Source organism: Vibrio sp. 2-Bac 85, from assembly GCF_037546705.1.
Classification (GTDB): Bacteria; Pseudomonadota; Gammaproteobacteria; order Enterobacterales; family Psychromonadaceae; genus Psychromonas.
This window is the reverse complement of sequence record NZ_JALAAB010000004.1, coordinates 57672-173014: the sequence shown is the minus strand read 5'-3', so window position 1 is coordinate 173014 and position 115343 is coordinate 57672. Positions and strand designations below refer to the sequence as shown.

The window sequence follows — 115343 nt, the reverse complement described above, 5'->3', positions numbered from 1 at the left end:
GTACTATCAAAGTACTTATTTTAACTCCAACACGTGAATTAGCATTACAAGTAGCAGAGAATGTTAAGCAATACAGTCAATTTCTGCCTCTTACATCAGGCGTGGTTACCGGAGGTGCTAATGTATCACCTCAAAAGCAAATGCTTAAACAAGGTGTAGACGTGTTAATCGCGACACCAGGACGTTTGATAGAACACGTTAACGCACGCCAAGTAGATTTAGCACATATTAAACATCTAGTTTTAGATGAAGCAGATCGAATGTTGGATATGGGGTTCCTAACTGATATTCAACAAATTACTGATATTATTAAACAAAAACATCAAACTCTGATGTTTTCAGCGACTTTTTCTAATAAAGTAAAAACTCTAGCGAATAAAATTTTACATACCCCTAAAAATATTGAAACAGCTAAGCAAAACTCAACATCAGGTAAGGTTAAACAACAAGTTTACTGGGTAAGTGAATCGCGTAAACGTGAGTTATTATCTGAGTTGATCGGCGTTAAGAATTGGAAACAAGTGTTGGTTTTCGCTGGTACCAAAGAAAGTGCCAATATACTCGCACAGGAATTAAAGTTGGATGGCATCAAAGCCGCATTATGTCATGGGGACAAAACACAAGGTGCGCGTAATAAAGCGATTCAACAATTTGTAGAAGGCAGTGTTCGTGTTTTGGTCGCTACCGATGTCGCAGCACGCGGTTTAGATATTCCAGACTTACCACACGTAGTTAACTTTCATCTGCCATTTTTGTCTGAAGACTATGTGCACCGTATTGGTCGAACGGGGCGGGCGGGTAAAAGCGGTCATGCCATCTCACTAGTAAGTCCTAAAGATGAACAATTTTTAGATAGTATAGAAACACTTATTGGGCGAAAATTTGAACGAATTGTATATCCCGGTTACGAATTTAACAGTACAACGGAAGTACAGCAAGATGGTAAATCGTTCAAGAAAAGTCGTTATAAAGCGACTCAAGAACGTAATCAGCTGGTAGAGAAACGTAAAGCAGAAAATAAACCATCTGCCGTACGCCGTGCAAAAAACAAAGCCAGAAAAGCACGTTAATACGCACTATTGGTGACACAGTGCTACCTTATTCAACAATAAGGTAGCAACTCACTAATTTCATTGTCAGCCATCCCTCTCGTACCCCCCATAAAAATTATTAGTTATTATTCTTTATCAATGATAAATAAACAGACTAAATTAAAAATTTTGTACAGGACTACTTCGTGTTTAATGATATTAACTCATATGAATTCAAATCAACTAATTTATAAAATTATAAAAATAACGACAACAAGCTTCGAGCCCTCTCTCTAGCAGCTTTAATGAAATTTTGTAAGTGTTAATTAAACCTATAACGCTAAGTCATTCCTTCTTCACATAAAAGGTAAAAGAAATGTGATATCCCTGTAATTCAAAGATATTGGGTTGTAACATTATTGAAATACCTAACTGCGTGGATAAAATTATAAGAAACCCCTTATTTGTAATACAATATACCTAGAATTTTAATTTATTAGAACTAGCTCACACCTTTTTATGAGCAAATTTTATTATTTATACTTATAATAAAATTCCAACACTTATTGGAGAGAATATGATCACTTTAGGCGAGTACATTATTGAAAAACAACATGATTTCCCAGAAGCTAGTGGGGAGTTAACGGGGTTATTAGGCGCAATTCGTTTAGCAGCCAAAATTGTTAACCGTGAAATTAACAAAGCCGGCATTGCTGACATTATTGGTGCCACTGGTATTGAAAATGTCCAAGGTGAAACACAGCAAAAACTAGATTTATACGCTAATGATAAATTTAAATGTGCTCTGGAAGCTCGCGGGGAGGTTTGTGGTGTAGCTTCTGAAGAAGAAGACGACTTCGTAAGTTTTGATAGTGAACGTGGTGTAAATAGTAAATACGTTGTATTAATGGATCCGCTAGATGGCTCTAGTAATATTGATGTGAATGTTTCTGTGGGTACTATTTTCTCAATCTACCGCCGTGTGAGTCCAGTTGGATCGCCTGTGACACTAGAAGATTTTTTACAACCAGGTATTAAACAAGTTGCTGCAGGATATGTAATTTATGGTTCATCTACCATGCTTGTTTATACCACGGGTAACGGTGTTCATGGCTTTACCTGTGACCCATCTTTAGGCGTATTTTATCTATCACATGAAAATATGATGACGCCTGAAACTGGAAAGTGTTATTCAATCAATGAAGGTAATTACTTGAAATTCCCATTGGGTATTAAAAAGTATATTAAATTCTGTCAAGAAATTGTACCAGAAGATAACCGCCCTTATACCTCTCGCTACATCGGTTCATTAGTTGCTGACTTCCATCGTAATCTATTGAAAGGTGGTATATTTATGTACCCATCTACAGCACAAGCTCCACTAGGCAAGTTAAGATTGTTATATGAGTGTAATCCTATTGCATTCCTTGCAGAACAATCAGGTGGTATTGCAAGCACAGGTACGAAAAGAATTATGGAAATTGAGCCAACTGAATTACATCAACGTGTACCATTTGTTTGTGGTAGTGCTGGTATGGTAAAAGATGCTGAAAAAATGATCGCGGACTATCCTGAAGCATAAACGGTTCTGATCTTATAATAATAACACCATAAAAATGCCAAACTTATGTTTGGCATTTTTCTATATATGTTAAATTTTTTGAGTGATTAGATTTGGTCATTTGACCTTCATTAAAAAATACCTAATAGCAAATAGCAAATACCTGATAATAACTACCTAATAATAAAAGTACATTCTAGTCAAACATAAATGATGCTTAATAGAAGAAGCTAGACATGCGTATCAATGTTATTGCCCTTACTACCTTCAGGCATAGGCGGAATTGATTCTAATAATTGAGTAGCCTGTTGCTCAGCTTGGTCATTACTCTTTTTTAATAAATTAACATTGACCGTTTCCAGCGTATTTATTTTAGTTTGTTCTGTTAGCACACTGCCAACGACACTCATATCCATCAATATTCTCCTTATCTGTACCTTTCATAGCTTCATTTTTAATGACGATATCTATTAACTTCCCTACTGCTTATTTTTCATATTGACCCGTAATAAGGAACTAAAAAGTAAATAAAAATGTAGCGGTATAATCTGTTATCGACAGGAACTCATATTTCTTGAATTATAAAGATAAAAAAAGAAGCTAGGCTCCTTTTTAATAGCTGAATTTCGACATTAACTGAATTCAAGAAATAAGCAATTGACTCTTAAGGTGATTAACGTCCTGGTGCTTCAACCTCTAATTCATTTTCTTGTTGCTCATGGTTTGGGTTTAATCCATCAACAATAACAGCACAAGCTGCGTCACCGGTAATATTCAAAGCAGTTCTGATCATGTCAAAAATACGGTCCAGTGCAAACAACAATGGTAACCCTTCTATCGGGATCCCAGCAGCTAATAAAACAGCAACAACTAAAAACGACGGGCCAGGTACACCCGCTTGTCCAATAGCACCAATAGTGGCGGTAAATATAATAGCGGCGTAAGCACCAAAGGTTAAATCAACATTAAATACTTGCGCAAAAAACACAGCCACTAAACCATAGTAAATAGCGTTACCGCTCATGTTAATAGTCGCCCCTAGCGGTAAGACAAAAGAGGCCGTCGAGTTGTTGATATTAAGTTCTTTCTCAACCACATCCATTGTCACAGGCAGAGTTGCCATAGAAGAGGCAGTGGATAATGCAACGGCTTGCGGCGCTTTCATTACCGATAAAAAATGACGTACAGAAACCTTAGATAGCAGCTTGATTAATAACGGATAAAAACCAAAACCAAATATAAGAATTGCAACTACGTAAACGACAAATAATTTCATTACCATGGTAAGTACATCAAATCCAAATGTACCCACGGCTTCTGCCATTAGACCAAAAACACCAATAGGCGCAATTCGCATCACTACATTAATCATCCAAACAAAAGCATCAACTAAAGCCGATAATGCAGACATTAATGGTGCAGATTTGTTTTTATCTACTTTAGACAGAGCAATACCGAGAAACAAACAAAAAACTAAAACTTGTAGAATATTTGCATTGTTTAAGGATTTAAAAATATTTGTTGGGATCATGCCTAATACTGTCGCAAAAAATCCAGGTACTTCGCCTTTATCTGCATATTCATTAGAGAACATTGAATGCATGCTGCTTAAGTCAATGCCTACACCAGGTTCAAATAATTCACCTAAACCTATTGCTAATGCCACTGCAACAGCAGACGTGAGCATAAAAAATGCAAAAGTACTGACTCCAATTTTTCCTGCCGCAGGGCTATCTCCTAAATTAGCTGCTCCAGTAATAATGGCGACTGCTACAAGTGGTATCACTAACATTTTAATGAGGTGAATAAAAATAGACCCCAATGGTGCAAATACTTCTGCACTTGGCCCCATATAAGCACCAACAGCAGTACCTATTATCATTGCAATAACAACTTGAGTGCCTATGTTAGAGAACACACTTTTCTTAATTTTAACCACGAGGAATCCTTTTATTACTTTGATAACTAAATTAAACTAGCTCTAATATTACGTAACAAACTACCTTAAATAATGTAATTGAAACTGATAACGATCAATCTTTCTGCAACCAGTGATCATTGTCTCAATTTTATAGTGATATATCACATCTTGATATACCAAAGCGAAGCAGAATCTGTCATATTGACCTTATTTACTCAATTTTTTATTTCGTCTCTTTTAATTAGGAAAAAACATATGAAAATCACAGGATTATTATTATCCCTGGCTATTAGCCCTCTCGCTTTTTCAGGTGAAATTATCACCAATGACGGTATTAGTGTCCTAGCTGTAAATGGTGTAAAAGTGGAATCCTCATTTATGAGCGATAACACATTAGAAGTGAAAGATGGTAAGCAGCAAATTGCAGTGAGATTCAGTAAAAAGTTTGATATTGATGATAATCGTTTTACAGAAAGTAGACCGTTTTTGTTAAATGTAGATGTGAATGGCGAAACAACTATCTCGACTGATAAATTGTATAGCGCTGAACAAGCAGGTCAAAAGATTCAAGCGGGTTTAAACTGGTATGTAACGAATGATAATGGTAAATATCAGGTTGAAAACCCGACTGAATTGCATGGTAAAGGTTTGTTGCCATATAGTGATATCGAAGCATTAATCGCTGACACAAATCGAGATAACAACATAGATGTTAGTTCTGGCACCGTTAAAAAAGTGACTACAAATAGCTTAATTGACGAATATAGAGCAGCAACTGTTGAGCAGAAGAAACAATTCAAAATATGGTTGATCAACAACGAAACACGATAACCATTAATAAAAAAATATTGTGTAAAAACGTTTTTATAACAATGTTTATATAATAATAGCGATCATGAGAAATTAAGCGACACTTCGCGAAATACCACTTAGTGTCACCAAATATAGTGTAAAAAGTGGCAACACATATGGCGATATGTTGTGGTAATTATTCTCGTAATTGTTGTTCTAAGAATTAAGACGTAGTGAGCAATCAATATCTTGGTTGCCTACTACGTCTAGTTTTTGTATCGGTTATTGATATAAACTTGGAGCAGTATAAGGTGCTGACTCGACTTTCATATATGGATTTGGCGCAATTTATAACTGTTATATTTTTGATAAACCAGTCATCAAGCGTGCTGTTTTTCTATTTTTTATAAAAAAAATTTAAAGTAACATATTCATTGTCAGGTTTGCCTTTTGCTATCTTTTTTTAATTAGTTTTATTCTTTAAGGTGTCAATATAATAAGGAGATTCATGTGATCACAGTAGAAACCCCTGCAAGTTTTGAATGGAACGAATCAAATAGTCAGTGGGTAAAAAATTATTTAATACCTAAAACCCCCCTATTATTATCTTTAACACAGGGCTTAGGAATCGATATTAATAATATGTCTGAGACACAATTTACACAGCTATGCCAGTTACTTGAAACCACAGCTGAAGGCCGTGAATTACGTAATAAAATGTTTAAAGCTTGGCGCAGTAAAAAGTCACGTGATAGCGATGATGGAAAAAAACTCTATACCTTTAACTTATCTATTAAAGCTGGTGACCAGTTAAAGAAAGTTGCCAAAAATAAAGCGTTAAATAAAACCCTAGAATCCCTTATTTTTGCCGCTAAAGAGCCTGCGCGTGATACAAAAAAAATGCAGCAAACAATTGATAGCTTAAGTGTGAAAAATCAGGAATTAAAACAACAGTTATCCAATGCACAGAACCAATCATCAAACAGCAATGATACCGATACCGATGATTTTGACTCATTAATTAAAAATGACTTACAAGTTGCAGAATTAGCAAAATTAGAAAAATCTCAGCTGATCAAACAAATTTTATTACTGAAAAGAAAGTTAAATAAATAGATGTCTAGATTCGCATAATAAGTGCAGTTGCTTAACTGCTATTGTGAAGAATAAAGTATAGTTTTGAAAGCCATAACTAATTATGACTCATCTATACCCGTTACCATTCAAGATGCAAAGCTCAGCAAGTTGTGAGGTGAGTAGCTTCTAGGCAGAAAATTGAAGATCTAACTAGTTCAATAAATACTTTCTAACAACGAAGATGCTTGCCTCACAACTTACCCTGTGGGTCGTTACCTCGAAAAGCAATTCAGCGTTGCAACATTCGATAAGGACTAGCCATTGTTATCATGTTACGCCTTGCCTTGCTGTCCAAGCTAACGACTGAATAAAGCATCTCGATTGATAACGGGTATATATATTGAATATTTATTAAGCATTTATTTGTTGAGTATTTACAGCTTAATCTCTTATAGCTTAACAAGCATCTCTTAATAATTAACCTTTTAACAATTACTTAGGCTAATTAAACGTTCCAAGGATTACTTGGGTCATACTTAGGCTCTGCTTTATCAGTTTTTTTACTTGCCACTTTATTATCACGCATAGGATGTTTAGTGTCTTGTCTGCGTGATTGATGACTTTGGCGTTTCTCATTTTGTCGCTCTTGAAAAGCCGATGCTGCTTTAGCTTGTGACAACTCTATTGATTCAATGGTTAGTTTCATCGGAGATAAAGGTACAATACCATGGTCAAAACCACGCTCTCTCGGGTCTAAATGAAATTCTACATCATTAGGTTTAGGCATACGCTTAAAACGATATAAATAAAAGTTCTCTAACTTTAATCGTGCCCATTCCGTTTTTTGTAAAAATTTTAAACTACCTTTTATACTTGGGTTAACGTCAAAACATTTAAAACGGGTTGCTGCAAATAAGATTTTCCAACCATAAAATTCGACCAACTCTGTTAATAATGTTTCAGTTTTCAAACCATGAAGTGGGTTGTTTCTTTGTAATTCGGCAGACATTTTCTTTCCTAAGGGTATTTCAATAAATCGGTAGATAATATGAATGTTGGTAAGTTACCAGCTAAATGTAGGTTAGATAGTAAGCTCAACCTTAATAACATTATTGTTTTATTTTTACATTATAGCAATCATTTCAATTCAGCGTCATTGCTTCCATTATTCTTTGGGATGGTTACGATAACAACATACAAATTGATTAAATAATACCCTAACTATTAAGTTGGCCATTAAACTGATCATTTATCAATTTCATGTCTATATGTTCAATGCCATCTTCATCGTAAGGATCTGAACAAATAATAAACCCTAATGACTGATAAAAATTTTGTAAGTGAGATTGAGCAGATATTTTAATAGCTGGTGCTTGCATTTCATCTCTAATAAAATCAATCGCTTTGTGCATCAGTTGCTTAGCTAAGCCACTTTTACGTGCATTGGCAGATACTGCTACCCTACCAACCGCTACTTCTTGAAAAATAATACCAGCTGGAATAATTCGACAATAGGCGACTAAATCATCATTCTCTTCCGATATTAATAATATATGCACTGCCTGCTGGTCTAAATTATCAGTATCAGCATATAAACATTGCTGTTCAAGTATAAACACGTCTTGTCTAAGCTTTAATACTTGGTATAAACGATGTGCAGATAATTCTTTAAAAAACTTTAACTCCCAACTCAACATGATCTGTTCCCCTCTTTGCAATTATCATTTAATAACTTCGTCTTGATACAAAGCATCATTTAACACCCCATGGATTGCTTGGGTCATAAACAGGTTCATTCTTAATATTGTCTGCTTTCTCATAAATGCGGTATTTACATGCTATATCAACACGATCAATCATCGCATTAGTAATAGGTTTAGGTTCATCAGGCATCTGATCTTCAGGGATATTTCTGTCTCTAGGTGGCTTAGCCAGTAACTTGGGTTCTGGGTATGGATAGGCTTTGAATTCATACAGATAAAAGGTTTCAACTTTTTCACGTGCCCATTGATTGTTACGCAAAAATTTACAAGTAGATTTCATACCGGTATGGAAATTAAAACGATCTATCAATAGTGCCTCACTTAAGCCTGGCCAAGTGTAGTGTTCTGATATTTCGGTTAATAGTACTTCTAGCTTTAATCCATACAATGGATTATTTTGTTTTTTTACGGTCATGTTTTACTCTACTTTTATATTTGCCAGAGACTCTCAGCGGAACTTGATTTCACTGGCAATTTTAATTTATTAAGACAAAAAAGAATGTGCTGGATGATAATTCAATAGACTGTTGTGTACTGTCACGCCTTGATATTTAAGTTGATTGATGCGTTCTAAATATGCAGCACCAGTCAATAAATGTAATGCAACATCGACTGCATTTCGTTGTTGGTAATCGGCTAAATAACTGTCTTTTACCCAACTATTAAAGGCACCCAAACTCGGTCCAGCCCATATTTGATAGTCCATTTCACGTCCCTTTTCACCAATATTTGACCAGCGTGATGACAGACCTAAATACCAACGGAATATAAGTGCCATTTTTCGTTTTGGATCATGGTGCGCTCTGGCTAACATTTCTGGATCACGCTCATGAAAAAAGGCTTTGGTAATATCCCACACTTGATCTAGATTTTGTCTAAAAATTTGTTTTTCCACTTTCTCGCGTTCAATGGTAGGAATGGCTTCAATACTTGGGTAATTAGTGTAGAGCTCATAGAGTTTATTCGCTCGCATAGCAAACATTGAGCCACGCTTTACCACTTGTAGTTTAACCCCCATTTCAAACATATCCGCCGCAGGGGCCATGGTCACATCGGCCATCTCTACATTCGCTAATAATCTTCTTGTATGTTCCGAAGCGCCCGCTTCTACACAAGCTTGGTTAACAGAGCCAAGAACAATGTAAGCAGCACCCATATTAAATGCAGCTAAAGCAGATTCAGGGGTTCCTATTCCGCCTCCAGCACCAACACGCAGTGGCGTCATATAGTTATACTTTTCTTGTAACTGATCACGCTGTTTTATAATAGTTGGTAGGAGTGTTAAAAAAGGACGGTTGTCAGTGTGTCCACCAGAATCTGCTTCAGCGGTAATATCATCGGCCATAGGCACCTTCAGTGCAAGCTCCGCCTGTATTGCCGTTATTTTCCCTGCTGCGAGTAATTTTGTTAAAAACTTTTGCGGCGCAGGTGACATGAATCGTTCTGCAACTTCAGTGCGTGAAACTTTTGCAATAACTTTATTGTTAATAGCAATACTACCATCTGAATTTTGCGAAAGACCTGCGACGCGATAATGTACAATATGTTCAGTCAAAGCTAAAAACGCAGAAGCTTCTACAGTGTTAACACCTAATTTCAAAAACCGCTCTACCGCACCCGATTCAAGCGCTTGCTCGCTGGGAGAGTGAATTAAGTTAACCGCAAAAGGGCCATCAGGCAACGCACGTTGTATACGTTTAATGGACGCTTCGATGACATCAGGAATAAGTCCTGCAGCGCCAAATGAACATAAAAAACCAGCTTGACCTAATGCAATCACTAACTCTACTGATGCAATGCCATTGGCCATCGCGCCACCATGATAAGCATATTTTACACCATGCGCTTTTTTAAATTCAGCGGAACCAAGTTCTTCAGCTTTAATTGCTTGTGCAAACGCGAGTACCGGAAAAACAGAAGCTGATGAAGTATCTACTGCTGTATTTTCTTGATGACTCATTAACTGATGAGTGACCGCAATGTTATTATTTGATTTAGCTAAATACATCGGTTTACCAATCGCTAATAATGCATTTTTTAAGCTAACAGGGTCATCGGATAATGTTGAGGCAGCTACTTGCCAATTCCAATCAATTTGTTGTTTATTGATTTCAATAAGTGCTGCTTTGTAAGTTGCTTGTGTCATTATTTTTCTCTTTAAGCTTCAACGATACTCAGAACAATGTCTTTCACTTGATAGATACGCAAACCATCTTTTGATAAGTTAGCATCGCCTATTAAGCGCACTTCCGATGCACTAGTAATAATCTCTTTTAAGTGCACATCCAAGCTCATTTGTTTATTAAGTGGTGTAATTTGTCCGCGATATTTCCACGCAACCTTAGTTGTTGGCGCAATAAAACGAGGATTACTGAATTGCTTACCTAAATCATGGGTTAACGCATAACACTGTAACAACTCGATAATGGCTTCTACGCCTAAAGAGCCTGGCATTACAGGATCTTGATGGAAATGATAACGGAAGAACCAATCACTCGCATCAATGTGGCGTTGCCCATAAATGTAAGCTAATTGATGATCTCCACCACCTTCAACAATACTCACTGTATCAACAAAGTTTAATTGCCCACCAGCTAAACGATAATTTGGCTTCTGTGCAGATGAATTGAATAAACTCAGTGTATCATCTGTAAGATCAATCTGTGTAATATCAGTTGCCGCAATATTATACTCAACAAACCACGGTTGAGTTACTTGTCCGTTATCAATACCCAACTGATTAGTTAATGAGTCTGCACTGAAATAACCAAAGACCGCTCCACCACGGTATATTGTTTCTGCATCCACACTTAATTCAAAACTAAAGCTTTGAATGATTGCACCACCTGCCATGCTTGTTGATAACAACACAGATTTATTAACGATGGTTTTTCCAAGTAAATCGATCTGCTTAATGATCTCTCCATGACCGTCTAAATTGCGAAAATAGAGATCTTTTTCCGGGTATTTTAGGGTAGTCCCCATGTACGCAGAGATAAATCCGTTTGGTTGTAATGCAATCTCCATTAATAGCGAATAAGGCATCCAGTTTTCACAGCTATTTTTAGTGAAATACCAGGCATCTTCCGGAACCTCATATTCAGCAATACAGCTAGCAGGCGTTTTAAAGTCCATACGTTGACCTTGCACATCAACGACCTTAGTAACCACCTGTAAATCACCACAGGGCGTTCTTGGTGGTGTTCTGCCTTGATAAACATCAAAGTCTTGTCCAAAACACTGGCTAATGTTTCCCGTTGCAAATTCAAACAGATGCCAAGGCGTAAAAGGTAGCGTATCTGGTTGTCTATTCTGCCCTTCAAAATAAGGTGCTGCAAAATGTTGTATTGGCACGACACCTTTATTAGTCGGTACACTCAAGTCTGATTCAACACGCATCAGTGGTCGTGTTGTATTTAGAAACGGTTTGATACCTCGTTCATCGATACAGTGTTGATCAATACTATGTTGGTCAATACTGTGTTGATCAACACTGTATTTGCCTTGTTCAAATCCTAAAGCGGCATCACTTAGTGCAGAGGCTTCAACCAAGTGATTTATAGAAATATTATTTGCATTATTCACGCGATTTACATTGTTAGGAAGGGATACAGGATAAGGGCTTGTTTGATCTTGCTCTTTTATTTCCATACACAAATTTTTAAAATCGACGACAACTTTACCGTCCAAAATAATATCGATATTTGCTTTGATAAATGGACACGGTGACATTCCAATTTCAGTCACTTCCATTCTATAGGTCAGAGTATTAGTTTGAGGTCTAACTTGACCACGGCAACGCACCGTTTGCGCTTCACCGGCCATCGGTTGAAAACGTGCATTATTGACATGACTATTCATACCTAACCAGAGCATGAAGAACATTGCCATTTGGCCACAACCTTCAGACATTAACGAGCCAGCCATCACTTGGTCATCCTTAAAGTGGCAAGGGAAATACCAATGTTCAGGGTCTAATTGTTTTTGACCTTCTAGTAAACCGAGTCCCCAATGCCCCCCATTTTTATCAATTTTAGTGATTCGTTCAATCATTAAGAATTTTTCAGATGAGAACTTTAATGAAGGGTTACGCCCCTGTTGATCATAAGCATCACCAAAGCACCCTTTGATATCACCATGCACTAATTTTAACATCGATTGATAATCGTATTGTGTTTGAGTATTAGCAATTAAGGGGCTAAATGATGATTTTATTGCACTATCGTATTGTGCTTTGTCATTAGCTGTTGCAATCACCCCTTTTCCATCTGCTAGCTCCTCATCGGTGAAGAAACCAGCACAACCATTACGCATGATTAACACTTTTTTATCGCCAACAAAACAATCATAATGGAAGAAAAACAATAACTGCTCACCATTTTTAGCATAAGAATCAATATGAATTTCATAGCGCAAGGTTTCACCGCCAAAAGCCATCTCTTCTAAAAATGTTAATTCACAGTCTAATAAGCGGTATACACGCTCACCTTTGTTCTGAAAATCAATGCCAATATAAGAAATTAGCATAAGATCGCATTGTCCAGATTCTACGGATACAGACCAAGGTATTTGACCATCAATTAAAAAAGGTGCATCCAAAGGAATGTCATACTCGGTAAACATAGAAGATTTTTTATATTGATGCGTTTGTGCACTGAGTTCGGTAACTCGACTTACCAATAAATAATCCGTAGTCGGCAAACGTACTCTGCGTTTATAGCTATCAATAACGGCATACTGCTGACCAAATACATTACCAATATTACCTTCCGCAAACTCCACCAATTGCGCAGTATCAAAAACAATATTGGCAGGTTTATTATATTTGGGGATTAACTTCAAAGGTGGATAGTCATACCCACTTTGCCCCTGAATCGACAATAAACCAACTAGGTTTGTTGATGGCTGATTTGAATGACCTATAGGCTGCTCAACTGCCGTAATTTGCGCAGGATTAAATAATTCATTATTAGTCATCGGCATTTGCTCACCCATTACAAGCTGAGCCTGCAGCTTGATCAAGGTAGATATCTGCTTTTCAGCCATAAATCGAGCACGTAAGAATGCTTGATGAGTTTGGCTTTGTTGCTCAATTTCACTACTTACTTGGCTTGCGACTTTACTTACTACTGGCCTTACTACTTGACTATGCTGTTTTTGTTTCTCTGTTTCGCCAACAGTACTTTCAATTTTCCCTGTTGTTTTTTGTGTTTTTTCGGTCATCGTTTCAACATTATTTCTGCTATTAGCAGTATTGATGGAGGCATTTAAATGGGCCATTTCAGGGGCTTTAAACTGCCAATTAAAAGAGTGCTGTATTTGTTCAATGAGTGGATTGTTTTGTTGTTGGCAAATACTATCAAAAATTGATTTACCGCCTAAGGTTACCGTTTTAATTAATCCTGGCTTAGAAGGCTTACCTGCTTGCTTTGTTGTTTGCTTAGCCGATACCTTAGTAACAAGTTTAGTCGCGTTCACATTAGACATAATAAGATGGGCAATACTATTGTCCATACCTAATCCATTTATTGCAACATAACGACTTGGTGCAACAACATTATTTTGTTCGCCGTCTGTTTGTTTATTGTCCTTAACAGCAAATACACTTGCAATAAGGCTCGCCATACCAGATGCGTTATAACAATGCCCTACCTTTTGCTTGCTAGAAACAATAGAGGCACTTGCATAATGCTTAGTCAAAGCATGATGTTCATCTGTTAATTGTTGTTGATTACCAGCGGCAAAAGCTTCAACGTGGGTAATTTGTGCTGCACTGATCTGTGCTTTTGCTAATGTACGAGAAATAAGCTCAACATTACTCTGTGCATTGATATTAGGGGCAAAGTTAACAGCTTCAATATTTGCATAAACTGTATCAGATTCGTTCACTCGAGAGTCTGCGAGCTGCGAGTTATCACCTTCTAAATCCTTTACTTGTGCGGATACCTGAGCAGAATTTGCTTTAACAACAATAGCTCCTGCGCCTTCTCCGACTAACCACCGTAATTGTTGTTCAGAACGGGATTGTACTTGTGCATTTACAGCAACTCGATTTTCCATAGGATTCATTTCACTTGCACTAAAACGTTGCCTCAGTGAAATATTTTCGATACTTCCCGCTAAATCAACACTGGCAATAATAACCGCTTCGACCGCGCTCGTTTTAAATAAATTATCCGCAATATCAATGCATTTATACACCGAGTTTTCTTCACTAGAAACCGTAAAGGCAGGTCCACTAAAGTCCCATAATGCAGAGATTCTTGAAGCCATGATATTACCAATAAAACTAGTGTATTGGTTTAGCTGCGCCGGTTCGTTAATACTCTGTTTGCTGATAGCAATCAATTCGGCCAACTGCTGCTTGGTTAATTCAATCCCCTGTGCAGATAAACTTTGCTGAATTTGGCTGTGCAGATTAACACGTCCACGATATTGGTGTAGATCAAGCTCTAATCCCATAGCGACCAAAACAGCAACATTACTTCCTGGCGTTAAGTTAGCATCTTTAGCGGCATTGTCAGCCACCTTCATCATTAATAACTGTTGTGGTATCAAGCTATCTTGATCATTAGGCGGAATCTTAAAACGCAAAAAATCTATCTCAAATTCGCTGAGATAATTCCCTTTAGGGGGTTTTTGTAATCCCATTCGATTCAGTACTGATGCTTGTTTATCAATCCCTTGCCAACGTTTCTCCGGTAAATCGACAAAATTATTTTCGTTGCTATTTAATAACTGCTGATAATCGAATGCATTATCAACCGAACCAAAGTGGCAGTCTATTCCAACAATAGCAAGACTTTGTACAGGGTTGAGTTGATTTGTATTGTCTGTTTTTGGGCTATCACCTGCTTGCAACACTAAGTGAGCATTACTACCACCAAAACCAAACACACTAACACCTGCTGTATTTTGATGTTTATGATCTAATGAATGTGAGGTTTCAGGCCATCTTATATTTTGAGTCGGGATCTGTTGTGCTGAAAAGTAACTCTGTTTAGTCGCAATGGCATTATCAACATTAATGGTTGCAGGGATCATTTTCTCGTTAAGTGCATAAATAGCTTTTGTCATCGCAGGCATACCTGCAGCCGTTAATAAATGACCGAGGTTAGATTTTGCAGATCCAAGTAAAGGTTTATGATGATATTGACTAAAAAACTGTTCCATAGACGTTAATTCAACTTTATCGCCTTTAGGAGTCCCCGTTGCATGACATTCAATGTAATCAATTTCTCGTGGATCAATCTGCGCATCTTTATAGGCTTCTTGATAAGCTAATATTTGCCCTTTACTATTAGGACTAAGTACAAATTCACCTTTGCCATCATTGGTTAAAGCTCCGCCTTTGATCACAGCATGAATATGATCCCCGTCTTTAATGGCATCACTATGTCGCTTAAGTACCATCATGCCGGCACCTTGTGCAGCAAATAGCCCTTGTGAATCTTGATCAAAAGGAGCATGTCGATTATTTTCAGGAAAAGCTTGAAAGATTGAAAATCCCATGTTCACAAATAAAGAATCGGCAGCAGAAACCGCCCCCGCTAACATCATATTAGCTTTACCCGTTTGCAAATAATCACAGGCTAATTTCACGCTATAACATGATGAAGCACAAGCAGCATCCAAGGAAAAATAATTGCCACCGAGACCATTAACTTCAGCTAATAAAGCAGCGGGATAACCGGCCACAAGTGCATTATAAGGAGAAACGGTTTTAGTAGGTACAAAAGTAGACAGTTGAAACCTTGAATCAATCGTTTGCTGTAAGGCAAGCTCTACCACATCACGATATAACTCTAAAAAAAGATGATTAGATTGCTTGGTCGGGAAAGAAAGGTTACCTAGAATCAACCCACAATCTTTTAATTTTTCACTGTGCAAATACCCTGCATCCTGCAAAGCACGTTTAGTCACGTACAGCGACCATTGATGTAAATCATCTAGCTGGTTTAAATCATCGGCAGTTACTGCTTTTCTTCCATTTAATGACCGTTGATTAGTAATATATTCAGTACCATCAAAGTTAAAATCACGAATGTAACCGCCATATAAACAATAATATTTATCGCTTTCACCCTTGCGCCCTAGATATTCGTTTGGATTAACACCTAGTTCATGTTCAGTGATTGGCGTTCGATTATCTTGTTGCTTTAGTAATTGCTGCCAAAACTCCTCTGGTGCACTCGACCCTGGAAATAAATTAGCAATACCTACGATGGCGATGTTTTCCATAATTACTCTCTATGATACTGATACTAAAGCAGACAACTTCTTAACGGGTCGTATTAATGAACCACTAAAAAAAGGCTGTAAATGAATAGGATAACCAAGGCTCAACAAGGCTGCGATGGTTTTTAAAATGGCACTATGATCATCTAATTTATTTTGGTTAACTGATAAACAGGTAATTGGCTGAGTGCTATTTTTTAAAATGCGTTCAATCCAAGTACTCAGGGACTTACCCGCGCCCATCTCAATAAAGACCGTTTCACCTGATGCCGCTATTTTGTTTATTAATCGAGGAAAATCAACTAATTCCGTTAAACATTTACTAATACTCACGGCAATGGCTTTTTGCGTGATAGGTATCGGTAAATAACAAGAACTTGAAAATAGCTGGCAACTTAGTTTTTGTTTGATCGGTAAAGAATACAGCTGCAACATGTTTTCGTATTCGCTTTTTGCTAACTCACAGTGAATTATGTTGTGTACATTCAGAGCGATAGCACGCAAATTTAATCGTTTGGCTAATGCTAAACATTGTTCAGGCACACCAGCAATGACCAGGCTCTCTGGCGTATTGATAATAGTGATATAAACACTTGGGAATTCTTCAATAATGGATTCAACCTGCAAAAGCCCCGCTTTGATATGATAAGATTCCCACAAAGGTTGTTCTGAAGTTGGACTAACACTGCTTTTATCGATTTTGTTGTTGGTAGTATTGCTTGTTTTATTTGGTGTTTTATTTACTACAGTACAGCTACTCTGCTCAGTAAATTCAATTTTATCTAGGCTGTTTGTTTGAATGCTCTGTAAGCGTTTTAATGGACCAGATAACTGCTCAGTAAACACCTTGCTATTTCTGAAACGTTGGCTCATTAACTGTGGTGTTTGCCAGCAGTCTAGCGCAGCAAACATACTCACTTCTCCCATGCTATAACCCGCAGCACTGGTCGCTTTTAAACCAAGTTGTTGCTGAAAAATATTAGTTAATAAACACGCATAACTAACGCCTGCCTCAGCAATATTCGCTAATTCTGCACGCAACGACTTTTCTAGCGCTAAGGACATATTAAAATCAACTTCATCTATCAAGCGTGGCGTGAGCAACGCATCTTGTAAGCTATGTGCAAGATCATCACTGAGCATGGATAATGATTGCCAACACTGAGGAAATAAACGCAGTAAATCTTTGCCCATATTGACGTATAATGCGCCCACACCAGGGTAGATAAAACTAAGTGGTTTTGGCGTTTTAAAGGTACTCACTGCTTGCCCACTAAAATAGCTACCAACAGGTGTCTTCCAAGGTTTTTTATTTTGCTTGGCAACGCTAACACCGGCGATGGCTAATTGTATTTGTTCCACTAATGTTATAAATGAAGACGCTAACAGCACGACACAAAACTGCGCCTGAGTATCTCCACCCATCGCGAATCTAGCATTGATTTGGTTATTATCTTGAGCATCCACTTGAGCATTAATCGAATAAGTTAAATTATTTTTTTGCTTAACAAATTCAACAAATGACAATGTTTGACTTGCAGAAATCATATCCATTACATGCAGTAATGTTTGCTTTAAAAGCTTTAATAATAATTGCATCTTTGAAGCACGAAAAATCACTGGTTTTAACGCTTGTTGAGCTAAAAAACCGTTATTTACGTTAAAACTATCACCTTCTTTTATGCTTGCTGCGGACACACTAATTAATTCAAGCAGCCCATTAATATAAGTATTGTTGTCAATATTTTTAGCATCAGCATTATTAGCGTCTTTCGTCGAATCTTTTACATGGCCGATATGGCTTACAATCACTCGACGAGGTCTAGTATTAGCTCCCTCGTTTGCTTTATCACTTAAATAACTGTTCGAATGGGCTAGATAGTAAAAAGGTGAATGTTGCCAATCGGTTATAGACGGTGTTTCATTATCAGCTTGCTTTGCCCCCTGCTTTTTATTTTTCTTTTGAATCAAGCTTTGCTTACAACCTAAACGATAGCGCTGATCTAAACATAATATAGCGGCAAGCAGTGACACTAACGCAGTGAAATTTACCGAATCAGTCCTAATACACTCTACTGCCGTTAATAATGTTGTCTTAGCTTGATCTTTTTTTTGTCCAGATGATGCTTGAATTTGTTGTTCAGATAAACATTGAAAGGCATTTAGCCAACTGCCTTGATGCTGATGCCGGTAAACTTTGTTTTGTTCACTTGTACAACCTTCAGCTACAGATTCACCAGTGAGTATAGATTCAACCTGGGCAGGATTAATATCATTAGTCGATAAAAAATCTTGTATATGTTCACTCACTTCATCATTACAAGAAGTTTTTGTATAATTCAAAGCAGAAAATGCATTAATTTCAGCATAACAATGACATAAGTGAAATTGCGATAGTGGTTGTTCAAGTAAAGCTTTATCGCAAACTAATAATGCAGCAACACCATCTAAATATTGTTGATTAATAGAAAGGATGATGGATGCTTTATTGCTTAAAGTGCTGATATTTGATTTTACAGTACGAGAATAGCTAAGCTTGTCGTTGTTTGTAGCAACAAAGCTTACTTCTTGCGCCTTTTTCAATGCCTCTGTGATCGAAAAAACAGTACTAACAGCAAAAAAATTAGTACTGGATTCAGTATTGGATAGTAATGGCTGAAAAACAGATAAATTGTCTTCATCTACAATCAATAAGTGAATATCATTGCCAGATAAATGATTTACCGTTAATAACTGCTCAACAACCCTTTCGGCATCAGTTAAAACAGGCCCGTAATGGTCCTGCTTTACTAATGGAATAGATTGATTTCTGTATAGGTGGTAATCGAATGCATCAATATCTTTTACTGATGCAAAACTCCCCCCTAGACCGATCACAGCAAGCATTATTAAGCGCTAGCCTTAAATAACTCACGTAAACTTGCGCTACAGGTGACTTCTGCTGAGCTTATTTTACTAATCACTCGATTATTTTGATCAATCAATAAAAGATCGCCAATCACCGACTGTCCCGATTGTTTAGTGATCGTCAATTTTATAAAGAAATCTTCACCTACTTTTACATCTCGAAATAACTGCCATTGCTCAGTGCTCGTTGGCAAACTACCGGCATCCATTATTTTACTTGTCCACACTAACAGAGCTTGATATACCAGATCATTGGCTAACACATTATTGTCAGCTAATAAAAATTCACCTTGTGCAGACAGCGCTGAAGGTTCAATAACACATTCGATTAATAAACCAGATTCATCTAATTGATGGACATGTTTAATACCCTGTAAACTCTCACCATGGAATAAACTACCGTCTGAATACAAAGCGTTAGCTTGTGCAGACTGCTTGCTTACTCGCTGCGGTAAAATACCTTGATACATTATTTGCTCCGCATTTTGTTGATAACCAGGTTTAATCAAATTCAATACGGCACGATAATGATAAAATGATTTAGTGGGTTCTTTTTCACTACTAACCACTACTTCAATAGCAATGGATGAATCAGACTCACTGATCACGGTTGTATTAATCAAGTAATGTATCGATTGTTTACCATCAAAAACAACACCTTTTAACAACTTAAAGTGTTCAATACTTTGATAAGAATAATCAGGATACAAGGCTTCACAAGTTGAACGCATCCAAGCCATCGCGCACACAGTCGGTAATACTTGCTGACCATCAATTTTATGATCTGCAATCAATAAACTATTATCGGGATTAAAGGTTTTTGTCACGACTTTGTTAACACCGATTAATGTTTGATTATTCCCCTCTAACGCCCATTCTTGAGTAGACAAATTATGCTTAGCAGCCGTATCATTCGTATCTAAAGCATCATGATTACCAGACATATCAGTACCGACTACAATTTGCACACAACGATTGCTATTAGCCGCCAACTCGCTGGCCAGTAATGTAGCCCCCGATTGAATAGGAATAATGTATACACCACGCTCGTCGAACATACGTTTCAACTCTGCTGTAACCATACCACCATTCCAAGGTCCCCAATTGAAACTAAGCACCTGCGCCGCTGGATATAAATCTTTAAAACGGTAAGCTGCTTTATTAAGGATTTCATTCGCAATCGCGTAATCAGACTGACCAGGGTTACCATAAAAGCCCGCTGCAGAAGAAAATAACACTAAATGTTGTAATGTGCTTAACTCACAACAAGCTAACAATGCATTCAACCCTTGAATTTTAGTGTTATATACCTGATCAAATTCGACTAATGTTTTTTGTTCAATAAATTTATCTGCTAGTACACCGGCGCCATGTATAACACCTGTAATCGGCCCCCACAAATCACAAATTGGTTGAATCACTGCTTTAAGGTTTTCTTGGTCGCAAACATCCGCGCTAACGTATTCAGCAATACCTCCGAAAGCTTCAATGCTCTGTAAGGTTTGTGTTATTTCTCGATTAGCGAGTACCGGCCCAATCAACTGTTTAATCAACTTAGGGCTTGGTTTTTCACCTGTATTGAGCAAATGTTTCATAGCAGCTTTTTTTAATTCGCTCTCAGTTGCATAACTAAGTGACCAATCATCTTCTTTAGCCTGATAACTTGAGCGCCCTAGTAAAATAAATTTACACTGGTATTGTTTAGCAATTTCAATGACACAATGTGCTGTCACTCCTTTAGCACCGCCACTCACTAAGAAAACACTATTCTCATCTAACTTATTATCACTTTGTAATTGATAACTGTCGGTACTTTTAGCGACTAGTGAAAGGCGCCCCTGTTCATTAAAGCCAACTTCAACCGGTAATATTTGTTTGTCATTGAGTTCACCGACAACTATCTTGGCAACTTTATTAGCGGCATATTTACTAGGAATATCAACAATACGGCAAAACACATTATCCCACTCATGGGCGATTGTTTTCACTAATCCAGCTAATCCACCTTGCACAAGATCCGCTTTTTGTTCGATATTATTCGTTGCAAAATCACCACCTTGGCGTGTTAACACCAAAAATGATACACGGTCATCGTTATTTATTTTGTTAAGTTTACTTAACTTCGCTAACAGAAAGGCTAACTGTAATCCTTTTTTATGATCCTCTGTAAAGCTAATCCCTTCAACTGCTGTTTTAGGATGCAGATAAATAACCGACTGCCACTGTTCCTTTGATTCTAATAATGTGTGTAATGTGTTTTCACAAAGTTCAGGTAAAACCAAACGCTCAATGTTCTGATCAAAGGACTTAGTCATTTTCTCTACCACCCAAGCAGGTGTCAGGACACTAACATTCCAACCTAATGTAGATAACTCATTGGCAATCAATACACAGCTATTTAAACCATCATTAACTAATAGAAGATTCTTGTTATCAACACTTGAGTTAATACACTCAAGTGTTGCAAGCTTTTTTATTTCTACCGTCGCACTAGGAGACGGATCAATAACATAATTGATTTCCAAATTATTTTCTGTCGCCGCATTTTCTAAAACCAATGGTTTTTCAGGGCTAATTTCTGCATTTAAAATTGGCAATACTATCGCACTCGATTGAACGCTATGCATGTATTGTATAATTTCATCTAAGGTACGCATTTGTGATAATTGCTCTGCATCTAACTCCGGTAAGTCAGTTATCTCATCCTGCACAGCCCCTAGAATTTCTACACGTTTGATAGAATCAATACCTAAGTCAGCTTCCATATCCATGGTTAATTCCAGCATTTCAACGGGATAGCCGGTTTTATCAGCGACCACATTTAACATGACTTTTTCAATATCATTGAGGTTCAAGGAATTATTACTGGTAGCTTTCGCTGTTTCAACTTGTGTGGCAATAACAACTGGTGTTGAAACTACAACGTTAGTTATTGGGTTTACTGTCACCACTGAATGCATATAATTCACAATTTCAGCTAAAGTACGCATTTGCGATAACTGTTCAGCATCTAACTCTGGCAAATCAACAATTTCATCTTGCACCGCGCCTAAGATCTCAACTCGCTTGATTGAATCAATGCCGAGATCCGCTTCCATATCCATGGTTAGTTCTAGCATTTCTGTTGGGTAGCCGGTTTTATCCGCTACCACGCTAAGCATGACTTTTTCAATATCATTAAGGTTCAAGGAATTTTTGCTGGTAACTCTAGCTATTTCTACTGGTGTGGCAGTAACAACTGGCGTCGAAGCTACGACGTCAACCACTGGGTTTACTATCACCACTGAATGCATATAATTCACAATTTCAGCTAAAGTACGCATTTGAGATAACTGTTCAGCATCTAACTCTGGCAAATCAACAATTTCATCTTGCACCGCGCCTAAGATCTCTACACGCTTGATTGAGTCAATGCCTAGATCCGCTTCCATATCCATGGTTAATTCAAGCATTTCAACGGGATAGCCGGTTTTGTCCGCCACTACACTAAGCATGACTGTTTCAATATCATTGAGGTTCAAAGCGTTATTGTTAGCAACTTTTTCTGTTTCGAGCTGTATTGCAGTAGCCGAAGCAACGACCTCACTCATTGGATTTACCATCACCCCTGAATGCATATAAGCAACAATTTCATCTAGGGTACGCATTTGAGATAATTGCTCAGCATCTAACTCTGGTAAATCAGCTATTTCATCCTGTACAGCCCCTAAGATCTCAACACGCTTGATTGAATCAATGCCAAGATCTGCTTCCATATCCATGCTCAGTTCTAGCATTTCTGTTGGGTAACCGGTTTTATCCGCCACCACGTTAAGCATCACTTTTTCAATATCATTGAGATTCAGGGAAGTATTGTTATCAACTTTCGCTGTTTCGACCTGTATTGCAGTAGCCGAAGCAACGATCTCTCTCATTGGATTTACTACCACCACTGAGTGCATATAGTTGACAATTTCCGCTAGGGTACGCATTTGTGATAACTGCTCAGCATCTAACTCTGGTAAATCAGCTATTTCATCCTGTACAGCCCCTAAGATCTCAACACGCTTGATTGAATCAATGCCAAGATCTGCTTCCATATCCATGCTCAGTTCTAGCATTTCTGTTGGGTAACCGGTTTTATCCGCCACCACGTTAAGCATCACTTTTTCAATATCATTGAGATTCAAGGAAGTATTGTTATCAACTTTCGCTGTTTCGACCTGTATTGCAGTAGCCGAAGCAACGATCTCTCTCATTGGATTTACTACCACCACTGAGTGCATATAGTTAACAATTTCCGCTAGGGTACGCATTTGTGATAACTGCTCAGCATCTAATTCCGGTAAGTCAGTGACCTGATCTTGCACTGCGCCTAAGATCTCAACACGTTTAATTGAATCAATGCCCAGATCTGCTTCCATATCCATGCTTAGCTCTAACATTTCAGTGGGATAACCGGTTTTGTCAGCGACTACATTCAACATAATGCTTTCAATAGCTTGAGCATCCGCCTTTGTCTCAGTGACTGCTATTACGTTGGCAGGTTGTTTAACTTGCTGAGACTGAATCGTTGCATGTGTTACTTTTAGTTGTTGTTGTAAATCAAGATCATTGGCTGTGCTGAAATTTGTATTAACATTTGCCGCAACACTTTCCTTTTGACTACTTTGGAATTGATTAGCTTGCATTTCAGGTTGAAACTTATCAGTAGACCTTGCCGTTGCCGAGTCTGTTACGTTAGACATAGAACTTTTTAAGTTAGATACAGAGTTTGTTGTTCTGTTTTCACTCACTTCAACCGCCGACACATTATTCAACATTTGCTGCATATTGTCGGTTTGATTGTTTAAATAAGTTTCGTGTACACGCAACGTTTCCGTCTGGAAGTCATGGTACATAGCAAGTGTTTTATCTAACCCTTCAGGTAATTTTTGTTGCCCTGCTTGCGCAGCTAGTACTGTTTTAAACATATCCGCGTATTGATTCGGCCCTTCTAAATAAGCTTGGTGCACAGATAGAAGTTGCGATTGATGTTTAACAAACTGCTCTACGCTGCTTTCAATACTAGAAGCTAATTGTTGCTGATTATTACTAATGCTATTAATAGCATTAGTAGCTAAATGAGCACTAGCTTGGTCTTGAATATTGGCGGCCGATTGATCAGTTAAACGCTTACCTTGACTGTCTACGTAGATTATTTTTTCGACAATCTTTTCAACTATTTTTTCAACAATAACTTCTTTAATTTGTGGTTCAGACACAGGTACTGCCTGTGCTACTTTCCAACCATCTGTTAATTCATCTTGGAAGGCTTTTTTAGTTTTATTGCTGACATAAGATGCACCAGAAAGCTTCATTGCTAGTGGTGACTTTTTAGGTGCTATTGTAGGGCGTACTACCGCAGAGTATGGGTCAATATTATCCAGTTCAAGTCCAAGCACTGCCATTTGCACGGCAGCTAAGCGTAATTGTAAATCTGAACACTGCTTAGGATTGTTATTGGTTGCAATGGTTACGACATCATTTTTATCGCCTAAAATGTTATCAACTAATCGTGTTAATACATTTTTAGGACCAAACTCAACAAATATGCGCCCACCAGCATCATACAAATTATTAATCTCTTTACTGAATTGTACTGACTGTAAAATATGTTCTTTTAGTGCAGACTTGATCTGATTATGATCATCACTGTGCGCTTCACCCGTCGCATTTGAATACACTGCGATCTTAGGTTTGTTAAACTTAACCCCATCAATAGCTTCAGCAAAAGGTTGCTGCGCGTGGCCTACTAGCGGTGTATGAAATGCAGCAGAAACCGGTAATGCGATGACTTTAAAACCACTGTCAGTTAATTGCGTTGTCGCGATTGCTATCGCGTCGGTTGTACCTGCAATAACAGCTTGATTATTTGCGTTATAATTGGCAATTCCCACCCCTTCAATCGCTTCAATGTTTGATTCAATATCGCTTATATTTCCAATCACTGCCGCCATAGTGCCAGGGTCAAATGCTTCACTATTTTGTGTATTGTTATCAGGTGCCGACATAGCTTGCCCGCGCGCCTTTGCTAATTTCATAAAGTCAGCTTCAGATATAACCTCTGCAGCCCATAATGCAGTCAACTCACCAAAACTATGTCCTGCGGCAAAATCTGCTTTAAATCCTGCTTGTTTAAAGGTATTGAATAAACCAACAGATAAGCTACCAATGGCAGGTTGTGCGTATTGTGTCGCTCTTAACGCTAATTCCTGTTGATCGCGTTTTTGCTGATCAAATACGGGAATAGGATACACAAACTGAGATAAACTAGTCTCACCTGCTTGATGGAATTGCTGGTCAATGTGCACTTGGCTAGCCATCATGCTTGGAAAATGACAAACCAACTCACGGCCCATATTGACATACTGAGAACCTTGACCAGAGAATAAAGCCACTACTTTGCCATTAGTTGGCATCGCCTGCTCACGATAATAAAGGCCAGCTGGTGTTGACCATTCACTATTTTGATCAGTGTTTAATTGAGTGACTAGCTGTTGCAACAGCTTAATTGTTTGCTCAACTCCATTGGCGACAAAACCACAGCGTGCTTGTTTTTCTGCTACTTTCTTAATCGGATACGAAAGGATCAACTGATTAAGCGCATAGGGTTGTTGTTCAGGGTCTACCTGCAAAGAAGCTAATTCAGTTTTTAATGTGTTAATTAAAGACTGTTTATTATCGGCAGCAAATAACAACGTCTGTGCAACTTCATTTAATCGATATGCACCTTGTTGGTTTTGTGTGTATTCTTCTAACACTAAATGAAAATTCGTGCCGCCAAAGCCAAATGAGCTAATACCCGCTTGACGCTTAGCGCCATCAGCTCGTTGCATCCAAGGTCTAGTTTCAGTATTGATATACAAAGGTGTATTTTCAATATCTAAATTTTGATTTGGTTTATCTACATTAATAGTGGCTGGTAACACCTTATGATGTAAAGCGAGTGATGCTTTGATTAAACCCGCCGCGCCTGCAGCCGCTTTAGTATGTCCCACTTGAGACTTAACAGAACCAAGGGCAACGTGCTGTTTTTGATCGTTATTTTCACTAAATAATAACTCTAAGCCTCTAAACTCTGCTGCATCGCCCGCTTTAGTGCCAGTGCCATGAGCTTCAATTAAGCCACAGGTTTTTGGGTCAAAACCGGCATCTTGATAGGCGCGTTTTAATGCTTTTAATTGTCCTTCTGGACGAGGAGCATAAATAGATTTAAATTTACCATCGGATGAACTACCAATACCTTTAATAACAGAATAAATTCGGTCACCGTCACGTTCAGCATCTTCTAAACGTTTTAGAGCGATCATCCCTACCCCTTCACCGATCATCATTCCGTTCGATTTATCATCAAAAGGACGAATACAATCTCCGTCGGTAAAAGCAGGAGTTTTAGAAAATGACATGTACATGAATGGTGAGTTATCGCAGCAAATACCACCTGATAACATCATATCTGAGCGGTATTCTAATAAATCTGAAACCGCCATTTTGATCGCAGATAAAGAACCCGCACAAGCAGCATCAACCACACAGTTAGTACCACCAAAATTAAAACGATTCGCGATACGGCCAGCAATAACGTTACCTAACATACCGGGGAACGAATTTTCTTCCCAGGGAATATAAGCCTTCTTAAATTTGTCCACGATAACTTGCGTATCATCTGGACTAAGGCCTGAAGCTTTTAAAACTTTCTCAAGTACGGGGCCTTGTAGACGAGACATTAATTGTCCGCCTTGTTTTTGGCCGCCACCTACTCCTAATACAATGCCCATTTTATCACGGTCAAAACTACTTTCTTCACTGACACCGGCATCAGCTAATACATCACGCGCAACCACTAAAGCCATTAACTGTGTAATATCTGTTAATTCTAATAAGTTCGGTGGTAAACCAAATTCCATTGGATCAAAATCAATCTCGGGTAAAAAAGCGCCGCGTTTACAATAACTTTTATCCGCTTCTTTTTTATCGGCAGAATAATAATCATCGATAGCCCATCTGTCCTCAGGCACATCTTGAATGCCATTCACAGAATTAACGATAGTATCCCAAAATTGTCCAAGATTTTTACTCTCAGCAAAAACCGAAGCCATACCAACAATTGCAATCGGCGTTTCTTGCAAGCGAGAGTTGAGTCGCTTATCCGACGCTGGGTTTGTGGTTTGCTTTTTTGACATTATTTTCTCCAATAGCATTACTATTAATTTGCTAAGTGTTTACTGTTCGCTTAACAAATGAAATCGGCTTAAAAATTCATTATAATTTGCCGCTAATAAACGGCGGATATGGAACGGCGCATGGCGCAAAACATACTTCATATAGCGTCTTGCGGCATCGGCTTCATCGTCTTGATATAAATCTACATATACCCATTCACTCTCTAGGTCATGTGCAATTAACAAACGCGGTTGGTTATCTTGATTGGCAATATTTTTTTGCTTTGTTTTATTCAATGATTTATTTAATGTTCTATTCGCTGCATTATTCGATTTTGTATCAAGATCAGGCAAGGTTGTCACACTCACTTGCACTACATCTGAATAGCTTAAATGACGAGTATTTGAATTTCTTGCTTGATCTGCCAGTTTACTGCTTTTTAGGCTGTCGGCATCTTCCAAGCGTAATTGATTTAATACATCCAACATAGCCTGAGGGTTAACCACAGAACTCATCACTTCATCTGAGTTATTGTCTTGAATCGCAACGGTGACTTGCTGTTCTAACTTAATTAATTCACCAGCAGGATCGATATCAGCTAATTTAGAAACACCATGGCGTTTTAAACATCGCTGTAATCCAGCACGAGAAGTGTTTTCATTAATGAATTGGCGACAGACTTGTAACAGATGATCAAGCGACAACATTAATCTAGTACGTAATTGCACTACGATATATTGTTGTTGCAAGGTAAGTGTTGTTTTTGAGTTTTTTGGGACATGTGAAGCATCTTCAAGCGTATCGCGTTGACGCCATTTACGTACCGTAGATTCAGATATTTTCAGAAGACGAGCTAATACCGCCGTAGGCAGTTCTGATGCTCGAATAAAAGCTCGGATTTCAGGCGTAGTAGTAGCGTTTTTATGCTGTTTGGCGCTCAATAGATGATTCACTAAAACGAAAAAGTATCGCTAATATACACAGGTATCACCCCCTATACAATCAACCGATACTTATAATTGTTTATAGTCTGTGCAAACACACAATTTTTTATCGAGATCACAGAATTGTTAATCATTAATTTCTGCATGGTGAATAGATTCAAAATAGTCAATAAAGATTAGCCTTCTATTTATAACTTATAAACTATAGCCTATACCCCATACCAAGATATACCAAGATAGTCTGAAACATGAGTACGACTTTTCAAGGTTATAGGCTTTTCAAAACGCTATTAACTATTTAAGTAAAGCCTGCGCTAACCAAGTTTTGAATTGTGCCGCGGGCAATGCACCATTCAATGTATCAACCATTTTTCCCTGCTTAAAGACCATTAAAGTAGGAATACTGCGTATATTATATTTTGCGCCTAATTGTTGTTGGTCTTCGGTATCTACTTTCACAAATAAAACCGACGTTTGCTGTTTTGCAACTTCAGTGAATGTTGGCGCAAAGTTAATACATGGACCACACCAAGGGGCCCAAAAATCAACGACTACCGGCTTTTCACTATTAATCAACGCTGCTAAATTAGCATCGGTACCTTCAACAGGGGCACCTTGTAATAAATCTTTTTTACAACGCCCGCAGCTCGGGTTAGCGTCAATTCGATCAATGGGTAAACGATTCATTGAATGGCAATGTGGGCATCTAGAAGTGATTGTATTCATTATTATGTTCTCTTTTAAGTCGATGGATCAAAATCTATTTCTTTGCATGTGCTATTTTTTAAATAGATGATTTATGTTTTTTCTTATTCTCAATTTCTTCGTTCATTTAATACTTTATTTATAAGTGTTTTATTAAATTATTTATTTAAAACTACTCCATAGAATCAATGCTACTTAAAATAAACCTAGGTTTAAAGAGACCAAGATAGTAGAGCAGACAATTAAGTCAAAAAATAAGTGTTATCTCGATTTATTCAAAAATATTGTTGAACATTTATCAAGCAAAATCTACAGACGACTAAAAACGAATTTCAACTTATTGTTTGTATATTCTATAGATCTTTATTTATATGCTTTAACTTATTCATTGCGGCTCACTTATTCTTGCTTGCGAATCCTAGCAAGTGATCTCAATTACAATTTTTGTGAAGTATATTTCATTGATGTTTATCAGATTTCTGCTACCCCCTTAATTTTATTGTGGAATATGATAGTGTATGTTTATTGTACTTAGCGTTATTCATCAAATGTAATTTTAATGGAGAACTACTCATGGCCACATCGATACAATCTTTAAAACAACTTCAAATTAACGATAGCATTTATAACTATTATAGTTTTGATGCTTTGCAAGATAAGTATGACCTTTCGCGTTTACCCTTTTCCGCTAAAATCTTATTAGAGAATTTACTGCGCCATGCAGATCGCGATTTTGTGCAACTAGAGGATATTGAAACGTTAGCAAAATGGGATGTAGATAACTGGCAAGATACTGAAATCGCTTTTGTTCCTTCTCGGGTTGTGCTTCAAGATTTTACGGGGGTACCTGCCGTTGTAGATTTAGCAGCGATGCGAGATGCGATTGTAAAAATGGGCGGGAAAGCAGATAAGATCAATCCGCTGAACCCAGTAGAACTAGTTATTGACCACTCTGTAATGGTAGATGTCTACGGCCAAGCCGATGCTTTACAGCAAAATACAGCCATGGAATTTCAACGTAATGGTGAACGTTATAAGTTCTTACGTTGGGGACAACAAAGCTTTGATAATTTTAAAGTTGTCCCTCCAGGTCGCGGTATCGTACATCAAGTCAATCTCGAATATTTAGCGCGCGTTGTGTTTAAAGATTCCGAACAAAATAATTTACTCTATCCTGATACTTTAGTTGGCACAGACTCCCATACCACCATGATTAATGGTCTTGGTGTTTTGGGTTGGGGAGTGGGAGGCATTGAAGCTGAAGCCGCTATGTTAGGCCAACCCGTCACCATGTTATTGCCTGAAATTGTAGGGTTTGAATTAACCGGAAAATTAACCGCAGGGACGACGGCAACGGATCTCGTATTAACGGTAACTGAACAGCTACGTGCTGCAGGTGTAGTGGGTAAATTTGTTGAGTTTTTTGGTGAAGGAGTCAATCAATTAACTTTGGCTGATAGAGCAACCATTGCCAATATGGCACCGGAATATGGAGCTACCTGTGGTATTTTCCCTATCGATCATCAAACCATTGATTATTTAAAATTAACCGGTCGTAGCAGTCAAGATATTGCACAAGTAGAAGGTTATTTAAAAGCCATGGACATGTGGGGTGTAGAGTCGCAAAAAAATGCGGTTTATCATAGCAGATTATCATTACAACTTGATCAAGTCGTCCCTTCTATTGCAGGCCCTAAAAGACCTCAAGACAGAATATCACTGGACCAAGCGGGCTCAGCCTATCGTGATTGGTTAGCATTACAAAAAGGACCACAACAAGCAGCTCCTGATCAAGCAAAAAGTGGTTTTGAAAGTGAAGGAGGACAAGCATCCACTATACTACCTTCAAGCGATGGTGGTGCAGGTGTTGCTTGTCAATATAATGGTGAAGACTTTATTTTAAAACATGGCTCTGTCGTCATTGCAGCAATAACTAGTTGTACTAATACTTCCAATCCATCGGTATTAATTGCAGCGGGTTTATTAGCAAGAAAAGCGAGACAACTTGGGTTAAATGTTAAACCTTGGGTTAAAACTAGCTTGGCACCGGGTTCACAAGTAGTCACCGATTATTTAGCAAAAGCTGGTTTAAATGAAGATCTAGATGCGCTCGGATTTCAATTAGTAGGCTATGGCTGTACCACCTGTATTGGTAACTCAGGTCCTTTACCAACTGAAATTAGTGACGCAATACATCAAGGGGATTTATCCGTTACTTCCGTATTATCAGGAAACCGTAACTTTGAAGGACGTATCCACCCCGAAATTCAAGCTAATTATTTAGCGTCACCGCCTTTAGTGGTTGCCTATGCATTGGCAGGTAATATGCAAATAGACATTACTACCGAACCTTTGGGCAATGATAGCAATGGCAAGCCGGTTTACTTAAAAGATATTTGGCCAGATAATAACGAAATAAAACAGATGATGGAAAAAGTCATTGATAGCTCAATGTTTATATCCCGTTATGCTGATGTTTATAGTGGTAATAAAGATTGGCAAGCATTGGACGTTGTACAAAGCCAAAAATATGATTGGCCAGATTCAACCTACGTTAAACTCCCACCTTTCTTTGCTAATATTAGTGCCCAAGTACCAGAGATTACCGATATTAATAATGCACGTTGTTTATTAAAACTAGGTGATAGTGTCACCACAGACCACATATCCCCAGCGGGCTCTATTGCACTTGATAGCCCTGCCGCAGCCTACTTAGAAAGCGAAGGTGTAGCTGCAAAAGATTTTAACTCCTATGGTTCTAGACGCGGTAATCACGAAGTCATGATGCGAGGCACTTTTGCTAATGTACGTTTACGTAATTTATTGGCTCCGGGTACCGAAGGCTGTTGGACGCGCATGATGCCATCTGGTGAACAAATGAGTGTATTTGATGCTGCTATGCAATATCAACAACATAACATTGCTTCCATTGTGTTAGCGGGTAAAGAGTACGGCACGGGTAGTTCACGTGATTGGGCGGCGAAAGGGCCTGCGTTATTAGGCGTTAAAGCAGTTATCGCACAAAGTTACGAACGCATACATCGTTCTAATCTAGTTGGAATGGGTATATTGCCTTTACAATTTATGGAAAACGATAGCGCTGATTCATTAGCATTAACGGGTGAAGAACAATTTACTATTCCGGCGGTCAGTGCAGGACAAAAAACGGTGCAAGTGACAGCCACTGCTGAAGATGGAAGTTCTCGAAGCTTTGAAGCACGTATTCGAATAGATACACCGAATGAGTTTAGCTATTATCAACACGGTGGCATCTTACACTACGTACTTCGTAACTTATCTGTTTAGAGGGTTAATATTGAAGTAGTGAATTTGTAAGTGTTTTAAAAGAGACTTGTTTAGCTGCTTATTGCTTAGCAGCTAAACACTTAACCAGTTAAAAAATTGATTAGCCAAAAGATTAACCAGCAAAACAAGCGACCTCGTATGAGGTTTACTTATTGGTTAATAACGGTCTTGTATCGCTTTGCTTATCCAGATCTGAGGTTAACTATAAATAGGTTTATTGAGTTTTATCAAATGCCGTTATATTGGGTTCTCCCAACACAACTTGGTCCCTACCCTGATGCTTAGCTTGATATAATGCATTATCAGCACGCTCAAAAGCGAGATCAGCATCATCAGATTTACAAAATGATGTATAACCGATTGAGACAGTGATCGATAGCTGATCATTTTTAAATTTAAAGGGAATATTCTTAATTTGTTCTCGTAATTTATTTAATACATAAGCAGATTGTTGTTCGGTAATTTCGGGTAGTAATAGTGCAAACTCTTCGCCACCAAAACGGGCAATATAGTCATTTTTTCGAATTGATTTTTGTAACGTTTGTGCAATAACATGAAGCACTTTATCACCCGCTAAATGACCAAAATTATCATTAATTTCTTTAAAATTATCAATATCAATAATCGCAATATTAAGACGTTTTTGGTAGGTTTTAAAACGCAGCATTTCTATTTCTAGTCGTTCACTCCAAGCTGCTCGATTAGGAATTTTTGTTAAAAAATCCACATGTAATTGTTTATTTTGCTGCTTAAGTGTTTTTTGATAACTCTGTGTTTCATTTTGTAATTTTTTAATTTGTCTCACCATACTTTGAAATTTATGTCGGAACTTTTGCTCCTTCTTTTTTTCTTGTGCGGTAATAACATGCTGTACTTCACTCACATAGTTTTTAATGTGTGCACGTAAATGTTCTAAATCTTGTATCTCTTCACTTTGTTGTTTTAATAGTTGAGCATTTGACTCAATGGAGATAAAAGTTTCTTTTTGTTGAACAAACCCTGCCTCAGTACTACTTAATGTCCTACTAAAGTTTGAATAAAACTCACTTAAATTATCATTTAACATATACAAAAAATGCCGAGAAGCAGTTCGCTCTTCACGTGTACTTTTAATAATCAGTTTAATCACTTGTAAACAATGATATGGCAGTTGGAAATGATCATCTTCATTACAAATCTTAATTCTAAGTTTTTCCAGGTCTTTAACGTAAGACTCATCTATATCCAATTCAAGGATCACTTGTTGTAGCTCTTTGTTGATAAAGGCGACATCATTTTTATTATCACAATCAGATTGCATAGAGCATTGACTCAATTCAATCACTGCACTTTGATAAATTTTGATCAAGTCATTTAACTCAACCTGATGTTCAACAACACTATAGGCAGTGTTATTTTGCATATCATTAAGTTTCTTTTTAATTGAATTTGATAACGAGGTAACTTGCTGCAATTGTCGCATTGAATGGCGTGTAATGAATCGACCTTCAGATAATTTTTCTTCTAAAGTATTGGGAACCAACGATAGCTGCTTATTACATTCATTAAAAAGAGTACTACGATCTTCATCGTTGGAGATAACTTGAAAATTCTTTAAAAATGTATACTGATAATTATCAAACGTTTTGTCCTGCCGAAAATGACGTTTGAATAACTGTTGAAACAGTTGCAGTAGTGCTACCGATGAAGCCATGAATTTAAGTCCTTTAAATTACTGATTCAATTATTATTTATTAATTGAACATTCAAAAACAGTATAGCTAAATAGTCAATTTTTAATTATGTTATTTGTTGAAAACATGTGATTAAAAGGGAAAAAGCAGACAAGGCTATAATATATGAGAATTATCTTATAAAATTGACCTATATTATACATTATCAAGTTAAAAACTAATTACATCAACAACTTAAATTTAAGATATTCTCAATATTGTCCAATATTAAAAAATTTAAGATAATTATTGTTAGTTACTTTTTGATTATATTACTATGATAAAAATCATTATATAAAACCATATTAGCTAAATTGATAGCGATCTAAATTGACAGTTATCTAAATTAACAGTAATGCTTAATCATCACAAACATCAGCGTTTTATATTATTAATATTGCTAAAAGAAAATAAGAGCAATTTATATCGCTCACTCTCTTTCAACTTAAAGAATTGACATTATGACAATATATTTTATTCAAGCAGCTCTGTATCTTCTCGTCGCGGTAATATGCGTACTCTTAGCAAAAAGATATGGATTGGGATCGGTACTTGGTTATCTCAGTGCAGGAGTGATCATAGGCCCCATTACAGGTTTAGCAGGCGAAGAGACAAATACTATCCAGCATTTTGCTGAATTTGGTGTCGTGATGATGCTCTTTATCGTCGGGTTGGAGCTTTCACCAAAAGCGTTATGGAATATGAAAAGTCGGCTGATTGGTTTAGGGGGATTACAAATTGGTCTTACAACCCTCATTATCACCTCACTCGGCATTGCATTTGACTTTCCATGGCAACCTTCTTTGGTAGTTGCCCTTATCTTTTCATTATCATCAACTGCGATTGTTATGCAAAGTTTCGCAGAGAAATCACTGAATAAAACCGACGGCGGACAAGCAGCATTTTCTATTTTATTATCTCAAGATATTGCAGTTATCCCGATGCTGGCGGTTATTCCGTTATTAGCTATTCCCGCTTATTTTGGCATGCCAGAAACCATTTCATTAGTCTCAGACCATGGAGCTATCTCGTTAGTTGAACACTTATCGGGTTGGCAGTATGCTGGCGTCATTATTATTGCCATTGCTCTAATTGTGGGTGCTGGACATTATATTTCGAAACCTTTATTTACATTGGTTGCCAAATCGGGACTTCGAGAACTGTATACAGCCACCGCTTTATTATTGGTTATATCGATTTCCGCATTAATGAGTGTGGTTGGTTTATCTCCGGCACTGGGTACCTTTTTAGCAGGCGTTGTACTAGCTAACAGCGAATTTCGTCATGAATTAGAAAGTAATATTCAACCTTTTAAGGGATTATTACTGGGGTTATTTTTTATCACCGTGGGCGCAGGTATTAGTTTCGCAGTGATTACCGAACATTTTTTATTAATTAGTAGTTTGACCATAGCAGTGATTGCTATAAAAGCCGCTGTGTTACTTAGTTTGGCAATTATTTTTAAAATTAAAAACTCCGATGGTTGGTTATTAACCCTTAGTCTCGCGCAAGCCGGAGAGTTTGGATTTGTAGTACTAAGTTTCTCATCACAAAGCCAAGCATTACCCCCTGAATGGGTTGCTATTCTTTCACCCGTTATCACACTATCAATGTTTTTAACTCCACTGCTATTTATTTTCTATGACAAAGTGGTCACTAAAAAATATGTTGCGACACAGCAGAAAAAACCAGCTGATAACATTGATAAAAAAGGACAAGTTGTTATTGCAGGGATCGGTCGTTTTGGACAAGTTATTAATCGCTTACTCATGGCTAATGGCTTTGAAACAACAGTGATTGATCAATCAACAGATATGATTGACCGTGTAAGAAAAATTGATATACATGCTTATTATGGTGATGCGACAGATTCTAGCTTACTTAATACGGCAGGCCTTGAAGAAGCATCGTTATTAGTGATTGCAATTGATGGACCAGAAAACATACTACATTTAGTCAAACACGTTAAACAATTTCATCCACACTTATCTATTGTTGCTCGAGCCTATGACCGTGGTCATGGTTATCTTTTAGAAGCAGCAGGTGCAGATCACGTGTTTATAGAGTCCTACTTTACCGCATTAGAAATGAGTAAGAGATCATTACAAGTGTTGGGCTTTGATGAAAAGAAAGCGGAAAAGGCTAAATCGCTTTATTATCAAACGGAACTAGATCATCATGAAGATTTGCGTAAAGCTTGGAATGATGCGGGCAAAGAAAGTTATCTATTTAACAACTATATTGAGTTGTTTGTATCATTAGAACAAGAGATGAGATTAGCAATGAAAGAACATATTAATGATGAAAAAGAGTAATCTCAACTAACCCAAACACTTCAATCCGTCAGTAGCCTAGTCTAAATTAAACTTAGGCTACTGACTGATTAGTGACAGGCTCTATTGTTATATTAACTTTAATCGCCGAGATCACTTTAGTTAGATATTTTCTCAAAAAGTTGAGCTAATTGCGTTTTTAATTGCTCAACTTCTTTCTCTAACAACACCACTCGAGATTCGAGTTTATCTTGTTCTGCAACATTTTCTGCCGGTAAATTATTCTGTAATGATTGTGTGCCCTGCTGTATATCAAGATCATCGTCTTGATGTTCATGATCAGAAAAGAGATGCATATACCTCGATTCTCTTTTCCCTGCTTCTCTCGGTAATTTTTGTACTTTAGGTTGCTCATTTAATACTAGTAATTGTTCAAGCGCTGCTTCAACTTCACTGACGTTATCAAACTCAGCCAAACGTTGCGTTCTGGTGCGCAGTTCTCCTGGTGTCTGAGGACCACGAAGAAATAACACGCAAAGTATTGCCTTTTGTTGGTCTGTTAATTGTAAATTACCAAAGGTAGTATTGCAGAAGCGATGCTTGTATTTATTGACACGCCCATGTGCACCGCTATCTACCATTAATTGATTTAGTTCTATTAATTCATCAACAACATTTTGTACTTCTGTTTCAGAAAGAGTTAATACGGGATCTCGGTTACTCTTTTGGTTACAGCCATTAGTTAATGAGTTTAACGACAATGGATATTGTTCCGGTGTGGTTTTCTCCTTTTCAAGCATCACTCCAATAACGCGGATTTGCAAAGCAGTTAATGTCATCATCTACTCGGGTTCCTTAAGTGTTAAATTTTAAGATATGAAGTTGCTGCTAATAATAGTGGGAAATAGCATGCCAACAATTCATGTTTGACCATTACTTGGAATAATGTCCCCAAGTAATTAAAATGCATAGCATTATTATATAAAAGAATTTATTAATGATGAGTAAATAACATTTTTAAAGTGGTCTGTCGTTTTAATGAATATTTGAAAGTAACTAAGTTATTATTTCAACGATAGTAATCGATAAATAGAACAAGAAATCACAAGGGATAAGCTTACGATTTCTTCTACTTTTAAACATTATTCGGCTATTCCATAACAAAACCATTTAACAGATCATCAACCTCATTCCTGTATTTTTCCACTAAACTCGCGCCGGTAAAGGTGACATATTGGGTAGAACCGGAAGTATCTGAGTAATAATAGCCAAGGTATTGAAAGTCAATGCCTTTCATGGTGCCAACCATTTCCATATAAATCATTTTTTTGCCATTAACAATACGATATTCTTTTTTGATCACTTTGGTATTAGGAGCAACATCTTTAGCGTTATCTAACGCTATTTCGGTTAATTCTTTAGTATTAATTTGAATCCGTTCAGTGATCACTCTCGCATACAAATCCCCTGCTTTAAGGGTTAAGCTGTATTCGATAGCAGCATCATCATTTGAACTTTTTTCAAAAGTCCATTTTTTACTGTTAATTGCAAAGGTGGCATTATTTTTTTTACTTTTTAAAACAAAATTTGAAGTCTTAGGTGTATTAAATACCCCAGGATTGGTCTTTATTTCGAGTTCTTCAGTTACATTATCCTGTTCATAAAACCAAGTTCCATCGTCATTCAAAATAACAACATCACCTTCTTCCGTCACCCCTTTTTGGGCGGCAGAAACATGAAGAGAGAAAAAACATAATAGTAATGGAATATAAAGTTTCATAATCGGCCTTTAACTTAGCAAATGATTAGAATAAACAAACGAGCAGTAAAGTGTATAAAATATAGCTATTTATTGATAACGATATCAATCTAATATTTTAAATCAATATATTACTCACAATCCCCCCTGCATTAATAACTTAGGTACAGCCAAGGTCACAATTTACGGGTTAATCCAACTGCAATGATGCTACACAATGCCATTAAATAGAGATAAATTTTACAAGAAAAAGTAATGTAACTTAAAAATAACGCTGAAATAAAAGATATCTTTTACTATTGCCTTACTGACAACTTAAAGTCATGCGACAAATTATCAAAAAATAATACTTAAATTATGTTCAATAGTTGACATATTTAATGGATACTCAATAGAATGATTAAGTAGCGTATTCATGATGTTGAAAACAATACCTTAAACAAGTGATGACTGCTCTGCATATCAATATTTTAAAGCCCCCCCTATAACATAAGTGAAGGTAGATGATGATGAAGAAAATATTACTCGCCATTACGGCAACTGCAATGATTATCCCCGCTGTATTTGCAAATGATTTTGAAAAAGCAGAAGACGCAATCAAATATCGTCAAGCTGCCTATGGATTAATTTCATTTAACTTTGGTGAAATGGGTGCGATGTTAAAAGGTGAGAAGCCTTTTGATCAAGCCCAATTCAACATACGTGCTGAAAATGTGGCTGCACTATCTAAATTGCCACATGAAGCTTTTGTTGATGGTTCAGATAAAGGAGATACGGCGGCACTTGCTGAAATTTGGCAGGATAAGGCAGATTTTGATAGTAAAATGAATGCTTTTAAAGACAATGCAGCAGCTTTAGCCATCGCCGCTAAATCTAATGACAAAAATGCCATCAAAGCAGCTTTTGTTGATACAGGTAAAAGTTGTAAAGGCTGCCACAAAGTTTACAAAGAAGATTAAGGTAAGATTTACAAGCTATGCACTTATTATTTGAATCTAAGTCATACAAAAAATATCAAAATACCCATTAAGTATTTACTTAATGGGTATTTAATAAGGTTATAAAAAACTCACCACAGGCGCTAATAAATAAAACCACACCAATGCAAAAATAATCGCAACAATGACCAATGCAACTAGTTGAGAACGCAGTTTAGGAGCATCTGTACTATCTGTTAAATCTTTATCGCTAGCATTTTTTTTATGTCCACTGAGCTCTTTGTACCCTGTAAACATTGCATTAATTAAATTTTCACCTTTCAACAAATGTACTACTACAGCTAGAATATGCACCGCTGCCATCGCAATGATGATATTAAAATTGTTCTTATGTACCCAAGTTAACCAATTAGCAGTATCAGAAGAGACTAAAGATACCAAGGGCCCTTCTGTAAAAATTTCATCCGTAGCAAATAAACCAGTGCCTAGCTGTAGCGCAATCAAACTGAGCAACACCACCACCATATAACCACCTAAAGGGTTGTGTCCAAGCGTCTTTGGTTTTGGTTCTTTTAATGTGTAACTAATAACTTGTTTTGGCGATACGATAAACTGTTTGAATAAAGCGGTTTCACTTCCCCAAAATCCCCATATCAATCTAAAAAGAATTAAAGTCATTAATAAATAGGCGCAAATTTGATGCCATTGCATCTCACCATTTTCAGCAGTCCACCAAAGACCTACTAATAATAAAACCATTGCCCAATGGAAAAAACGTGTTGAAAAATCCCACACCTTTATTTTTTTATTATTTAAATTCATCTGTCACCCATTTAGTAAAAAAGTAAATTTATCAATACTGAGAAGTTACGTCGAAGTCATTGTACATACCCATTACCAATCGAGATGCTTTATTCAGTCGTTAGCTTGAATAGTACGGGGTATAGTTTGTAGTCAGTTTATCAGAGCAGGATTATAATTCATCAACATTAACATTGATGGTGGCATCGTTTTTAATTCATTCCCAAAAGACCTTAAGGTGCAAATTTACGCTTCAGCTTATCAAGCATTAAGATCATACCCAGTTTAATAAATCGCCAACTATTAATGAGTTTTGAAGCCCCGTGCTGGGTAGGATAATGTTGATCTAAAAAAGTGATTATATGATGACGGCCGAACATAACAGCCCAATCTCTTACATTCATGTTGGTTTTATTTTTAAGGCTGATGTCTGCTCCAAACTCTAAAAGAAGCAATAATGTTTCAATATCTCCTTTGTAGGCGGCGCCCATCAAAACTGTATTCCCCATACTATCAGTAGAATTAACATCTGCTCCGGAACGCAAAAGAGCTTCACAAAAATCTTTTTCACCATTGTAAACAGATAACATTAGAGCTGAATAACCACGACCGTTGGTCGCATTAAGATCCAAAGCATTATCTCGCATTAAAAGATCTGCATAACCTCTTAAATCACCTATTCTAGCAAAATCAAAAATAGTCGACTCGGTACGATAGGTTTCTTTGTATGCTTTCCAGGTTTTCATTTTTTCCTTTATTCAATTAATAAGAAAATTGAATAGCTGAGCAGACCCGTCACCACAAAATTAGGCCTGCAACAGTTAATTCACTTTTATTGTTTGTTACAATTATAAATCTTTGTATATAAGCAACTTATTAAGAAGCAAATCACTTAAAAGTAAATTTTTTACAAGTCAATACTTTTCAAATCAATGTCTAATGCGTTAGCAACACCTTGACCATAAGCAGGGTCTGCTTTGTAACAGTTTGCAATATGACGGTGTTTAACTTCAATTGAAGCAGGACCAATACTTCTTGCTGTATTTTCAAATAATACTTGTTGTTGTTGCGCAGTCATTAAATTGAACAACTTACCGGGTTGGCTATAATAATCGCTGTCATCTTCTCGGAAATCCCAATTATAAGCATCACCATTAATCGCTAACTTAGGTTCTTTTTGCTCTTCCTGCTGTTGCCATAATCCTAAATTGTTAGGCTCATAAGCTTTGGTACTGCCATAGTTACCATCAACACGCATTGCGCCATCACGATGATATGAATTAACTGGACAACGAGGTTGATTGACTGGAATATGCATGTGATTAACACCTAGACGATAACGTTGCGCATCACCATATGAAAATAAACGTCCCTGTAACATTTTATCTGGTGAATAACTGATGCCAGGTACAAAGTTGGCAGGGTTAAATGCTGCTTGCTCGACTTCAGCAAAATAATTATCAGGATTACGATTAAGCTCCATCACACCTACATCAATTAACGGATAATCATCGTGTGGCCATACTTTAGTAAGATCAAAAGGATGTACTTGATAGGTATCAGCCTCTTTCTCTGGCATTATTTGAACTTTGACATTCCATTTAGGAAAATCACCTTGTTCTATTGCTTCGTATAAATCTTGTTGATGACTTTCACGATTTTTTCCAACTAATGCTTCAGCTTCTTGGTCAGTTAAATTTTTAATACCCTGTTGTGTCTGTAAATGAAACTTAACCCAGAAACGTTCGTTATCTGCATTAATAAAACTAAATGTATGGCTACCAAAACCATGCATATGACGATAACTACTCGGGATACCACGGTCACTCATGACAACAGTCACTTGATGAAGTGCTTCAGGCAATAAAGACCAAAAATCCCAGTTGGTATTGGCATTACGAAGATTGGTACGAGGATCCCTTTTTACTGCATGGTTTAAATCAGGAAATTTCAATGGGTCACGTAAAAAGAAAACCGGCGTATTATTACCGACTAGATCCCAATTGCCTTCTTGTGTATAAAACTTGATCGCAAAACCGCGAATATCGCGTTCAGCATCAGCTGCACCACGTTCACCCGCTACGGTTGAAAATCGAATAAAAAGATCAGTTTGTTGACCGACTTCAGAGAAAATATTTGCTTTTGTATATTGCGTTATATCGTGTGTCACAGTAAACGTGCCATAGGCACCAGAGCCCTTTGCATGCATACGTCTTTCAGGAATCACTTCTCTATCAAAGTGCGCTAATTTCTCTAAGAACCAGAGGTCTTGTAATAACATTGGCCCGCGTGGACCAGCCGTTTGTGCATTTTGATTATCTGCAACGGGGGCACCATTTGTCATCGTTAATTTATGCTTATTGGTCATGATTATCTCCATTTCTTAGATTTAATAGATTAATAGTTAATGATTAAATTTAGCGTAAAAAATCAACTTCTTGTTGATGAAGATAATCCACTTTAACCATTACCTTTCTGGAAAGGTATTAATTGAATATACCTCTCTAGAAAGGTATTGTACAAACAAATATAGGGAATTTTATGCCACATACACAATTACAGTTTGATAACTTTATTCGCTTGATGGAAAAAAATTGGTCAAATGCCTTTCAAGGCCTTTATTTACTTTTTCCTCGGGTAGAGAGGATCGCAAAAAACATTGATAGTCATATTAGTAAATCAATGAGTGATCGCGGTTTATTAACCAGTGATTTTCATTTAATTACCGCAATCAGGCGCAGTAAAAGTAGCCCTCCTTATGAATTAAAACCCTCTGAATTATGCAACTACATGTTATTTAGCTGGGGTGGTTTAACTAAAGCAATGAAAAGATTAGAGTCCAAAGGGATCATAACGCGCATTAATTGTGACGATGACAAGCGTATTTGTATGATTCGATTGACCGAGCAAGGGCTTGATATAGTTGACCAATCAGTAATGGAATTACAAAATATACAGCAACAGTTATTAACCGGATTCACAGCTGAAGAAATAGCATTGTTAGATAAACTACTTGCTAAATTATTGAATAATATAGAGTCACGACAGCTACCATAAAAACACACTGATTGATAAACTATGCGAATACTTTAATCAGTAAATAATAACGATTCCTCACTTACTATTACTTATAAACATCAGGAACAAGATGAATAAACCCTTAGAAAAACAGCTTACTGCATGGTTAAAAAAACAAAAGAATGCCTGCGGTTTTTTCCTAAATTTGACCGTATTGTTTGGTCTATTAACTGGCTTTTCACTGATTTTACAAGCTTACCTAATCTCTACCATTTTGCATGGGATCATTATTAACGACTTACCCAAGTCTGCATTCAGTACGGAGTTTTTATGTCTATTAGTATTAATTCCAATACGAGCCTTGTTAGCTTTTGCCCGTGAGCGTTGCAGTTTTGAAGCGGGTAAGCGATTGCGTTTACAGATCCGTGCTGCTGTTTTAGATAAAATAAGTGAATTAGGTCCTGCATTTGTCAAAGGTAAACCTGCCGGCAGTTGGGCAAGTATAGTGCTTGAACAGGTTGAAGATTTACACGACTTTTACGCCCGTTACTTACCACAAATGTTACTCGCTGGGTTTATCCCTTTGACCATTTTAGTGGTTGTATTTCCTTTAAACTGGGCAGCAGGTTTGATCTTATTTTGTACAGCACCTTTAATTCCTATTTTTATGATTCTAGTGGGGACTGGCGCTGCCGATGCAAACCGTAAAAACTTTAAAGCATTATCACAATTAAGTGGTCATTTTATGGACCGTCTAAAAGGATTAAATACGTTAAAGTTGTTTAATAGGGGTAATGCTGAGGGTAAAGAGATAGAAGCGGCATCTGAAACCTTTCGTAAAAAAACCATGGCAGTATTACGCTTGGCTTTTTTAAGTTCAGCGGTGTTAGAGTTTTTTGCAGCCGTTTCAATTGCAGTGTTAGCAATCTATTTTGGCTTCAGCTTTTTAGGTGAACTCGATTTTGGTGACTATAACGCAGGCGTAAGTTTATTTGTAGGTATGTTTGTATTAATGCTTGCGCCTGAATTCTACCAACCTCTTCGTGACATGGGCACACATTACCATGCTAAGGCCCAGGCAATTGGTGCTGCAGAAGAATTAAAGGCACTTCTTGAATATCAAGTTGAGGTGGATAACAGCAATACATTCACAACCGACAACGAGCACGATGATGTTAAGCAAAATATAGTAACACAACCACACAATAATGCGGGGGCTAAGACAGTCAATAGCCAACAAGGCATTACACTAATTGCCTCTGATTTAATTGTTAAAAGCCACTCTGGCGCTACCCTAGTTGGCCCCATCTCATTTGAACTCGAAGCAGGTCAACATATCGCAGTGGTTGGCCCTAGCGGCGCAGGTAAAAGTAGTTTGCTGAATGCTTTACTTGGTTTTTTACCTTACCAAGGTTCGCTCACAGTCAATGGCATTGAGTTAAATCTTTTAACTGTCAAAAATTGGCGCTCAAATCTCGCTTGGCTTGGCCAAGAGCCTCAACTATTTCACGGTAGTGTACGTGATAATGTTGCTTTAGCAGATCCTAATATGAGTGATGACAAGATAAAAACACTGCTATCAAAAGCTAAAATACTCGATTTCGTTGAACAACAACCATTAGGTTTAAATTACCCTATTGGTGAACAAATGGCCGGTGTTTCTGTGGGTCAAGCGCAACGAATTGCCTTAGCACGTGCTTTAGGTCAGCAGGCTTCATTATTCTTACTTGATGAACCAACTGCTAGTCTAGATAGGCCTAGCGAAAATGCTGTACTTGCTTCTCTAGCCGAAGCCATGCAAGGAGTAAGTTGTTTGATGGTGACCCATCGTATAGATCAACTAACTAAAATGGATACTATATTGGTACTTGATAAAGGCAAAATTGTGCAACAAGGTAATATTGATTTATTGACTCATGAAAATGGATTGTTTAAACAAATGCAAAGTGATCAATCTGAATTTATAACGGAAAATGAGAAGGAGCAAGACGTATGAAAACGTTACTTCCTTTTATAAAATTATTCAAACATCAGTGGTTTATGATGTCGATTGGTTTGCTATTGAGCATTACTTCTTTGATGGCAGGTATCGGTTTATTGTCTCTATCAGGTTGGTTTTTATCTGCCTCAGCGGTAGCAGGTTTAACATTACTCGCTACGCAAACGTTTAACTATTTAACTCCTAGTGGCGGAGTTCGCTTTCTTTCTATAGCGAGAACAGCAAGCCGCTATGGTGAGCGATTAGCCACCCATGAAGCAACTTTCAAGTTATTGACTCAACTTAGGGTTTGGGCTTGGAAAAAAGTGATGCCACTTAGTGCCAGAAATATGCAGGGGTTACGACAAGGTGAGTTGTTAAATCGCTTAGTCGCTGATATAGATACACTAGACCACCTTTACCTACGTTTAATAACGCCTCTATTTGCAGCCCTATTGATGCTGCTTTGTTTATACTTTTTTGTTGCTTGGATAGACGCAGAACTAGCACTTTTAATCTGTGGTAGCTTATTATTAATCTGGTTAATATTACCTTGGTGTTTTTATTTTCTCGGACGAGCGCCAGGTATCAAACAACTACAAAGTAAGCGTCTATTACGCATTCAAATACTTGAATTTGTACAAGGTCTTGCGGAAATTTCATTATTTGGAGTAGAGCAGCGTTTTCGCGATAAATTAGCACAATCAGAAGCTGCATTATTGAATAGTCAACGTGCGATGGCTAATATAACTGCATTGAGTCAAGCAGCATTAATCTTATGCCATGGTTTTGTGATGTTAATGGTACTTTATGTGGCCGCTTCCGGTGTGGGCGAGCATCAACCTCCAGGCGCCATGTTAGCGATGGTAACGTTTATGGTATTAGCTTGTATTGAAATGTTAATGCCTATTGCCGGTGCTTTTCAACACCTTTCTTCCTGTGTTGATGCAGGCAAACGGGTTAATGACTTAGTGCAACAAACGCCTGATATCGTTTTTAATAATCAACATACCAGTATTATCAATAAAGGTGCTTTGGATTTGAGAGATATTGTTTTTTCTTATCAAAATATGGATCACTGCACTGAAAAAAGCGCAGATAAAAAGGTAGATCAAGCTGTACTAAAAGGTATCTCACTAACCATTAATGCCGGCGAAAAAATCGCATTACTAGGCCAAACGGGTTGTGGTAAATCAAGTCTATTAGCTTTGATCACACGTGAATGGGAAGCGAATTCAGGGCATCTATTGATCGATGGTGTCGATGTTAAACAATACAGCCAACAGGCTTTAAGCAGCGGCCTTTCAATAGTAAGTCAGCGTATTTATTTATTTACCGGTACCCTCAGAGAAAATTTAACGCTGGCACAAGTAGAGACCATTAAATTTGATACCTACAAACAGCAGGCTGAAGCGCAAATAAACAACGACAAACAGTTATTAGCAGTGCTTGAAAAAGTTGGATTATCTGCATTAACACAGGGAGAGTCTCCACTTGATGCATGGATAGGTGAAGGTGGAAGACAACTATCTGGCGGCGAACAACGAAGAATTGGCGTTGCACGCGTGTTATTACGTAATGCACCATTGCTGTTACTGGATGAACCGACAGAAGGTTTAGACAAGCGTACAGAGCGAGAAATTTTATCGCTTTTATTTGAATTTGCTAAAGATAAAACACTATTAATGATCAGTCATCGACTAACAGCAATAGAAAAAATGGATCGAATATATTTAATGGAAGATGGCTTATTACGTATTTCTGGAAAACATAAAGAACTATTAGCAAATGATCAGTATTACGCCAGTCTGCACCAACAGTTAAACTAAAGCTTTGATGAAGTTATATTAAGTTAAGGTGAAATTATAAAATAACTTAGATTTTCGTTACTTAAAAACAGATAGCCTATTAGCATTGCCTACTAATCACCAAATCCAAGGAATAAATGCCTTGGATTTTTTTTGATAAGCAGGATATTCAGGATGATGCAGAGATAAAGCTTTTTCTTCGTAGCGGGCTTTAAGGCACAGCACAATAATCAATAGTAACCATGCGATCAGTTTGTATTCACTAAACTGAAAACACAGTATTCCTAATCCACCAAAAAATAGTGAGGTATACATAGGATGACGGATATATCGGTAAGGCCCATGAACGATTAACGTACCAGTTAATTTTGGATCTGGACGAACATTAAAGTTTCCAGGACGGTTGGTGATTAAAGCAGAAAGTGCAATTAACATAGCGCACAAAATAAGCAGTAATCCTAACATCGATAGCTTTAAGCTTGCGATCGGCCAGGCAATAAAAGCCAAGAGTATAAATTGTGCAACCACATAAATCATTTCAGCTTCCTCAATCTATAGCAAAGACAGGCTATACCCGTTAATAACCAATAAACATTCTGCCAGTCGCCCACTCACAGATCAGGCAAAACAAAAGATGATAACCTTACGAGCGATTAACTATTATTTAGCGAGTTTTAAATGAGCGCTGTATTTTATGTCATCACATATTAGCGTTAATACTTCAAAGTCTTTAAACATGGCTAAATCAACACTATCAAATAACCAAATAGAAAAAATAAAGTTCTCATCTATCGTTGCTCTTGCAAAGGGGTTAATTAGCCCTACACGTTGATAGTTATTGACGCTCAATGCAGCTTCACAAGAACCGTGCTTTTCATTGCGTAACATAGCTCTTTGCTCGTTATTATAAAGCGACTTATCAACTTGAAACATCAAGGTTGGAATGCCTAACTCAGTGATCAAAATAAACTCACCAAAGTCACTAGATTTAGAATACCCTGGCACATTCTTCCAGCTACGAGTTTTAGCCTTTAATAATATTTTAGGTTTTACCGGTAATGTTTCGGGCATTGAGCTAATAAAGAATCGAGGCGTAGGTAGGATTGAATCTTCTTCTTCATTTAATGATGTCATTAGCAGGATCGAGCCACAAACCATCACAATAAATAACGTTGTTAATACAAACTTAAGTTGCTTTGCGACTTTAGCAACATCAGAATCAGCAGTTAGTTTACGGATTTCAGCATTGGCTTCTGTTAAACAATCTGTTTTAATTTTGATGTCTTCAAGTAACTGATGGACTTTTATACGTAAAGACTCTGCGTCTAGTTTTTCTTCATCAACAACAATCACCTCAGAAGGTAAATAAACGAAATGTTCATTACCTTTCCCGCTGGTGATATTTTTATAAGCTATATGTACTATTTTAAATAATTCACTAGTGCCCGATTTATCAGGGTGAATTTTTAATGATAGTAGCTTAAATTGCCTACGAATTGCTTTTTGTGACCAAGAGTCATTTGTCCCTAAAATATCATGGTTATTCATATTTATGAAGTATTTACCTACTAGGAAAAAAGAAATTAATGCGCTTAAAATGACGTTATCTATTTAACCATTTAATAATAAACTTCCATCTTTAATGGCTAGATTCTGACATCCACTTTAAAGAAAATCAAAAAAAAAACCACAAAACAAATCAATATCTTAAAAAAATAATGAATAATGTGATTTTTCAAACGCTATTGCTTATCTAGTGGCAAACATCAATCAATACGGGCCTTAAAAAATACTCATAAAGAGATATATTATACTTGCGACTATATTTTCATATCCGAGCGAAGACAAATAAAAGGCATATAAAACATATATTTTAACTGCTTTATTAACACCAAAGTAATATCAATAAATTTAAAAATAACGTTAATATTAATAAAAATTAATGGAGTTATTGAGTACTGCAATGTTTAATAACCCCACTTATTATTTACCGAGTCAAAATCCAAATATTCAGGTTCGATATAAGACCTTTATGATATGCCAGCCGAATTTTGTTTTTACTAAGTGAGGAGTGATCAATTCAGCACTAAAACAGACTTTATCGAAAGCAGGTACCATTTGCCCTTTTTTAAACTCACCTAAATCTCCCCCTTTTTTACCCGAAGGACAGGTTGAATATTTTTTTGCTAAAGTCTGAAATTTTGCCCCTTTTTTTAATTGAGCAAGAATATCTTCAGCTTTCTCTTGGTGTTTTACTAGAATATGTAATGCGGATGCAGTGTTAGCCATGTTATTTATCTCTGATTATTAAAACTTCGCTATGATAGCAAATCAGATCGAAATGGATGCATTTATGTTGAGGTTAAACGATTATTTCAAAATATTTTTTATAGCAGTTTGTTCAAAAATACTAAGCAGATTAAAGTACAGAAGAAAATGTTATGATCGGGTATCAAAATTCAAGGTACATTTATTAACTAGCTGTGACTGACTAGGTAGCCCCATTATAAAAATATTACAGGGCTAACGATGCGAGGTTAACGAATAACCAGCAATGTAATGAACTTACATATACGCTTTAGTATTTGAACTAGTCACAAGTCGATATAATTTAATTGTTGTCAGCCTATGACCTTTAACAACATATTTACCTATGACCTTTAGCTTTTAAACAAGATCACAGTATATTAGGCATCTAATAGTCTATTCACGAGGACCTGCTTTAATGATGTTTTTAATAAAATAATAAGCAATATAGCCCACAATTAAACAAGTCCCTGCGATAACCGCAACGCCAGCACCAACAATAGGGTCATTCAACAACATAGAGAAAAAATCCATTATTACCTCCTAAATTAACTAATAATTAAATGTCTTGATAGTTAATGTAGTTAAGAAGCTAAAAATAGACTTTGATTTAAATCAGTTTAAGGATTGTTATAATAATTACTTCAGGAAGATGCTATACACCTCACTTTATACGGTTATTTAGTCAAAAAGTAATCTAAGCAGAATACCGTTCAAATTGAATATACTGCTTTTTATTGTTAATAAAGCTCCATTGAATATCTTCAAAAATGGTAACAGCCCCTTCTTTCAATACTTTAACGATAGCTGGTTGTTCTGCTTTAGTATCATAAGCTTACTAATAAGTTACATATGTAAATAGCGTTTAATTTTTTTTGTCGGTGTTTTAATAAAAGGCTCAGCCTGTTCAACTACTGAACTGATTTTAGAAAACGAAGCTAAGCTTTCATTTGCCTCATTTCTAATGCTTTCCAATAAAGACACAATATCTTTATGTAAATCAAAATCACTTTGTGTTTTTAAATTATGCTGTTCATCGAACAGGTCATAATCAATATAAATTTTCGCCACTAACTTTTTATCTACTTCGTAGACCATCGAATCAATAACTAAAGGATGCTGTTCAATCACAGACTCAACCGATTCAGGGTAAATATTTTCACCACTCGCACCGATAATCACATTTTTACTACGCCCGCTAATAGTTAAAATGCCCATATCATCAACATAACCTAGATCTCCCGTATTAAACCATCCTTCGCTATCTAACACCTCTTCAGTACGCTCCTTCTCTTTATAATACCCGAGCATCACATTAGGTCCGCGCACATGTAATTCGCCATCTCGATCCTGCTCGTTTTGTTTTGCAAAGCGATATTCTATTTCTGGAGCAAAAACGCCGGTTGTGCCGATGCGAGTTTTACCTGGAATGGCCCCAGCGATAATAGGCGCAGTTTCAGTCAAACCGTAACCTATCGCATAAGGGAAATTAGCTTCTAAGAGAAATTGTTCAACAAACTTTGATAACTTAGCACCACCAATACCAAAGAATTTAATTTCTCCGCCAAAGCTTTGCATCAATTTTTTACCGGCAATTTTATTTAATTGTTTACGTACAAAGCTAATATTTTCATACATAAATTTTGTTACTTTACTCTTATTGATTTCGGCGATAACTTTGCTTTTATAAATTTTTTCAATGACTAATGGCACACTCAACATACATGTTGGTTTAACTTGCTGCATTGCCGCCAAGATGATCTTTGGTGAAGGTACTTTGTTGATGTAATGTACCGAAGCGCCGTTTGCAAAAGGTACTAAAAGTCCAACTGAACATTCAAAAGTATGCGCTAATGGCAATATCGATAAAAATCGATCTGTTTCAATAATATCCGCTAAGGTATTAGCTTGATACAACTGCGCCATTAAATTGTAATGACTTAACATCACACCTTTTGATTGTCCGGTTGTGCCTGAAGTGTAAATGATAACTGCAACATCGTTTGGATTGATGGTTAACGAATTATCAATTTCACTCATTTTTAAGAGCTTTTTCTGCTTTGCAAACTGTATGGCTTTATCTTTCATCTGCGCAATAGTTTCTGCGCCTTTAATAAACAAATCTGAATGCTTAGGCGTTTTATCCTCCAATATATCTAATGTTTCTAGTGAAAAAACATAAGAAAGACTAGAACTAAAGTCATCTTCATTAAGACGTGTACATATTTTGTTTGAAACAAAAATAGCTTGCACCTGCGAATGTTTAATAATGTGATGAATTTCATTACTATGAAAATCTGGCAAAATAGGAACAGCAATAACTCCCATTGCAGTTATTGCGAGGTAAACTATGCCCCAATGTGGCATATTTTCACTGCATATCGCTACCTTATCGCCTTGTTTTATCCCTAAATCTTTGAACATTGCTTGCAGTTGAATAACTTTTTCTCCTGCTTGCTGATAGGTGAATCCTTCTTCTCCTACATTTGTCACAAAGGTGTTCGATGCATACTTTTTAAAAGTATAATCAGCTAAAGACATTAAGTTATTGTGTGAGAGGTTAAGCGACATAGTTGACCTTTAAGTTGAAAGAAATGTGTTTTTTAGCACACCCCTTCTCTGGATAATTAATTTTATTGTTACTTTAATTTTACACCAATAAATTAATACAAAATGACAAAAATACGGGTTATTAACGGCTTTTCAGAGTCTTAGCTCAAATTTATTAAAAAAAGTAATTTGATTAAATCGAAAAAGGTAGTTATAGCAACACTTCAAGCTGTGCTAAAATCTTCATTTTTTATTTATTGGAACAATTCTATGGCACGTCAAGTCACCTATTTTTACCAAGGCACCAAAAAAACAATCTCATTTTCTTTTAGCCAACACTTTGATATTTTTGAAGCGGTTGCAGCGGCAGAAGGTGTTGATTTAAAATCATTTTGGGCAATGGAAAAACAGCTAGAAATGAGCTCGCGTGGCCAAGGAATAATGAAAAATTATCGTGCAAATGAATTTGAACGTATGGGTTTTTCTGAGATCAAGTTTGTACGTGATGAAACAAAAGATAAAAAAAACAATAAAGACAATAAATAAATTCAAGAGAGGCGATCAAAGCCTCTCTCCTTTCACGGAAGAAGTTACGTGCTAACGCAAAATAAAACACTACAAAAAATATCAACACACGAGCACAAGCAATTAACTGACATTCTCAGTACTTTACCCGTTCCACAAAAGCGTTACTTGAAAGCCGCATTAAATACAGCAGTGTTTTGGGTATTTTCTCTCGCTGCTTTTTGTATCCTTTGGTTCGTATCTAGCTTATTACTGGCTAGTTTTAGTCCTTTGGATATCGGAATAAGTAGCCAGTATGCAGCCTTTATATTCCCAACCGCCATCGTATTAGCTGCCATCTTTGCTATTAATTCAACGAGAAAGTGGTTAGCTGAATCAGATAGTTTATATACATTAGTAAATGCAGATATAAAAGCACAACAAGTGTGCAAAGAATCATTTCAAGTGATGGCAGTTAAATGTTTTAAAGAACCAGAACATGGCGGGTTGCTGTATTTTTTATTATTACAATCAAACTCAGATACACAAAGCCCTGATATTAATTGTAAAGCCAATCTGATCAGAGTTATTTATGACTATCAAAGTCAACAGGATCAAATTGATCCTAGTACTTTGCTAAAACCAAGCGATAACATAACGATTATTACTGCACCTCAGTCATTATTAGTACTCGATAATATTTTTGAAGGTGAGCGATTAAGTGATATCAAACACTTCGCTCTAACATTACCACCAGAACATTGGCCAAAACCAGATAGTTGGTTAGATGAAGATTGGCAAGAACTAGAAAATAGATATTCTGCTTAAGAGCATATTTAGATAGCGACCTAGTTGAATAGAGGCTAAGTTAAATAGGGGCTTAATTAAATAGTCTCTTGATTGAATAGTGGATTTATTACGTCTTTCAGTAAAGTAGAAAAATAGAGTGAGTATAAACATCAAGAGGCTCTCCCTTTGAACCTCTGATGTTTTACTCTGAATCTATAACTAAATTCAGAGTAAAACCTTGCTAAACCTTAACGATTTTTATGCAATGGCTGATTGTGCAGGTAATTTGATGATCCGCTTCTCTAATATTTTTAATAGCACACCATAGGCAGGTAGGAATAAACACAAACTAACTAATAGTTTAAACCCATAATCCACCATTGCAATCTCAGGCCAATTTTCAGCCATGAAGCTGTCCGTTGATGCATAGAAGGCGAGTGAGAAGAAGACTAGGGTATCAAGTAGGTTACCTAATAAAGTTGATGCAGTAGGTGCAACCCACCAGCTTTTAGTTAAACGCAGATTTGCAAATACCTTAATATCTAAAAGCTGTCCAAAAAGATACGCAGCAAAACTTGCCCCTGCAATCCTCAATACAAAGCTATTATATTCAGCCAGTGCGTCCATACCTTGAAATACGCCTTGATGGAATAAAACACCGATCACGTAGGACACTATCAATGCGGGTAACATTGCTTTAAAAATGATGCGACGAGCATCTTTCTGACCAAAGATTCTTACTGTTAAATCTGTTGCTAAATATACAAAAGGGAAACTAAATGCGCCCCAAGTTGTATGCCAACCGAATAAAGTAAAAGGTAGCTGAACTAGGTAATTACTAGCACAAACTATAATGATGTGAAATCCAACCAATAGCGTAATAGCACGGCGAATTTGCGTGTTTGAAAGTGATAACATATTGTACCTTTTTATATATGACAACGGGGTGAGGGAACCCGCTTATTATTTATCCCAAATGGGGTCGCATATTATAGGGGGATCTTTTGGCAATACAAGTCCTTTGATGGCATTGATTTTATGTCATCTAAACAAGCGCGTATAATTTTCCACACAACAACGTTATACTGTATATAAACACACTTAAGTGAGTCAATTATGTTTGCTAATAAACCCATTAAGATAGCAAAGGATATTGAAGGCGTACGTCGTAGTGCTTTTTGGCATCTATCCCGTCGAGATCATAGCCAAGCTGAGTTATTAAAAAAATTACAACGTAAAACCGACAATCAAGACTGGATTGATGCAGTCATTAATGAATGCTTAGATTATAATTATCTTGATGATCAACGTTTTACTGAATCTTTTTTACGTAGCTCTCGCAATAAAGGTTATGGTGAAACACGCATTAAACAAGACTTAAAACAGAAAGGGATCAGTGAACGTTTGATTAAACAAACGCTTGATGAAAATGTGTTTAATTATATTGATGCTGCGCAACAACTATTAGACAACAAATATAATGAGGCAATTGTCACTCAGCATCTAAAGCAAAAAGCGATGGGATTTTTACAGGCCAAAGGTCATAATTTTAGTGATATTGCATTAGCCATTGAATCACATAATGAAAACTTTCCAACGCCTAGCTTTAACGATCTTGACGAAGCATGTTTATTACTTTCTAAAAAATTCAGAGTATCTATCGACGATCAAAAGCAAAAGAGTAAAGCGCTACGTCATTTAACTTCTCATGGTTATGACTACGCTAAATCAAACCAAGCGATTAAATTATTTAATGAAAATATAGCGTTAGATGAATAATACTTATCTAAGCAAACTTTATATGAACGACAGACTTTAAAAGAATAGCGACTTCAAACACTGACTATTTATTAACAACACCAGCTTTAAAATACGGAACCTATAATGGCAAAAGCAAAAACAAAAATTTCATATGTATGTAGTGACTGTGGAGCAGACTATACCAAATGGCAAGGTCAATGTGGGGAATGTAAAGCTTGGAACACGATCACTGAATTCCGTGAAGCATCAAGTACCACTAAATCTGTTAATGCAGCTATCAATCGTAGCCAAGCAGGTGGATACGCGGGTGTAACCACCAATGGTGTAAAGCGAATTTCATCGGTACAAGTAGAAAATGCACAACGTGTTTCTACTGGTTTAAGTGAATTAGACCGTGTATTAGGTGATGGTATTACATTAGGTTCAGTGGTATTGATCAGCGGTGATCCGGGTTCAGGCAAAACCACCCTACTCACTAAAGTGGCATCAGTTATGTCACAAACTATGTCCACTTTATATGTCACCGCAGAAGAAAGTTTAAGCCAATGGGCAAAACGCGGTATCGAACGTTTAAACTTAAATTTTAATGAAGATAATTTTTTATTATCAGATACCGATAGTATTGAAGATATTGTTAATCAATGTATCGAAAATAACGTTAAATTCTTAATTGCCGATTCAATCCAAGCATTTGAATCTAGTTCTGTTGATGGTTCAGCTGGCGGCGTAACACAAGTTAAAACCTGTGCAAAAATATTAAACCGATTGTGTAAGCAGCACGGCATAACATTAATTTTAGTTGGCCAGGTGAACAAGAACTCACAAATGGCTGGACCACAAACGCTTAAACATATTATCGACACTGCCATACATATTGAAGTTAATGATGCATCAGTGCGTATTTTACGTGCAGATAAAAACCGTTTTGGTGATACCGAGCAAGTAGGTATTTTTCAAATGACTGAAAAAGGTATGCGCTCCGTTGATAATCCAAGTCGTTTATTTTTATCAGGTAGTGAAGAACATTTTGAAGGTTCTGCTATCTCAGTGATTAAAGATGGCGCTCGAAATTTATTAATCGAAATTCAAGCATTAGCGACTGAAGTTGAAGGTGAAAAATCTATTCGTAACTGTATTGGTGTTTCCTACAGTCGTTTATCATTAATTACCGCCGTATTAAAAAAACACGGCGGCATTCCCACCTATTACGATATTAATATCAGTTTAGTGGGTGGTTTAAAAATGGCTGATTCAGAAACATCAACGGATATGGCGGTGACTGCTGCGTTACTCAGCTCTATTAACTCTAAACCCTTACCTAGCGATGCAGTGTTTATTGGTGAATTAGCCTTAACCGGTGAATTACGTCAAATTCCACAAATTGTACCGCGCGTACGAGAAGCCTTAAGCCATGGTAAAAAACAAATATTCATTCCCTCAGTTGCCTATCATGCATCAATGCAACAGTTTGTTAAAGGTGACCAAAAAATCATAGCACTTAAAAACGTAAAAGAACTTATTGAAGCATTACAGTGATTTATCCTATGTAAATGACGATAAAGTAAATGACAATGAAGTAAATCAAATAAGATCTATCAAACAAAATATATTAACGCCAAGTAAGGTTAAATAATGGTAAGTGCGCAATTATTACAAGACCATCAACATCTTTTCAAACCTGAGCAAGGACAAGTGCTCGATTTAGCCTGTGGTAAAGGCCAAAATGGTCTAGCTTTAAAGCAACATAACATTGATATGTTGTTTGCCGATATTCAACAAGTGTATCTAGATCATATAGTTACACATAAAAATGTCGAACAGAGTAATGTTTGGTGTGCTGACTTTGAATCTGAAACACAAATTGATGCAATCAAACTCAGTAAAATGCAATTGCAAGGTGTGATAGTTTTTAGGTACTTACATCGACCATTATTTGATGCGCTAAAAAAATCAGTTAAACCCGGTGGTTTTGTCATTTATGAAACATTCACTAAACAAAACAAACAGTTTGGGCGTCCAAATAGCGACCAATTTTTATTAAAAGAAGGTGAACTCAAATCACTTTTTAAAGATTGGGAAATATTATTTTATTTTGAAGGCATCAAGCACAATCCTGACCGAGCGATTGCACAGATTGTTTGTCGGAAACCTTAATACTTTCATAAAAGTAAATTAATAGTTATCAATTGAAATTACTAAAAATTAAAATAGCTAAAAAGCATAAACAGTCGGGCATAGACTTGTCTGCTACTACCTATGCTTTATCAGGTAGTAGCTTGTACAGCTAGGTTTTTTATACATGGTTTTTATAGCTAGCACTTATATAAACGCTTTATCGCATTAACTTTTATACTGCAACTCTACTAATTCAATAAACCGTGATAACTCATTTCTCGATAAATTATTAATACCCGCAGCGGCAGCCCGACCCCCTCCAGTTTCAAATTGACTACAAATATCACCAGCACCTTGTTTATTATTAAGCGGCGCTCTAAGTGAAACGAGATAATTTTTGTCTGAGTTCTCAGTTAATACGGCAAAGGCACTATCAGGTTGTTGATTGGCTAATAAATTACCGAAAACACCACTAATTCGGCGAGACCAAGCTTGGTCTGGTAATTCAAAAATACTTAATAATGCTGAGCTGTATTGCGATGAAATCGCTAATGCCTTATCAAGATCTTCTTGGTAAGCAGATTGCAGCTTGGAAAATGGTGAGTTTGGATCAGCTATCACATCAAAGGGAGAGGAGTAATTTAACAGCAAACGGTATAACTCAGCAGGATCATAATGCAGATCCAATAACTGGCTACCATAACCATTATAATTAATTAACGTACCTAACTCTTGTAATTGTGCTCTTTGCTGTTGACCATAACCTGCAGCTATTGCAAGCTGATCTGCTTTAGCAATTAAGTTATCTCCGTAGGCTGCGCAAATAGCCCAACTATGGAATTGCCCCTGTAAATGCTGATCAATTATCAAAGCAGTACAAGTATTTGCATCGAGATCTATTAGGGCAGTTAAGTTTTTATTGCCAGGAATATCACCGCAACGGTGATGATCCGCATAAAACACATCATGCCCTTTATTTAACATTTCAATTAAAGAGGCACTATTCTTCTCCATTGAAATATCCAACACTGTGACAGTATCCTGTGCTGCTATTTCAATCTTTTTCAATAATTGAATATCCCTTTTAACACCGGTCACCAAGGTTGCGGGTATAGGATTACTAAGGCGCAATTGAATTAAAGATATAATGCCATCTGCATCACCATTAAAGACATCATAATGCATTATAAATACTCATTTTCTTTCAAGTAATCAATTACTTGTTGAGCGCAGGCTTGTATAGATTTTTGATCAGTTTGCACATGTATTTCAGGATTAACGGGTTTTTCATAGGCACTATCAATACCCGTGAAGTTTTTTATCTCACCTGCACGTGCTTTTTTATATAAACCTTTTGGGTCACGTGACTCACACACCGCTAATGGAGTATCGATAAACACTTCAATAAACTGACCTTCAGGTAACTGTGAACGAACCATTTCGCGGTCGGCAACAAAGGGTGAAATAAAAGCCGTTGACACTAATAACCCCGCATCAGCAAATAACGTAGCAACTTCACCTACTCGGCGGATATTTTCCACGCGATCTTTATCTGAAAAACCCAGGTCGCCATTCAAACCATGGCGTACATTATCACCATCTAATACGTAAGTTTTAGCTTGATGCTGAAACAACATCAAATCCACTGCATTAGCAACTGTTGACTTGCCTGATCCACTTAACCCGGTAAACCACAACACTGCGGCTTTATGGCCATTTAAGTGACAATGATCTTGATGAGAGACGCTTGCTTGATGCCAAACTACATCCGATGATTTTTCGCCATCAACATCTTTTTCTATATAGGGGTTGTTCATATTAATTCTCTCTTAATGTTTTTAAACTTCAGTCTTATATCTTATTTAGAGATGCTGAAAATAAATGAGTAAGTTTTTAAAATAATTACAAGCCAAATACAAACACAATGGCAGTCACACAGGTGATGCTGTAAACAATGCTAACAGGCACACCTATCTTGATAAAATCATTCAGCTTATATTGTCCGGCGTTAAATACCATTAAATTAGTTTGATATCCATAAGGGCTAATAAAGCTAGCACTCGCTCCAAAAGCAACTGCCATAATAAAGGCAATCGGATTCGCGTCAATACTAGTAGCAAGGCCATAAGCAATTGGGAAAATTAATGCTGCAGCTGCGTTGTTGGTCACTAATTCAGTTAGCAATAATGTCAGCGCATAAACAACAATTAAAGCTACTAACGGACTAAATAAGTACGAATTTTCACTCATCACTTGATTAAATACTTCGATCACACCACTGTTTTGTAGTGCATATGACAATACAATAGCAGAAGATATGATCAACCAAATGTCAGTTGGAAAACGCCTTAGTAACTCATTGGTTGTTACACATCCACAGAGCAATAAAACACCAAGTAGTAATAATACGGTTTTAAACAAAGGAAGAATACCCATCGCAGCTAAAGCAATAGCAACAATAAACCCTACAATCGCTAATATTTCTTTTTTACCCGACAAACGAGAATCTAACTCTACGTCTGACAGGAGTATAAAGTTTTTACGGATATTTCGACGAGACTTAAAATCTTCACCCACCGCTAAAACTAAAAAATCACCAGGTTTAATTTTTAGTTTACCGATTTTACCAGATACTTTTTCACCATCTCGTTTGATGGCCACAACCGCGGCATCAAACAAAGAACGGAAGCCGACTGATTTTAAGGTGTTACCATTTAAAATACTTTCAGAACGAACAACGACTTCTCGTAAATTCCCTAATGGTAAGCCACTATTTTCGGCAAAAATAGATAAACCATCAAATAAACGTAATTGACTCACTTTCGATATATCGCCACTGAAAATTAATTTATCATTAGCCTGTATCACTTCATTGGGAGTGATGGCCGTTAGCTGTGAATCCCCACGCATTATTTCGACTAGGAATAAAGACTGTAAATGACGTAATCCATTTTGATCAATACTTTTACCGACCAAACTAGACTCAGGGCTAACCTTTGCTTCAATAAAGTAAGACTGGGCTTTACTGCTTTTTATTTTGTGATTAGGTAACAGTGAACGGCAAAAATATAGCGTAATCCCACAAGTAATAACCAGTGCTAACCCTACCAATGTAAAATCAAAAAAACCAAGTGAAGGTAAATTAGCATCTAAGACTAAACTATTAACAATCAAGTTGGTTGAGGTACCTACTAACGTTAAAGTCCCCCCTAGAATAGCTGCATAAGATAGTGGTATTAATAACTTACTGGCGGAATGATTAGGGTTGTTGCGAATGGGTGCTAGCATGGTTGATACAACGGCAGTGTTGTTAAGAAAGGCAGATGATACAACGGTAAAACTAAATAAACGTAACCATGTTGCACTGTAATTGGGTCGAATCACCTTCATGGCAACTAAACGTAATAATCGAGTTTTTTCAAGGGCAATAGAACATAACATTAATAATATTAATGTCAGTAAACCTTGATTGGAGAGACTTTTAATAACTTGGTCTGTGCTGACCATTTGCGTGGAGAAGAGAGATAACAATGCCACACCAAACACTAAACTTGGGCGTTGTTGAAATTTAATTAAACCGATGATGGTAAAAATGAAAACGGCAAGTACAAAATAAGATTGGAATGTCATGAATACGCCATCAATGAGGCGTGTTCAGAAGTCAGGGTAAACTGTCAACTGAACACTTTCTAGTGTGTTACCCTTTCAGGATATCTTTTGCTTCCCAATGCGGGAAATGCTTACGAACGAGGGTATTGAATTCGACTTCAAAATCACTGTAAGCAGTTTTAGGAGAAACTTTAGCGTCAAGTGGTCGTTTAATCATACCAGCACCAACAGTACCATTGGTTAAACGGTCAATAATGATGAATGCACCCGTTGCTCTGTTTTCTGAGTAAGCATCAAATTGAACTTCTTTTGCAACTTCAAAATTACAGCTACCAATTTCATTTAAAGCCAATTGTGTAGTAGGCTTCTGCTCAATCGTATTAACATCTGTTTGATAATTAATTGAAGTAGCACAACCAACCGTCGCATTACTACCTACTTTAATGATGTATTCACGGTCCACTTTTAGTGACGTTTCATCCATCCAAACAACATCTGCTTCAAAAGTTTTAGTCGACTGAGGCTTTTCATGTGGACGAACAATCATGTCACCACGGCTGATATCAATTTCATCTTCAAGTGTTAGCGTAATCGCCATACCTTGGTAAGCAACATCTAAGTTACCGTCAAACGTAACAATCTCTTTTACTTTGCTTTGTTTACCTGAAGGAAGTGCTTCAATCGTATCACCAATACGGATTTCACCTGACGCAATGGTACCTGCAAAACCACGGAAATCTAAGTTTGGACGATTTACATATTGCACACCTAAACGGAATTGATCATTTGCATTGCTGCTAATTTCAACTGTATTAAGTAAACGTAATAATGGAGAGCCTGGATACCAAGGCATATTTTCACTTTGGTTTACTACATTGTCACCTTTAAGTGCTGAAATAGGTACAAAACGAACATCTGTAATATTTAATTGCTTAGCAAACTCGCGGTAATCCGCTTTGATTTTTTTGTATACTTCCTGATCGTAATCCACTGCATCCATTTTATTGATAGCAATAACAACATGCTTAATACCCAATAAAGAACAAATGTAAGAATGACGACGTGTTTGAACTTGCACACCGTGGCGCGCATCAATCAGAATAATCGCTAAGTCACAAGTAGATGCACCAGTCGCCATGTTACGCGTATATTGTTCATGTCCAGGTGTATCTGCAATAATGAATTTGCGTTGTTCGGTTGCAAAGTAACGGTATGCAACATCAATGGTAATACCTTGCTCTCGCTCTGATTGTAAACCGTCTACTAATAACGCTAGGTCAAAAGTATTGTCAGTGGTATTGAATTTTTTAGAATCTTTTTCAATGGCAGCCATGTGATCTTCAAAGATCATCTTGCTGTCATATAATAAACGGCCAATTAATGTTGATTTACCGTCATCTACGCTGCCACAAGTAATAAAGCGCATCATGTCTTTGTTCTCATGAACGCGTAAGTATTCTTCGATGTCCGATGCGATTAGATTTGTATCGTTAGTCATTTTTTTTCCTTAACTCTTTATAGGACAGGGTTATTTAAGCAATGGCCTAAAAGTAACCTTCCATTTTTTTCTTTTCCATCGAACCAGCAGAATCGTTATCGATTACTCGCCCTTGACGCTCAGATGTTGTTGTTAACAGCATCTCTTGAATGATTTCTGGTAATGTTTTCGCTTCAGATTCGATTGCACCCGTTAATGGGTAACATCCTAATGTACGGAAGCGCACATTTTTCATCTGAGGTACTTCACCTTCTTCAAGTGGCATACGCTCATCATCCACCATAATTAAAGAACCATCACGTTCAACAACAGGACGCGGTGCAGAGAAATACAAAGGCACCATTTCAATTTGTTCTTGGTAGATGTATTGCCAAATATCAAGCTCAGTCCAGTTAGAAAGAGGGAAAACACGAATACTTTCACCACGGTCTACTTTAGAGTTATAAATATTCCATAATTCTGGACGTTGATTTTTAGGATCCCAACGATGTTTCTTGTCACGGAAAGAATAAACACGTTCTTTGGCACGAGACTTCTCTTCATCACGACGAGCGCCGCCAAAGGCGGCATCAAAACCATAATGGTCTAGTGCTTGCTTAAGACCTTGTGTTTTCATCACATCAGTGTGCTTTGCAGAACCATGAGTAAATGGTCCCATACCCATCGCAATGCCTTCAGGATTTTTATGAACTAATAAATCGAAATCATATTTTTTTGAAAGATTATCACGAAATTCAATCATTTCTTTGAATTTCCAATCTGTATCAACATGTAATAGAGGAAAAGGGATTTTGCCTGGGTAGAATGCTTTACGCGCAAGGTGTAATAAAACAGATGAATCTTTACCAATCGAATATAACATAACCGGGTTATCAAATTCAGCGGCTACTTCACGCATAATTTGAATTGATTCAGCCTCAAGAGCCTTAAGGTGAGTTAGTCTTTTATTGTTCATGTGTTTCCTTACAAAGTCACAGGATATAAATAATTGAAGCTATTATGCAGAGTTATTCTATAAATATGCAGTAATAAATTCAAATAGAATATAGAAAATAGTTATAAGAGTAAAAAATTATGCAATTTATTGAAACTATTTTAGTTTTTCATTGCAGGTAATAGCATATACGATTTAAAAAAGATTGTGTTTTGTAAAACAGTTAGCTACCTAATATCATTAACGGTAAGGATAATAATTGGTCACCCGTTTTTGCAAAGTAAAAAATAATACCCACTAATCCAGCTACGGTCAGTAAATACCAAGCGGTTGAAAAGATCTGACCATAACGGTCTAAAGGTAATAAATGACTGTTAAACCTTGCTCTCCATTCAAAGATGATTTCCACACTCCCGATCAAAAGCATAAAACCTAATAAAGCTAACCCCAATGCGTAACTAATGAAAACACCGGCAGCAGCGCCTACAACACAGGCTAATAACCCCACTTTGCTATTCATTGAAAAACTAATGCTTTTTAAAATATGTCCACCATCTAACGGTAAAATAGGTAGTAAATTAAATAGGTTCAAAAGTGCATTAAATGCCGCCAGCCCTGCAAAAAACGTACTATCCGTTAGCCAGTAGATGATCACACAAACAATCGACATGATCAGGCCAAAAGTTGGCCCCATAATAGATATCACCACATCTTGCCAGCGGGTATTAATTTTTTCATCGGAAACCGCAAGTCCGCCAACAAAAGGGATTAAATAGATACCTTTTGTTTTCATTCCAAAGTATTGCATTGCTCGTATGTGCCCGTACTCATGAAACACTAAACAGGCGATCAATGCAGCTGCGAATTGAAAAGAAAAGAACCAACTGTATGCCGCGATACTTGCGCCAGCGAGCACGACTTTAATCAGTTTTGCACTCTTAAATAATTTCAGTGCTAAAGAGCCTATTCCTATCAGGCTTAACTTTTTCGGGTCGGCAACCACTTTAACCGGAGTTTGTTGTTCAATATCTTTTTCATTACGCGAAGCTTGGGCCACAAGCTGTTGATCAACATAAAACGAATAACTTACTAAAAAAGGCTGCCAAACAACGTCAACATCTAACTGGCAGGTAATAATACGCACACTAGATTGGTCTGATTCATTGTCTGATTGGGCAGCATCGAATATCTCGTCATTTGGGCTTGCCTTATCCAAAGACAACTGGTCTTGTGTTGTTTCTTTAGTAGCTCTATGCTGACGCATTTCAAATTGGTGTGAACGTTTGCCCTGTGCAAATTCACTAGCACTAATTTGCGAAACAATTTGTTCGCCCCAATACAATTGTTGCCACCCTGCCATCGATGCTTCGAGTCTTAATGTTTTTCCAAAATGTGTTAATTGCAATAATTCCATTATTTTTCCTTTTAAAGTCAGCGCGATTATGCCAGAAATAAAAACAACAACCTATAGGCGTTCATCTTCATTGGGTAAAAATACACAAGCTATAAAGGCAAAAAATCGTCACTATTTGTCACTATCAATTATTAACTTAACCCGTATACTAAGCGTTTTTAGTTCCACCATTTCATGATAAGAGAGAAGCACCATGACTGAAAACACAGCCGCATTAGAAAAATTCCAAGATGACGTTAAAGAAAGTCAACTTTTATGGGCTCTGCAAGACAAAGCGAGTGGTGATTGGGTTGTGATGGACTCAATGAATTACGAAGAAACTGAAGTAATGCCATTATGGTCTTCTGAAGCTCTTGCAAAAATACATTGTATTGAAGAATGGGATGATTATGTACCAGCATCTATCCCACTTGCTGAGTGGTTCGAATTTTGGCTTGAAGACTTGGTTGAAGACGATGTGATTGTTGGTCTTAACTGGGTAGGTGATGAAGATGATATCGAGTTAGGTTTGTCTGAATTTACAGAATCACTAGGTCAAATCGAAGCGCTATAGTTTACTATTTTGGATATGCTAGCTGTAGCGGCTAGCATAAAATATCTAATAAAAAGTATTTACTATAAGACTTTAAATATAAAATCTTATAGTTAGAACAATAGACAGCTAGTAAAAAATAGATGCAGTGCCATATAATAAGCAAGCACGCTTAAACAAAGCACTGAAATTTTAAATAAACCGATACAATAAGTCGCACTATTAAGCCAATGCTTTGATAGCCAAACAAACTATTGTTTCCGCTTATATCCCCATTTAACACGTTCAAATGTGACTACATAAAAGTTATGGTTATAAAGTTATGTCAGAAAATAAAACAACATCAGTAACAGATTCGACAACGCGCACTATTATTGCCCTCACTAATCCGAAAAGCTCATCTAATGTTGGTGGCGCAATGCGTGCAGCAGGCTGTTATGACGCCCAAAAAGTCGTTTATTCCGGTGATAGATTTAATCGTGCAGTGCGTTTAGCGGCAGATACACAAAAAGTTCATGAAATAGTGCCTCTAGTACATTATGAAGACTTATTAACTGCCTTAGAGCCAGGCATGAAATTAGTTTGCGTTGATTTGATTGAAGGTGCAATCCCGTTACCAAATTTTGAGCACCCAGAAAATGCGATGTATTTATTTGGTCCTGAAGATGGCACCATTAAGCAACAGGTGATTAATAAAGCCGATGCCGTGGTGTACATTCCAACCATAGGTTGTATGAATTTAGCTGCCTCAGTCAACGTAGTGTTATACGATAAATTAGCTAAATCCCAACAACATCAATTAGATAACGATTTAATTAAAAAAAGTCGTGATAGAAACAATAAGATTAAAGTAAAAGAATTAAAGTATCAAAAGAATGCAATAAAAGAAGCAAAAAGACTTGAGCTAGAAAAGTTAAACGCCAGCAATTAAGCCATTTGATTCTTTTTCTGTTTAATTTTTTATCAGTTAGCATTGCTATATTATCGTCTCTTGCACTGACTGGGAATGGCTACTAATAATCAGCCCGTTACAATGACAATCAACCTGACAAAGCCTATTTCCACAAAGTAATAAGCATTGTCAGACATTACCATTTGAATAGCCTCGTATCTTTCAATGTTGAATCTGCCAAATGCATTTCAAACATTAGATTACACGAGCTTAAATCGTCTACTTAGCAAAGCCGCCGAGTGGTTTTAATAGTAATGGAGAAAGTGCCGCATGTTTATCTCGAAGTGCCTGTGGCAAATCACCTAAATGTACCATTCTGGTTGGTGTCGCAGCTGCAATCCAACGTTCAGCGTGGTCATTCCAGTTTTCAATGTGAATATAAGCGGCTTCCAGATCTTTGAAACGCTCATAAACTAAAATGTCACCATCATCGGACATGTAATACTGGTAATTCAATGTACCCTCTTCTGCTTTAGCCCTGTCAACTTGCGAGTTCATTACTGCTTTAAAAGCCTCTAATTGCCCTTCGTTTAATTTTGCTTCTACAATCCAACCAAAGTTCTCAAAACTAGTATTGCCATCTTTTTCAATAAGACTGCTTTCAGCTTGTTCACGAGCAAAACCGCCGAAGGGTTTTAACCATAGAGGCGAAAGAACTGCATGACGTTCTCTAACGTCATCGGGCAAATCACCTAAATGCACCATACGTGTAGCAGGAGCAGCAGCCAACCATCGCTCTGCATGAGCATCCCAGTTTTCAATATGTTCGTGTGAAGAATCAGCATCAGCAAACCTTTCATATACCATAATGTCACCATCATCAGACATATAATACTGATAATTTAAGGTACCTTTTTCTGTGAGAGCTCTATTGACTTGAGAGTTCATTACCGCTTTGAATTGTTCTAACTGCCCTGCATTTAACTTTGCTTCTACTATCCAACCAAAATTCTTAAACATATTTTTTCCTTACTTATTAGATATTGAGTTCAACGATTAAGTGCAATGGAGTTACTCTAAACACTGCTTTTAAGCGTTTCACAACTTGAAATAAAGTTTAATCCTTTAAGTAATGTTTTATAATAACGATAAAATTGAATCAGTTTATAAAATATATTGATAATTAAAGTGCATTATATGGTGTCATTCCTAAAACAGATAAAACAAAACATTATGAACAGCTTAACCTTCGCTATAAAAATAAAACCTAGAACCTAGAACCTAGAATCAAGAATCAAGAATCAAGAAATACTGACATATCGAAATATAGAAAAATAAGTAACAAACAAAGCCAGCCCTTCTAGATAAAAAATTATGTAATAAAACACAGTTTATGAGTGACTAAGATCACATTAAGATTTAACATACGCGCTTTATTACATCATTACTTTTAACATTCTATCAATTGAGTTCACGATCAGTGCTCCTGTTAATAGATGAGTGTCATAAGTAAGCATCCCTGCAAGGATATTCATGACTTTTTCTAACACAACACAACCACTAAATAGAACTGCAATTATGTTCGTATTGGCGTTAGGGACCTTTATTTTAGGGCTAACCGAATTCTCTATGATGCCAATGCTGCCTTTAATCAGTGAAACCTTTAATGTTACCCCGACACAATCTGGTTACGCTATTAGTGCTTATGCAATGGGCGTTGTAGTAGGCGCTCCTATCTTAATGTTAACCACTGCTAACATGCGTAAACGTAAAGCATTACTTATATTCTTAACATTAATGTTTATTGCCAACGGATTAAGTGCCCTGTCAAATTCGTTAAATCAATTAATATTTTTTCGTTTTCTAAGTGGCTTGCCGCACGGTGCATATTTTGGGGCCGCAATTCTGTTGGCTGCAGATATTGCCCCAAAGGGAAAACGCGCCTCTTTTATGTCTAAAATATTTATGGGATTAACCATTGCAACCATTGTTGGCGTACCATTAGTCACGTTAGTTGGACAAAACCTAAGCTGGCGTTACTGCCTAGGTGGTGCATCCGTTTTATCACTGATTGCGTTATTATTTGTCTATAAAGTAGTACCTAACATCGACAACAATAAACCGTCTAACTTGATCAATGAATTCAGTGTATTAAAAGATAAATTAGTATGGTCGATTCTAGGTATTGTGATCATTGGTTTTGGTGGCGTATTTTGTATTTATACCTACATTGCTGATACGATACTAGATGTTACTCAATCACCTGCTTACACTATTTCGATTGCAATGGTTATGTTCGGTATCGGTTGTACTTTAGGCAATTATTTCTTAGGTAAAGCGGCAGACGTTTCTGCTATCAAAGCCACTGGCTTAAGCTTAATTTGCGCGATTATATTTGCTATCGCCTACGTCAACGCTAGTCATAATATTTGGCAGTTATACGCCATTATTTTCTTAATTGGTTGCAGTATTGGTTTAGCTACTTTGATTCAAACATTATTAATGGACGTATCACCCGATGGGCATGCCATGATTGGCGCACTAGTTCAATGTGCATTTAATGTGGCGAATGCTATCGGACCTTGGGTAGGTGGAATGGCCATTGCACAGGGTGCACAACCCAACCAAACTGGTTATGTTGCTGCTGTCTTATTTTTTGGTGGCTTTATAATGTGGGCATTAAGTTACATGCAATTAAATACTAAAAACAAACTAGCAGTTGCAATTTAGGATTAATACTTCGCACTATTTGGTATTAAGACTTCGTATAACAGAGTTGGTTTACCTGCCAACTCTGTATTTATGTAAACATTGCTTATCTTTGATCGAGTTTTAATCTTAAAAAACATATCTCCACCTTTTATAAGTAAGAAAGTTATTAACAAGAAAGCCTTTGGAATTAAGCTTATATTAAACTCGTCTTGAATTTTTTAGCGATCAAATTATTTAATTAACTTTGAAATATAGGGAATGTTACGAAACTTATTCTGCCAAGGTAAACCATACCCCACCAGCAAATCATCATTATCCATTTCGACAGCGTAGTATTGTTCAACTGGAATCAAAACTCGCCCCGGTTTAACGAAAAGTGTAGCAATCGATAAAGAGCTAAGTTCAAAATTATCTGTTAGAAATTGGCAAATTCGTTTCATGGTGCCGCCGGACTCAATGGCATCATCAATCAATACAACATGTTGATTTTTTGTATTAATATTATGATGAAATATAATCTCTGAGCTATTATTTCTATCACCCGGTGTATGTAAACAGGAAATATAATCCATACTAATATCAAACTTTAATTCACGAACTAAATCAGCTGTAAATATTATACCCCCAGGTATCACGGTAATAATAACCACGTTTTGATTATTAAATTTTTGATTCAATTGCAACGCAACGTTACTCACGCCCCGTTTAATCTGCTCAGTATCAAGTACGCATTCACCAATATGTAATGTGTTCATTGCTTTTCCTTCACTATGGCTTAAACAGCTGTTTATAATTATATATTGCCTTACAAACAGCGGATCCGCTAACACAGCAAACTCTTTCAAACACAAAAATTCAAGAAATTATTAATAGTTTTGATATTCAAGAAGCAATGATGGCAGGAACTTAGAACAAGCCGTTAGTGTTTTTTGAATCAGACGTCACTACTTGTAATACATCCCAGTGTTCTACTATTTTGCCATTATGGTCAAATCTAAAAATATCGATTCCAGCATAATCTTGAGAGCTAGGCCACAGTTGGTGACAATGAAGTACTACTAAGTCATTTTCGGCGATCACACGTTTAAAATAGGTATGCTTTTCCGGATATTCTTTAGCCATGCGTTCAAAGTATTCAATGAATGCTTCCTTACCATTTCCAACATGCGGGTTATGCTGGATATATTCATCACCAGCATACAATTCAATCGCTTCACGTGGTTTACATTGATTAAACATCATGTCATAAAACGCTTGAGCATTACTTTTATTTTGCTGTAACTGATCTGCCATATTACATTCCTCTAAAAAATTTTAATGAATAATCATACATCAGCGTAAAAGATAGGAAAGGTTTAAAAGTTCCATTATAAATGGTGGAATACGCCTTAATAACAATTAATTGCAGAACAATATTGTAATTATTTTACGAACAGCTCTAATGTTCATGCATTGATAGTAAGCCTAAATATTTTTGTTAAAAAAAGAGGCACAATTTGTTACTAAAATAACTTAAAAATTAACATTTATTCAAATAAAAAATGTAAACTCAAAAATATAAACTGAATAAAACGTAAAAAAATAAATAACGTGGTAATAAGGTTAATAAAGCATGCGAGACATCGTGAAATTGCCACATCCCGACAGTAGAACGATTATTCAAGCAACTTTTTTTATTTCTTGTAATCAAGTGATAATTTATAAATCAATAAATAATGAGTAAACAATGATAACTTTTATTTACACACTAATTCCCATAATAGCGCTTATTATTCTTGGATTTATTTTAAAACGCACTAAATTCTTACCTGAAGATACTTGGCCAGGTATAGAAAAACTCACCTATTTTATCCTGTTTCCAGCGCTCCTAATTAGAACACTTGGCCAGCAATCTATTACAGGTATGCCTTGGGCTTCAATGCTATTAGTTATATTTGGTACCTTAACGGTTTCTGCAATTTTATTAATACTGTTGCGTCCTAAACTAACAGAAGACAACGCAAACTTTACATCAGTGTTCCAAGGTGGTATTCGCTTCAATACCTACATCGCCTTTGCTGTTGCGCAAAGCTTGTATGGGGCAACGGGTGTGGCAATGAGCTCAGTTGCAGCAGGATTTATGATCGTATTGATTAACCTTTGGTGTATATCGATTTTTGTTATTTGGGGAAAAACATCGATCACAGGCACGTTACAATTTATAAAATCAATTATGTTTAATCCACTGATTATCGGTTGCACTATTGGTTGGTTTTTAAGTTTAAGTGGTATCGGTGTTCCGAGTATTGCTGGAGATATCCTAGAGATAGTAGGACGAGCTGCTTTACCTTTTGGGCTATTAGCCGTTGGAGCAGCTTTAAAACTAGAATCTATTCATGGTCACTTCAAAGCGATTGTGTGCTCATCACTGATACAGTTCGGGTTAAAGCCATTAATAGCAGTCGCACTGATAACCTATACCGGTCTAAATGGCGTTGCCGCAGCCGTTTTACTTATTGCGTTTATAACGCCCACCGCTCCCTCTTCTTATATATTAGCTCGCCAATTAGGAGGAGATATCGAATCAATGGCTTCCATTATTACAATGCAAACCTTACTCGCGTTTATTCTTATGCCATTGTTAGGCATGTTGTTACTTTAAATAATCGAGGAGAAGTAAACGGTATAAAAAGTTTATTGGTTTGGGTATTGGAAACTGTCGGAGTTACGATATAAAAATCGTTGATTAGCCGACATAGCTGGTTACTGAACCATATATCATTAACACTACACCTAGGATTTGAATTTTCACTCCCCCTATAGAAACATCTATAAATTTTCTTTCAATATTGTTTAAAGTTTTGTTAGTATCATCTAACCTTTTATTTAATTGTTCTTCTTTTTTATTAATATTTAACTTTAATTCCTCATGGTTTTTAGCTACTTTAGTTTCTAATGAATTTATTTTATTTTGAAGATATAAGATTTGATCTTCTACTGATTTTGGCATTCCACCATCGGTTGCTGATAAAGTACTCGCAAATCCATTCATTAAAATCCCAGAAATATTAGACACCTGACTTCTTTTTCTTAAGGGGAACTCTTTTAAATAAGAAACAAAGTCCTGTGCTAAGGATGCTCCACTTAGAATTCCAATTGTTGAATCAATTGAATATAGAATCAAAAGCCCTCCAACTAATTGAGTTATTAAAGCAATAACGTTATTTACTTCGTGAAGATCAATTTCTAAATATGCAACTGCTCCATAATGCATACAACATAAACTAAAATACAATGAAATGGCCATGCCCTCCAAATCCATTTAAGTATATTTATTAGTTTCATTAATTTCATTAATTTCACCTTAGAAGCTGTATAATAATTTATTTTCAACTTACTTAAGTTGCAAGTACAAAAAGTTACATTTAATTGAGATTCTATCAGTTATTCACTTTACAACAACTAGTTGATTAGACTATACATATGGTTTAGTGCGGAACAATTATGAAAGAAGAAACTGTCGGACAACAATAAATTTTTATAATAACTAGATTAATCTATATATGTCCAAAAATAACTGACACCATAATTCCGTACCAAAATACGGAATTACATATTTTACATAACTAACGGCATGAAAAGCGTGTTTATTATTACAAATGTTCCTCTGCAAACTCAGCTAAACGGCTACGGATCACGCCATTAAGGTAGATATTTGCACTGCCTTCGAATTGTTTAAAACGCTCAACGATATAGGTTAAACCTGAAGTGACTGGGGTTAAATAATTGCTGTCGATTTGTGCTAAATTACCTGAGCATACAATTTTAGTGCCCTCTCCACAGCGAGTGATAATAGTTTTAAGTTGCGAGGCGGTTAGGTTTTGGCATTCATCGAGTAAAACAAAACTATTTTGAATGCTTCGACCACGCATAAAATTGACCGACTTAAATTGTATATTTGCCTTATCCATTATGTAGTTAACTGAGCTTGTACTGCAATTATCATTTTTATGTAATACTTCCAAGGTATCGGTAACAGAGGCTAACCATGGCATCATTTTTTCTTCTTCGGTCCCAGGTAAAAAACCGATATTTTCAGCCACATCGGGTGTATTACGTGTAACAATTATTTTGTCATATTGCTTCTTTTCGATAACGAGTTCTAACGCTGCAGCGACAGCCAAAAGTGTCTTACCACACCCCGCTGGTCCAGTTAAAATGACTAAATCCACGGTTGGATCTAGCAGAGCATTAAGCGCCATGCCTTGATAAATATTTTTTGGATTAACTCCCCATGCTTGCTGTCCCATTAAACGGTCATAACCAATATCTAATAACTCAATATTATGTTTAAGATGATCCGTCACTTTACCAACAAATTGATACTTCTCATCGACAATATATTGGTTCGGATAGGGATCATTTATTTTATCAGAGGTTAATTGATGGTAGGTATCCTCACCACGATTGAATGTTTCACATTTTTTTATATTGTCCCAAAAAGTACCTTCCACTTGCTGATAGCCTTTGCTCAACAAATGGACATCTTCAATTAATTGATCGGTTCTATAATCTTCGACACATTTAAGTCCCGCCCCTTTTGCTTTGAGTCGCATGTTGATGTCTTTGGTCACTAACACGACTTTGGCAGGCGCTTTACTTTGTTGCAGATATAATGCGGCATTAATAATGCGATTATCCGGCTCATCTTCACTGAAAGCTTCCTGCATAAATGAAGCATGGTGGTCAGCAAAAATAGAAATGACTCCGCCTAATAACATTCCTTTGTGGTCAATTGGTACACCTTGCGTAATTTGCTCTGAGCTTGCATCTTGAAACAATTTTTCTAAGCAACGAATCGCAACACGAGCATCACGACTGACATCTTTTTGTCGATCTTTAATACGGTCTAACTCTTCTAAAACCGTCATCGGAATAACAACATTGTGTTCTTCAAAGGAATAAATAGCTAAAGGTTCATGTAATAAAACGTTCGTATCGAGTAGGTAGTATTTACGCGCAACGTCTGTCATAGTTTGCTCCTTAGGTAAGTGAACTTTTATATAAACAGCTCAGGATGACACTTTTATGACGGAGTCATTAACGACAATAAATTATTGTTACTTCTAATAATTTGCAATTTTCGACATTTAAATCAAAAAATCTGTTTCGTAAATGTTTATGCTGGGTATAATTAAGTTATTAATATAAATCATTAATTTCTTAATTGATTTTAACGAATAGCTCTATTTGTTATTATGTAACTGTCATTAAGTATATAAATCAAAAGGTGTCATAAATGAGTAACGTTCTAGAATTAGTAAAAAATACACGCCGTAAAAATAAATTAAAACGCGAAATCATTGATAACGAAAAGAAAATCCGTGATAACCGTAAACGTGTTGATCTATTAACAAACTTAGCTGAATACATCACTCCTAGCATGACGCACGAAGATATTGTGAATATCATCAAGAATATGCAGTCTGATTACGAAGATCGTGTTGATGACCACATCATCACAGGTGCTGAATTATCTAAAGAACGCCGTGAAGTGAATAAAAAAATTAATTCATTCAAGCGTCCTGAACCAACTAAATAAATAATAGTTTGTTGGTGTGACTAGAAAAAAGATAGCTTAGCTATCTTTTTTCATTTCTAGCGAAGCAAATTGAGTGCTTTCAGTGCTCAATGTGTTGTTGCTCCCTAATCATTAAATATGAATATGTTAACTATTTATTTCAAAATGGTGGCTGAAGTTATTTATGCTAATCTAAGATTTAATAAACTTTATAATGTTGCCCTTACCTAACAAGGTCTACTCAGTGGATACATTTATTTCAAATTTACATGCCTTAAAAACTGATCATATTGATTTATGGTCTATTGACCCTACCAAGTTGTGTCAACAATCAATCACATTTTTAACTAGTCTGTTAACAACAGAAGAATCTGAAAAATTATTAAAATATAAGCATAAAGAAGCTCAACATACTGCCTTAATTACACGCTCATTATGCCGCTTAGTCTTATCCCACTATACAAACTGTTCGCCCGCCGCATTACAATTTGTCCGTAATTCACAGGGTAAACCTGCCCTAGTTAATAACAACAATGATATACATTTTAATCTAAGCCATAATAATCAACTCATTATTATGGCTGTATGTGCTGGGGATGAAGTTGGTTGTGATATTGAAGATCCGATGCGTAAAGTTAATATAGCAACGATAACCAAACGTTATTTTGCAACACAAGAACTTAAACAGTTAAGTGAATTAACAGGAGTGGAACAACAGCAACAATTTTTTAGATGTTGGACATTGAAAGAAGCTTTCGTTAAAGCAACGGGTGTAGGGATTAGTTTGGGTTTAGATACATTTTATTTTAGCTTTACCAGCACCACCACAGGTAACCAAAGTGATCCATCAAAATCAGTGGCTAAAAAAACTAAACAATTGAATTTAAAGGATAACATTGCAATACATTTCAATTCACATTATCCATTGAGCAAAGATGCGCCATGGCAGTTTTATCACACTTTTTTTAAACAACAAACCATGTCAATCTGTCGTGCGAGTAAACTTAATCAAACTATTATTTATCGCGATGCGACTTCATTACTTGGCATTTAACTATTACCTATGGGCAAGTAGCTATGAATCAGCAGCTATGATTAAACTCATTAATAAACGTAATAAGAATGCAATACGCTAATGTATCGTTATTACGTTAATGATATAAATTCCACTGCGGCCGTATAATTACTAGGTCCAAGTTCAGTCACACGAATTAATTTAGCTTCTGCATCAAGTGGAGGGAAACGTTCGTCACCAGTGTTCAATTGAATATGCACCATATCATCGGTTTTTAGCAACTCAGCAGAAAAAGAAATACGCATTCCGGTACTACTTAAATCGATACAAAGCCCTTCATGTTCAATCTCATCTTTGGTGATCTTAATAGGTAAGTTAAGTTCCATTCTATGAAATGATCGTTGATCATTTTGTGCAAAATACATATTTGTCTCCTTTATAAAATCACAAAATTACCTATAAACTATAATTTCGCAAGTTTAATCCATGGTGTTTGGGAGAAAGATAACATTGATATAATTTTTTACCTATAAAGTGAGATCAACGAAAAAGTTTACGCATTGAATCAGCATTAAAAACCTTGATCACACTTTGTTTAATAAATTAATAATCGCTAAGGGTAATGGTTGAAGTTGTTTACTTTTATCCAAGCAGACCATTTCAATATCACCAATCACAGCTGGTCTAATTGCATTAGGTCGCCAAACTTCCTGACGCCATACCGTTTTATATTTACCTTCAATCTCAAAGTGAGTGCGAATATCACAGATTTCAGCAAACTCTACCCCATCTTGAAAAATCATATTAGCTTTGTAAACAGCAAAGCCGATCCCTTGTTCATTCCATAGCCTATTAAGCACTTGACTATCAATCACGTGTTCACGAGCACGCTCAAAATACTTTAAAAAGTTTGGGTGATACACCACGCCAGAGTGGTCGGTGTCTTCATAATAAATTTGTACTGCATGATGGTAGGTTTTATTGCTCATAAAATGATTAACTTATTTTGTCTAATAATTGGTCACTGGCGGTTTCTAACAAATCTAACACTAATTCGAACCCTTGCTCGCCACCATAATAGGGGTCGGGTATTTCAATTTCATCAACTTCGGCCATGCTCAAGAATAGATCCACTTTAGTTTTAAATTGTAATGGACAACGCGCTAATAAATCGCATTTGTTTTGTTCATCTGCAGCTAAAATATAATCAAAGTGAACAAAGTCTTCAGCTTTAACAGGACGAGAAGTGATCCCTCGAAAGCTGTATCCACGCTTCTCCCCTGCCGCTTTGGCCCTACTATCTGGGCCTTTACCTTGATGATAATCAATGGTGCCCGCCGAATCGACTTCAATATCAATACCACGCAATTTAGCTTTCGCCCGAAGCACTGCTTCAGCTGTTGGAGAGCGACAGATATTACCTAAACAGACTATTAATATTTTCTTCATTATGCACCTCTAAAAACCACCTAATATGTAATTTCAATAAATCTTATTTAATTAACTATGTACATGGTTTTTGAATAAGCTTTATTAACTCACTAATTGATACATACCTTGGTATTCAAAATCTTCAACACTTAAATCCGGTGTTTTATAGTGTTGCTGACATGCTGATAATAAGGTCTTAGTACGTGCTGAAAACCCATTGCTTAATAAACTTAAAACTTGTTGATATACTTTTTGTTTAAAAGCTAAACGGTTGATAACAATACCACTTAGGTTATCACTACTGACATCGAACTCAAGCCCACAACTCACTGATAATGCCCATTCGATCGCTTGAGGCATGATTTCAACTTTTTCAAATTCAGCTTGGCGTTGTTGATCACGGCCATCGGGTTCATACCAGTAACCATAATCAAGGTGTAACCGACGTTTGTCGCCAGCAACTAACCAATGTGCTATCTCATGAAGAGCACTTGAAAAATAACCATGGGCAAAAATAATTTGATGGTAACCACACTGTTCATTAGCGGGTTGGTACAGTGGCTCATTTCCACCTAGTACTAATTTAGTCTGGTGAGAATTGTAAAAAGTTTGATTAAAGATATTAATGATATCTTCGCTTGAAAAGGCTTCATTCAATAACTTAGGCATACACTAAAAATTCTCGTTCAATTGTATGTGACCTCAATAATACTCAATAATGTTCTATAAAAATAAAGCGCAAGTGTGTTCATAAACGCCTGTATTTTCCTATCATTGATGAGATTCATTAATAAAAGGGTAAAAGGGTAAAAGGATAAAATGTCCAAACTTAGCTATCAAGATAAAGACATTAAGTTCGACAAGGTTAAATACAAATTATACACTTCAGATCTCTTTCAATCTAACTAATTAAGATACGCTATGTCATTACTCACTAAACTTCGTTGTGCATTCACCTTGGGGCAAGGTGTTTTAATCGAGAACAAAGCATTAACCACTACTGACGACCCTATTGCTTTTTTTAAAGCGTGGTTAAAAGAAGCAGAAACAACGGGTATTGTATTGCCTGAGTCAATGTCTGTTTCAACTTGTACTAGCGAAGGCCGCCCTTCATCTCGAATGGTGCTATTAAAAGAGGTAGATCAACTGGGTTTTGTGTTTTTTACTAACTACGGCAGTAGAAAAGCTGGCGAATTAGAACAAAATCCCTTTGCTGCGCTGTTATTTCATTGGAATATTTTACAACGTCAAGTGCGAATAGAAGGTCGAATTGAACGTGTTAGTCATCAAGAGTCTGAAGACTACTTTCATTCTCGCGGTCGTGGTAGTCAAATAGGGGCATGGGCTTCAAAACAAAGCCAGGAACTTAATGAACGCCAAACATTAGTTGATACCGTTAAATATTACGAAGAAAAGTTTAAGGGGGAACCCGTGCCGTTACCTGAGTTTTGGGGAGGTTACCGAGTAATTCCAGAATCAATAGAGTTTTGGCAAGGTAAAGCAGACCGTTTACATGATCGTTTTGTATATAAAAACGAAGAGGGTAAATGGGTTATTACTCGACTTAACCCTTAAACTTTACCCGTTAACTTGTATTCCTTAAGCCTCAAACCTTAACCTAGGACAATTCATTCTTAGATAGGTTTGCTAGTCATGTTGCTTTGCTTGCAATCATTATTGTAAGCAAAGCAACAATACGAACCGATATTGCTATTCTTCATTCCAATACAACACTAAGGTCGCACCACTGATTGAACTGCCATAATTGACTGAAAGTCCAATACCTATATTATCCAAAAATGGAATTTTATCTTGGGTATCTATAACCCAACCGATAGTTGTTTCATAATAGTAACCGTTATCTGCCATTGACTCTAAGTCACCCATCAAATCAATTCGCTTAAAGTCGACGGTGATAAAGTCATTAACACCCCATAATTCTGGGACGTTAACCGTAAACTCAACACCGTTGGTAATTCGCCATCCTTCAGGATTGATGCTACTTGGTTTATCAATTGAACCAGACAAACCATGACCATAAATATAATTGATTTGATTATGTGCTCGCCATTTTCCCCATTGCTCATCTCTTTCATACCCAATGCCTACTTCCGGCTCAGCAATTAAAGCCAAGGTAGTAACATTAAACGCGATATTATCCAATTCTGCTTTTGTTTCTTCTGGAAAGCCATCACCGTAAGAATAAGAGTTTTTATAATAACTGAGGTGTGCACCTAAGGCGGAAGTGACATACCATTGATTAGTAATATGGTAAAACTGAGAATAATTACCGTAAATACCATAGGTATTTTGCTTTAATTTATCACTGACATCACTAAATAACTGGCTATCTCGTTTAGAAGCGATGTAAAAAGCACGTACTGTTATAGCATGGTCCCAAGCTTTACTTTTAGGCTCTAAGTCCCAAGTATAAGGGATCACAAACACATCCAAGCTATTTTTAAGGTTAGTGCTTTTTTCATTGCCAAAGCCTGGATCTTCAACTTCTAAATCTACATTTGCAAATCCAAAAGTCAGAGCCTCGCTGTCGGACATCAACGTTGCAATTGCCAACGCTTGCTCTATTGAACGCACTGCAACACCTAAGGACTCACCATAAACAGGCGTCGTTAAGGTCGAAGTTAAGGCCGATGTTAAAATTAATTGTGAAATAATTTTTAAATAACGATGATAATACAAGACTACAACCACCCATGCTGTTCAAACATTAATGCTAACTTATCCAATTCTTTATCAACATGTGTTTTCCAACTAATGCCATTTTGTGCTGCACCCAGCTGCTGCATAAACCAATTATAAAAGGCGGCATTATCAAATAATCCATGTAAATAAGAGCTATAAATATTACCCTGTTGCCAGCCAATATTATCACTGATAAAGGGAGTGACTGCATCATTTAATAGGTGGCTTTCACCATGATGAATTTCATATGCTTCTATACTTTGCCCCAACCAATCTATATTTCTCTGCTGCGTTGCTTTATTTGGCGCGAGAGTGGTTGTTAGTCCAATTAAGCCAAGTGCACTTTTATCACCATCCTCTAATTGTAAAGGGTCTTTGATTTCATGCCCTAATATTTGTAAACCACCACAAATTCCAAGTACTAGTTTTCCACTTTCAGCAAATGTCTTAATAGTCTTGTCTAACCCTGTTTGTTGTAAAAAATGCAGGCTTTTACCGCTGTTTTTACTACCGGGTAAAATCACAGCATCAAAAACAGATAAATCTTGATTTAACTGCACTGGGACTAAGTTAATATCATCTTGATAAATTAAAGCATCGAATTCATCCATATTGGATGCGTAGGGATAATATATCAGTGCAACATTAATTGCGCCCTGTTGCCAAGTTGTGCCTAACCTAAAACTATCTTCTTCTGGTAATTGATGGCGGTGATAAGGCAAGTTTGCAACGGTAGGAATACCGGTTTTTTCTTCTAACCAGTCCATTGCGTTACCTAACAACTCGGGGTCTCCTCGAAACTTATTCAGTACAAATCCTTTGATCAGTTTTTGTTCTTCTTCAGCTAAACATGCCCAGGTACCTAATAAATGAGCAAAAGATCCGCCTCGGTCAATATCAGAGACAAGATAGACATCCGCTTGGCAAGCTAATGCAACACTCATATTCACGATATCGCCTTCGCGTAAGTTTATTTCTGCGGGGCTTCCAGCACCTTCAATAACAACTTGTTGGTATTGTGCTTGTAACAACTCAAGTGACTGTATTACTTTTGGCCATAATAGTTTTTTTCTTGCCATCCACGGCATATTGGAGATTTCAGTATCGACCTTGCCATTCACAATGACCTGGCTAAATGTATCGGCACTTGGTTTTAATAGAATAGGATTCATTAATACTGAAGGTTTCGCTTTTGCAGCCAATGCTTGTAGGTATTGCGCTCGCCCTATTTCTAATCCATCTTCAGTAATAGCAGCATTGTTGCTCATATTTTGTGCTTTAAAAGGCGCAACACTGACACCTCTATTAGCTAATAATCGGCAAATAGCCGTGACAATCAGCGATTTTCCAGCATCACTGGTACACCCTAAAATCATGATCGGTTTATGTGGTACAGTCATTTCACTCACTTGCAAATAGTCTCGTCAATTAAGGGTAAAGGTCACAAACGACTCGGTCGATTATCTAAAACCAAGTACATAATTGCTTGGGCTTAAGTTTAAAAGACAAAAAAAAGCACTGTCTAAACAGTGCTTTTAATAACCGTTAATACGTCATTAACCACGACGAGCGATAACAGCCTCAGATAATTGTGCTAATAATGTTTCAGTAGCATCCCAACCAATACATGCATCAGTAATACTTTGACCGTAAGTAGGTGCAACACCTTCACATAGATCTTGACGGCCTTCTACTAAATGGCTTTCAACCATAACACCTGAAATTGCCCGGTCACCCGCTGCAATTTGGCCACAAACATCAGTACAAACTTTCATTTGATTTTCGAATTTTTTCTCTGAGTTTGCATGACTGAAGTCAATCATTAATGTTTCAGTTAATCCTGATTTTTTAAGATCTTTTTTGATAGCTGCAACGTCTTCTGCGCTATAGTTAGGCGCTTTACCACCACGTAAAATAATGTGACAGTCAGGGTTACCTGCTGTTTCAACAATCGCACTATGACCAAATTTATTAACAGATAAGAAGTGGTGAGAAGCATTAGCTGCACCAATCGCATCAACGGCCACTTTAATAGTACCGTCAGTACCATTTTTAAAACCAACTGGGCAAGATAAACCAGAAGCTAATTCACGGTGAACCTGTGACTCTGTAGTACGTGCTCCGATTGCACCCCATGTCATTAAATCAGCGACATATTGCGGCGTGATCATATCTAAAAATTCAGTCGCAGCAGGTAGGCCCATTGCATTAATATCTAATAAAAGTTTACGACTTTTACGTAAGCCTTTATTAATATTAAAAGTACCATTTATTTCAGGATCATTGATCAAACCTTTCCATCCAACAGTCGTACGTGGTTTTTCAAAATAAACACGCATGACTACTTCTAAAGAATCTTTATATTTTTCACGTAAAGGCATTAATTTTGCTGCGTAATCAAGTGCTGCTTCTGTATCGTGAATTGAACATGGTCCGATGATCACTAATAAACGGTCATCTTGGTTACTTAAAATTTTGCTAATTGCTTTACGTGAATCAGAAACCGTATGGCTGATTGCAGATGTAGCTGGAAATTTCTCTAAAAGTGCAATAGGGGGTAATAGTTCTTTAATTGCAGTTATATTCACGTCATCTGTTTTGATCATAATTTTTCCTGAGGCACATCGTTGTGCTTATAGTTAGTATTTAATATATTTTTATTAATTATACCCGTTACATTTTTACCTTACGGATATAAGTATCTTTTATGCATTTTACTTTTTTGCATTGCACCTTTTACATGGTGCTTTTTGACTAATACCATCAATAAACAAGCAACGATGTTGATTAAAATCATCAACTTTCATAGGAATAAATAAACAAGCAAGCTACTAACATTTTTATAAATGGCATAATCAGTAAAAAATTAATTTTTTATGATTGTTCCTCTTGTAATGGGTTAACAGCAGTCCCCCATCAAAAGCTATAAAATATAACCTTAAAACTCGCTTACTTTTCCCTGTGTTACTTGCTCCACATGATTAATGGAATTGGTCTTTTTTCGTTATATTTATGGCATTTTAAACGTATTAATCCATTAGGGGACTATACGGTTCAATCACCACTGTTTCACCTACGCTGATATTGCCACGGTCTTGCTCAAGCACAATAAAGCAATTTGACTGACTCATTGAGCTAAACACACCAGAGCCTTGATTACCGGTTGTATTGACAACTAATTGGCCTTGTTCGTTGACAGAATAGTTCCCGCGTTGAAAATCAGTTCTTCCTGGTGCTTTAGACAATGCATCGGTACAGATTGCATTGAAGCGAATAGCGGGTTTAACAACTTCACCACTCATTTTTGCCATTGCTGGCACTGCTAATTGGTATAGAGTCACGATAGCGGAAACAGGATTTCCTGGCAACCCAAAAAAGACACTGTTTTTCAACTTACCAAAGGCAAATGGTTTTCCAGGCTTAATAGCCAGTTTCCAAAAGCCAATTTCACCAATTTCATTGAGTACTTCTTTAATGAAATCAGCTTCACCAACAGACACACCACCGCTAGTGATCACAACATCAGCTTGTTGATCTGCACTAACCATTGCCTGCTTAATAGTTTCATAATCATCTTTGATAATACCAAAATCAATTATTTCAACATTTAAACGTGATAATAAAGCCATGATGCTATAACGATTAGTGTCGTATATCTGCCCTTGTTGTAAAGGTTCACCTAAACTTGTTAATTCGTCACCCGAGGATAAAACCGCTATTTTTAATTGACGGTATACTGCGACGTTTGGAATACCTAATGAAGCAAGTAATGGAATGTCACGGGGTGTTAATTTATGCCCCTGTTGCAATACCGCTTGCCCAATACTTAAATCTTCACCAGCAAAACGCACATTGTTGTATTGTTTAGGAGCGTGGTTAAAGGTAATTTTCGTACCTTCTGCCACAGTACGCTCTTGCATTACCACACAATCTAAATCGTCAGGCACAACGGCGCCGGTCATTATTCTAATACAACTGCCTTTAGGAATATTTCCGTCAAAAGGTGCGCCCGCAAAGGATTTACCTATTTGCGTTAAATGCACAGGATTACCCGCATCACAGTTTTTTAAATCGCTAGCATGAAGTGCATATCCATCCATTGCTGAATTATTAAATGAAGGGACATTTTTTTCTGAAATTATATTTTCACTTAGCGTAAAACCTAGCGCCTTAGGCAAAGGTAAAACGATTTGTTCACAAACGTTAGAGAGGGACGATTGCATCTTTTGTAGTGCATCAGAGAGCGGCATTAAGCCTTTTACATCACAACAACTCATATTTGGTTACTCTTTTAATTAGTTAAATAGCAGTATTATTATTGTGTCTTTTTCTACTATAGCGTGCAATTGAACAACTGAAATAAATGCCTTTTAGATCAATTAAACTGAATATAAAACGTTAAGTGTCTATTTTTCATTCAGTTAATTACAGGATAAACAGGCTAACAAATCTCCCCCGATAATACCCTTGACCTTTAGCTTAAACATAAGCTTTACTGGCTTAAATCTAGGCTCTTAACACTAAAACCTTAATTATTCCTCTGGAAACTTGAGCAAGGCATTTTTATGCCTTTTAAGTTTTCAAAACAACTATCGATAGCCGTTGAGATAAAATCCTCAATAAATGCCAAGGATTGTTGTTCTTCTCGTACTGCTGCATATAAGGTTTTCCAGACGCCCTCTTTTCCTAAACGGCGGGCAACTACATAATCTTTTTGTAAATACTCAAATAGTGCCCAGTCAGGTAAACCGGCAACACCTCTGCCACTTGCTACTAGTTGTAACATCATCAACGTCATATCTGCATGGCGAATATTGGCTGGAGACACGCCTTCAAGCATTAAAAAACCATTAAAAATATCTAATCGTTCTTTTTCAACAGGATAAGTAATCAATGTTTCTTCGCTCAGGTCTTCAGCATCGATGTAGGTCTTGTTTGCTAAGCGATGGTGGCGACTTAACGCCAACATACATTGATAACTAAATAATGGAATATAAGTGATCCCGGGAATTTGTTGTGGATCTGAGGTTACCACCAAGTCTAAATTACCTCGTTTTAATGCTGGTAATGGTAAAAAGCTAAAACCACTGGAAAAGTCTAATTCTACCTCTGGCCAACTGTCCCTGAATTTATCAATGGCAGGCATCAACCATTGAAAGCAGGAATGACATTCTATTGCCATGTGCAAACGTCCTGCATCACCGGAAGCAAAACGCGACAGATCCCGTTCTGCTTGACGAATTTGAGGCAATACTTGGTCTGCAAGTTCCAATATACGGAGTCCAGAAATAGTAAAACGGATCGGCCGAGACTTACGAATAAATAATGAACAATCAAGGCGTTGCTCTAATTCTTTTAGTTGATGTGATAGCGCTGACTGAGTTAAATGCAATTGTTTTGCTGCTTCTACTAAGCTCCCTGCTTTACTTAATACTGATAATGTTTTTAAGTGTTTAAATTCAATCATATTTTGTCCTACTAAAAGCAAACAGGCAGAAATTCTATTTTAAGAATTAATTATATTAAAGCTTTTTTGTTATTAATTGAATTAAATTCACTATTAGTTGTATTTAGCCCTACATATTTTTCATTTCATCTTCACTAACGCAATGAGATAAGGTACTTTAACTCACTATCAAAAGCATTATGGAAATTAGGGTTTAAGGGGTTTAAATGTATTCAATTGTTCGTTCAAACAAACTAGATAACGTCTGTTATGACATTCGTGGACCAGTATTAAAGCAAGCGATGAAATTAGAAGATGAAGGCCAACGCATTCTTAAATTGAACATAGGTAATCCCGCCCAATTTGGTTTTGAAGCCCCAGAAGAAGTATTAATGGACGTGATCAAAAACTTACCAAATAGCCAAGGTTATTGTGATAGTAAAGGTCTCTTTTCTGCACGTAAAGCGGTAATGCAACACTACCAAGCAAAAGGTTTATTATCTTTAGATACCAACGATATCTATATTGGTAATGGTGTCAGTGAGTTAATCGTAATGGCGATGCAGAGTTTGCTTAATAATGGTGATGAAATATTAGTGCCTGCACCAGATTATCCATTATGGACTGCTGCGGCTAATCTATCAGGCGGTAAAGCTGTTCATTATATTTGTGATGAAGAGTCTGACTGGTTTCCAGATATTGACGATATTAAATCAAAAATCACCTCTCGCACTAAAGGTATTGTGCTAATTAATCCTAACAATCCAACCGGTGCTGTTTATAGTAAAGAGCTATTAGAGCAAATAGTTGAATTAGCACGCCAACACAACTTAATTGTTTTTTCCGATGAGATTTATTCAAAAATCGTTTATGACGATGCAGTTCATATTCCGCTTGCAACCTTAGCCGATGATATTTTGATTGTGACCTTTGATGGTTTGTCTAAAGCCTATCGCGTGTGTGGGTTTCGAGTCGGTTGGATGATGATCAGCGGTGCTAAAAAACAAGCGCGTGATTATATTTCGGGCATAGAGATTTTAGCCAGTATGCGTTTATGTGCCAACGTACCGATGCAACACGCGATACAGACTTCACTGGGCGGCTACCAAAGTATTAATGAGTTAACAGTGCCGGGTGGGCGCTTATACGATCAAACACAAACGGCTTGGAAATTATTAAATGATATTCCGGGTATTAGCTGCACTAAACCCAATGGTGCGTTATATCTTTTTCCTAAGTTAGATCAAAAGCGTTTTAATATTAAAGATGACCAACGCTTTGCTATGGATTTATTAGTTGAAGAAAAAATACTCATTGTGCAAGGTACTGGCTTTAATTGGCATAAACCCGATCATTTCCGTATCGTTTGTCTGCCTCGCGTTGATGAAATGGCTATCGCGATCAAAAAAATAGGCAATTTCTTAGAAGGTTATAGCCAATAAGATTAAAGCTGTTACAGGTTAATTTTTCCTAAAATAAAAGTGTCTTTTTGCACAACATTAGATAATCAATGTTGTTTGAAAAGATGCTGCTCCATATTCAAATAGTTAATATGTAGTAGCAGTATTTGGTAACATTATCATTTGGTAACATTATCATTTGGCAACATTACGTATTAACAGTATTTCATTGCGATATAAAGTAGACAGAGACAATACGTAAGTACTCAATAATTTAACAAAAACCTTCTGTTCACTAACTTTTATCACTTCATTCCCTTTGAGTTAAAAGATGTTTAAAAAAATAATTTTCACTGCTTTGGCAATCTGTGCTTTTTTATTACTATTTATTGATGTGGGTAGCTTATTTTCTCAACGATTAATTGAAGCATTATGGCCCATTGGACATCTTAGTGTTTTTTGTTTTTGGAGTTTTTTACTACTACAATACCACCCGTCAATCAGATCACTTCCCCTGCTTAAACAATGCTTCACACTGACACTCTTATGTTTTGCTTTTGGATTGAGCATTGAAATAATACAACCGTATTTTTCACGTGAAATGGAGGTACAAGACCTATTTCTCAATTACATGGGAGTATTATTAAGCTTAATTTTATTTAGTAAACACCCTATCCATTGGCTATTTAAAGTCGCCTACTTGCTGTTAATAGGTTTAGTTCTGCACCGTTCTGCTTTATTGATTTATGATGAAGCAAAAGCACAAATCGATTTTCCTGCTTTAGCCTCATTTGACCAAGAGATCGAACTGACTCGCTGGAAAGCAGATCAACCATTAATGATTAAAAAGCCAATGATACAAACAGGCTCAAGCAGTATGATGCAAATCACTTTTGTGCCGCGGCAGTATAGCGGAGTGGCGCTACGTTATTTTCCCGGTGATTGGCAGGATTACAACAAGATAACTATGCGCTTTTATAATCCTAACCCAAACGCGTTACCTGTAACCTTAATTATCATTGATCAACACTATGAAAAAGGGCACCCAAATTACCGTGACCGTTACGATCAACATTTAACAATTGCCCCAGGTTATAGTGAACAAAGTATTTTGCTTACTACTATTCAAGCTGGTGTTGAATTGAGAGAAATGGATTTAAGTAAGATAGCTGGTGTGGATTTTTATATGTATAAGTTGAAAAGCCCAATCCATTTATATTTAGATTCAATGTATTTGCAATAAATTTAATCACTATAATGGAATTTATAATAGGATATGTAGTGGCGACGTAAAGTACTAGATGTAATGTACACTATGTAGTCGGCTATATAATAGGCAACATGTTTGTTAACGCAATGAGCATTTTAGCTCAATGAGTATAAGTGACTAAGATTGCTGATGCACAAATTAGTCACTCATTTAAAGCAAGAAAATGATTATAATGGACCGTAAATTTTATCCGTTAGGCGCACATGCACAGTTATCTCTTCTCGATCATGGTATAAATGCTTAGCTTGTAATTCATAGTTAAAACCAGCTTGATCAATCATATCAGTTAAGATTTTTAAATCGTCAGTAGCTTCTTGGTAACGTTGTTTCATGGGTAGCTTGAGATTAAAAATCGCCTCTTTACACCAACCATCAATCAACCATTGCGCCATTAATTTTGCTACACGTTTAGGCTTCTCAATCATGTCGCACACTAACCAGTGAATGTTTTTACGTTCTGGTTCAAATTTAAAACCATCTTCCATGTAGTGGGTCACCTGGCCAGTTTCCATTAAGCTATCGGCCATAGCCCCATTATCAACACAGCTAACGAACATACCACGTCTTACTAATTGATAAGTCCAACCACCGGGACATGCACCTAAGTCGACTGCACGTAAACCAGAATGAGCACGTAAAGCTTGTTCTTCTTTAGTCAAGAAAGTTTGAAACGCTTCATCCAACTTCAATGTAGATCGACTTGGAGCTTCATTGGGGAATCTTAAACGAGTGATCCCCATATGTTCTTCGCTGCGATTATTGGGTAAAGAGTAACCCACATAGGCAGTTTCATAATCCATAAAGCAAACGTGCGTACGTCGTTTTTTAAGGTTTTCTTTATTGGTCAGATTATTATGTTTTTTTAATGCTTGTCTAAAAGGCACAGTAAATTTACGACAAAAAGTAAGCAGAGGTTTTGTTTCATCACCTTCAGGGCATTCAACATAAACATCGCCGGCCATAGGTAATTGGCGAGTGATCGCTAAAATAGGCGTAATACGGTCTTCAGCAGGCAACTCATCTACTAATGCAACTGCCACAATCATCTGACGTGCAAAAATTAATTGCGCAAAGTTTAATTGCTCGGCTAATACTTCAACTTGTGATGGGTCATAGCAGTGATATAAAACAAAGCCACTGTTTTTCAGCGTTTTAATATAGCCAAAGACTTCAAGTTCACTGGCTTTAGCTTGAATTTCGTTGGCACAATCGTTTTCAAAACCTGGACGACAATATAATAAAATACCTAACATAGAACCTCTAACATAGAACCCTTGGTTTATTGTTCATAAATAAACCTTTATTTTTGTTTAAAAATCATAGAAATAATAATGGCTAGCCAGCCAAAAATCAGTAATAAACCACCGACAGGTGTGATTAACACCAGCAGCTTTGAACCTAAAAATACCAAGTAATACAAGCTTCCACTGAAGCACAAAGTGCCTAGCGTAAAGCAATACTGACTTATTGTGAGTAAACGTTTAGAACCTACCGGCAATGCAAACACACTACCTAACACCGCAATCAATAATAATATGATGGCATGGAATAACTGATATTGCGCAGCAAGTTGTACTTGTGACACTTGAGCAGGTGTTGCCCATAGCGCTAAACCATGGCTAGCATATGCTCCAAACATAACCGCCGTTGCACCCAAGAAGGCTGCAACGGCGATAAAAGTACGAGATTGTTGAGTTAATAACACAAGTGTTCTTATTCAGTGACTATTGGTGCTAAACTTTTTGCTAAATCATCCATTTGTTTCATTTGTGTTAGAAATGGCACTAGTTTATCTAGTGGTAGTGCACAAGGGCCATCACACTTAGCATTACTTGGATCAGGGTGAGACTCAAGGAATAGACCAGCAATCCCCTGTGACATACCCGCTAAACCTAATTGTACCACTTGGCTTCTACGGCCATCGGCACTATCACTGCGAGCACCTGGTTTTTGGAGAGAATGGGTAACATCAAAGATAACCGGATAACCGGTTTCTTTCATGGTGCTAAAACCTAACATATCGACCACTAGGTTATTATAACCAAAGCAACTACCACGTTCACAAAGAATGATTTTGTCATTACCAGCTTCTTTAAATTTAGTAATAATATGCTGCATTTCATGTGGCGCTAAGAACTGTGCTTTTTTTACATTAATCACCGCATTTGTTTCTGCCATTGCTTGTACAAGGTCAGTTTGGCGACTTAAAAAAGCAGGTAATTGAATAACATCAACGACCTCAGCTACCGACTTAGCTTGATAAGGTTCGTGCACATCAGTAATAATTGGCACATTAAACGTAGATTTAATCTCTTCAAAAATACGTAAACCTTCTTCTAAACCAGGACCACGATAACTGTTGATCGATGAGCGATTTGCTTTATCAAAAGAGGCTTTAAAAACATAAGGGATATTCAATTTACTAGTTGCTTCCACATAGGTTTCAACCATTTTCATCGCTAAATCACGAGACTCTAAAACATTCATTCCACCAAATAATACAAAAGGAAGGTCATTTGCAACGTCTATATTGCCTACTTTAATAATTTTCTGAGTCATTTTTTCTCTCTTGTTAGTTGTAACTTACTATGCCAATTTTTGCAGTAAATTCATTACTGGGTATCTAAGTATTCTCGATAAACCGGTGCGTGATTAATGAATTGTCTGAGCACTGTGCTCATCTGTCATTTGCTTAATTTGTTGTTTTAATAAATTAACAATCGGGTCTTCTGGGCACTGTTCTATAAAATAGGAGAAATCATTGCACGCTAATTGAAAACATTCTAGTTGCTGAAATAAGAAGCCTCGATCTCTTACTTCAAAAGCATCTTCGGGATCCAGGCGTAATAAAATATCACTACACAATAAGGCCAACTCGATATTTTCCGCTTGAATATAAGCCGCTTTCAAAACACTAATATAACGTTTTATAATCACTTCATTAGTATCTGCATTGAGCATTTCAGCAGTTAGTCGTGCATGATTACCCAACTGACCACGTACTTTTAGCTCTAGTTGCTTAAAGCTGACCAGTTCACCATTAAAGGGGTCAACATAAATAACATCGTGCTCTAATTCAACTTTTACAATGAACCCACTTGGAAAGCAGATCCCCTGCGCAGAAAAACCTGTCTCTTTTAGCATTTCAATCAATAAAATACCTAAACTAATAGGAACCCCCTTACGACGTGCTAATACTTTAGAAACCAAGGCATTTTTAACTTCGAAAAATGCTTTCCAATCTCCGCTAAAACCTTGCTCTTGATAAAGTGTATTTAACAATAATTTTAACTTATTTAGACAGTTCGTTGTTTCATTCTTTATTTGTGATTTGATCACAATCATCTGTAAACGCATTGAATCTTGAAATTGTAAAATAGACTGACCAGTAATTTCAGATTCCACCATAGTCGCTAATTGCAAAAGCGAATATGCACTATAGTCAATACCCTCATGAATAATACTTGCAGTAAGAATGGGCTGTTCTATTGCATCTTGTTCATCTAATTCCACTTTTTACCCCACTAATAAAATGGCTTGTTTAGTGAATGCTAATTTCGCTATGTAGGCCAACCAACCGAAAGCACCAATAAACGCTAACCATTGAATATGTTTTTTAGTTTTTTCATTTAATGCGACTTGCACCATTGCAAAATAAGCGACAAAAGCAATGAGCTTTTCTAATAACCAATATCCACTTTCAACAAAAGGATTAAAGTGCAAAAGTCCCATTAACGCTAGTCCTAAAACGATAATTGTTAAATGAGTATGTAAATGAATTTTTTTGTAAACGGCTTTCTGTGCATTTGCATGCCCTGATTTTAGCCAAAAGAACCTTAAAATAAAGATAACTATAGCCAGTAAAATGAAAGTCATATGCGTGTGTTTTAAAATTGAGTACATCTTTATCCTAGAGGTAAGTCATTAAACTTACAGTTATTTTATTAATATTGTTCGAAAATACAAATTTATAATATGAACGTTAACTCGGTAAAAATCCTAACGTCACACGGTCGTTATTTGCGTAATCTTGTTCAGTTCGTATACCTGTAAAGCCATTTTCATGCAAAATGTGACTCACTAATTCAGCTTGTTCAAAACCATGCTCAAATAATAGGCAACCAGCGTTATTTAAATAATTTTTTGCCTGTTCGCAAATATGCCTTATATCAGATAAGCCCTGTTCATTAGCCACTAAAGCGGATAACGGTTCAAAACGCACGTCACCAAGGTGAAGGTGTTTATCATTAGCGTCAATATAAGGCGGATTACTAACAATCACGTCAAAACACTCATGCACATTTTCAAACCAATCGCTTTGGTATATTTGTACTTGTTTAAGCTCTAAATTATCTCGGTTTTCAGTGGCAAGTTTGACTGCCTGCTCACTAAAATCTACCGCTACGCAATGCGCTTTAGGTAATTCACTGGCGAGTGCAAGAATGATTGCTCCTGTGCCCGTACCCAAGTCCAATATATGCGCATCAAGGTAATTTTTTTCAAGTATTATATTAAGCGTAACCTCTACTAAGACTTCAGTATCTGGTCTCGGTATCAAGGTACTATTATTGACCTTTAACGGTAATGACCAAAACTCGCGCTGCCCGACTAAATGAGCAACGGGATGACCATTAACACGTTGTTCTATTAAAGATTCAAAATGTGCCTTTTGCTGTACACTTATATCGCGCTCGGGCCATGTTATTAAATAGATAGTTTCTTTGCCAAGTACAAATGCTAACAATACTTGAGCATCCAAAAGTGCAGAATCACTATTTACAAGCGTGAACTCTGCCCATACCAAAGCATCATCAATACGCAATTAGAAATTACCTTGTGCCAATGCCGCTAATTTGTCTGCTTGGTCTTCTTGTAAAATAGGGCCAAGCAGTGCATCTAACTCACCTTCTAAGACTTCATTTAGACGATAAATAGTTAAGTTAATACGGTGGTCACTAACACGACCTTGCGGATAGTTATAAGTACGAATACGCTCACTTCGATCGCCACTGGCTACTAAGCTACGACGAATATCTTGCTCTTCCGCATTATTTTTTTCATCTTCAGCTTGTTGCAAGCGAGCCTGTAATACTGACATAGCTTGAGCACGATTTTTATGCTGCGAACGCTGATCTTGACACTCAACCACGGTCCCAGTGGGAATGTGCGTAATACGAATAGCAGAGTCAGTTTTATTAACGTGCTGACCACCTGCACCTGATGCTCGGAATGTATCAACTTTTAAATCAGCAGGATTAATTGAAATCGCTTCAGATTCTGGGATTTCAGGCATCACTACCACAGTACAAGCGGAAGTATGTATACGCCCCTGAGATTCGGTTTCAGGTACACGTTGTACACGATGACCGCCAGACTCAAATTTCATTAAACCGTAAGCACCTTCACCTTCGATTTGCATGATTACTTCTTTGTAACCACCCTGCTCACTGACGTTGCTATTCATGATCGTCACACGCCACTTTTTACTATCACAATACTTACTGTACATACGGAACAAGTTACCCGCAAAAATAGCAGCTTCATCACCACCAGCTCCGGCACGGATCTCAACAAAACAGTTGCGATCATCGTTAGGATCTTTTGGTAATAATAAAATTTGTAACTGGTCAGCTAATTTTTCTACATTAGCCTTTGCTTCAACAACTTCGTCTTCCGCCATTTCGCGCATATCTTCATCATCGTCTTCTAACATAAGTTCAGCAGCGACGAGGTCTTGTTGTGCAGTTTGAAATGATTTAAAACACAGCACAACTTCTTCTAGCTGTGAATACTCTTTTGTTAACTCACGATATTTCTGTTGATTACTAATGGTATCAGGATCGCCTAACAGCGCTTGAACTTCTTCGTAACGTTCAACTAAAATTTCTAATTTTGCAACAATTGATGCTTTCATCTTTATCTCTTTTTATGAACAGGTAAGCAGTCGAGCTACTTAATATATTCTTTATAAATCATCTTTTTGGCTTAAACCCAATGTTACTCTGAGTAACTCTAAATCTTGTTCATTACCGGTCTGACTAACTGTAGTTAGTGCTTGACTAGGGTGATGAATCAGTTTATTGGTTAATTTAAACGCCAGTTCTTTTAATACTTTTTCGCTATCATTGCCATTCGCTAATGAAGTAATAGCACGTTGTAATAGTTCATCTCTTAATTGCTCACTGTTTTGACGATATAAACGAATAGTTTCAACCGCTTTTAAAGATTCTCTCCAAGCCATGAAAATATCAACACAGCCGACAATGATTTTTTCTGCTTCAATTGCGGCTTCGGCACGAGCTTGTTTGTTTTCTTCTATTATGCCCTGCAAATCATCCACACTATATAAATAAGCATCGTTTAATTCTGAGACTTGCTGCTCGATATCACGAGGTACCGCAATATCAATAAATAACATTGGTTGATGACGACGGTCTTTTAAAGCACTTTCCACCATACCTTTACCAATAATGGGCAAAGGGCTAGCCGTTGAAGAGATAATAATATCTGATTTAGATAAGTGATTAGGAATTTCACCCAGTGTGATTGCTTTGGCATCAAACTGTTCTACTAAATCCATGGCACGTTCTAGGGTACGGTTAGCAATAGTGATATTAGGCACTTCATGCTCAAGTAGATATTTACCTACTAGTTCAATGGTTTCACCGGCGCCAATTAATAAAACACGACTTTGTTTTAAATCACTAAATATTTGCCTTGCTAAACAGACCGCAGCAAAGGCCACAGAAATCGCATTTGCTCCAATTTGTGTTTCAGTACGCACTCGTTTAGCAACTCTAAAAGAATGTTGAAACCATTTGTTTAGTGTTTTACTGACCGCTTTGTATTGGCTTGCGGTAGCAAACTCTTGTTTGATCTGCCCTAATATTTGCGGCTCACCCAGCACCAATGAATCTAAGCCACTGGCAACACGAAATAAATGCGCTACGGCTTGCTGATCTTGATAGCAGTAAAAATTATCATTTAAGCTGTCGGTTTCAATACCATGGAACTGCGTTAACCAATGTAATATTGAACTGGGGTCTTCCTGCTCAAAATGACAATAGATTTCGCATCGATTACAGGTCGAGATAATAACCGCTTCCTTGACAAAGGGTTGAGCCAACAAATCAGCATAGGCAATAGATAAAGAATCAGGCGAAAAAGCAACCTTTTCTCTCAGCTCTACTGATGCAGTTTGATGATTAATTCCTAACGCAAATAATGGCATTTATATAATTCACAGAGTCAAAAAGATTGGGATAAAATAAAAGAGCTGAATTCTACGTAAATTTACAACAAATTTAAAGCTAACTCTGTTTCTAGCACCTAATTAGTCTTATTTTTAAACAATTACTTAACTTGTTCTGCTTGATAAAACAGAAACACAAAATTTCTTCGCTTATATTTTTACTTGTCTGCTGTGCTTGGGTATTATCTGCTTCATCATTTTCACCCTTTAACGATTGATGAGCCCATGAACATTAAAAAAATATTCGCTAGTATTATAGTTACCTTTTCGCTTTCAGGTTGTTCTTATTTGTACGATACCTTTGTTTACCAAATTGATGTAGTGCAAGGAAACTATATTGACAGTGAAAAACTAGCCAAAATTGAGATAGGCATGACACAGGAGCAAGTTATTTACGTTTTAGGCTCGCCGATGTTAATAGATCAGTTTGATTCATCAAAATGGTATTACATTCGTTATATCAAACCAGGCGGTGAAGACATTCAGCAATCAGAAATTTTACTTACTTTCAAAAATGGTCAATTAGTTGAAATCGTGAGTGACAATACCTCTGTTGAAAATCCATTAATTAAGAACCCTAAAACTAAAAATGCACCTAATGAAGCTGCGCAAAGTGATCAGACCGAAGTACCTTTAACCTCAGAATAAATTTTATAATACGGTTAAAGTGTCACCAAAAAAAAGGAATGCCAAGGGCATTCCTTTTTTATTGCATTATTATGAAAGTGAAATTAACAAACCTCATTTCGTAGCCATAAAACAGATTATATCTGCCATAGTAATATCTGTTTAAGTGCGCTAAATCACCTTTAATAACAGAATATTACAGAGAATTGATCTAGCCCATGTTCCCTTCGAGTAAATTTTGCTTTTTATATAACAGAGCATATGATGAAAGTTCCTTAATACAATAGAAGTGAATTAAAGATGATTAAAACTTACTCTGATACTTTTTTCGAAGAAATGAAATTACTTGCTAAGTTCCCACAAAAATCACAATTAGAAGGATTAAAAATTCACAAAGAAGCATCCCCCTCAGTTATCCAAGCCGCACAATCTCTTTTTGACAAAGGTCTCACTACGCAGCATGACGGAGGTTACTTAACCGACAGTGGTTTAGAAACAGCCGAGCATTTACACCATGTATTGATTGCGTTAAATTAATAAATCAATCAAATTGATGAACTCAGTTAATGAATTAACTTAAAATAACTAATTAAAAAATTGGCTGATTAAAATAATCAGCCAATAGTTAATGTAACTTTGTATAGAATATACAGCGGACATTTAATTAGATAACTATTCTGCATTTTACAAATGCACTTCTATCAAATGTATTTTGACTCAACATAGATTAAATAAATGTACTTTTTAATCATTGTACTTGATTAAATCTAGAGACTATTAAGCTCGTTTCAATATTGTTGGTACTGTTAAACTATCGATAAATAGATTAGTAAGCGATGCTCATATGTTGATTTAAATGCGCTGCATTTTCAGCTTCATCTACCATAGCAATCGCATAATCAGTCACTGATACTTTACTTTCACCATCGGTATTAGTAAAAAATGTGTTATCACCGATACGATATTTAGCTTCGCTATCGCCTGGATAAATAATCGCAGCCGGACTAACAAATGTCCATGATGCATTACTTTTACTGGCTTTGAACACATTTAATGCCTCTACTTGTGCTAATGCTTCTTGCTTATAATCTTCTGGAAATTCAGGTGATGAAACGAGTGTAACACCGGGTGCCACTTCTAAGCTTCCAGCACCGCCAACCCAAACGATGCGAGTACTACTGCCATCAAGATCTGTCATCAAACGTTGTGCAGTTTCAGCCACTAGCTGGTGATTATCGTTAGTACGTCCACCTACAGAGACAATCACGACTTCAACATCACGTATCAAGGGTGTTATCTCTTGTTCGCTTTGTAAGTCAAACGAGACAACACTAGTTTTTGAATTACTGATTTTTGTCGGATCACGTACAAGACTAACCACCTCATGACCACGCTTTACAGCTTGCTCCATAATGTGACTACCAATCCAACCCGTTGCACCTAATATTGCTAATTTCATTTTATATTCCTTCTTTCATGTTTACTGTTGAGCGAGTAAAAACAGTTTACTTGTTCAATTTAAAATGATAAATATTGAATTAAGATGCATATTGTTTCTAAATAGGATGCTAATGGATAAGATAACGGCAATAAATAGCTTCATCGAAGTTGCTCGAACAGGCAGCTTTACTAAAGCAGCTGAACATTTATCTTTAAGTCGCCTACAGGTAAGCCGCCATGTACAAGAAATAGAACAATGGTTATCACTTCGATTATTTCATCGCACTACACGTAAAGTAAGTCTAACGTTACAAGGAGAAGAAGCTTTACTGTATTGCCAACAAATAATCAGCACAGTTTCAGACATGCAGAGTCGTGCTCATAGCCATAATAATGAGCTAGTGGGGACAATACGAGTTGCATCACCCATTGGGCTTGGGCAAACGTTGCTTTTTGATAAAGTTGCAGCATTTTTAACATTACACCCTAATACAAACATTCAACTTATTCTGTCTGATAACCTGTCACAGTTAGTTGATGATCGTGTCGATGTTGCGCTTCGTTATATGCAACAGCCCGATGAGCAACTTATTGTTCGTAAATTGATGCACATCGACAGTGTATTATGTGCTTCTAGCCTTTATTTAAAAAATTCTGCGGCATTAAAAATACCGCAAGACTTAATCACTCATAACTGTTTGGTGCATAGCAGTGCCACTAAATGGCGGATTACATCTGCCAACAGTGATCAAGAAATAACGGTCAAGGGGAACTTGCAATGTAATGAAATGGGCGTTCTGATTAATGCAACGCTCAGAGGTATGGGCATTGCTAATATTCCGTGTGATTTAGCAAATACCTATTTACAAAGCGGAGAACTAGTTGAAGTGCTACCTGACTATTATTCTCCCGGCCATTACTTATGGGCCGTTTACCTTTCTCGTAATTATCAACAATCGGTCGTGCGTGCTTTTATCGACTTTTTAGCAACACACTGGCAACAAGATATTCATAAATTTACTGGAACCACCTCCTAGCATAATCACCCCATAAACGGCATTGTTAAAATGATTACAATTGTGAGTAGCTATACCCATGCTACCTCTAGATGCAAAGTCAGCAAGGCAAATTGTACCGAGATGCTAGGCATAAAATTGAAGTATAGTTATTCTACATAGAGATTTTATAACAACGCAGATTGGTACAAGTTGCCTTGCCCTGAGGGGCGCAACCTCGAAAATCAGCCCTGCGTTGCAACAATCAAAAAGGGAATAACCATTACCTCATGTTGCGCCTTGCTCTGGTATCCGAGGTTTCGCCTGACAAAGCATATTGAGGTAGCATGGGTATATACAAAGAATGTAAAATATTAGTCTTTAAAAAGCCCTCAACCAATAGCGACTAATATTTACATAAAGCCAGTTAAATAAGCTACGTAGGCTTTAATTATTATTACTCGGTTGAGTAAATAAGCACAACAAGGTACATTCAGGCTTTCGATTCTGTAAAGGCTATTATTTTATGAAAGTTATCTCCTTCAATATTAACGGGCTACGTGCACGTCTACATCAATTACAAGCAATTATCGATAAACATCAACCTGATGTGATCGGTTTGCAAGAAATCAAAGTGCACAATGATGCATTTCCAATTGAAGCAGTAGAAGCAATGGGTTACCACGTATACTTTCATGGACAAAAAGCCCATTACGGCGTTGCAATGTTATGCAAACAGAAACCAAGCGCAGTTCAGTATGGCTTTCCTAGCGATAACGAAGAACATCAAAAACGCATGATCATGGTCACCGTGGCAGATGAAGATGGTCAGCCAGTACATATTTTGAATGGTTACTTCCCACAGGGTGAAAACCAAACCCATGAGACTAAATATCCTTATAAACGCCAGTTTTATAAGGATTTAAATACTTATTTACATGAAAACCATAATGCCGATGAACAGGTCATTGTAATGGGTGATATCAATATATCTCCGCTAGATTTAGATATCGGGATCGGTGAAGTCAATGCTAAACGTTGGTTACAAACAAAAAAATGTAGCTTCTTACCGGAAGAGCGTGAATGGTTAGCCACATTAATGGACTTTGGTTTCATAGATACTTTCCGCTTATTGCACCCGGAAGAAAATGAGAAATTCAGTTGGTTCGATTATCGCTCTCGCGGTTTTGATGACAATCGAGGTTTACGCATCGATGTAGTATTAGCAACACACTCATTAGCAGAAAAGACGATAGAAGCCGATATAGATTATGAACTAAGAGGTATTGATAAACCTTCTGATCATGCACCTATTTGGACGGAATTTGCTTAACTCGGAACATTAAATCACCTTTCAATGAATAGTGATCAACATGCTGTTGGTCACTATTAAAGTTATTATCATTGAAGATGCAAAAATCATTCAATGAAATCCTGTAAATATTTCTAAAAACTTATCATAAAACGAATTAAAGTTTAGGCCAATGTAAGCCGTCACAGTTACCCAATTCTAATAGTTTTTGCTGACAAGCATCTGATAGAAATTCTACTCCCGATTCTGGCATTACACTAAATTGATGATCTTGCCCTAGATAATTAAACTGAATTTGATAAGCATGTAAATACCCTCTGTCGAATTGATGCGCGGTTTCTGTAGCATAAATAGGATCGCCACTAATAGCACTACCAACACTTTTTAATGCCACTCGAATTTGATGCGTTTTACCGGTTTTAGGTTTCACAATAAATAACCGCTTACCTTCACCTAGGGCATAACTAAAAAACTGTGTGATAGCGAGGTTATCTTGATTACGTGTCAGTTTCCACATCGAGCGACGCGATTTCTCCATACCACCTTTAATTAGCCCCTGTGTTTTTTTAGGCTTCTTATCAGCAATAGCAAGGTAATACTTTTGAACCTGCTGTGCTTTGAATAATTCAGACAGACCATTCGCTACCTGCGATGATTTTGCCAATAACAATAGTCCAGAAGTCATCTTATCCAAACGATGTACGCTATACAGCTTTATATTCAAAAACTTTTCTACTGCAACAACAACACCAAACTCACCATCTTCACTATGAAAGTTAATACCCGGTTGCTTATTAATGACAACAAAGTGTTCATTTTCTGACACTAATGAAAAGTACTTATTTTCCGTTTTATTCTGTGCAATCATTGTTAGCTCCAAGCGTTAAATAGCTTATTCTTGTTGGCCTGTATTAGTGTGGCCTCACTATAAGCTAAATTGCTTACTGTTTATTAATAACTACTAACTTATAACCTGAATCCAAGAATTACTGCTGTTCTGTATTTGTAGAGGCTGCACTATAGGCCAAATTGCTTATCAGTTGTGGTAATATTTTTACTATTTCAGCAACATCAGGTAATTGCTCAAAAACTTCTATCAGTGCCGGATCAATGGTTTCACTTGGAGCCATTTTTGTTAACAGTAAAATAGTTGTTTGTAGTAAGTTTTGCGCCTCAGGATCATCTTCAAGCATTAACCATTGTGCATTAAACAATTCAATGGCGGCTAAAAATCCTGCTGAAAAAAAGTGAGCATCATTACTTAATGTTTGATCTCTTCGGATCCAGGAATCACAATCCAGTGCATTTAACGGAGTCGCTTGTTCGTATAAACGTTCCAGTTCAGCAACCAGTTTTAATACATTATTTGCAAAATCAGCCGCTTGAAGTTCATTTTCAAAACTAATGTCAGCCCCCTCTTGCCATAAATATGTTAACCACTGCTCAAGGTCCACTATTTCGGGTATTGCTTGAACGCTACATATAAAACCAAGCTGATAATAGGAGGGATGAAGTTGCTGTGACTGTTGGCAGTTTTCGTTATAATCAATGAATTCTTTAAAAATGCAAATTTTATGATCGGACATAGTTATTCCTATTAATACTTTCTATTTTAACCACTATTATATTAAATAAGGGTTGTAAGCTTCACGAAGGAAAAATGGCTTAGTTCAAGGTTAAATCGATGTGAAAATATTTTATGCTATATAAACAAAAACTTACAACGAAGAAATAAGTTATTTTAACAAAAAAATAGGCTATTTATTGAATGTGACGGGTCTCATTAATATTGACAAAAAAAAGCCTACTCGAAGGTAGGCTTAGCCGATCACTTAAATCTTACCGATGATTTAGTCTTATGTTTTAGTATTATGTTTTAGTATAATATTTTTGATAAGTCGTATAAATCTTGGCGGAATGGGCGTTGCATTGTTTGTAAACACTCAGCAATATCATGATGAACCATTTGACCATTCTTAATACCGATACAGCGTGCGCTTTGTCCTTCTTTTAATAATTCAACAGCGTATGAACCCATACGACTTGCTAAAATACGGTCAAAGGCCATTGGCGCCCCACCACGTTGTAAGTGGCCTAAAATAGTCGCGCGTGTTTCACGCTTAGTTCTTTCTTGAATACGTTTAGCTAGCGCATTAACATCGGTGATATGCTCGGTAATAGCAATAATCGCATGTTTTTTGCCTTTTTCTTCACCAACTCGTAACTGTTCAATCAAACCTTCTTCATCGAAGTCTTTTTCAGGAACAATCACATACTCGCTACCACCAGCGACAGCAGCCCATAGTGTTAGGTCACCACAATGACGGCCCATGATTTCAACAATTGAAATACGATTATGTGAAGAAGAAGTATCACGTAGACGGTCAACCGCTTCTACAATTGTATTTAAACAAGTCATAAAACCAATAGTGTAATCAGTACCTGCGATATCGTTATCGATAGTCCCAGGAACACCAATACATGGAAAGCCCATTTCGCTTAATTTTAACGCCCCCATGTATGAACCATCACCACCGATTACGATCAAAGCTTCAATACCATGTTTTTCTAATTGTTTAATTGCTTCTTTACGAACACTTTCTTCTTTAAATTCAGGGAAACGAGCTGACCCTAGAAATGTACCACCGCGGTTAATAATATCTGAAACTGAATAACGGTCTAATTGTTCAATTTTACCTGCATGCAGTCCTGCATAACCATCGTAAATACCAAACACCTCAATACCGTGTGAAAGACAAGTACGCGTTACTGCACGTATTGCAGAGTTCATACCTGGCGCATCGCCACCACTTGTTAAAACACCAATTTTTTTAATCACAATTTACCTCAACCAATTACACTAATTGACAAATAATATAAAACTAAGTTATTACGACTTATGAATAATTTCAGTTAATGATTATTGTCTATAAAATTAAAACTTTTATTATTTTAACTCAACTTATATGCAGTTTTCTATAAATAATATAGACATCAAAAATCACTGCGTACTTTGAATGGTTAAAATAGCTATTTTTTAATCATTGGTTTTTCATGTAAACAACCGATGACACTCTGAACGGTAAGCATACAATAACTGTGACGACTACAATAACAATATTATAAAGATTCTCACTAAAAAGATGTTTATTTATTATTTTATTAACATCTTAATTTTTACTACAAATCTTTTTTAATGGTCACAAAATTGTAACCTTTACAGGTTATTGTACTTACTAACTAAAAGGAGAAGAAAATGAAAAATAGAAAGAAAACATTTCGAAATAAACACATATGGTTTTCAGTTTGGAATCCAAAATCCACACAACTCAGTCCTAAATGTGATGCAGACTACCGTCCTACCCGCCAATCAAACCGCTAAAACAAGCTCAAAAAATAGTTTCATATATTATAAAAGAATCAAACCATCAAACAAAAAAGCAGGCGATTATCCTGCTTAATACCCTACACCTTAAATACTAACCCTTCATCTGAATGTTAACGGTTAGTATATCAATAAGGTTTATATAACCACTTAACCCAGTTGGTCTGATGCAACCGCATAAGATGGATCTTCAATTACATTCATTTCTACTAATACGCCCGCTTTGTTTAATAGCTTGCGACAATCTTTACTTAGATGACGAATATGTAATTTTTTACCTTCTTTAGTATAGCGCCCGTTTAACACACTAATCGCTTCGATAGCTGAATGGTCAACAACGCGACACTCTGCAAAATCAACAATGACGTGGCGAGGATCATCTTTCACGTCAAATAACTCTAAAAAGTTGCTAACAGAACCAAAGAATAAAGGACCGTTAATACGGTAAGATTTTTCATTGCCGTCTTCACTCACTTCAATCTTCGAATGGATATGACGCGCATGTTCCCATGCAAATACTAAAGCAGAAACAATCACACCAATAAATACAGCAATCGCAAGGTCAGTAACAACGGTAACACCACTTACTAACACAATAACAAATGCATCTTTAATCGGTACATTACGCATCATCTTGAATGAAGCCCATTCAAAAGTGCCTAGTACTACGATAAACATAACCCCCACTAAAGCAGCTAATGGCACGATTTCAATCAGGCCTGACGCAAACAAAATGAAAGCAAGTAATGCCAAAGCAGCAGTAACACCCGACAAACGACCACGACCACCGGAGTTAATATTGATCATTGATTGTCCAATCATGGCACAACCGCCCATACCACCAAACAGGCCATTGACCATGTTAGAAGCACCTTGTGCAACACATTCTTTATTAGGTCGACCACGCGTACCTGTCATTTCATCAACCACGGTTAATGTTAACAATGATTCAATTAGTCCAACCGCGGCTAAAATTAACGCGTAAGGTAATATGATTTGTAATGTTTCTAAATTAAATGGCACCGCAGGAATGGCAAAAGTAGGTAAAGATCCAGCAATGGTTGCATTTTCATCGCCACTCATACTTTGCAGGTAATCCAGTACCGTACGAGTATCTAATGCAGGTACAAAATAAACCAATAATGTCACCACTACAATTGCAACTAAGGTAGAAGGTACTGCATTAGTTAATTTTGGTAAAAAATGAATAATTGCCATGGTTAAAATAATTAAACCCAGCATTACATATAATGCTTCGCCTTGTAACCAGCTTAGGTTACCACTTGCATCTTTGATCTTAAACTGCCCAAGTTGAGCTAAGAAAATAACAATCGCTAATCCATTAACAAAACCTATCATTACCGAGTGTGGCACCATGCGGATAAATTTACCCAAATGAAATGCACCAAATAAGATTTGTAATAAACCTGTTAATAAGACAGCTGCAAATAAGTATTGCAGCCCATGTTCGCTCACTAGTGCAACCATTACTACGGCCATTGCACCTGTTGCGCCAGAAATCATACCAGGGCGACCACCAAATATAGCAGTAATTAATCCCACCATAAATGCGGCATATAAACCAACCATAGGTTCAACACCAGCCACAAAGGCAAAGGCTACTGCTTCAGGTACCAGTGCTAATGCAACGGTTAAACCTGAAAGCACATCATTTTTAATACTGCTTTTATTCATTTGGGGGAATTCGAACACCGATTAGTTCCTTGTAAGGGCAAATATAGGGCGCGTATTATAGCGTCCATTGAGGTGAACAGCAAAACAAACAAAATTTATAAGAAAATTTATTATTTTTCGCGTTACTTTTTTAGCGCTACTTTAGGTGAATATCAATATAACGTTGCTGCTTTTTTTGTTTCAAATAACTTAAATCCACCACCACTAAACCATCAACACAGTGGTTAAAGTCCGGATCAATATTAAAATCAACAAACTGAACACCTCCTTCATTACAAAGTTCAGTATATTGTTTATAAAGTGTTGGTACGCTAACACCCAGATCATGCATCATGGTTTTTAACTTCATAAAGTCCTTTGCATAATTTTCTCCAGTGAAATACTTACATAGCTCATTATCTAATTCATCTGATATTAAATAAGCATTACGTGCACTTGCTAATGTCCCCTGCGCAGGAAAATATAACTGATAAAAATAAACAAGGTAAGCATGAGCTGCCCTAGGTAAAGTAGCACTTAAAGAAACAGCTCCAAATAAGTAACGTATATCCGGATTCATGGCTAAATAAGCACCAATTCCCTGCCATAAAGATTCTAAACTGCGTTTTCCCCAATACTTAGGTTGTACAAAACTACGCCCTAACTCAATACCTCGCTCAAATATGGGATGCATATCAGACTCATATTGAAATAGTTTATGACTGTATAGTCCATCTAATCCCTGCGTAGCGAGTAATTTTGATGTCTTAGCAAAACGATATGCACCAACTAACTCAAGCTGTGTTTGGTCCCATAGAATAATGTGCATATATTCTAGATCGTATTTATCTACATCACGTTTTTTACCCGTCCCCTCTCCAACAGCCCGAAAAGTTATTTCACGGCATCGACCTAATTCTTTTAATAGCACGCCCTGTTGTGGGTTTTCTAGTAAATATATACATTTATTATCCGACGTATTACCTAGCAGTTTACATTTTTCAATTGCTTGCTTTAAATCAACTCTCGGGACAGGGTGTGCAATCACCGATTCTGTCTTGAAATAACTAACTTTACCTTTAGCTACTCTGGAGACCTCATTTTGTAACAAGTTTACTTTTACCTGAGTTGATAACTTATTTTTAGCATAGCTATTGAAAGGAATTAATTTACCTATACTTACCTGGATGCTTTGTTGGTTATGGTTAAACATCTCCTGTACTAATAATAGACTTGCAAGTGGTTTATAAAAAAACGAAGACGCATAGAATGTCCATGAATTTCTTGCTTTTATATGTATCGGTAGGATCGGTGCTTTAGCACGTAAAGCTATTTTTAAGAAACCTTTATGCCAAGTACAATCTTTAATGCCTTTGGCTGTAAAACGAGAAACTTCACCGGCAGGAAAGATGATCACTGCACCATCACAAGAAAGGAAATCATGAATATTTAATAAATCTTGTTTTGCCGTATTACCCGAAAAGTTATTAACCGGTAGTAATAACTCATGTAACGCAGATATTTCCATTAACAGTTCATTGGCCACCACTTTTACATCACTACGCAGCTTCCTAATTAAGTGCAACAATGCCAAACCATCTAGGGTGCCAATAGGATGATTAGATACAATAACAACACGCCCTGTGACTGGTATCCGCTCAATTTGCCTGTCAATCGTGGCAAAACTAAAATCAAAATGTTCGAGGGTTTTTTCTATCAAATCAAAACCACGTAGGTTGGGATAACAATCTGCGAAGTGAATAAATTCCTTTTCATGAAGCAGTTTTTTGCAAACAGAACTGAGTAGCTTATGTTTTAAGGTATTTTCTTGTAACAGTGGAAAATATTTTTTTAAAATTTGTTGGCTTGAAATCATCTTAGTCATACCTCTTATCTCAGCGTTTTTTATGCTTTTAAATTAAGATAAGTAATAACGATGACAGTTAGGTTGCAAAAATAAGACGTATTTATGACGTATAAAAATACAAATACAAAAACTTCGGGTTTATATTTTAAGATTTATAGGCTTCAAGGTTTAAAGACTTTGTGGTTTGTTGATCTTTCAATTGATGAAAGATCAATTAATCTATTTAATGAGAAAATTCAGTTTCAACTTCCCACGCTTGTTGATGGTATTGATAAAGCGCATTACTGCCTAGATAATTAACCTTGATGTTATCTTTATCTACATAGAAATCTTTATTAAAAACAAATGACCCCGTTAATAACGGCAACGTTAACCACTTTGTTGGAACATCAATATCATTGAATGCAGATAATCGTTGTAAAGGAGGCAACCCAGTTTTACTTGCAATGGTCCACCCCCACTCACCAAATGATGGAACATTTTGATGGTATTGTTGGGTTTGATAACCAGCCTTTTGTAATGTTTTACCGATTGAGATAAAAGCTGATTTTGCATGAAATGGGGATGTTGATTGGATAACTATCGTCCCGTCACCATTTAATAAATGCTGTAAGCGATAATAAAAATTAACACTATACAATTTATTCAAATCTGGATGGCTTGGATCCGGTAAATCGACAATAATCGTATCAAAACTTATGTTAGCAGCTAATAGCTTATCAATAGCAATAAAAGCATCATCGTGAATCACTTCAACCTCGGGTTGATTAAAACTATCTTGTGTTAATGCTTTAATTTTACTGCTTAAATGTGCAGGTAAAAATTTTTCAGGTTGTTTAAATAAGGCCACTAAATTAGGGTCAAGATCAATTAAAATGACCTTTTTAGGGTACCATTTTTGTACTTCTCTTAAAGCAAGCCCATCACCTCCCCCAATGATTAATACTTTATCGTGGCGGGCTGATGCTTGCATTGCAGGATGTACTAAAAATTCGTGATAAATATGCTCATCTAGACTCGAAAACTGCAATCGACCATTAATATAAAAATTATAAATAGGTTCATAACCGCCACCAAGTAGACGCTCAGTAAATACTAGATTCTGATAGGGAGTTTGCGTTTGATAAACTACTTTATCCAAATACAACATATTCTGCATCTGCTTTTGCCAATGTCCACCAGAAACAAAAATTAATACAATTAACAGCCCTAATAGAACGTGCCCTAACACCAGCTTAACTTTAAAACGAAGATAAGTTCTGAAGCGAACTAAGAAGATAAAGCCTGCGATCAGGTTTAAAGACGCAGTTAATGCCGCTGCTTGGCTGATTTCTATTTTCAGCATGAACAACACCCAGATAGCAGCCCCTATCCCTGCACCAATATAGTCTGCACCGTAAATAGTCCCTGCATTATGGGCGAGATGATGACCATAAACGGTCTCTCGAATACGAGCGATTAGTGGGATTTCCATACCAATTAAAAAGCCAAGAACAAATGCAAAAAAGTAAGGTAGCTGCAGGCTTATCCAACTTAGCGTTGATAGAAAATCGCCATTCACTAATACATCATTAGGTATTTGATAGGTATCAGCGATAATTTGTGGCAAGGTTTGACTAAAACCAATCACCGAAGCAATTAACAAAGTTGCACTACAACCGATCAATGCAACGGTTAACTCTAATACCACAAATCCTTGAAATGCATCCTTTATTCTTTTTGCTGCAAAAGCCCCTAAGCCCATGGACACAATCATGATCCCGATGATTGCATAAATGACCGTTTCAACACTGCCTAAAATGCGGGCTGAATAATGGGATAAAAGGTATTCGTAAATCAAACCACAGCAGGCTAAGGTCGCCATGATTAAAATTAATAGTGTATCGTCAACAAGGAGTTTTATTTTGTTATTTTTGTCAGCATTGAAGGACATAGATTGATATTCGCTTATAAAAAAGGCCACCTTAAAGATGGCCTGAACGATTTAGGAGGCTGTAAATTACGACATTAATGCCATTAGTAATAAAGCAATAGAAAATGAGGTTGTTAACTCAATCGTTGCAACACCGATATTTTGCTGATCTTCAACTTCTTGTCGACGGTCAATGCCCCATAACACTAATAATTTAGCAACGGTTGTTAACAGAGTTAATAGCACCATTAATACCACACTGATCACGACCCACTGTGCTAGCCCTAACCATAATTCGTCGATATTAAATTCAATAAAGTAACTAGCTGCCGTAACAGACATTGCCGTAGAGATTAAATAGCCGCTGTAGCGAATGGATAATGCAAGATGCTCATTCACTAATGCAGTTTGAAAGGTAATACCGTTGTTTTTCGAGTACTTCCATTCAAAAATACGCGTAATGATCACTAGCATTACCTGTGACACTATCCACACGCACGTTAATGCAATAAAGGTATCAACACTGATCCCTTCTACCCAAATAATGGCAGCACGCACCACAATAGCCGTTGCAATAGCAGAAGCAGCATCAACTAAACCAACAGCAATATTTCGATTACCGATCAAATCTTGTTTATTAAAAGAAGGTAAGGCAAATTTATCGTGAATATAGCGGCCTGCTTTAATCAAGATTAATGCCGCTATTCCGTAGCTGAGCATACCAATTAACTCTATTTTATAAGAGCCTGCAACTTCGCCAGTAATTGCACCACTTAGTGCGATGCCCATAGCCGCGACACCGCCAGCCATACTAATACCAAATGCAAAGTTGTCCTTGGTAGCCAGTTCATCAGTGGTATCTAACTTATTGAATAGACCCATCATATAACGGATACAGCCGAGGAAAAGCATCGCGACTGCCATATCAATAGCTAAGTAACCTATTAGGGAACTATTGTTTTCCAATGTTGTAATTAACTCATTCATATCAATACCTTATTTACCGCGACTAACGCCGCGTGACGTGGTCGATTTACTATTTCTAAAGCTACTACTGCCAGTACTGGTAGACTTTTGCTTAGAATAACTAGACTTAGATGCAAAACTTGGGGCTTTTTGTGCTTTTTTACTCGCTGTAGACATCCGACTCGCGCCCGTTTTTGATTTGGCATAAGGGCTATTAAAACCGCCTTTATTGGCAAACTGTTTTTTAGTTCGTTGTGCTAAATCATTTTGAGACTGTTTTTGTTGTGGTGAGGTATAACGTTGGCGACCAACATCATTGTAATAACTATAATCACGTCGAGATGACCAGTTATGGTAACCGATCGGACGAGGGGAAATAGCAGAAAACAGAGAGTACGCAGCGTACCATTGCCAAAATGAACCGCCACTACTGTTTGTTTGCCACTGCCCGTAACTTGGATTACCTACTAACTGACTCCCCGCCCCATTATTTTCTGCCGCGTTCGCTTGCAAACTTTGTGCTTGGCTGATGGCATTAACACGCGCTAGCTTTCCTTCAGACATATCTGCGATTACATTGATTGGATCTGACAATGCATCACTGAACAAGTTAGGGTCGGACGCTTCTATTAAGGTATCACTTTCTGACAACTGCGCATCAATATCACCCAATAATTCAGGCTTTGATTGCAACGTAGACAAACGATGACTCAATGAATAATACATTGGTCCAGATCGACTAGCATCCTTAGATAGCTCAGTAACTAAGGGTTTAAGTGACGGTTTTTGTGCTGCGAGTAACTGAGCGTATTGTTGTAAAATAATCGCATTACGGACACGCCCGGCATCTAAGTCTGAGCCTAGATTCTCGATCAAATAATCAGCGGTTTTAATATTTGCTTGTAAACGATCATCTCGCTCATCACCACAAGCGATTAATAACCAACTCACACAGCAGATAATAAAAATACGCATAAGTGTTATGACTCCATAGAGTGTTGGGTTGCGTTTGCTAAAACATCAATCACACGTTGTAGATCTGCAGCGGTATCAACACCAGCAGGTGGTATTTCACAAGCGACATCGACGTGAATTTTAAAACCATGCCACAATACACGCAATTGCTCTAATTTTTCAATGACTTCTAATGGTGAAACCGAGAGTTCCGCATATTGTTTTAAAAAACTAACTCGATAGGCATAAATACCAATATGGCGTTGTAAATGCGTTAAATTGACTTGTTTGGCCTGTTGATTTTGTGGCGTAAAGTTATCTCTATCCCACGGCGTTGTTGCTCGACTAAAATATAATGCGAGATTGTTTTTATCGGTCACCACTTTGACCGCATTAACATTAAATGCATCCTCTTGGTCGGTGATAGGCGCACTTAATGTTGCGACACTGGCCTGTTGATTAGTAAATAAATTATTGGCCACTTGCTCTATAACAACCGGCGGAATAAGTGGTTCATCACCTTGAACATTGACAATAATTTCATCATCGGCAAACTGATAAATAGCACAAACTTCAGCAAGGCGATCAGTTCCTGACTCATGGTCAGGAGACGTTAAACAAACATCGATATTTTGTACATTGTGTAATGCATCCACAATTCGTTGATCATCGGTTGCAACAATAACTTGTTTTGCCCCACTCAGAAGAGCTTGATTTGCAACGCGTTCAATCATGGTTTTACCCAAAATATCAGCCAGTGGTTTCGCTGGTAAACGTGTTGATTGATAACGGGCAGGAATGACAGCAATAAATGACATAGTTATTCCTCGTCCGCGCTCAATCTTCGAGCTTCAACATACAATAAAGCCGGAATTCCGTCTCGCACGGGATAAGCTAAATGATCAAATTTACAGATTAATTCATTATTAACTTTGTCATAAGCTAATTTACCTTTGCACACTGGGCAAGCAATAATATCCAGTAATTTAATATCTAACATTTTGATTCCTTAATCTGTTTTAATTTTTCTAAAAAAGGCTGAGTAAAGTCAATGGATAGTTGTCCATCAATAGGTAAATACCACCAATTTGGTTGCGCAAATGCAACACATTTAACGGCATCTTTTTCTGTCATCAATAGTGGTAGATTAGATTCAAATTGTTTGAAATCTTCTTCACTATAAGGATGATGGTCAGCAAACGCCACTTGTTTTCTAACACTAAAACCTTGTTTTACCAAGGTATCAAAAAAACGCGGTGGATAACCAATAGCGGCACAGGCATTGACCTCTTGAACGGATAAAGAAGAAGCCTCTCCATTCACTTTCTTAGCAGCAGATGGTGCTAATAACATTGTGAATTCACCTGCGTGCTGTTCACCGTTATTAATAATAAAATCTACACTATTTAGGCGACTAGTTGGTTCTCTTAATGGCCCCATCGGCATAATATGCTGGTTACCGTAACGACGTTTACCATCAACGACTACAATTTCAATATCTCGCTGCAGCGCATAATGTTGAAGACCGTCATCGGTAATAATGACATCAACATCACAATGTTGATTAAGGTAAGCCGCAGCATTTGCGCGTACTGGATCAACCACCACCGGAATATTTAAACGTTTGTGGATTAAAACAGGTTCATCGCCCGCTTCTTTTCCGGTGGTATCCATGCTCACTGACAAAGGATAACTGTTGGCTTTACCGCCATAGCCTCGACTGATCACTCCGGGTTTATAACCTTGTGCCATTAATAATTCACACAAGCTGATCACAAAAGGGGTTTTGCCATTACCACCTACGGAGATATTGCCAACCACCACAACGGGTAATGCACTTTGATAACTTTTTAACCAACCTTTAGTATAACAATAACGACGAATAACATTAATACATTGCATTAACAAAGCAAAAGGCCATAGGCTCCATGCCCACCAACGTGTTGGTTGTTGATACCAAAATGGCATTACAACTCTCCCGATGCTTGCATCTGGTTTAAGCTATGATAAATCTTTCCTTGTGCTAATAATTCTGCGTGCGTACCTTGCTCTACAATTTTACCATGGTCAATAACTAAAATTTGATCGGCATGTTCAATGGTAGACAAACGATGCGCGATGACAATCGAAGTTCTGTTCTTCTGTAACTCATCTAATGCAGATTGAATATGACGCTCTGATTCAGTATCTAGTGCTGAAGTTGCTTCATCTAAAATCAAAATAGGTGCATCACGTAATAACGCACGAGCAATAGCTAAGCGTTGGCGTTGACCACCGGATAACATCGCGCCATTTTCACCAATAATAGTGTTCAGTCCGTCAGGAAATCCATTAATAAATTCCATCGCATGGGCAGTAGTTGCAGCATCAATGATATCTTGTTCAGAGAATTTACCTTCACTGGCGTACGCAATATTATTAGCAATAGTGTCATTAAATAAATGTACATTTTGAGACACAATAGCAACTTGACTACGTAATGAGGTTAAACGATATTCTTCTATATTTTTACCATCTAATCTTATTACACCGGAGTCAATGTCATAAAATCGAGTTAACAAATTAGCAATGGTCGATTTACCACTGCCAGAGCGACCTACTAACGCCACAGATTGGCCTGATTTAACTTCAAAACTGACTTGATTTAATGCTGGCTTTTCAGCCGTAGGATAAGTGAAAACGATATTATCAATGCTTATATCACCCTTCACTCGTTCAGCGTCATATGTTCCTTCATCCTTCGCTTGTGTCATGTCTAACATATTGAAAAGACTGGTACTAGCAGAGATACCTTTTTGAATTTCGTTGTTAACTTGCGTAACATTTTTAATCGGTTTCATTAACGCCATCATAGAGCTGATGATCACCACAAAAGTACCCGAAGATAGCGTATCCATGATTTGCGGGAATGTAGCAAGATAAAGCACAAACGCTAAAGCAAATGAGGCAATAGTTTGAATGACAGGAACACTAATCGCATTTGCACTGGCCATTTTCATATTTTGAGAACGTACCGTGTTGCTGACTTTTTTGAATTTTTCATTCTCGACTTTTTGACCACCAAACATCAAGACTTCTTTATGTCCTTTTAACATTTGTTCCGATGACGTGGTTACTAGGCCCATCGCATTTTGTAAGTTTTTACTTATTTTTCTGAAACGTTTACTAACGATACTAATAGCAATACCCACGATCGGTGCAACTACAAAAAACACTAACGATAATTGCCAACTTTGATAAAACATTAACCCTACAAGGCCAATAACAGTGGCACCTTCACGGAAAATTTTAACAAGTGCATTACTGGCCGCGTTAGAAACTTGGCTAGCGTCATAGGTGATTTTTGATAATAAGTCACCGGTATTGGTTTTATCAAAAAATGAGATAGGTAGCAGTATCAACTGTGAAAAAAGTTGTCGTTGTAGCTTCATCACAACATGTGTGCCTACCCAAGCCATACAATAAGAACTCAAAAATGCAGATACACCACGTAGTCCAATAACAATAACAACGAAATAAGGCATCATTTCTAGCACACTTGGATCTTTACCAGTGAAACCATCGTCGATTAAAGGCTGTAGGGACCAGATAAGCGCCATATCAACTGCGGCGTAACCTATCATGCCGATAATTCCGCCAAATAGCGCCAATTTAAATTCTTTAATATAACTCACTAGTCGCTTTAATATCGACCAGCCGTTTTCTTTATTCTCTGTCATGAATACACCAATTAAGCCATTTACAATGCAAGATGCCGATGATACCAATAAGCGGCAAGATCTTCTCTATAAGTTTTTACTTCAATGTGATGATTTTGCACATTAAATCGAATAAATCCAGTATTTGCTGTGGTTAAATGCTTAATTCCTAACTGTTGATAACGTTGTACCACTTGCTCAACAGGGAAACGCCAACGATTTTTGTACCCTGCGGAAAACACCACCCATTGCGGGTTAACTTGCTTTATAAATGCCAAACTTGAGGAGGTATTACTGCCATGATGTGGGGCGATTAAAATATCAGCATGTAAATTGTTAACATTTTTTTCGGCTATTGATTGACGGTTTTCGACTATTAATTTTTGTTCTACAGCTTTACTGATATCGCCCGTTAGTAGCACCCTATTAACACCGTCACTGACCTGTAATACACAGGAGTTATTATTGTTATTACTCCCTACTGATGAAGGAGATAAGGTAGTCAACGTTAATTTACCTAACTGGTGTACTTGCCCACTGAAACACTGTTGATACTGTGTATGACGCTTATTTTTATGTTTTTTAGATAGACGGTTATTAGTTTGGTGACTATGAGTTTGAGTTTGATTTTGATTTTGATTTTGATTTTGATTCATCAAATCAGCTTCACCCGCATACGCTTTTTTTATATCAAGGTTATCTTGAATGACTGCCCTTCCCCCCGCGTGGTCATTATCACTGTGGCTAATAAAAAAATAATCTAACTGCGTTATGCCACGAGTTTGTAAATAAGGTAAGACAGTGCTCTCTGCCACAGCATAACTACCTCCATAACTTGGCCCGGTATCATACAATAGAGTTTGGCCATTACTGTAAATAAGGATTGCTAAGCCTTGTCCAACATCAAAAACCTCTAGTTGCCACTGTTGCTCATTTTGCCATCTTTGTTCCACAACTCTAATGCCTACAAAGACTAACAATATTGACGGTAATAACCACATTTTCGTTTTAGTGATATTAAAAAAACGGTGTATCAAGTTTAATAATAAAAATAATGAACTGAAAAGAATGAAGGTTAAGATCAATACAATATGCAATTGAGATAACGTCACATATCCCGCAGACAGTATTGAGAAATAATCGAGAAAATGGCTAAGAAATTGGTCACTAATTGAGAATAGAGCTACCCCGACGGGCTCTATTAACAGTAAAAACATTACACCGAGTAACGTTAATGGAATAATAAACCAAGAAAATAATGGAATAGCAATGAGGTTAATCGGTAGTGCATAAAGACTAATTGCTGAAAAATTAATTAATTGAATTGGCAACATAAATAAGGTTAGAACTAACTGCAATAGTAATAAACCTTTAATGGTAATGAATAATCGTTGTAATTTGACCTTATACCATGAATTTTTCTGTTCTGTAGTTTCCTGAGGCCGTTGCAATAGCCAAATAAATGCCAATATCGTACTCATGGCCATAAAAGATAGCCATAAACTGCTGCTCAAAATGGATAATGGATCCAGCAATAAAATGATCCATAAGCATAAAAGAAGTAAATCCAATAGACTAATTTTCAGTTTACTTGAGAGTACTAACACACTGATTAACAACATCAATAATGCACGCTCTGTGGGTAAAGAAAACCCGGAAATATAGCCGTAACTTAAACACACTAACAACCCGACCGTGTTCACTAAACGCCAGCAAAACCAACCTAAATATCTGACAGGTAAAAGTTGCTTAAATACTGCATTTAAAATAACCGTAGAAAATATAAACAACAACCCGATGTGCAATCCTGATATGGCAAATAAATGGGCAATTCCAAGTTGTTTAATCAAGCTTTTCTCGTGCTCATTTAATAAACTTTTATCGGCAAAAATAAGTGCCAGTAAACTTCCCTGCTGTGGCAGCTCGTTTGTAGCTTGCATCACTTTTTGATATAAGCTTGCCCGTATTGATATACGCTTATCAATAACTTGCATATGTTGTTTAATATTTGCAATGTAAGCGATGTGCTGTGAATAACGCCATTTTTGCCGATCAAAACCATGAGGGTTAGCTTTGCCTTGTAACGCTTTTAACCTCACTTTG

Annotated in this window: 92 protein-coding genes and 1 pseudogene (2 of these 93 cut by a window edge); 28 read left to right on the top strand and 65 right to left on the bottom strand. The window is 36.8% G+C overall.

Going from position 1 to position 115343, the window contains the following annotated elements; all coding sequences use genetic code 11:
- A protein-coding gene (locus tag MT390_RS06480) for a DEAD/DEAH box helicase (RefSeq protein WP_166369264.1) crosses the window boundary here: on the top strand, positions 1-1070 show its 3' portion. It extends 223 nt beyond the left edge of the window; the window shows 1070 of its 1293 coding nt (coding positions 224-1293); its start codon lies off the left edge, out of view; it ends in the stop codon at positions 1068-1070.
- Positions 1071-1608: 538 nt separating this feature from the next.
- Positions 1609-2613, top strand: a complete 1005-nt coding sequence (gene fbp / locus MT390_RS06475; RefSeq protein WP_499440221.1) for a class 1 fructose-bisphosphatase — start codon at positions 1609-1611, stop codon at positions 2611-2613.
- Positions 2614-2822: 209 nt separating this feature from the next.
- On the opposite strand, the gene MT390_RS06470 is transcribed toward fbp, so the two are convergent.
- Both MT390_RS06470 and MT390_RS06465 read right to left on the bottom strand, forming a co-directional pair.
- A complete protein-coding gene (locus tag MT390_RS06470) occupies positions 2823-3008 on the bottom strand; it encodes a putative motility protein (RefSeq protein ID WP_028867203.1) in 186 nt (61 codons plus the stop codon).
- A gap of 257 nt (positions 3009-3265) precedes the next feature.
- Positions 3266-4531 carry a dicarboxylate/amino acid:cation symporter gene (locus tag MT390_RS06465; protein WP_499440219.1) on the bottom strand — a complete coding sequence of 422 codons (1266 nt, stop codon included), beginning with the start codon at positions 4529-4531 and terminating at the stop codon, positions 3266-3268.
- A gap of 237 nt (positions 4532-4768) precedes the next feature.
- Between MT390_RS06465 and MT390_RS06460 the strand changes: the two genes are divergently transcribed.
- Positions 4769-5344 carry a DUF2057 family protein gene (locus MT390_RS06460; protein WP_166369260.1) on the top strand — a complete coding sequence of 192 codons (576 nt, stop codon included), beginning with the start codon at positions 4769-4771 and terminating at the stop codon, positions 5342-5344.
- Positions 5345-5815: 471 nt separating this feature from the next.
- Positions 5816-6421, top strand: coding sequence for a hypothetical protein (locus MT390_RS06455; protein ID WP_499440218.1), 606 nt, complete (start codon positions 5816-5818; stop codon positions 6419-6421).
- A 598-nt stretch (positions 6422-7019) separates the two neighbouring features.
- Here MT390_RS06455 and MT390_RS06450 read toward each other — a convergent pair.
- From MT390_RS06450 to trxC, 9 genes and pseudogenes are all read right to left on the bottom strand, one after another.
- A pseudogene (locus MT390_RS06450) lies at positions 7020-7391 on the bottom strand (VF530 family protein); the annotation flags it as partial.
- A gap of 208 nt (positions 7392-7599) precedes the next feature.
- Entirely contained in the window at positions 7600-8079 is a 480-nt protein-coding gene (locus tag MT390_RS06445) for a GNAT family N-acetyltransferase (protein WP_499440216.1), read from the bottom strand.
- A gap of 55 nt (positions 8080-8134) precedes the next feature.
- On the bottom strand, positions 8135-8560 hold the full coding sequence (locus MT390_RS06440) for a VF530 family DNA-binding protein (RefSeq protein ID WP_499440214.1): 426 nt from the start codon (positions 8558-8560) through the stop codon (positions 8135-8137).
- Positions 8561-8629: 69 nt separating this feature from the next.
- Positions 8630-10291 (bottom strand): PfaD family polyunsaturated fatty acid/polyketide biosynthesis protein, encoded by a 1662-nt coding sequence (locus MT390_RS06435; protein WP_499440212.1) that lies wholly within the window; start codon positions 10289-10291, stop codon positions 8630-8632.
- Positions 10292-10302: 11 nt separating this feature from the next.
- Positions 10303-16386, bottom strand: a complete 6084-nt coding sequence (locus MT390_RS06430) for a hotdog fold thioesterase (protein WP_499440211.1) — start codon at positions 16384-16386, stop codon at positions 10303-10305.
- Positions 16387-16395: 9 nt separating this feature from the next.
- Complete coding sequence (locus MT390_RS06425) at positions 16396-19269, bottom strand: hypothetical protein (protein ID WP_499440210.1); 2874 nt, start codon at positions 19267-19269, stop codon at positions 16396-16398.
- Positions 19270-19271: 2 nt separating this feature from the next.
- A complete protein-coding gene (locus tag MT390_RS06420; protein WP_499440208.1) occupies positions 19272-27494 on the bottom strand; it encodes an SDR family NAD(P)-dependent oxidoreductase in 8223 nt (2740 codons plus the stop codon).
- 39 nt (positions 27495-27533) lie between these two features.
- Entirely contained in the window at positions 27534-28415 is an 882-nt protein-coding gene (locus tag MT390_RS06415) for a transposase family protein (RefSeq protein ID WP_499440206.1), read from the bottom strand.
- Between the two features lie 297 nt (positions 28416-28712).
- A complete protein-coding gene (gene trxC / locus MT390_RS06410) occupies positions 28713-29144 on the bottom strand; it encodes a thioredoxin TrxC (RefSeq protein WP_166369242.1) in 432 nt (143 codons plus the stop codon).
- 552 nt (positions 29145-29696) lie between these two features.
- Here trxC and acnA point away from each other — a divergent pair.
- The gene (acnA, locus tag MT390_RS06405; protein WP_499440205.1) at positions 29697-32429 is read left to right on the top strand and encodes an aconitate hydratase AcnA; all 2733 of its coding nucleotides are present in this window, start codon (positions 29697-29699) and stop codon (positions 32427-32429) included.
- Between the two features lie 214 nt (positions 32430-32643).
- Here acnA and MT390_RS06400 read toward each other — a convergent pair whose 3' ends face one another.
- Positions 32644-34122 carry a GGDEF domain-containing protein gene (locus MT390_RS06400; RefSeq protein ID WP_166369238.1) on the bottom strand — a complete coding sequence of 493 codons (1479 nt, stop codon included), beginning with the start codon at positions 34120-34122 and terminating at the stop codon, positions 32644-32646.
- Between the two features lie 480 nt (positions 34123-34602).
- On the opposite strand from MT390_RS06400, the gene MT390_RS06395 reads away from it, so the two are divergent.
- Positions 34603-36456: a cation:proton antiporter domain-containing protein gene (locus MT390_RS06395; protein WP_166369236.1), complete on the top strand. Its 1854-nt coding sequence runs from the start codon at positions 34603-34605 to the stop codon at positions 36454-36456.
- 116 nt (positions 36457-36572) lie between these two features.
- On the opposite strand, the gene MT390_RS06390 is transcribed toward MT390_RS06395, so the two are convergent.
- Together MT390_RS06390 and MT390_RS06385 are read right to left on the bottom strand one after the other, a co-directional pair.
- On the bottom strand, positions 36573-37256 hold the full coding sequence (locus MT390_RS06390; protein ID WP_499440203.1) for a YceH family protein: 684 nt from the start codon (positions 37254-37256) through the stop codon (positions 36573-36575).
- Positions 37257-37564: 308 nt separating this feature from the next.
- Positions 37565-38194 (bottom strand): hypothetical protein, encoded by a 630-nt coding sequence (locus MT390_RS06385; RefSeq protein WP_299663267.1) that lies wholly within the window; start codon positions 38192-38194, stop codon positions 37565-37567.
- Between the two features lie 482 nt (positions 38195-38676).
- Here MT390_RS06385 and MT390_RS06380 point away from each other — a divergent pair, with 482 nt between their 5' ends.
- A complete protein-coding gene (locus MT390_RS06380; RefSeq protein ID WP_499440202.1) occupies positions 38677-39132 on the top strand; it encodes a c-type cytochrome in 456 nt (151 codons plus the stop codon).
- Positions 39133-39231: 99 nt separating this feature from the next.
- On the opposite strand, the gene MT390_RS06375 is transcribed toward MT390_RS06380, so the two are convergent.
- The 3 genes from MT390_RS06375 to MT390_RS06365 all read right to left on the bottom strand — a co-directional run bounded on the left by MT390_RS06375 (position 39232) and on the right by MT390_RS06365 (position 42280).
- A complete protein-coding gene (locus tag MT390_RS06375; protein ID WP_499440201.1) occupies positions 39232-39933 on the bottom strand; it encodes a cytochrome b/b6 domain-containing protein in 702 nt (233 codons plus the stop codon).
- 212 nt (positions 39934-40145) lie between these two features.
- Positions 40146-40658 carry an ankyrin repeat domain-containing protein gene (locus MT390_RS06370; RefSeq protein WP_499440199.1) on the bottom strand — a complete coding sequence of 171 codons (513 nt, stop codon included), beginning with the start codon at positions 40656-40658 and terminating at the stop codon, positions 40146-40148.
- 161 nt (positions 40659-40819) lie between these two features.
- Positions 40820-42280 carry a catalase gene (locus tag MT390_RS06365; RefSeq protein ID WP_499440198.1) on the bottom strand — a complete coding sequence of 487 codons (1461 nt, stop codon included), beginning with the start codon at positions 42278-42280 and terminating at the stop codon, positions 40820-40822.
- 173 nt (positions 42281-42453) lie between these two features.
- Between MT390_RS06365 and MT390_RS06360 the strand changes: the two genes are divergently transcribed.
- The 3 genes from MT390_RS06360 (at position 42454) to cydC (ending at position 46737) form a co-directional block, all read left to right on the top strand.
- Positions 42454-42969: a MarR family winged helix-turn-helix transcriptional regulator gene (locus MT390_RS06360; protein WP_499440197.1), complete on the top strand. Its 516-nt coding sequence runs from the start codon at positions 42454-42456 to the stop codon at positions 42967-42969.
- A 91-nt stretch (positions 42970-43060) separates the two neighbouring features.
- The gene (gene cydD, locus MT390_RS06355) at positions 43061-44926 is read left to right on the top strand and encodes a heme ABC transporter permease/ATP-binding protein CydD (protein WP_499440196.1); all 1866 of its coding nucleotides are present in this window, start codon (positions 43061-43063) and stop codon (positions 44924-44926) included.
- Positions 44923-46737: a heme ABC transporter ATP-binding protein/permease CydC gene (gene cydC, locus MT390_RS06350; RefSeq protein WP_499440194.1), complete on the top strand. Its 1815-nt coding sequence runs from the start codon at positions 44923-44925 to the stop codon at positions 46735-46737. The genes cydD and cydC overlap by 4 nt, the downstream gene beginning before the upstream one ends.
- A 96-nt stretch (positions 46738-46833) precedes the next feature.
- Here the strand turns inward: cydC and MT390_RS06345 are convergent, their stop codons facing one another.
- The 5 genes from MT390_RS06345 to MT390_RS06325 all read right to left on the bottom strand — a co-directional run bounded on the left by MT390_RS06345 (position 46834) and on the right by MT390_RS06325 (position 51594).
- The gene (locus tag MT390_RS06345; protein WP_166369216.1) at positions 46834-47253 is read right to left on the bottom strand and encodes a methyltransferase family protein; all 420 of its coding nucleotides are present in this window, start codon (positions 47251-47253) and stop codon (positions 46834-46836) included.
- Between the two features lie 123 nt (positions 47254-47376).
- Positions 47377-48264 carry a J domain-containing protein gene (locus tag MT390_RS06340; protein WP_166369214.1) on the bottom strand — a complete coding sequence of 296 codons (888 nt, stop codon included), beginning with the start codon at positions 48262-48264 and terminating at the stop codon, positions 47377-47379.
- Positions 48265-48726: 462 nt separating this feature from the next.
- Positions 48727-49005 carry a peptidylprolyl isomerase PpiC gene (gene ppiC / locus MT390_RS06335; protein ID WP_166369212.1) on the bottom strand — a complete coding sequence of 93 codons (279 nt, stop codon included), beginning with the start codon at positions 49003-49005 and terminating at the stop codon, positions 48727-48729.
- 414 nt (positions 49006-49419) lie between these two features.
- Positions 49420-49557 (bottom strand): DUF3149 domain-containing protein, encoded by a 138-nt coding sequence (locus MT390_RS06330; protein WP_166369210.1) that lies wholly within the window; start codon positions 49555-49557, stop codon positions 49420-49422.
- A gap of 312 nt (positions 49558-49869) precedes the next feature.
- Positions 49870-51594, bottom strand: a complete 1725-nt coding sequence (locus tag MT390_RS06325; protein WP_499440193.1) for an AMP-binding protein — start codon at positions 51592-51594, stop codon at positions 49870-49872.
- Positions 51595-51843: 249 nt separating this feature from the next.
- Here MT390_RS06325 and MT390_RS06320 point away from each other — a divergent pair, with 249 nt between their 5' ends.
- Both MT390_RS06320 and MT390_RS06315 read left to right on the top strand, forming a co-directional pair.
- Complete coding sequence (locus MT390_RS06320; RefSeq protein WP_037070683.1) at positions 51844-52119, top strand: DUF2960 domain-containing protein; 276 nt, start codon at positions 51844-51846, stop codon at positions 52117-52119.
- Positions 52120-52167: 48 nt separating this feature from the next.
- A complete protein-coding gene (locus tag MT390_RS06315; protein ID WP_499440191.1) occupies positions 52168-52905 on the top strand; it encodes a hypothetical protein in 738 nt (245 codons plus the stop codon).
- A gap of 219 nt (positions 52906-53124) precedes the next feature.
- On the opposite strand, the gene MT390_RS06310 is transcribed toward MT390_RS06315, so the two are convergent.
- The gene (locus MT390_RS06310) at positions 53125-53784 is read right to left on the bottom strand and encodes a 7-cyano-7-deazaguanine/7-aminomethyl-7-deazaguanine transporter (protein WP_499440189.1); all 660 of its coding nucleotides are present in this window, start codon (positions 53782-53784) and stop codon (positions 53125-53127) included.
- A gap of 198 nt (positions 53785-53982) precedes the next feature.
- Here MT390_RS06310 and MT390_RS06305 point away from each other — a divergent pair, with 198 nt between their 5' ends.
- The 3 genes from MT390_RS06305 (at position 53983) to MT390_RS06295 (ending at position 56781) form a co-directional block, all read left to right on the top strand.
- Positions 53983-54645 carry a regulatory protein RecX gene (locus MT390_RS06305; protein WP_166369200.1) on the top strand — a complete coding sequence of 221 codons (663 nt, stop codon included), beginning with the start codon at positions 53983-53985 and terminating at the stop codon, positions 54643-54645.
- A gap of 105 nt (positions 54646-54750) precedes the next feature.
- Complete coding sequence (radA, locus tag MT390_RS06300; protein WP_499440187.1) at positions 54751-56163, top strand: DNA repair protein RadA; 1413 nt, start codon at positions 54751-54753, stop codon at positions 56161-56163.
- A gap of 96 nt (positions 56164-56259) precedes the next feature.
- Positions 56260-56781 (top strand): class I SAM-dependent methyltransferase, encoded by a 522-nt coding sequence (locus MT390_RS06295; RefSeq protein WP_499440185.1) that lies wholly within the window; start codon positions 56260-56262, stop codon positions 56779-56781.
- 186 nt (positions 56782-56967) lie between these two features.
- Here the strand turns inward: MT390_RS06295 and MT390_RS06290 are convergent, their stop codons facing one another.
- The 6 genes from MT390_RS06290 to MT390_RS06265 form a co-directional block, all read right to left on the bottom strand.
- Positions 56968-57927, bottom strand: a complete 960-nt coding sequence (locus MT390_RS06290) for a DHH family phosphoesterase (RefSeq protein WP_499440184.1) — start codon at positions 57925-57927, stop codon at positions 56968-56970.
- The gene (gene cysC, locus MT390_RS06285; RefSeq protein ID WP_166369192.1) at positions 57927-58559 is read right to left on the bottom strand and encodes an adenylyl-sulfate kinase; all 633 of its coding nucleotides are present in this window, start codon (positions 58557-58559) and stop codon (positions 57927-57929) included. Before cysC ends, MT390_RS06290 begins: the two co-directional genes overlap by 1 nt.
- Positions 58560-58644: 85 nt before the next feature.
- Complete coding sequence (locus MT390_RS06280; protein ID WP_499440182.1) at positions 58645-60372, bottom strand: SLC13 family permease; 1728 nt, start codon at positions 60370-60372, stop codon at positions 58645-58647.
- Between the two features lie 67 nt (positions 60373-60439).
- A complete protein-coding gene (gene cysN, locus MT390_RS06275) occupies positions 60440-61849 on the bottom strand; it encodes a sulfate adenylyltransferase subunit CysN (RefSeq protein WP_166369188.1) in 1410 nt (469 codons plus the stop codon).
- Positions 61850-61895: 46 nt separating this feature from the next.
- Positions 61896-62804, bottom strand: coding sequence for a sulfate adenylyltransferase subunit CysD (cysD, locus tag MT390_RS06270; RefSeq protein WP_166369186.1), 909 nt, complete (start codon positions 62802-62804; stop codon positions 61896-61898).
- Between the two features lie 202 nt (positions 62805-63006).
- Positions 63007-64197: a site-2 protease family protein gene (locus MT390_RS06265; RefSeq protein WP_499440180.1), complete on the bottom strand. Its 1191-nt coding sequence runs from the start codon at positions 64195-64197 to the stop codon at positions 63007-63009.
- Between the two features lie 193 nt (positions 64198-64390).
- Here MT390_RS06265 and MT390_RS06260 point away from each other — a divergent pair, with 193 nt between their 5' ends.
- Both MT390_RS06260 and MT390_RS06255 read left to right on the top strand, forming a co-directional pair.
- Positions 64391-64750, top strand: a complete 360-nt coding sequence (locus tag MT390_RS06260) for a DUF2750 domain-containing protein (RefSeq protein WP_166369182.1) — start codon at positions 64391-64393, stop codon at positions 64748-64750.
- A gap of 301 nt (positions 64751-65051) precedes the next feature.
- A complete protein-coding gene (locus tag MT390_RS06255; protein WP_166369180.1) occupies positions 65052-65660 on the top strand; it encodes an RNA methyltransferase in 609 nt (202 codons plus the stop codon).
- Between the two features lie 240 nt (positions 65661-65900).
- Here MT390_RS06255 and MT390_RS06250 read toward each other — a convergent pair whose 3' ends face one another.
- Complete coding sequence (locus MT390_RS06250; RefSeq protein ID WP_166369178.1) at positions 65901-66641, bottom strand: putative quinol monooxygenase; 741 nt, start codon at positions 66639-66641, stop codon at positions 65901-65903.
- A 513-nt stretch (positions 66642-67154) separates the two neighbouring features.
- Between MT390_RS06250 and MT390_RS06245 the strand changes: the two genes are divergently transcribed.
- Positions 67155-68351, top strand: coding sequence for an MFS transporter (locus MT390_RS06245; RefSeq protein WP_499440179.1), 1197 nt, complete (start codon positions 67155-67157; stop codon positions 68349-68351).
- A 212-nt stretch (positions 68352-68563) separates the two neighbouring features.
- Here the strand turns inward: MT390_RS06245 and MT390_RS06240 are convergent, their stop codons facing one another.
- Positions 68564-69088: a phosphoribosyltransferase gene (locus MT390_RS06240; RefSeq protein WP_499440178.1), complete on the bottom strand. Its 525-nt coding sequence runs from the start codon at positions 69086-69088 to the stop codon at positions 68564-68566.
- Between the two features lie 151 nt (positions 69089-69239).
- Complete coding sequence (locus MT390_RS06235) at positions 69240-69626, bottom strand: nuclear transport factor 2 family protein (protein ID WP_499440177.1); 387 nt, start codon at positions 69624-69626, stop codon at positions 69240-69242.
- Positions 69627-70059: 433 nt separating this feature from the next.
- Between MT390_RS06235 and MT390_RS06230 the strand changes: the two genes are divergently transcribed.
- Positions 70060-70974 carry an AEC family transporter gene (locus MT390_RS06230; RefSeq protein ID WP_499440175.1) on the top strand — a complete coding sequence of 305 codons (915 nt, stop codon included), beginning with the start codon at positions 70060-70062 and terminating at the stop codon, positions 70972-70974.
- Between the two features lie 84 nt (positions 70975-71058).
- On the opposite strand, the gene MT390_RS06225 is transcribed toward MT390_RS06230, so the two are convergent.
- Together MT390_RS06225 and MT390_RS06220 are read right to left on the bottom strand one after the other, a co-directional pair.
- Positions 71059-71619 (bottom strand): hypothetical protein, encoded by a 561-nt coding sequence (locus MT390_RS06225; protein ID WP_499440174.1) that lies wholly within the window; start codon positions 71617-71619, stop codon positions 71059-71061.
- A 346-nt stretch (positions 71620-71965) separates the two neighbouring features.
- Positions 71966-73345, bottom strand: a complete 1380-nt coding sequence (locus MT390_RS06220; RefSeq protein ID WP_166369168.1) for a PhoH family protein — start codon at positions 73343-73345, stop codon at positions 71966-71968.
- Positions 73346-73611: 266 nt separating this feature from the next.
- Between MT390_RS06220 and MT390_RS06215 the strand changes: the two genes are divergently transcribed.
- A complete protein-coding gene (locus tag MT390_RS06215) occupies positions 73612-73914 on the top strand; it encodes a DUF496 family protein (protein ID WP_166369166.1) in 303 nt (100 codons plus the stop codon).
- Between the two features lie 223 nt (positions 73915-74137).
- Complete coding sequence (locus MT390_RS06210) at positions 74138-74947, top strand: 4'-phosphopantetheinyl transferase family protein (RefSeq protein ID WP_499440173.1); 810 nt, start codon at positions 74138-74140, stop codon at positions 74945-74947.
- A 92-nt stretch (positions 74948-75039) separates the two neighbouring features.
- Here MT390_RS06210 and MT390_RS06205 read toward each other — a convergent pair whose 3' ends face one another.
- The 4 genes from MT390_RS06205 to MT390_RS06190 all read right to left on the bottom strand — a co-directional run bounded on the left by MT390_RS06205 (position 75040) and on the right by MT390_RS06190 (position 77008).
- Entirely contained in the window at positions 75040-75333 is a 294-nt protein-coding gene (locus MT390_RS06205; protein ID WP_166369162.1) for a PilZ domain-containing protein, read from the bottom strand.
- 159 nt (positions 75334-75492) lie between these two features.
- Positions 75493-75897, bottom strand: coding sequence for an acyl-CoA thioesterase (locus MT390_RS06200; RefSeq protein WP_499440172.1), 405 nt, complete (start codon positions 75895-75897; stop codon positions 75493-75495).
- A gap of 7 nt (positions 75898-75904) precedes the next feature.
- On the bottom strand, positions 75905-76357 hold the full coding sequence (locus tag MT390_RS06195; protein ID WP_166369158.1) for a low molecular weight protein-tyrosine-phosphatase: 453 nt from the start codon (positions 76355-76357) through the stop codon (positions 75905-75907).
- Positions 76358-76441: 84 nt separating this feature from the next.
- Entirely contained in the window at positions 76442-77008 is a 567-nt protein-coding gene (locus MT390_RS06190) for an elongation factor P hydroxylase (RefSeq protein WP_499440171.1), read from the bottom strand.
- A gap of 252 nt (positions 77009-77260) precedes the next feature.
- Here MT390_RS06190 and pdxH point away from each other — a divergent pair, with 252 nt between their 5' ends.
- Complete coding sequence (gene pdxH, locus MT390_RS06185) at positions 77261-77914, top strand: pyridoxamine 5'-phosphate oxidase (RefSeq protein ID WP_499440170.1); 654 nt, start codon at positions 77261-77263, stop codon at positions 77912-77914.
- A 135-nt stretch (positions 77915-78049) separates the two neighbouring features.
- Here the strand turns inward: pdxH and MT390_RS06180 are convergent, their stop codons facing one another.
- The 5 genes from MT390_RS06180 to MT390_RS06160 all read right to left on the bottom strand — a co-directional run bounded on the left by MT390_RS06180 (position 78050) and on the right by MT390_RS06160 (position 84509).
- Entirely contained in the window at positions 78050-79039 is a 990-nt protein-coding gene (locus MT390_RS06180) for a Solitary outer membrane autotransporter beta-barrel domain (RefSeq protein WP_499440169.1), read from the bottom strand.
- Positions 79040-79041: 2 nt separating this feature from the next.
- On the bottom strand, positions 79042-80442 hold the full coding sequence (locus MT390_RS06175; RefSeq protein ID WP_499440167.1) for a cobyric acid synthase: 1401 nt from the start codon (positions 80440-80442) through the stop codon (positions 79042-79044).
- 156 nt (positions 80443-80598) lie between these two features.
- Positions 80599-81648: a 3-deoxy-7-phosphoheptulonate synthase AroG gene (gene aroG / locus MT390_RS06170; RefSeq protein WP_499440165.1), complete on the bottom strand. Its 1050-nt coding sequence runs from the start codon at positions 81646-81648 to the stop codon at positions 80599-80601.
- Between the two features lie 423 nt (positions 81649-82071).
- Entirely contained in the window at positions 82072-83319 is a 1248-nt protein-coding gene (moeA, locus tag MT390_RS06165) for a molybdopterin molybdotransferase MoeA (RefSeq protein ID WP_499440163.1), read from the bottom strand.
- Between the two features lie 251 nt (positions 83320-83570).
- Positions 83571-84509, bottom strand: a complete 939-nt coding sequence (locus tag MT390_RS06160; RefSeq protein WP_499440161.1) for a LysR family transcriptional regulator — start codon at positions 84507-84509, stop codon at positions 83571-83573.
- Positions 84510-84715: 206 nt separating this feature from the next.
- Between MT390_RS06160 and MT390_RS06155 the strand changes: the two genes are divergently transcribed.
- Together MT390_RS06155 and MT390_RS06150 are read left to right on the top strand one after the other, a co-directional pair.
- Positions 84716-85930 carry a pyridoxal phosphate-dependent aminotransferase gene (locus tag MT390_RS06155; protein WP_299663202.1) on the top strand — a complete coding sequence of 405 codons (1215 nt, stop codon included), beginning with the start codon at positions 84716-84718 and terminating at the stop codon, positions 85928-85930.
- Positions 85931-86219: 289 nt separating this feature from the next.
- On the top strand, positions 86220-87131 hold the full coding sequence (locus MT390_RS06150; protein WP_499440160.1) for a VanZ family protein: 912 nt from the start codon (positions 86220-86222) through the stop codon (positions 87129-87131).
- A gap of 194 nt (positions 87132-87325) precedes the next feature.
- Here the strand turns inward: MT390_RS06150 and rlmM are convergent, their stop codons facing one another.
- The 8 genes from rlmM to hemA form a co-directional block, all read right to left on the bottom strand.
- Positions 87326-88411 (bottom strand): 23S rRNA (cytidine(2498)-2'-O)-methyltransferase RlmM, encoded by a 1086-nt coding sequence (rlmM, locus tag MT390_RS06145; protein ID WP_166369138.1) that lies wholly within the window; start codon positions 88409-88411, stop codon positions 87326-87328.
- 47 nt (positions 88412-88458) lie between these two features.
- Entirely contained in the window at positions 88459-88863 is a 405-nt protein-coding gene (locus tag MT390_RS06140; RefSeq protein ID WP_499440159.1) for a DUF423 domain-containing protein, read from the bottom strand.
- Between the two features lie 8 nt (positions 88864-88871).
- Positions 88872-89717, bottom strand: a complete 846-nt coding sequence (gene kdsA, locus MT390_RS06135; protein ID WP_166369137.1) for a 3-deoxy-8-phosphooctulonate synthase — start codon at positions 89715-89717, stop codon at positions 88872-88874.
- A gap of 93 nt (positions 89718-89810) precedes the next feature.
- Positions 89811-90671, bottom strand: a complete 861-nt coding sequence (locus tag MT390_RS06130; protein ID WP_346774317.1) for a SirB1 family protein — start codon at positions 90669-90671, stop codon at positions 89811-89813.
- A 3-nt stretch (positions 90672-90674) separates the two neighbouring features.
- Positions 90675-91061 carry a SirB2 family protein gene (locus MT390_RS06125; RefSeq protein ID WP_166369135.1) on the bottom strand — a complete coding sequence of 129 codons (387 nt, stop codon included), beginning with the start codon at positions 91059-91061 and terminating at the stop codon, positions 90675-90677.
- Between the two features lie 79 nt (positions 91062-91140).
- Positions 91141-91980 (bottom strand): peptide chain release factor N(5)-glutamine methyltransferase, encoded by an 840-nt coding sequence (prmC, locus tag MT390_RS06120; RefSeq protein ID WP_166369133.1) that lies wholly within the window; start codon positions 91978-91980, stop codon positions 91141-91143.
- Complete coding sequence (prfA, locus tag MT390_RS06115; protein ID WP_166369131.1) at positions 91981-93072, bottom strand: peptide chain release factor 1; 1092 nt, start codon at positions 93070-93072, stop codon at positions 91981-91983.
- 51 nt (positions 93073-93123) lie between these two features.
- Complete coding sequence (gene hemA / locus MT390_RS06110) at positions 93124-94389, bottom strand: glutamyl-tRNA reductase (RefSeq protein ID WP_499440156.1); 1266 nt, start codon at positions 94387-94389, stop codon at positions 93124-93126.
- Positions 94390-94635: 246 nt separating this feature from the next.
- Between hemA and MT390_RS06105 the strand changes: the two genes are divergently transcribed.
- Together MT390_RS06105 and MT390_RS06100 are read left to right on the top strand one after the other, a co-directional pair.
- A complete protein-coding gene (locus tag MT390_RS06105; protein ID WP_166369127.1) occupies positions 94636-95058 on the top strand; it encodes an outer membrane protein assembly factor BamE in 423 nt (140 codons plus the stop codon).
- A gap of 279 nt (positions 95059-95337) precedes the next feature.
- Positions 95338-95574, top strand: a complete 237-nt coding sequence (locus MT390_RS06100; protein ID WP_028867728.1) for a TIGR02647 family protein — start codon at positions 95338-95340, stop codon at positions 95572-95574.
- 289 nt (positions 95575-95863) lie between these two features.
- On the opposite strand, the gene MT390_RS06095 is transcribed toward MT390_RS06100, so the two are convergent.
- Positions 95864-96496 carry an NAD(P)-dependent oxidoreductase gene (locus tag MT390_RS06095; RefSeq protein ID WP_499440154.1) on the bottom strand — a complete coding sequence of 211 codons (633 nt, stop codon included), beginning with the start codon at positions 96494-96496 and terminating at the stop codon, positions 95864-95866.
- Positions 96497-96608: 112 nt separating this feature from the next.
- Between MT390_RS06095 and MT390_RS06090 the strand changes: the two genes are divergently transcribed.
- Together MT390_RS06090 and xthA are read left to right on the top strand one after the other, a co-directional pair.
- Positions 96609-97514: a LysR family transcriptional regulator gene (locus MT390_RS06090; protein WP_499440152.1), complete on the top strand. Its 906-nt coding sequence runs from the start codon at positions 96609-96611 to the stop codon at positions 97512-97514.
- 484 nt (positions 97515-97998) lie between these two features.
- Positions 97999-98805, top strand: coding sequence for an exodeoxyribonuclease III (gene xthA, locus MT390_RS06085; RefSeq protein ID WP_499440150.1), 807 nt, complete (start codon positions 97999-98001; stop codon positions 98803-98805).
- A 136-nt stretch (positions 98806-98941) separates the two neighbouring features.
- Here the strand turns inward: xthA and MT390_RS06080 are convergent, their stop codons facing one another.
- The 13 genes from MT390_RS06080 to MT390_RS06020 all read right to left on the bottom strand — a co-directional run.
- Positions 98942-99652, bottom strand: a complete 711-nt coding sequence (locus MT390_RS06080; RefSeq protein ID WP_499440148.1) for a TIGR01621 family pseudouridine synthase — start codon at positions 99650-99652, stop codon at positions 98942-98944.
- 118 nt (positions 99653-99770) lie between these two features.
- The gene (locus MT390_RS06075) at positions 99771-100370 is read right to left on the bottom strand and encodes a UPF0149 family protein (RefSeq protein ID WP_499440147.1); all 600 of its coding nucleotides are present in this window, start codon (positions 100368-100370) and stop codon (positions 99771-99773) included.
- A gap of 290 nt (positions 100371-100660) precedes the next feature.
- A complete protein-coding gene (gene pfkA / locus MT390_RS06070) occupies positions 100661-101623 on the bottom strand; it encodes a 6-phosphofructokinase (protein WP_166369115.1) in 963 nt (320 codons plus the stop codon).
- Between the two features lie 696 nt (positions 101624-102319).
- Positions 102320-103882 (bottom strand): SulP family inorganic anion transporter, encoded by a 1563-nt coding sequence (locus MT390_RS06065; protein WP_499440146.1) that lies wholly within the window; start codon positions 103880-103882, stop codon positions 102320-102322.
- Positions 103883-104000: 118 nt separating this feature from the next.
- Positions 104001-105728, bottom strand: coding sequence for a bifunctional ornithine lipid synthase OlsF (olsF, locus tag MT390_RS06060; RefSeq protein WP_499440145.1), 1728 nt, complete (start codon positions 105726-105728; stop codon positions 104001-104003).
- Positions 105729-105933: 205 nt separating this feature from the next.
- A complete protein-coding gene (locus tag MT390_RS06055) occupies positions 105934-107643 on the bottom strand; it encodes a polyamine aminopropyltransferase (RefSeq protein ID WP_499440143.1) in 1710 nt (569 codons plus the stop codon).
- Between the two features lie 66 nt (positions 107644-107709).
- The gene (locus MT390_RS06050) at positions 107710-108609 is read right to left on the bottom strand and encodes a DUF350 domain-containing protein (protein WP_166369109.1); all 900 of its coding nucleotides are present in this window, start codon (positions 108607-108609) and stop codon (positions 107710-107712) included.
- Between the two features lie 9 nt (positions 108610-108618).
- Entirely contained in the window at positions 108619-109563 is a 945-nt protein-coding gene (locus MT390_RS06045; protein ID WP_028867717.1) for a hypothetical protein, read from the bottom strand.
- Between the two features lie 5 nt (positions 109564-109568).
- Entirely contained in the window at positions 109569-110360 is a 792-nt protein-coding gene (gene kdsB / locus MT390_RS06040; RefSeq protein ID WP_299664598.1) for a 3-deoxy-manno-octulosonate cytidylyltransferase, read from the bottom strand.
- 2 nt (positions 110361-110362) lie between these two features.
- Positions 110363-110542, bottom strand: a complete 180-nt coding sequence (locus MT390_RS06035; RefSeq protein ID WP_166369105.1) for a Trm112 family protein — start codon at positions 110540-110542, stop codon at positions 110363-110365.
- Positions 110536-111510: a tetraacyldisaccharide 4'-kinase gene (gene lpxK, locus MT390_RS06030; RefSeq protein WP_499440142.1), complete on the bottom strand. Its 975-nt coding sequence runs from the start codon at positions 111508-111510 to the stop codon at positions 110536-110538. The genes MT390_RS06035 and lpxK overlap by 7 nt, the downstream gene beginning before the upstream one ends.
- Positions 111510-113261, bottom strand: a complete 1752-nt coding sequence (gene msbA / locus MT390_RS06025; protein ID WP_499440141.1) for a lipid A ABC transporter ATP-binding protein/permease MsbA — start codon at positions 113259-113261, stop codon at positions 111510-111512. The genes lpxK and msbA overlap by 1 nt, the downstream gene beginning before the upstream one ends.
- A 20-nt stretch (positions 113262-113281) precedes the next feature.
- Positions 113282-115343 carry the 3' portion of a DNA internalization-related competence protein ComEC/Rec2 gene (locus tag MT390_RS06020; protein WP_499440139.1) on the bottom strand. Its footprint extends 581 nt past the window's final position, so the window shows 2062 of its 2643 coding nt (coding positions 582-2643); its start codon lies beyond the right edge, outside the window — the gene reads right to left on this strand; it ends in the stop codon at positions 113282-113284.

Excerpts from the sequence above, each read along its gene's own strand:
- MT390_RS06460 (WP_166369260.1), top strand. The coding sequence starts at position 4,769 with ATGAAAATCACAGGATTATTATTATCCCTGGCTATTAGCCCTCTCGCT.
- MT390_RS06325 (WP_499440193.1), bottom strand. The coding sequence starts at position 51,594 with ATGTCGCTTAACCTCTCACACAATAACTTAATGTCTTTAGCTGATTAT.
- MT390_RS06080 (WP_499440148.1), bottom strand. The coding sequence starts at position 99,652 with ATGATTGCACAGAATAAAACGGAAAATAAGTACTTTTCATTAGTGTCA.
- MT390_RS06330 (WP_166369210.1), bottom strand. The coding sequence starts at position 49,557 with ATGGATTTTTTCTCTATGTTGTTGAATGACCCTATTGTTGGTGCTGGC.
- moeA (WP_499440163.1), bottom strand. The coding sequence starts at position 83,319 with ATGAGTTGTTGTGATGTAAAAGGCTTAATGCCGCTCTCTGATGCACTA.
- prfA (WP_166369131.1), bottom strand. The coding sequence starts at position 93,072 with ATGAAAGCATCAATTGTTGCAAAATTAGAAATTTTAGTTGAACGTTAC.
- rlmM (WP_166369138.1), bottom strand. The coding sequence starts at position 88,411 with ATGTTAGGTATTTTATTATATTGTCGTCCAGGTTTTGAAAACGATTGT.
- MT390_RS06365 (WP_499440198.1), bottom strand. The coding sequence starts at position 42,280 with ATGACCAATAAGCATAAATTAACGATGACAAATGGTGCCCCCGTTGCA.
- MT390_RS06230 (WP_499440175.1), top strand. The coding sequence starts at position 70,060 with ATGATAACTTTTATTTACACACTAATTCCCATAATAGCGCTTATTATT.
- MT390_RS06265 (WP_499440180.1), bottom strand. The coding sequence starts at position 64,197 with ATGGAATTATTGCAATTAACACATTTTGGAAAAACATTAAGACTCGAA.
- aroG (WP_499440165.1), bottom strand. The coding sequence starts at position 81,648 with ATGATCAAAACAGATGACGTGAATATAACTGCAATTAAAGAACTATTA.
- MT390_RS06345 (WP_166369216.1), bottom strand. The coding sequence starts at position 47,253 with ATGATTTATGTGGTTGCACAATTTATACTCTTGGCTTTTATTGCCTGG.
- xthA (WP_499440150.1), top strand. The coding sequence starts at position 97,999 with ATGAAAGTTATCTCCTTCAATATTAACGGGCTACGTGCACGTCTACAT.
- radA (WP_499440187.1), top strand. The coding sequence starts at position 54,751 with ATGGCAAAAGCAAAAACAAAAATTTCATATGTATGTAGTGACTGTGGA.
- fbp (WP_499440221.1), top strand. The coding sequence starts at position 1,609 with ATGATCACTTTAGGCGAGTACATTATTGAAAAACAACATGATTTCCCA.
- MT390_RS06235 (WP_499440177.1), bottom strand. The coding sequence starts at position 69,626 with ATGGCAGATCAGTTACAGCAAAATAAAAGTAATGCTCAAGCGTTTTAT.
- MT390_RS06340 (WP_166369214.1), bottom strand. The coding sequence starts at position 48,264 with ATGAATAACCATGATATTTTAGGGACAAATGACTCTTGGTCACAAAAA.
- hemA (WP_499440156.1), bottom strand. The coding sequence starts at position 94,389 with ATGCCATTATTTGCGTTAGGAATTAATCATCAAACTGCATCAGTAGAG.
- MT390_RS06430 (WP_499440211.1), bottom strand. The coding sequence starts at position 16,386 with ATGGAAAACATCGCCATCGTAGGTATTGCTAATTTATTTCCAGGGTCG.
- MT390_RS06360 (WP_499440197.1), top strand. The coding sequence starts at position 42,454 with ATGCCACATACACAATTACAGTTTGATAACTTTATTCGCTTGATGGAA.
- ppiC (WP_166369212.1), bottom strand. The coding sequence starts at position 49,005 with ATGGCTAACACTGCATCCGCATTACATATTCTAGTAAAACACCAAGAG.
- cysC (WP_166369192.1), bottom strand. The coding sequence starts at position 58,559 with ATGAACAACCCCTATATAGAAAAAGATGTTGATGGCGAAAAATCATCG.
- MT390_RS06100 (WP_028867728.1), top strand. The coding sequence starts at position 95,338 with ATGATTAAAACTTACTCTGATACTTTTTTCGAAGAAATGAAATTACTT.
- pdxH (WP_499440170.1), top strand. The coding sequence starts at position 77,261 with ATGTCATTACTCACTAAACTTCGTTGTGCATTCACCTTGGGGCAAGGT.
- MT390_RS06045 (WP_028867717.1), bottom strand. The coding sequence starts at position 109,563 with ATGCGTATTTTTATTATCTGCTGTGTGAGTTGGTTATTAATCGCTTGT.
- MT390_RS06380 (WP_499440202.1), top strand. The coding sequence starts at position 38,677 with ATGATGATGAAGAAAATATTACTCGCCATTACGGCAACTGCAATGATT.
- MT390_RS06250 (WP_166369178.1), bottom strand. The coding sequence starts at position 66,641 with ATGTTTAAGAATTTTGGTTGGATAGTAGAAGCAAAGTTAAATGCAGGG.
- MT390_RS06420 (WP_499440208.1), bottom strand. The coding sequence starts at position 27,494 with ATGTCAAAAAAGCAAACCACAAACCCAGCGTCGGATAAGCGACTCAAC.
- cydD (WP_499440196.1), top strand. The coding sequence starts at position 43,061 with ATGAATAAACCCTTAGAAAAACAGCTTACTGCATGGTTAAAAAAACAA.
- MT390_RS06075 (WP_499440147.1), bottom strand. The coding sequence starts at position 100,370 with ATGTCCGATCATAAAATTTGCATTTTTAAAGAATTCATTGATTATAAC.
- kdsA (WP_166369137.1), bottom strand. The coding sequence starts at position 89,717 with ATGACTCAGAAAATTATTAAAGTAGGCAATATAGACGTTGCAAATGAC.
- MT390_RS06240 (WP_499440178.1), bottom strand. The coding sequence starts at position 69,088 with ATGAACACATTACATATTGGTGAATGCGTACTTGATACTGAGCAGATT.
- acnA (WP_499440205.1), top strand. The coding sequence starts at position 29,697 with ATGGCCACATCGATACAATCTTTAAAACAACTTCAAATTAACGATAGC.
- MT390_RS06385 (WP_299663267.1), bottom strand. The coding sequence starts at position 38,194 with ATGAAACTTTATATTCCATTACTATTATGTTTTTTCTCTCTTCATGTT.
- MT390_RS06280 (WP_499440182.1), bottom strand. The coding sequence starts at position 60,372 with ATGACATTCCAATCTTATTTTGTACTTGCCGTTTTCATTTTTACCATC.
- MT390_RS06095 (WP_499440154.1), bottom strand. The coding sequence starts at position 96,496 with ATGAAATTAGCAATATTAGGTGCAACGGGTTGGATTGGTAGTCACATT.
- MT390_RS06470 (WP_028867203.1), bottom strand. The coding sequence starts at position 3,008 with ATGGATATGAGTGTCGTTGGCAGTGTGCTAACAGAACAAACTAAAATA.
- MT390_RS06215 (WP_166369166.1), top strand. The coding sequence starts at position 73,612 with ATGAGTAACGTTCTAGAATTAGTAAAAAATACACGCCGTAAAAATAAA.
- MT390_RS06320 (WP_037070683.1), top strand. The coding sequence starts at position 51,844 with ATGGCACGTCAAGTCACCTATTTTTACCAAGGCACCAAAAAAACAATC.
- MT390_RS06225 (WP_499440174.1), bottom strand. The coding sequence starts at position 71,619 with ATGGCCATTTCATTGTATTTTAGTTTATGTTGTATGCATTATGGAGCA.
- MT390_RS06370 (WP_499440199.1), bottom strand. The coding sequence starts at position 40,658 with ATGAAAACCTGGAAAGCATACAAAGAAACCTATCGTACCGAGTCGACT.
- MT390_RS06190 (WP_499440171.1), bottom strand. The coding sequence starts at position 77,008 with ATGCCTAAGTTATTGAATGAAGCCTTTTCAAGCGAAGATATCATTAAT.
- MT390_RS06245 (WP_499440179.1), top strand. The coding sequence starts at position 67,155 with ATGACTTTTTCTAACACAACACAACCACTAAATAGAACTGCAATTATG.
- cysD (WP_166369186.1), bottom strand. The coding sequence starts at position 62,804 with ATGAACAATAAAAGACTAACTCACCTTAAGGCTCTTGAGGCTGAATCA.
- MT390_RS06175 (WP_499440167.1), bottom strand. The coding sequence starts at position 80,442 with ATGACTGTACCACATAAACCGATCATGATTTTAGGGTGTACCAGTGAT.
- MT390_RS06195 (WP_166369158.1), bottom strand. The coding sequence starts at position 76,357 with ATGAAGAAAATATTAATAGTCTGTTTAGGTAATATCTGTCGCTCTCCA.
- MT390_RS06435 (WP_499440212.1), bottom strand. The coding sequence starts at position 10,291 with ATGACACAAGCAACTTACAAAGCAGCACTTATTGAAATCAATAAACAA.
- MT390_RS06395 (WP_166369236.1), top strand. The coding sequence starts at position 34,603 with ATGACAATATATTTTATTCAAGCAGCTCTGTATCTTCTCGTCGCGGTA.
- MT390_RS06375 (WP_499440201.1), bottom strand. The coding sequence starts at position 39,933 with ATGAATTTAAATAATAAAAAAATAAAGGTGTGGGATTTTTCAACACGT.
- MT390_RS06400 (WP_166369238.1), bottom strand. The coding sequence starts at position 34,122 with ATGGCTTCATCGGTAGCACTACTGCAACTGTTTCAACAGTTATTCAAA.
- MT390_RS06445 (WP_499440216.1), bottom strand. The coding sequence starts at position 8,079 with ATGTTGAGTTGGGAGTTAAAGTTTTTTAAAGAATTATCTGCACATCGT.
- MT390_RS06105 (WP_166369127.1), top strand. The coding sequence starts at position 94,636 with ATGAACATTAAAAAAATATTCGCTAGTATTATAGTTACCTTTTCGCTT.
- kdsB (WP_299664598.1), bottom strand. The coding sequence starts at position 110,360 with ATGTCATTTATTGCTGTCATTCCTGCCCGTTATCAATCAACACGTTTA.
- MT390_RS06050 (WP_166369109.1), bottom strand. The coding sequence starts at position 108,609 with ATGAATGAGTTAATTACAACATTGGAAAACAATAGTTCCCTAATAGGT.
- MT390_RS06205 (WP_166369162.1), bottom strand. The coding sequence starts at position 75,333 with ATGTATTTTGCACAAAATGATCAACGATCATTTCATAGAATGGAACTT.
- MT390_RS06290 (WP_499440184.1), bottom strand. The coding sequence starts at position 57,927 with ATGCATTATGATGTCTTTAATGGTGATGCAGATGGCATTATATCTTTA.
- MT390_RS06125 (WP_166369135.1), bottom strand. The coding sequence starts at position 91,061 with ATGTACTCAATTTTAAAACACACGCATATGACTTTCATTTTACTGGCT.
- MT390_RS06155 (WP_299663202.1), top strand. The coding sequence starts at position 84,716 with ATGTATTCAATTGTTCGTTCAAACAAACTAGATAACGTCTGTTATGAC.
- MT390_RS06425 (WP_499440210.1), bottom strand. The coding sequence starts at position 19,269 with ATGCTTGCTGTGATCGGTCTAGGGGGGAGTTTTGCATCAGTAAAAGAT.
- MT390_RS06220 (WP_166369168.1), bottom strand. The coding sequence starts at position 73,345 with ATGACAGACGTTGCGCGTAAATACTACCTACTCGATACGAACGTTTTA.
- MT390_RS06440 (WP_499440214.1), bottom strand. The coding sequence starts at position 8,560 with ATGACCGTAAAAAAACAAAATAATCCATTGTATGGATTAAAGCTAGAA.
- MT390_RS06055 (WP_499440143.1), bottom strand. The coding sequence starts at position 107,643 with ATGTCCTTCAATGCTGACAAAAATAACAAAATAAAACTCCTTGTTGAC.
- MT390_RS06390 (WP_499440203.1), bottom strand. The coding sequence starts at position 37,256 with ATGATGACATTAACTGCTTTGCAAATCCGCGTTATTGGAGTGATGCTT.
- MT390_RS06295 (WP_499440185.1), top strand. The coding sequence starts at position 56,260 with ATGGTAAGTGCGCAATTATTACAAGACCATCAACATCTTTTCAAACCT.
- MT390_RS06035 (WP_166369105.1), bottom strand. The coding sequence starts at position 110,542 with ATGTTAGATATTAAATTACTGGATATTATTGCTTGCCCAGTGTGCAAA.
- olsF (WP_499440145.1), bottom strand. The coding sequence starts at position 105,728 with ATGACTAAGATGATTTCAAGCCAACAAATTTTAAAAAAATATTTTCCA.
- cydC (WP_499440194.1), top strand. The coding sequence starts at position 44,923 with ATGAAAACGTTACTTCCTTTTATAAAATTATTCAAACATCAGTGGTTT.
- MT390_RS06310 (WP_499440189.1), bottom strand. The coding sequence starts at position 53,784 with ATGTTATCACTTTCAAACACGCAAATTCGCCGTGCTATTACGCTATTG.
- msbA (WP_499440141.1), bottom strand. The coding sequence starts at position 113,261 with ATGACAGAGAATAAAGAAAACGGCTGGTCGATATTAAAGCGACTAGTG.
- MT390_RS06255 (WP_166369180.1), top strand. The coding sequence starts at position 65,052 with ATGTCAGAAAATAAAACAACATCAGTAACAGATTCGACAACGCGCACT.
- trxC (WP_166369242.1), bottom strand. The coding sequence starts at position 29,144 with ATGAATACAATCACTTCTAGATGCCCACATTGCCATTCAATGAATCGT.
- MT390_RS06150 (WP_499440160.1), top strand. The coding sequence starts at position 86,220 with ATGTTTAAAAAAATAATTTTCACTGCTTTGGCAATCTGTGCTTTTTTA.
- lpxK (WP_499440142.1), bottom strand. The coding sequence starts at position 111,510 with ATGCCATTTTGGTATCAACAACCAACACGTTGGTGGGCATGGAGCCTA.
- MT390_RS06160 (WP_499440161.1), bottom strand. The coding sequence starts at position 84,509 with ATGATTGAATTTAAACACTTAAAAACATTATCAGTATTAAGTAAAGCA.
- MT390_RS06260 (WP_166369182.1), top strand. The coding sequence starts at position 64,391 with ATGACTGAAAACACAGCCGCATTAGAAAAATTCCAAGATGACGTTAAA.
- MT390_RS06090 (WP_499440152.1), top strand. The coding sequence starts at position 96,609 with ATGGATAAGATAACGGCAATAAATAGCTTCATCGAAGTTGCTCGAACA.
- MT390_RS06305 (WP_166369200.1), top strand. The coding sequence starts at position 53,983 with ATGTTTGCTAATAAACCCATTAAGATAGCAAAGGATATTGAAGGCGTA.
- cysN (WP_166369188.1), bottom strand. The coding sequence starts at position 61,849 with ATGACTAACGATACAAATCTAATCGCATCGGACATCGAAGAATACTTA.
- MT390_RS06200 (WP_499440172.1), bottom strand. The coding sequence starts at position 75,897 with ATGAGCAATAAAACCTACCATCATGCAGTACAAATTTATTATGAAGAC.